The sequence below is a fragment of the Pantoea sp. B270 genome, from assembly GCF_018726825.1.
Classification (GTDB): domain Bacteria; phylum Pseudomonadota; class Gammaproteobacteria; order Enterobacterales; family Enterobacteriaceae; genus Pantoea; species Pantoea dispersa.
On record NZ_JAHCSX010000001.1, the window covers coordinates 904174 to 1019516 of the forward strand.

Here is a 115343-nt window from a genome sequence, read left to right on the forward strand (position 1 = left end):
GTTGATCTCTTCGGCTTCTTCTATGGCGGTGTGATCTTTCCACAGCACAAACATGGCGTTGGGATTGCTGGCGAATTCCGGACGCAGTGCGAGGACGTTGCCGTCGCGATCGATGGGGGCCGGCGTCGAGCCGGTAGAATCGACGCCAATACCCACCACCGCGGCGCGCTGCGCCGGACTTAACGCCTGCACCACGCTGACGATGGCCTGCTCCAGCGCATCAATATAATCCTGAGGATGATGACGAAAGCGGTTGGCGTGTGCATCGCAGAATTCACCCTTTGCCCAGCGCGGATAGTTGACCACCGCCTTTTCCAGCTCTTTACCGCTGTGGCACTCCACGGCCAGCGCTCGTACCGAGTCACTGCCGAAATCCAGCCCAATTGTTATGGCACCCGCGCTCATCGGGATTCTCCTGTGTGAGTTGTCTCGCTCTATCCTGGAATGGGGCGCGGGCGGCGGTTAGTCATCAGCGGCTGAGAATATGCACTTTTCTGTCATCGGCGGGGTTGTGTGATCGACAGCAAAAGTTAATGTCCGGTTAATTTTGCTGAATATATGGAGGATTTAGTCATCGTTTTGGGATGTGATACCGCTCTACATTTTTCCGCGCTTTTCCCGCTACAACTAGCCCAGCGTTTGCACAGCCTTTGTACAACCTTTGAGCTAACGCGCTGATTTTGCGCTGTACCCGAACGTGAAATCTGATTGGTAGCGTTTACACCGATTCGTTGATAACAGCGATAAAACACCATTGTGCCGGAGAGCATCATGCATAAATTCACTAAAGCACTGGCGGCCGCAGGCCTCGCCGCGCTTATGTCACAATCCGCTATCGCCGAGACCATGAAGCTCGGTTTTCTCGTCAAACAGCCGGAGGAACCCTGGTTCCAGACCGAGTGGAAATTCGCCGATAAGGCCGGCAAAGATCTCGGCTTTGAAGTGATCAAAATTGCCGTGCCGGACGGTGAAAAAACCCTGAACGCTATCGATAGCCTGGCGGCGAGCGGCGCCAAAGGCTTTGTCATCTGTACCCCGGATCCCAAGCTGGGCTCGGCCATCGTCGCCAAAGCACGCAGCTATGACCTGAAAGTGATTGCCGTGGATGACCAGTTTGTCACCGCCAAAGGCAAGCCGATGGATACCGTACCGCTGGTGATGATGGCGGCGACCAAAATCGGCGAGCGTCAGGGCCAGGAGCTGTACAAAGAGATGCAGAAACGCGGCTGGGATGTGAAGCAAACCGCCGTGATGGCGATTACCGCGAACGAACTGGACACCGCGCGCCGCCGCACCGGTGGCTCAATGGCCGCGCTGAAAGCCGCCGGCTTCCCGGAGAAACAGATTTATCAGGTGCCGACCAAATCCAACGATATCCCGGGCGCGTTTGACGCCGGTAACTCGCTGCTGGTGCAGCATCCGGAAGTGAAGCACTGGCTGATTGTCGGCATGAACGATAACACCGTGCTGGGCGGCGTGCGCGCCACCGAAGGCCAGGGCTTCAAGGCACCGGACGTGATCGGTATCGGCATCAACGGCGTGGATGCGGTAAGCGAGCTGTCAAAAGGCGCGCCAACCGGCTTCTACGGTTCCCTGCTGCCGAGCCCGGACGTGCACGGCTATAAGAGCAGCGAAATGCTCTACAACTGGGTGACCAAAGGGCAGGAGCCAGCGAAATTCACCGAAGTGACCGACGTGGTGCTGATCACCCGCGACAATTTCAAAACCGAGCTGGCGAAGAAAGGGCTGATGTAAGTCGGTTTTAAGCCGTCCTCAATGTGATGTTAATTAACAGGCAGCCGGCATAGTTCGTGCTGTAGCAAGGCGGCAAACACGTTTATCCCCGGGAGCTTACTGAAGTCAGTGACCGGGGTAAATGTGCGCAGCCAACGCGGCTACGGTGCGAAATATGGAGGCTCAGGAGTTCCCATGAACACGGATCCAGCATTTCTGTCATTTCATGGCATCAGCAAAACCTTCCCTGGCGTGAAAGCGCTGCAGGATATCTCTTTTCAGTGCCGCGCCGGGGAAGTGCACGCGCTGATGGGAGAAAATGGCGCGGGCAAATCCACGCTGCTGAAAATCCTCAGCGGCAGCTATCAGCCCAGCGGCGGCGAAATCCGCATCAAAGGCACAGCGAAAAGCTTCAGCAATACCGTTGATGCGCTGGATGCCGGCGTGGCGATCATTTACCAGGAGCTGCATCTGGTACCGGAAATGAGCGTGGCAGAGAACATCTATCTTGGCCAGCTGCCGCACAAGCGCGGGCTGGTTAACCGCAAGCTGCTGCGCTACGAAGCCGGTCTGCAGCTGAAAAATCTTGGCATGGATATTGACCCCGACATGCCGCTGAAATACCTGTCGCTCGGTCAGTGGCAGATGGTCGAAATCGCCAAAGCGCTGGCGCGCAACGCGCGTATCATCGCCTTTGATGAGCCGACCAGTTCGCTGTCGGCGCGCGAAATTGAGCATCTGTTCCGCGTGATTCGCCAGCTGCGCGAGCAGGGCCGGGTGGTGCTGTATGTGTCGCATCGCATGGAAGAAATTTTCGCGCTGAGCGATGCCATTACGGTGTTTAAGGATGGGCGCTACGTGCGCACTTTTACGGACATGGCCAATACCCATCATGACGATCTGGTGGAGGCGATGGTCGGACGCAACCTGGGAGATATCTATGGCTACGCGCCACGTGAGCTGGGCCCCGTGCGTCTGCAGCTGGACAAGGTGGAAGCGAAAGGCGTGCGGATGCCAATATCGCTGACGGTGCGCGCCGGAGAAATTGTCGGTCTGTTTGGACTGGTCGGTGCCGGCCGCAGCGAACTGATGAAAGGGCTGTTTGGTGCCACCCGGCTGCGCGCGGGCACGGTCACGCTGGATGGTAAGCAACTCAACATCCGCGAACCGATTGATGCCATCCGCGCCGGTATCATGCTGTGCCCGGAAGATCGCAAAGCCGAAGGTATCATTCCGGTGCACTCGGTGCGCGAAAACATCAATATCAGCGCGCGCCGCCACAACCTGAGTGCCGGCTGTCTGATCAAGCCGGGCTGGGAAGCGAAAAACGCGGACCACCACATTCGCTCGCTGAACATCAAAACGCCGGGTGCGCATCAGCTGATCATGAATCTGTCCGGTGGCAACCAGCAGAAGGCAATTCTGGGCCGCTGGTTGTCGGAGGAGATGAACGTGATCCTGCTCGACGAACCGACGCGCGGCATTGATGTCGGCGCCAAACATGAAATCTATAACCTGATTTATCAGCTGGCGAACAAAGGGATCGCGGTGCTGTTTGCCTCCAGCGATCTGCCCGAAGTGATGGGACTGGCCGACCGCATCGTAGTGATGCGCGAAGGTGAGATTGCCGGTGAACTGCCCCACGACGCCGCCACGGAGCAGCTGACGCTGAGCCTGGCCATGCCGAAAACCACTCAAGCGGCCGCCGTGGCCTGAGGTAAAGGAGAGTAAAAATGGCTTCATCTACCACGTCCAATACGCCACCGGTGCAGCGCAGTGGCCTGCAGCTCGGGCGCATCTGGGACAACTTCGGCATGCTGGTGGTGTTTGCGCTGCTGTTTATCGTCTGCGCCATCTTCGTGCCTAATTTTGGCACCTTTATCAACATGAAAGGGCTGGGCCTGGCGATGTCGATGTCCGGCATGGTGGCGTGCGGCATGCTGTTCTGCCTCGCCTCCGGCGATTTCGACCTGTCGGTGGCGTCGGTGATTGCCTGCGCTGGCGTCGTCACCGCCGTGGTGATCAACATGACCGAAAGCCTGTGGATCGGCGTCGCCGCCGGCCTGCTGCTCGGTATGGCCACTGGCTTCGTTAACGGCTTCGTGATTGCGCGTCTGAAGATTAACGCGCTGATCACCACGCTGGCGACCATGCAGATTGTGCGCGGCCTGGCCTATATCTTCTCCGACGGTAAAGCGGTGGGGATTGAGGATGAGCGCTTTTTCACCCTCGGCTACGCCAACTGGCTGGGCGTGCCGGCACCGATCTGGCTGACCATCGCCACCATGATCGTATTCGGTTTCCTGCTGAACAAAACCACCTTTGGCCGCAACACGCTGGCGATTGGTGGCAACGAGGAAGCGGCGCGGCTGGCCGGGGTGCCGGTGGTGCGCACGCGCATTATCATCTTTATCCTCTCCGGGCTGGTGTCAGCGGCGGCCGGCATTATTCTCGCCTCGCGCATGACCAGCGGTCAGCCGATGACCTCGCTCGGCTATGAGCTGATCGTCATCTCCGCCTGCGTGCTGGGCGGCGTGTCGCTCAAGGGCGGTATCGGCAAGATTTCCTATGTGGTCGCCGGGGTATTGATTCTGGGTACCGTCGAGAATGCGATGAATTTATTGAATATCTCGCCATTCTCACAGTATGTGGTGCGCGGTTTGATACTGTTAGCGGCAGTGATTTTTGACCGTTACAAACAAAAGAGCAGAACCGCTTGATCCCGCGGGCGCAGCCGCAACGCTGCGCCCTGACATCACGCGAACCGGGAGATCCTTATGTACCACCGCGAAGCGCCGAGTGAGCAGCAAAATCCCTTACTGCCGGGCTATCCGTTTAACGCCTGGCTGGTGGCAGGACTGACGCCGATCAACGCCGGCGATCAGCTCGATTTTTTTATCGATCGCCCGCACGGCATGAAAGGTTACATCCTCAATCTGACCATCAAAGGTCAGGGACGGGTCTTTGACGGCGAGTCAGCTTTTGACTGCGAGCCAGGCGACCTGCTGCTGTTTCAGCCGAAAACGCCGCACTACTATGGCCGCGCGCCGGACAGTCCGTGCTGGCATCATCGCTGGGTCTATTTCCGTCCACGCGCCTACTGGACCGACTGGCTGCAGTGGCAGGATCAGAACCAGGGCGTTGGCCGGCTGCGGTTGCCGGAAGCGCTGCGCGCCGAATTTGACCGCCTGTTTGCCAGCATCGAACAGACGCACAACTCCGGGCGTCGCTTTGCCGAAGAGCTGGCGATGAACCTGCTGGAGCGCCTGCTGCTGCGCGCGGTGGAAGAGGATCCGCGCAGCCATCAGCAAATTCGCGACCCGCGCGTGATTGAAGCCTGCCAGTACGTCACCAATCATCTGGCCAGCGAGGTGAAAATCGAGGAAGTGGCGCGCCACGTCTGTCTGTCGCCGTCGCGTCTGGCCCACCTGTTCCGCGAGCAGATGGGAATCAACCTGTTACGCTGGCGCGAAGATCAGCGGGTGATCCGCGCCAAGCTGCTGTTGCAAACCACTCAGGAACCGATCGCCTCGGTGGGGCGCGAGGTCGGCTACGACGACCAGCTCTACTTCTCGCGCGTGTTCCGCAAGCGGGTGGGCGTCAGTCCGAGCGATTTCCGCCGCCGCAGTCAGGATGCGCACGACGCGCTGGTGGCCCAGGAGAGCTGGCAACCGGCACGGAGTGCGATCTCCTGAGCTTTCAGGTGATTCCGCCTTGTTCTTACTGACTGATTCGTCTTAAATCAGTCAGGTCACGAACAAGAGGAATGAGAATGAGCGATAAACTACGTGTCGGCCTGATCGGCTACGGATTTGCCAGCAAAACCTTCCATGCGCCGCTGATCGCCGGTACGCCAGACGTTGAGCTGGCGGCGATCTCCAGCAGCGATGCCAGTAAAGTGCACGCTGACTGGCCGTCGGTGCAGGTGGTGGCCGATCCCCAGGCGCTGCTGGATGACCCGACGCTGCATCTGATTGTAATTCCTACCCCGAACGACACCCATTTCCCGCTCGCCAAAGCGGCACTTAATGCCGGCAAGCATGTGGTGGTCGATAAACCGTTTACCGTGACACTGTCACAGGCGCGTGAGCTCGATCAGCTGGCCAAAGCCAAAGGGCTGCTGCTGTCAGTGTTCCACAACCGCCGCTGGGACAGCGATTTCCTGACGCTGAAAACGCTGCTGAACGACGGCACGCTGGGCGAGGTGCGCTATCTGGAGTCGCACTTTGACCGTTTCCGTCCGGAAGTGCGTCAGCGCTGGCGCGAAATGAAAGGCCCGGGCAGCGGAATCTGGTTCGATCTTGGACCGCACGTGCTGGACCAGGCGTTGCAGCTGTTTGGACCGCCGGTGGCGATCAACGTCGACATGGCTGAACTGCGTCCCGGCGCGCAAACCACCGATTACTTCCACGCGGTGCTGACTTATCCCACCCGGCGCGTGGTGCTGCACGCCAGCATGCTGGTGGCCGCGGAATCGGCGCGTTTTGTGGTGCACGGCACGCGTGGCAGCTACGTTAAGTACGGGCTCGATCCGCAGGAGGACCGTCTGAAAGCGGGTGAACGTCCGCCGCGTGAAGAGTGGGGCTACGACATGCGCAACGGCACGCTGACGCTGGCCGAGGGCGACGTGATGGTGGAGAAAGAGCTGCTGACGCTGCCGGGCAACTATCCGGCCTATTATGCGGCGATCCGCGACGCCATTGCCGGTAACGGTGCCAACCCGGTTACGGCGGAAGAGGCGATTCAGGTGATGGAGCTGATTGAGCTTGGCTTGCAGTCGGCGGAGAAACGCCAGACACTGTCCCTGAAGTAAACCGGACGGCGTTATCGCCAGCCGATCAACAAGGAGCGCAATCTGCGCTCCTTTTTTATGGCTTATGCCGCCACGCGCTGGCGCAGCGCGGCTTTCTCCGCCTCGGTTAAAAAGGCGATGGCAATGCCGTTCTCCTGCGCCTGGCGAATCTCGGCGGCGCTCAGGCCCGCCTGTGGCGCAGCGACCTCATATTCATGCGCCAGCTCAATGCCCTGTACCGCCGGATCGTCAGTGTTGATGGTTGCCAGAATGCCGTGCTGCAGGAACGCCTTCAGCGGATGGCTGGCCAGCGAGGCCACGGTGCTGGTCTGAATGTTCGACGTCAGGCAGGATTCAACGCCAATGCGCTGTTCGGCGAGGAAATCCATCAGCGCGCGGTCTTCAATCGCTTTGACACCGTGACCGATGCGCTCAGCGCCCAGCTCGCGGATCGCCTGCCAGATGCTCTCCGGTCCGGCGGCTTCACCGGCATGCACGGTGATGCGGAATCCGGCATCGCGGGCGCGGTTAAAGTGGCTGAGGAATTCGCTGCCCGGGAAGCCCAGTTCGTCACCGGCCAGATCGACGGCGGTGATGCCGTCGCGGTGCGCCAGCAGACCTTCCAGCTCGCGCAGGCAGGCTTCTTCGCCGAAGGTGCGGCTCATGATGCCAATCAGCTTCACATCAACGCCGTACTGCTGCACGCCCGCGCGCACGCCATCAATCACCGCTTCCACCACGCCAGCAATCGGCAGCTGATGGTTCATCGCCATATAGCCCGGTGAGAAGCGCAGCTCAGCATAATGGATACCGGCCTGCGCGGCGTCAGCGACGTTTTCCAGCGCAATGCGGCGGCAGGCATCGAGATCGCCCAGCACTTTGACGCCCCAGTCAAGCTTCTGCAGGAAGCTCACCAGGTCCGGCTGGTTGGCGGTCACCTGCACGTGCGGACGCAGCGTATCCAGCGTATCGGCGGGCAGCGCAATATTGAACTGGCGACCTAAATCAAGGATGGTCTGGGCGCGGATATTGCCATCGAGGTGGCGGTGAAGGTCGGTGAGGGGAAGTTTCGCATCAATCATGTCGCACTCGCTGAATTAACGTAAAGTGCAGACCATTATAAAAACATCTTGCGCAACCACGCCAGTGATTTGCGCAAAGCGGATAGCGGATGCTGAATTAATCAGCATCCGCTGTGGTTCAGAACGATTGCAGTGCGGCAATCAGCCGGTCCAGCCCGTCATCCAGCTTGCTGCGCGGGCAGCCAGCGTTGAGACGCAGATAGCTGCGGCTGGCGCTGCCGTAGGTGCTGCCTGGCATAATCGCCACCTTATGCTGCTGGATCAGCCGCTGCTGCAGCGCGACGTCATCAATGGCCAGCGGCGCGGTGTCAATCCATGCCAGATAAGTGGCCTGCGGCGGTTGCCAGTTGAGCCCGGCAAACGCCGCGTTGAGCCGTTGCGCAATGTGCTGCATATTGGCGCGCAGATAATCGCGCAGCGCGTCGAGCCAGGGTGCGCCGTGACGGTAGGCGGCAATAGTCGCAGCCAGCGCCATCACCGCCGGTGACGACAGCCCGTCCTGCTGCTTCAGCGCATGAAACCACGCCTGGCGGTCGTCCGCGTCCGGGATAATGCCCCAGGCGCCGGTCAGCGCCGGAATATTGAAGCTCTTCGAGGCCGAGGTAAACAGCGTCCAGCGGCCTTGTGCCACCTCGCACCATGGCGTGTGGCGCGCCGCGCTCAGCACCATATCCATATGGATTTCATCGCTGATCACGCTCACGCCATGCCGTTCGCACAGTGCCGCCATCTGCTGCAGCTCTGCGCGCTGCCACACTTTGCCGGTGGGATTGTGCGGGCTGCACAGTAACATCACCTTACAGCGCGGCCGCGCCAGCAGGGTTTCCAGCTGAGCCATATCACAGCGCCATGTGCCGCCAGCGCGCTGCAACGGTAACTCCAGCACCCTGCGCTGATTACCGATGATTGTCTGGTAAAAAGCATCATAGGCGGGCGTATGAATCAGCACTTCATCCTCCGCCTGCGTCCAGTGGCGCAGCAGCTGCGCCACCATATAAATCACCGACGGGCCATACACCAGCGACTCTGCCGCGATCTCGCTGGCAAAGCGGCTGCGCATCCAGTGCTGCAGGGCGGAGAGGAAATCCTCGTGCTGCCAGCGGCTGTAGCCCAGCACGCCGTGATTCAGCCGCTGCTGCAACGCGTCAATGATGCAGGGAGCCGTGGCGAAATCCATGTCCGAGATGGTGAAAGGCAGCAGATCTGGTACGCCGAAGCGGTCGGCGACAAAGTCCCACTGCGTGCACCAGCTGCCATGGCGATCCACCACCTGATCAAAATTAAACGCCTGCATATTTACACCGTTGCGCTCATCAGATGGGCCATTTCATCCTTGACCGACTGCACCTGCGGGCCAATCACCACCTGCAGATTGGTCTGGTTAAGGTGCACCACGCCAATGGCACCGTTGGCTTTCAGCGCGGCATCGTCGACCTTGCTCATGTCGGCGACCGACAGGCGCAGGCGCGTCAGGCAGTTATCCAGCGAGGTGATGTTGTCAACGCCGCCCAGCGCCGCGAGAATCGCTGGCGTGTTGTAGCCGGATTTGCCGACACCGGCGCGGCTGACCTGCTGCTCAACGCGGCTGGTTTCTGCTTCACGGCCCGGCGTTTTGATATTGAAGCGGGTGATGGCGAAACGGAAGATGGCGTAGTAACCGACAAACCACACGGCGGCAATCACCGGCACCCAGTACCATTTGGTGGAGAGGCCGTGCAGCACGCCAAACACGAAGAAGTCGATCACGTTGCCGTCGGTATTACCGATGGTCACGCCGAGCATCGCCATCACGGTGAAGCCGAGACCGGTCAGCAGCGCGTGGATCAGATACAGTACCGGCGCGACAAACAGGAACAGAAACTCAATCGGTTCGGTGGTGCCGCCAACCACGCAGGCAACCACGCCAGAAATCAGCAGGCCTTTAATTTTGTGACGGTTTTCCGGGCGCGCGCAGTGGTAAATCGCCAGCGCTGCTCCCGGCAGGCCACCAAGGAATGCCGGCATTTTACCCTGCGACAGGAAGCGGGTGGCGCTTTCCGCGAAGCCGTGGGTTTCCGGACAGGCCAGCTGCGCCTGGAAGATGGTCAGCGCGCCGCTGACGCTGTGACCACACACCTCCATGGTGCCACCGGCATCGGTGAAGCGAATAATCGCCACCAGAATATGCTGCAGGCCAAACGGCAGCAGCAGACGTTCACCGGTGCCGAAGATCATCGGGCCGAATTCGCCCGCGCTATTGATCATCCAGCCAAGACCGGTAATCGCGCGCGCAAAGAATGGCCAGATCAGCGGTACCACCAGCCCCAGCAGACCCATCACCACGGTGGTGATAATCGGCACAAAGCGCGTGCCGCCGAAGAATGCCAGCGCATCCGGCAGGCGAATATTGTGAAAACGCTCGTGCAGCCAGAACACCACAATGCCGACAATCACCGCGCCGAGAATACCGGTGTCGATGGACTGAATGCCGAGAATGTTCTGCACGTTATTGGCTTTCAGCACCGCCGCATCGGTAGTCGGCAGAATCCCGTTAATGTTCAGCCAGAAATTAACGCTGAGATTGAGCACCGCAAAGCCGACGAAGCCGGCAAACGCCGCCACGCCTTTGTTTTCCCGCGCCATGCCCAGCGGGATGGCGATGGCAAACATAACCGGCAAATAGCTAAAGGCAAAGGAGCCGATTTTCGCCATCCAGATAAACAGGTATTGCAGGAACGGCTGGTCGAGCAGCGGAATCAGCGTCAGTACATCATGGCTGCTGAGTGAACTGCCGATCCCTAGCATGATGCCGCAAAACGATAGCAGCGCCACGGGTAGCATGAAGGTTTTCCCCAGGCTCTGGAAAAATTCCCAGAGCGACATTTTGGGTTGGCTGTGAGGCATAGTCTCTCCTGGCTAAAAAGTAACAAGCGGGTAAAGTGGTGGAGGATGATAAAACGTTTTATCATGGCTTTTTGTGGTGATAATCACAAAGCGTGACGAGTATCAGGCTTTATTTTTATGCGAATCAGTGTAACGTTTTACCTCTTTGAATTTTCCGGCTACGAAAAGCGTCACACTATGTCCCAGCAGAAAATCACCATCCATGATGTCGCGCAGGCCGCTGGCGTATCGGTCAGCACGGTATCGCTGGTGCTGTCCGGCAAAGGGCGTATTTCACCCGCCACCGCCGCGCGGGTGAATCAGGCGATTGAGCAACTCGGCTATGTGCGTAACCGCTCGGCCTCCATGCTGCGCGGCGGTGAGAGCGGGGTGATTGGCCTGATCGTGCGCGATCTCAGCCAGCCCTTTTATGCAGCAATGACGGCGGGACTGAGCGAGGTGCTGGAGCAGCAGGGCAAAGTGCTGGTGCTGACGCAGAGTGGTCAGCACGGCCAGCATCTGCAGCGCTGTTTTGATTCGCTGGCGGCGCAGGGTGCCGATGGCATTGTGCTGGGCGGCGCGGTGGCGCAGGCGGAATCGCTGCGGCTGCAGGCGCAGGAGCAAAATATTGCGCTGATCTGCGCCGCGCGCGCCAGCAGTCTGGAAAAAGTCGATTCGCTGCGTCCGGATAACAGCCAGGCGGCGCGGATGGCCACCGAGTATCTGATCAAACAGGGACATCAGCGCATTGCCTGGGTGGGCGGTCTGGGGTCCTCACTGACGCGCGCCGAACGTATCGGCGGCTATTGCGCCACGCTGCTGCAGTACGGTTTGCCGTTTCGCCCGGACTGGATTATCGAATGTGACGATCGCCAGCAGAGCGTCTCTGCGCTGACGCAGGCGCTGCTGCATCAGCATCCGCGTATTACCGCTATTCTGGCCCACAATGCCAGCACCACGCTCGGCTGCTATTTCGGCGCGCTGCGCAGCGGCCGCACCCTCGGGGAAGACGCCGTGGACAGTTACTACACCCAGCAGCTGGCACTGGTCGGCTTTAATGACGATCCGCAACCTGAGCTGAACGATCCGGCGTTGACGTTTGTCAGCAGTGAAGCGCGCATCGTCGGGCGGCGTGCGGCAGAACGCATATTACAGCGCCTGGCGCAGCCACAGGCCGATGTGCAGACGTTAATCGTGCCGCCGCAGCTGGTGCAGGGCCGCTAAGCCTGTCGCCCGCCCGGCGTCAGATCATTACTCGCCACGTTTCTGTTACCGCTGCTTACCGATTTTCAGCCGGCCTGTGATCATCGTTCTGCTTATGCATGGCGGGCCAGCAGAAAATAAAGATTAAGCTTCAACATCAAATATTGACACGAAACTGTCATAATATGGCCAGCGTTAAATGAAAATCAACGCGTTAGCCATTTTTATAAATTCCGCGAATTTTGTATTGATTAATATTCTTTACCGGCCGCGCCTGTATTTTATTCAGGCTGGCTGATGTTATTACCTGTCACAAAATGTGTATTTTCTTATTGTTTAGCGCGGGTTTACTTGCTCGCTGGATTTGTGACTGGCGAGGAATATACTGCCAGCTATGCTTATTTTTCCTGTGCCGGGGCACGTATGAAAATAATCGTAAATGGGAAAGGTTATCCGGAAAAGAGAAATATCATCGTCAACGATTCACACCATTATCTCAATCTGAAATATAAAAATATCTGGTTTTATCGTAACGCCGTCAGGCAGAAAATCCGCAAAGCCAATAAGTTGTTTATTTTCGCGCCGCTACCGTTCTCGGTGCCGGACGATGCGCAAATCATCCATCTTTTTAATGAAGTGGCCTGCACGAAAAAACGCTGGATGGCGACATTTGAAACCGAAATTCCGCGCGTGCTGCCGGTGCCGGGCATGGCCAAACTGCATAATCCACAATTGCAGAAACAACTCAAACTGATCGCGGCACCGCAGTGTACGGCGCTGCTGGCCATTTCCGACGCAACGAAAAAGATTCAAATCAAGCTGTTACAGGCGTTTCCGCAGCAGGCTGCAGCCATTTTGCCTAAACTGCACACCCTGCATCCGCCGCAGGCAATTATCTGTGATCGGGTCAGGCCGGTGAATCAGGCGAAGCTGACGTTCAGCTTTGTCGGCAATGAGTTTTATCGTAAAGGTGGGGCGGAAGTGGTGCTGGCCTTTAGCGAGTTGCTGGCAGAAGGCATCATTCACCCCGACAGCGTGCAGGTGAATTTAACGGGCAACCTGAAGCATCGCTATAATATCGCGCACGGCGCGCAGCAGGATGACGCGCAATTTCATCAGCGGATTGAAGACCTGATTAATCAGCAGGCAATCTTCAGGCATGAAACATTTTTGCAAAATGATCGGCTGATGAAAATGCTCGAACAGACCGATGTGGGATTATTACCGACCTGGCAGGATACCTACGGCTTTTCAGTGCTGGAAATGCAGGCGTGCGGCTGTCCGGTCATTACCACTAATGTGCGCGCACTGCCGGAAATAAACCCGGCTTCGGCCGGCTGGCTTATTGATTGTCCGCTGAATGATATGTTTGAAATCGCCATCGCTTCAGCGCAGGAGAAACAGGCGATCAGGGACAGAATTATTGCGCAGCTCAAACAGATCATCACGCAGATGATGGCGCAGCGCGAGGCGATCAGCACCCGCTCGGCGCGGGCGCTGCAAAGAATTAAAGACCAGCACGATCCGGCGCGCTTTCGCGCCCGTCTCGACGCCTTTTATCAGCAGACAGCACAGGTGAATCGTGCCCCGGGCGTCAGCGCTAAAGAGATTTGACGCATTAATCACGCCGGGTGAAGGAAGCGGATCCCCGGTTATCGCCGGTGGCGCTGACGCAACGGCCAGCGCGCACGGCATTAGCGGGCTCTGGCCGTCAGACTAAAATAGGGATGTTTTCCTGCCAGCAGCAGCAAAAACTCATATTCTCCCTGACTGAGCGGCGACGGTTTTGCTGCGGACTCCTTCATCTGCCAGACCCGCAGGCTAAGGTCGAAGCGTTCAGCCGCGTGCAGTTGGGTCATGCCCGTGGCGATGCGTAAGTCACGGACATCAGTCTGAACCGGAACGATGTGCTGCAATGATTGATGACTCATAAGTTCTTCTCTTTCTGTGGCCTGTCCCTGGCGGTATGGTTATCGGCTGCGAGCTATGCCGGGTCAGAGACGGCAAGCTTTTCTGTCGCGAAGCTGCCGGTGGCTGAAACGGGGCGCTGACCGGCCAGCAGCGCGCAGTGCTGCGGGCTGTCAGAAAAGTTAAAATGACTGATCACCGCAGCCAGCGTTCCGGTACGGCCATTCAGGCTGCCGGCCGAGGCGGCAATCTCTTTCACCAGGGCGGCATTCTGCTGGGTAACGCGATCCAGATCGGTCACGGCCAGCGTAACCTGGGCAATGCCTTTGCTCTGTTCGTCTGACGCCAGCGCAATCTGGCCAATCAGCGAGGTGACGGCTGAAACGCTTTGCGTGGCGCTGTCCATGATCGCGCCGGCGCGCTGCGCGGTCTGCGCGCCCTCGCCAACGCGCGTCACGGTACCATTAATCAGCCCTTCGATCTCCTTCGCGGCGCTGGCGCTGCGTTGTGCCAGCGTGCGCACTTCAGCTGCCACCACGGCAAAGCCGCGTCCCTGCTCACCGGCGCGAGCGGCTTCAACAGCCGCGTTCAATGCCAGAATATTGGTCTGAAACGCGATGCTGTTAACCGTGGCGGTGAACTGACGGATTTTATCGGCTTCGGTGGCGATATCGGCCATCATCGCTGACACGCTTTTCACCAGCGCTTCGCCGTCGCGTGTGGTGCGCGCCGCATCCTCAGCCAGCTCGCGCGCTTCGCCGGCGCTGTGGGCATTTTTCTCTACGGTGGCGCTAAGCTGCTCCATGCTGGCCGAGGTCTGCTCGAGCGCAGCCGCCTGGCGGGTGGTGCGGTCGGACAGATCGGCGTTGCCGCTGGCGATATCCGCAGACTCCTTGCGCAGCACGTCGGTGTTGTCATGCACGGCACGCACCGTGGTCAGCAGGCTCTGCTGCATCAGCCTGACCAGCGGAATCAGCTGACCCACACAGTTGCGGCCAAAATCCTGCGGTTCCCGCGTAAGATCGCCAGCGGCGATGCCGCGGAAATGTTCCCGCAGCGCCCCCAGCGGCCGTACCAGATGCGTGACCAGAAAACGGTCACAGAACAGCAGCAGCGCGAGCATCAGCAGTGCAGCTATGCCAAAGGCCATTTGCAGACGCTGGCGATCGGACTGGTCGGCATGGTTATTCGCTGCGATGTCGCGCTGCAGCAACTGCAGGCGCTCAGCCGCAGGCAGCGCAAAGTCAGCCGGCGATGCGGCGAGGGCGGCACGCAGCGGCGCCCAGTCGCTATCGGCCGGCGCATCGGCCGCTACGGCCGCTTTTGCCGCCGTGGTTCCCGATGCCATCACTAAACTGGCGCGATTGAGAAACAGCAGCTGGCTGGTCAGTGTGGCGTTATGCAGTTCGCGCTGATGCATGTCGCGCAGCACCGTGCTGCCATAGATCCCGGCCAGCGCCACAATCAGTAGCGCCGCGACCAGGATGCACTGCACAACCCGGCGAATGGTGAAGTTTTTAAGAAATTGCATGGTGAGTTTCCCCGGTGTCGTTTAAGACACAATGGTGTCGAGCGTTATTATTTATTGTTCGCGATAATATCGCGTACTATGGTTTAGCGTTTTAAGCATGGCAGGGAATTCTGAAAAAGAAAATGAATCGTCGATAAAATATTTCTTTCCCAAAGATATGCCAGATTAATTTACAAGAGGGTTATTTCGCCTGGCCGCGGCAGTAAAGCTCGCCGGCGGATAAATAAACTTTCATTGTTTTTGCCGTTTGCTGAAATTGAGCGTTCAGTGCCCGTTAATTTAGCTTAAGTCACGCCGTAATGATTAACAGCACTCCGCCTGCAACACGCTGGGCGTCAACAAATAATAAACGCTGCCGTGTTAACGCTAATTTCACCCGTGACCATCACCGATTATAAATTCACACTGTAAAGCACCGGACCCGTTGGACGTCCGGTTGGTGAACCGCCGTGCGGCTCGAGACTGATCGCCAGCGTCGCCTTAACCAGGGACTGCTGTTTCTCAATCGGATACTGCTGCGGCGCACTTCCGGTGACCAGACCGAGTGAAACTGGCGCCCGGCCAGGCGGAATCAGCCACAGTTCCAGACTCTGATCCGCCCTGACCGCGCTGACCTGCAGCGGCGCCAGACTGATCACGTCCTGCCGGCGGCTGGCGCTCACCACCCATTGCTGACTGTGTTGCGCATCGGTCAGCACCGCCAGCGGTGTCATCACCGGCTCGCGCAGCCAGTAAGCCGACAGCGCGAAGCCCAGCGCGACGCAGGCGGCAGCCAGCCACGGTAGCGTCCGGCGTGCGGGCGCGACGCGCTTGTCGGGCGGCAGGGAAAGGGCAATTTTTTTCCACAGCGTTTCCGGCGGCGTGACGGGCGGCTGAACCTGGTCGAGACCCGCCAGCAGCGTCTGCCAGCGGGCGACCTGCGCTGCCAGCGCCGGCTCGGCCTGCAGTCTGCGCTGAAAACGCAATCGCGCGCTGCCGCGCAGCGTGCCGAGGGCATACTCCGCCGCCAGGGCGTCATCCCGCTGCACCTTGTCACTCATCGTCCAACACACTCCCGCAGGTGGTCCAGGCCACGTCGAATCCAGCTTTTAACCGAGCCCACTGGCTGCTGCAGCCACCCGGCAATGTCGCTATGTGATAAGCCCTGATAATAGGCCAGCGCGATCGACTGGCGCTGTTCACTGCTCAAATGCTGCAGACAGTGGTGCAGGCGGGCAACCTCGCGATCGTGCTGCTCATCCAGACTGACGTCACCCGGCGTGCTGCTTAAATCGTCGAGCCAGGCTTCATCGGCATGGAATTGTCTGGCATAGCCGCTGCGCAGCCAGTCAATACAACGGTTGCGTACAATGTGCGTCATCCAGGTCAGGGGAGAACTGAGCGCGCTGTTAAATGACGCGGCGTTGTGCCAGACCGTGATGTAGCATTCATGCAGAATCTCTTCCGCCCACGCCCGCTGGCGTAACATGCGTAGCGCTACCGCAAACAGATGCGGGGAAGTCAGCCGGTACAGCTGTTCAAAAGCCAGGCGGTCGCTCTTCGCGACCGCCTGTATTAAGGCTATTTGTTGCTCAGCCTGAGAGGCGTCCATAATACTCCTGGCCGGTTTGTTTAACCTTACCGAGTATAGACAGTTATTCAGGCATTAAGACGGTATCAATAACGTCAATGACGCCATTTTTCTGGTTTACATCATAAGTGCTGATATTTGCCACATTACCCTGACCATCTTTCAGCTGAATATTGTGTGGCCCGTTGCTCATAATCCACAGCGGCTGACCATTCACCGTTTTCAATTCGGCTTTACCGCCACCCTGTTTAATTTTTTGCTCCAGCGCTTTCATATCATATTTACCGGCGACCACATGGTAGGTCAGCACGCTGGTGAGTTTGGCTTTGTTTTCCGGTTTGAGAAGTGCATCAACGGTGCCGGCAGGCAGTTTGGCAAAGGCGGCGTTAGTCGGCGCAAACACCGTAAACGGGCCTTTACCCTGTAAGGTATCGACCAGACCCGCGGCTTTAACGGCGGCGACCAGCGTAGTGTGATCCTTCGAGTTCAGGGCGTTTTCAATAATGTTTTTTTGTGGATACATTGCCGCGCCGCCTACCATCACCGAATCGGCGTGCATGGCCGCCATCGCAGCGTTCGCGCCAAGCAGGGCGGCAGACAGGACGGCATAACTGATTAACTTTTTCATCATATATCCTCATTGAAGGAGCAGAAGGGTGCTCACAAAGGGATATACGTACGGTGCGGCTGAACGGATGCAGAAAAGGGTGAAATTTTTTTGCCGGGGGAAAACGGCAGCCCGGAGCGGGCTGCCGCGGGGATTACTCTGGCATGCCTTCGCTGGTTGGCGCGCCTAACATGTAGCGCGACAGGAACTGCTCCAGCGTCATTTTGTCGCCATTCATGGTGACCTGACCGTTAGCGTATTGCAGGCTGGTAGTGATGTTATCGTCCTGCTGCTGCGTCAGGCGGAACATCTGGCCCATCGCCGCCAGGCCTTTCACCTGCTGATCGGCCAGCTTCTGCGCGTCATCACCCTGATAACCTTCCGCCAGCCCGACGTGACGCATCACTTCGGTCGCCATCGGCATATTGATGCTCAGCTTGCCGTCGAGCGTTTTCAGCACGCGATCCACGGCGGCACCCAGACTCTGCGGTTCACCGGTGACGGTCGCCGGATCGTTAAAACCGACGTTAAGGTTGAACGTGCTCTCGCCTTTGTCATTTTTCCAGCTCAGCGGTGCCACGCTCACGGTCGGTGAACCTTTCAGCAGGGTCGGCAGGTTATTTCTCAGAATGGTCTGCACGCTGGCCTGGTAGCGGATAGGATCGTCCACCACGCCAGGCTGGTTCAGCAGATCCTGCATCTGCGCATTGTATTGGTCAGAGAAGGTTTTCACCGCCTGAGCATCAAACTGCGCAAATTTCATCGCCAGTTTGGCTTCGCCGAACGGCTGTTTCTGCAGGCTGATGCTATCAACCTGATAATCAATCTGGCCGCCAATCTTACCGTCTTTGTTGTCGAACGAGGACTTCCCGTCCAGCTTCTCCAGCGTCAGGCCTTCCTGACCGTTAATGCTGGCATCGAGCTTATCCAGCGTGATGGTCTGGTCGCCGACGCGCACGCCTTCCGGACTCAGGTGGGTGTCACCGCCCAGCTTCAGACCATTAAGGGTAAACAGCACCGGTTGCTGCAGCTGGTTTTTGCTGGTGACGGCGATGCTGGAGAAGTCGCCCTGCAGACTGATTTTGTCGCCTTTGCTGTCCGCGCTGACGTTGAGCGTGCCGCCGTTGGTGGCGAGGCGATCACCGGTCTGCGCATTGCTGTAATCCACCGGCAGCAGGTGCAGCGCGGTATCGGTCGCGCCGCTGTAACCAACGCGGGTATCGGCATTAACCAGCGATTTGCCCTGGGTCAGTTCAAACAGTTTCTTCACCGCATCGGTGTTTTCCAGTTCGGTGTGCACCGAGGCCATGCTGGGGATCAGGTTGCCGCGCTTCAGCTGAGCAAACGGGAAAGGACCGTGGTCGATGGTTTCGTTGAGCACGATGCTTTGGCCCGGCTTCAGCAGCGGATTGTCTTCGGTCTGCGAACTGGCCTGAATTACCAGTTTGGTTTTGCTGCTGAATACGCCACGCTGGTAATCCTGATAGCTGAGCGTCAGACGGCTATTCGGCGCGTACGCGTTGATCTGGCTGTTGGCATTTTGCAGCATCTCATCCATGTGGCTTTCCATCTGTTTACCGGTAAACCACGCTGCGCCAGTCCAGATTACGCCGAGCGCCACAATCACACCTACGGCAACCTTGGTCTTTTTCATCGCTGAGTCGTCCTTATCCTTGCGTGCGCATACCGTTGGGCCGCGCGACGGGTGAAGAAAAACGCCCGCAGGCGTTTTTTAATTAATAGTTTGAAATAATAGCAGTTAATGCTGCAGGCGTCAGCCGCCTCACGTCAGCGCGTTGTACACCCGCGCCAGACGACCGGTCCCCGCCGCGCTCACCGGCGACTCGCTGGCTGCGACAAAGCAGGATTCGCCCGGTTGCAGTACCAGCTGCTGTCCGGCCTTTTCAATCACCGCCTGGCCTTCAATGCAGAACAGCAGGGCGGCACTGTGCTGTGCCAGCGTTTGCGGCGTGGCCGAGAGCGTATGGATGGCGAAGGCAAAATCCTCTACCGGAATCGGGAAGTTCAGGCTGTCGCCCTGCGTCTGCGGCTGCGTGAGCAGCGTCGCCGCCGGTTTGGCCTCGAACTTCAGGTTGGCCAGCAGTTCCGGAATATCAATGAATTTCGGCGTCAGGCCGGCGCGCAGCACGTTATCCGAATTGGCCATCACCTCCAGCGCCACGCCTTTCAGATAGGCATGCGGCGTTTCGGCGAACAGGAACATCGCCTCACCCGGTTGCAGGGTGATGACATTCAGCAGCAGCGGTGAGAACAGGCCATTATCGTCCGGATAGTCGCTGGCGATCGTTTTGATGGTCTGCCACGGTTCGCCTTCGCGCGCGTTCAGCGCGGATTTCAGCACGCCGAGCGCGCGGGTTTTGCTCTCGTCTTTCAGCGACAGCAGGGTAGCGAACAGTTTAGCCAGCGCGGCTTCGCTGGCGTTTTCAAGGAAATGGGCGATCTGCGGATGCGCGCCCGCGACCGGCTCCAGCAGCGAGACAATCTCCGGCAGTTCGCGAAAGCCGTTCATCGCCTGGAACGGCGTCAGGGCATACACCAGTTCGGGCTTGTGGTTAGCATCTTTATAGTTGCGCTCGGCGGCGCTGAGCGGAATGCCCGCCGCGTTTTCACGCGCGAAACCGGCTTCTGCGGCAGTTTTACTGGGATGCACCTGAATCGATAACGGCTGATCGGCGCACAGCACTTTAAACAGAAACGGCAGCTCACCGAAACGCTGCGCTACCGCAGCGCCCAGCGTCGCGAGCGGATCGTCATTGATCACGTCACGCAGCGAACGGGTGACGCCATTCAATTCAACGGTAGAGGGGCTTTTCGGGTGCGCGCCCATCCATAATTCCGCCATCGGCAATCCCTGCGGGTTTTCGATGCCGTAGAGTTCGGTCAGCGCGGTTTTGCTGCCCCATGCATAATTTTGCAGCGAATTGTTCAATTTTTGCATCGGTTACCCTTAATAACGGTAAGTAAATAAGCGTATTAAAGCAGAAAGTGCCATAGAAAATACACGAACAAGTGCAATAAACGCGATGGGCTCGCATAATGTTAATTTCTTGTATGTGACAATCTTGCTCGCTCTAAGGCGTCGCGGGAAGACGACTTAGGCGGAAACCTCAAAATCTGAGCTAAGGAGACGTAGTCATGGCAGCCAACCGCATTGAAAAAGATTCAATGGGTCCGATCGAAGTTCCGGCAGATAAGTTGTGGGGCGCACAAACGCAGCGTTCGCTGGAGCACTTCCGTATCTCCACCGAGAAGATGCCCGTGGCGCTGGTGCACGCGCTGGCGCTGACCAAGCGCGCCGCCGCCCAGGTTAACCGCGATCTGGGGCTGCTGCCGGCTGAACGGGCCGGGGCGATTATCGACGCCGCTGATGAGGTGCTGGCCGACCAGCACAGCGACGAGTTCCCGCTGGCCATCTGGCAGACCGGCTCCGGCACCCAGACCAACATGAACATGAATGAAGTGCTGGCTAACCGCGCCAGCGAATTGCTGGGCGGCGAGCGCGGCATGTCGCGCAAAGTGCATCCGAATGATGATGTTAACAAAAGCCAGAGCTCCAACGATGTGTTCCCGACGGCGATGCACGTTGCTGCGGTGATTGCGCTGCGCGAACAGCTGATCCCGCAAATTGAGGTGCTGAAAAACACCCTGAGCGAGAAGTCCGTCGCGTTTAAAGACATCGTTAAAATTGGTCGTACCCACCTGCAGGACGCCACACCGCTGACGCTCGGCCAGGAGATTTCCGGCTGGGTTGCCATGCTGGAGCACAATCTGAAGCACATCGAACACAGAATTCCGCATGTCGCCGAGCTGGCGCTGGGCGGCACCGCGGTCGGTACCGGTCTAAATACCCATCCGGAATATGCAGTGCGCGTGGCGAAAGCGCTGGCCGACCTGACGCAGCAACCTTTTGTCACCGCGCCCAACAAGTTTGAAGCGCTGGCGACCTGCGACGCGCTGGTGCATGCGCACGGCGCGCTGAAAGGCCTGGCCGCCTCGCTGATGAAAATCGCTAACGACGTGCGCTGGCTGTCGTCCGGTCCGCGCTGCGGCATCGGTGAAATCAGCATCCCGGAAAATGAGCCCGGCAGCTCGATCATGCCAGGCAAAGTCAATCCAACGCAGTGTGAAGCGCTGACCATGCTGTGCTGCCAGGTGATGGGCAATGACGTGGCGGTGAACATGGGCGGTGCGTCCGGAAACTTCGAACTCAACGTCTACCGGCCAATGGTGATCCACAACTTCCTGCAGTCGGTACGGCTGCTGGCCGACGGCATGGACAGCTTCAATCACCATTGCGCGGTGGGCATTGAGCCCAACCGCGAGCGCATCGATCAGCTGCTCAACGAGTCGCTGATGCTGGTTACCGCGCTGAATACCCATATCGGCTATGACAAAGCGGCGGAAATTGCCAAGCAGGCGCACAAACAGGGGCTGACGCTGAAGGCCTCGGCGCTGAAGCTCGGCTACCTGACTGAAGCGCAGTTTGACGAATGGGTGCGGCCGGAAGAGATGGTTGGCAGCATGAAGCAATAGCTTTACTGCCGGGCACCGCAGCGCGACCTGTCGCGCTGTTTTTTTGCCTTACAGACGGTCACTCCATAAATGCAGCCGCGGGATGATCAAATGCAGCGGCTGCGCCAGCGGCTTGTAGCGGTGCGAGATGTTTTCAGCATCGTAATCCAGCAGTTCACCCAGCGTCGGCACCTGCGTACGATCGCGGCACAGCACCAGCAGCGGCGAAGGGCAGGCCAGCTGCAGCTGTTTTTTCTCGCTGGCGCGCCACAGCCGCGCGATAGGTTGCACTTTGACCGGCCGCTTGATCTTCAGCTGCGCGCCGTCCGGCAATGACCGCACCCGCTCCAGCTCCTGCTGCACTTTCTCAGCCCACTGTTCGCGCGTCCACGGCGCCTGCGCGCGGTTCGCCTTCAGGCTGCGCTCCAGCTGCTCGACGATGGCCTCGCGCGTCACCTTCTTGATGATGTTTTTATTCGCCCAGCCAAAACGCAGTGTATCCGGCGCCTGCAGTAGCGTGACGCTGCGGTAGGCGTTGAGGGTGATCAGGCCACGCAGATGCTGGTGCACAAACTCAAAACGCGCCTCGCTCGGCAGGCCGGAGTCGACGGTGATCAATTGCTCCAGCCGCTGTTTAAGGGTGTTGATGGTCGTGACCTGCTGCTCCAGTCGCTGGCTGGCTGCCTCATCCGCCTCAATGCAGAGGGCGCCAGGCAGACGCACCGCCGCTTTGGTGCTGAGTTTTTCTGACTGATGCTGCATAAACAGGCGACAGTAGTGGGCGAGGGCCAGTTCGCGCGCGCGTTTACCGAGGTGCTGGGTCACCGCGATGCGGTTGATTTCATCATGCTCTTTGCCTTTCTCGATCTCCGGCAGGCTAAACACGCGCGCCAGCAACAGCGGCTGCTGTTCAACCGACGCCCGCAGCGCAGTGAGTTCGCGCTCCAGCGTGTTCACGCATTCGTGTAAATCAGCCACCAAATCATAGCGAGCCATCGCGGTTCTCCATAGTTACAACATACCAAAGGGTGGCACTGAATGACGCGGCGAGCAAGCAGGCATACTAGTTACAACATACTATAATAAGGTTTATCCATCCAGTCGCTGAAACCCCGGCGTGGAATTCGGCTCAACAGGGCGCGCGGGCATTTTTCCTGCCGGATGAACATGTTATAACCGTGATTTACCTGTTAACGGATATTAGCTGTGGAGTATCAGCCAAAACCGGGCGCGCCCGCTATCGTCACGCTCGGCGCCGTGCAGATCCTGTCATGGGGCGGATCGTTTTATCTGATGGCCGTGATGGCTAACCCGATCATCGCGGAAACCGGCTGGTCGCAGCAGTGGGTATATGGCGCACTTTCGCTCGGCATTCTGATCTCCGGCCTGCTGGCACCGCTGTGCGGCCGGCTGATTGCCCGCGCACAGGGTCGCCGGCTGCTGGCGGCGAGCGGGGCGGTGATGGCGCTCGGGCTGGTGATCATGGCGCTGAGCCACAGTTTGCCGCTGTTTCTGTTTGCCTGGCTGATTATCGGCGCGGGTATGGCGATGGGCCTGTATGACGCGCTGTTCGCCACGCTGGGCACCTTATATGGCGGCCAGGCGCGTGGCGCGATTACCGGTATTACGCTGATTTCAGGATTCTGCACCTCGCTGGTGTGGCCCGGCATCGCGCTGCTGATCCACTGGCTGGAGTGGCGCGGCGCTTGTCTGGCTATTGCCGCGCTGCTGTGTCTGGCGGTGCTGCCGGCTTACCTGTATGCGCTGCCGGCGCCGCGCACGCCATCGATGCCAAAAACCAGGCAACAGCATACCGCACAGAATTCGCTGGCCCCCACGCTGTTCTGGCTGCTGTGCAGCATCTTTACCCTCGCGTCGGTGATCATGACGGCGATATCGGTGCAGCTGATTACCCTGCTGCAGGCGAGCGGGCATTCGCTGAGCGCCGCGCTGGCGATCAGCACGCTGCTGGGGCCGTGCCAGGTGGCGTCGCGCATTGTCGATATGGCGTTTAAGCGCGGCCATCCCATCTGGACTACTTTCTTCTCAGTCGGGCTGGTGGCGCTGGGATTACTGCTGCTGGCCTGTTATCCCGCGTGGGCGCTGGTGAGTATGGTGCTGTACGGTGCAGGAAATGGCTTGCGGGCTATCGTGCGCGGTACGCTGCCGCTGGCGATGGTAAAACCGGAAGAGTACGCCATTGTGGTTGGCCGCATGGCGCGACCGGCGCTGATTGGTCAGGCGCTCACACCGCTGATTGGCGGCTATATTTTCCAGCATTCCGGCGCGCAGGCTACGCTGTGGCTGTTATGTGCGCTGGCGCTGATCAACGTGCTTTTGGTGGTGGTGCTGAAGCGGAAATTGCCGGCAGGCGCTCCGGAATCCGCAGGTTGAAATCGCCACTGACGGCTAACGGTCAGAGATGGCCGCTGCTGCGCTTTAGTGGCGATCCGTCAGATATTGCAGCAGGCAACACAACGCGCTTAACAGCAGAGTGCAGCCAGCCGAGACAACGAAAGGCAGCGGTGCCATCCGTACGCATTGCCATAAGGTTGGCGCATTCAGGCAGCTGGTTGCCGCCGTGATGATGCCCACCGTCAGCGGGAGAACGGTCAGCAATAATGCGCCGACGACCGGGGATAATACAGACATTATTTCGCGCCTCGAAAATAGTAACGGCGCGCATTTTGTGCAAAAAATAGCAAGGGAATCATGACCCGGATCAATATTATTCCTTTCAGAAGCCGGTTTATCGACCCTGACGCAGACCCCTTCGCCGGGGTGTTTTTGTTTCTTACACAGAAACAATGGCTTGTCTGAAGGTCGGTTGCGCACACGGCGCGACACCCGTGCAGAAATAATCGTCCCTTTGTCACAACATCCTTTGCCAGCCCGCAGCTACAGCGGTGGGGGCAAAAAAGTGACACATCGCGCATATTGTTGCGCAAGGCTCAGAGTGCTAAAGCGCTCAGTGGCATGCCCTGTTGGAATATTTTTATCTAAATTCAATAGTTTAAGTAGATATTAAGGCGGGTAATAGCGCAGGTTAGTCACGGGCGGAAAGCATTTTCGGTATTCTAAAAAGCAACAGTGTTTGTTATATTTATTGCTCATTGATTATTCACTGCCGCGGTATGAAAACAAGAAGATAGGCCGCAACTCAGGAAACAGAAATGCTAGATTACCGCTTCCCGACAGCTTTGCAGATGGTTTTGAGCGTAGCGATGGCGGAGCAATTGGGTAAACGCTCGACCAGTGCCATTCTGGCGTACGGTCTTGAAGCGAACCCCAGTTTCATTCGGAAACTCATGGTTCCGTTAACGCGCGATGGCATCATTGTCTCGACGCTTGGCCGTACCGGCTCGATCCATCTGGGTCGTCCGGCCGCTGAGATCACGCTGCGCGATATCTACACCTCAGTGATTGAAGACAAAAAACTGTGGGCGTCGCGCCCCGATGTCGCACCGCGCTGCCTGGTCAGCGCCAACCTGTGCTGGTACTTCAAATCGATCGCGGAGCAAGCGGAAGAGGCGTCGCTTAAAGTGCTGGAAACCCGCACCGTCGCCGATGCCCTTAACGAGCTGAAAAAGCACGATACCAGCAACTGCGAACCGCTGCCTGACCTCGAAATCGCCGAACTCTGCAAAAAAGACCGCTAACCTCCCGTGCGCATCGCTGATGCGCACCTTTCCATTCCGCTTCTGCATGCGCAATCTACCCCTGTAAATCCTGTGAAATCACGCTGCTGTGCTCTGGCGCAGAGGCGCGCTGTTGCTGTGTAACATCGTCATGCTGCGCCAGGCAAAAAAAATCCGGGCACGGTGGCCCGGATGGGTTTTACTCCTTAGCGTTTACACCGTCTGCGTTTCCACCGCTGGCTGCTGTTTGCGCGTCACCAGCTTACGCAGCGTCACGTAGAACACTGGCGTCAGGAACAGGCCAAACAGCGTAACCCCCAGCATGCCCGAGAACACGGTGATGCCGGTGACGCCACGCACTTCGGCGCCCGCACCTTCGCCCAGAATCAGCGGCACGGTGCCGGCGATAAAGGCGATGGAGGTCATGACGATGGGGCGCAGACGCAGGCGACAGGCTTCCAGCGCTGACTCCACAATCCCTTTGCCCTGCATCTCCAGTTCGCGGGCGAACTCGACGATCAGGATGGCGTTCTTACATGCCAGCCCCATCAGCACCACCAGACCGACCTGGACAAACACGTTGTTATCGCCGCCGGTCAGCCACACGCCGACCAGTGCGGAGAGCATCGTCACCGGTACGATCAGGATCACCGCCAGCGGCAGCGTCCAGCTCTCATACAGCGCCGCCAGTACCAGGAACGCCAGCAGCACCGCCACCGGGAACACGATAAACGCGGTGTTGCCCTGGGTTGCCTGCTGATAACTCAGATCGGTCCATTCGATATTCATGCCGTTCGGCAGCACCTGGCTGGACATCGCCTCGAGTTTCTCCATCGCCTGCGCAGAAGAGAGCACGCGCGGATCGGCATCGCCAATCAGGTCGGCCGCCGGATAGCCGTTATAGCGAATCACCGGGTCCGGACCGTAGGTGGTGGTGATGTTCACCATGCTGCCAATCGGCACCATCTCACCGCGATCGTTACGGGTGCGCAGGTTTGCGATATCCTGCACGCTGTCGCGGAAATCCCCGTCGGCCTGCGCCATCACGCGCCAGGTACGACCAAACTTATTGAAGTCGTTGACGTAAGAGGAACCCAGATACACCTGCAGCGTCGTGAACAGATCGGTCAGCGATACCCCCTGTGCTTTGGCTTTGTCGCGATCGACCTGCACATCCAGCTGCGGCACGTTGGCCTGATAGGAGGAGATCGGGAACATCATGCCAGGCGTCTGCATCACCGCACCGGACAGGGTATTAATCGCGGTTTGCAGCGCACCATAGCCCAGGCCCGCACGGTCCTGCACATACAGCGAATAGCCCGATCCCTGGCCCAGACCGAGGATCGGCGGTGGCATGATGGAGAAACCGAAGCCCTGCTGGATTTTGGAAATTTTCGCGTTGATCTCAGCATTAATTTCCGCCGCAGTGCGGCTGCGCTCGCTGAACGGCTTCAGACCGAAGAACACCGTGCCGGTATTCGGCGTATTGGTGAACTGCAGCGCATTCAGGCCGGGGAAGGCGACGGAGTAGGCCACGCCTTCGGTGTTCATGCCGATTTCGCTCATCTTGCGAATCACTTCATCGGTACGCGCCAGCGATGAGCCTTCCGGCATCTTCACGCCACCAATCAGGTACAGCTTATCCTGCGTCGGAATAAAGCCGCCTGGCACGGTGTGGAACATGAAGCCGGCACCGGCCAGCAGCAGCACGTACACGCCAAACACAGCGCCGCGCCGGCGCAGGGTTTTGCCGACCATCGATTCATAGCCGTCCGAGCTGCGCTGGAAGAAGCGGTTAAACGGCCGGAACACCCAGCCCAGCAGGCGATCGATCAGGCGCGTCGGCAGGTCCTTCGGCGCACCGTGCGCCTTCAGCAGTTTCGCCGCCAGCGCCGGAGAGAGCGTCAGCGAGTTAATCGCCGAAATCACCGTCGAAATGGCAATGGTCACGGCAAACTGTTTATAGAACTGACCGGTTACGCCCGAGAGGAAGGCCATCGGCACAAATACTGCACACAGCACCAGCGCGATGGCGATAATCGGCCCGGAGACCTCGCGCATCGCCTGGTGAGCTGCCGCCACCGGTGTTAAGCCCTGCTCAATGTTACGCTCGACGTTCTCCACCACCACGATGGCGTCATCGACCACGATACCAATTGCCAGCACCAGCCCGAACAGGCTCAGGGTATTGAGCGAAAAGCCCAGCAGATAGAGCACGCTGAAGGTACCGACCACCGACACCGGCACGGCCAGCAGCGGGATGATCGAGGCGCGCCACGTCTGCAGGAACAGAATCACCACCAGCACCACCAGCACGATGGCTTCGAACAGCGTCTGAACCACGGCGCGGATTGAGTCACGCACAAACACCGTTGGGTCGTACGGCGCGGCCCACTGCACGTCATCCGGGAAGCGCGTTGCCAGCTCGGCCATTTTGGCGCGTACCGCATTCGACAGGTCGATGGCGTTTGCGCCCGGCGACTGGAAGATACCGATACCAACCGCATCCTTGTTGTTCAGCTGCGAACGCAGGGCATAACTGCCGGAGCCCATCTCGATGCGCGCCACGTCACGCAGGCGCACCAGCGTGCCGTCATCGGCGGTTTTCAGGATGATGTTGCCAAACTGCGCCTCATCTTCCAGCCGCCCCTGGGTGTTGATCGACAGCAGGAAATCGCTCTCTTTCTTCGTCGGCTCTGCGCCCAGCTGCCCGGCAGAAACCTGCACGTTCTGCTCCTGCATGGCGCTGACCACGTCGCCGGCGGTCATGCCGCGCGCCGCCACTTTATTCGGGTCGAGCCAGACGCGCATCGCGTAGTCACCGGCACCGAAGATCTGAATCTGGCCGACGCCCGGCAGGCGCGCCAGCTCATCTTTCACCTTCAGCGTGGCGTAGTTACGCAGATAGAGCGAATCGTACTTGCCGTGGGGCGAGAACAGATGCACCACCAGCGTCAGGGTAGGTGACTGCTTCTGGGTGGTCAGGCCGAGCTGACGCACCTCTTCTGGCAGACGCGCTTCAGCCTGCGCCACGCGGTTTTGCACCTGGACCTGCGCCTGGTCGGGATCGGTCCCCGGGCGGAAGGTCGCGGTGGTAACCAGCACGCCATCTGAGCCGGCCACCGACTTCATGTACATCATGTTTTCCACCCCGTTGATCGCTTCTTCCAGCGGCGTTGCCACCGAATCAGCAATCACTTTGGGGTTGGCACCGGGATATTCTGCGCGCACCTGCACGCTGGGTGGTACCACGTTGGGGTATTCACTGATCGGCAACAGCGGAATGGCGATCAGTCCGGTGGTAAATATCAAAATCGACAGTACCGCGGCGAAAATCGGTCGGTCGATAAAAAAGCGGGAGAAATCCATAACGGGCAGTCTCGATTATTATTGAGCGGAGCGCATGGCCACCGGCTGCGCTTTTACCGGCATACCGGGCATGAACACTTTCTGCAGACCGTTGACAATTACCTTGTCGCCTGGCTTCAGACCCTGCTGCACAATACGCAGGCCGTTAGCCAGATCGCCCAGCTGAACATCGCGGCGTTCGGCTTTGCCCTGCGCATCAACCACGTAAACGTATTTACGATCCTGGTCGGTCAGTACCGCGCGGTCGTCGACCAGCAGCGCGTTAAATTCTGCGCTGCCCGGCAGCCGCACGCGGGCAAACAGGCCTGGGGTAAACTGACGCTGCTGATTGTCGAGCGTGGCGCGCATGCGAATGGTGCCGGTGCTGGCGGTCAGCTGGTTATCGAGAAAATCGACGGTGCCGCGGTGCGGATAACCCTGTTCGCCGGTCAGCGCAATCTCTACCGGCAGCGAACCGCGGTTCTGGCCCTGACGCGCCATCGCCTGGTACTGCAGATAGATCGCTTCGTCGACGTCAAAGTAGACGTACATGCGGTCCTGTGAAACCAGCGTGGTGAGAACGCTGGCGCTGTCGCCGGCGGTCACCAGGTTACCGGTGGTGATCATCGCCCGGCTGGCGCGACCATCAATCGGCGCGGTGACGCGGGTAAAGTCGAGGTTCAGCTGCGCCATATCGACTGCCGCCTGGGCGGCCAGCACGCTGGCCTGCGCCTGACTGGCGGTCGAACGACGCTGTTCCCACTCTTCGCGCGATACCACCTGGGTGCCGATCAGCTTGTCGGTACGGGCCGACTCGCTGCGGGCCAGCGCCGCCTGGCTACGTGCGCTGGCCAGTTCGGCCTGCGCCTGCTCCAGCGTGGCGCGGTAGGTGCGGTCATCAATGGTAAACAGCACCTGACCTTTCTTCACCTCATCGCCTTCGCGATAGTTAACCTGATCGATGTAGCCCGAGACGCGCGGACGCAGCTGCACGCTCTGCACCGCTTCAATGCGGCCATTGAAGCTATCCCACTGGCTGACTTTTTGTTGCACCACCTGCGCGACACTCACTTCGGGCGGAGGCGGCGGCGCGTTTTGCGCCACACCGCGATCACAACCGGCCAGCAGGCTTCCCAGCAACATCACTCCTGACAGGCTTACGGCCCGACGAACCCCATATGTTTGCAGATGCATTGTTGTTATTCCGCGTTGGTGAAAAAGAAAGGAGACGTACGAAAAATCTGCAACTTTTAAGATTGCATTAAAACCACAGGAGTGTAGGCTTGGGCGAACTGCATCTGCAAGAATATCTGATACACTTTATGTGCGGTTTTGATCAATTCGTAACAGGTAGCGAAAGCCCCTACGGCGAGTGCGGCATTTAATGCAATAATAAAACTTGCATTAAGTGCGATAGTCAGTCACCCTTAAAGTGTAATTGCAACTGATACTGATACTATTCGCCATGGCGACGGGAGAGAATGGGATGATGAGCGACGCTTTTATTCACGATCTGATCGACTGGATTGATAACAACATTGAAGCACGTCTGGATCTGGACACCGTAGCGGGGCGCGCCGGCTATTCGAAGTGGCACCTGCAGCGCATGTTCAAAGAGCACACCGGCTATCCGCTAGGTGAGTACATCCGGGCTAAGAAGCTGAAAAAATCGGCCGACCGCCTGACAACCACCAACGAACCGATCCTCAACGTGGCCATTTCGCTGGGCTTCGATTCACAGCAGTCGTTTAACCGCAGCTTCAAGCGCCAGTATGGCGTGGCACCGGGCGCATGGCGTCGTCACGCCGCGCACACCCCGAGCGCGATGCAGCAGTAAACCTCCGCCAGGGCCAGCTATGCTGGCCCGCGTTTTTCCCCGCCTGAAACCTGCTATTATCGGCGTCCTGCCTTTCAGGATGTCACTATGTCGAAAAAACTCTGGATTGGATTACTGTTTGCGCTGGTGGTTTGCTGGATCGGGCTGAAGCCCCATCTGAGCGGTACTGCGCCAGGAAAACAGACGGATATTGCGCAACTGACCGATGCCAATCGCGTGGCGCGCTGGCTGCAGCAGCATCACCGTTTGCCTGATTTTTATCTCACCAAAAGCGCGGCACGTCGTCAGGGCTGGAATCCGGCTCAAGGTAACCTGTGTGAGGTGTTGCCGGGGCGGGCGATTGGCGGCGATCGCTTCAGTAACCGCGAACGGCGGCTGCCGATGCAGGCAGGGCGTCAGTGGTATGAAGCGGACGTCAATTACGACTGCGGCCACCGCGATGCCGATCGTCTGCTTTACTCTTCTGATGGGCTGATCTTTCTCACTACCGATCACTATCGCAGCTTCACGCCGTTACCCTGACTATGCTGACACTCCATTTTGATTTTCGCACGCTGGATACGCGCCAGGCCTTTTATCAGGCGCTGGTCGATCAGAGCGGCTGCGGTGAACGCTTTGGTTACAATCTGGATGCGCTGTGGGACTGGCTGACCGGCGGTATGGCGCTGCCGGCAACGCTGCATCTGGAGCATGTCGCCGAGGTCAGCACCAGCGCGGAGTTTGCCCCGGTGCTGGCGCTGCTGGAAGAGGCGGCGCAGCAGCTGGCGGGCGAGCTGCGCCTGATTACTCACTGACTACGCGTGCAGCGGCAGCAGCATAATCGCCAGCGTCTGGCGTGCGCTGGCCGGCAAATCGCCGCCGCCGGTGTAGCCGTTATTTTCGACGATCAGCGAATTTAACCCCACCAGCCAGTCATAAATGTAATAGGCGGTGTGGTTAGCCGGCGCGGCAGACAGCCGCGTAAGACGCTGGCCTGACGAAAAGCTGACGCTGGGCGCCGGCGGGCGGGCGAAAATCGGGCTGCCGCGATTGACGCGACTCTGCGGCCGTTCACGTTCATCCCGCTGCAGGAAGCCGAGCCAGGCGACAAAGTCACCCAGCACCGTCATGGCACGCGACACCTGGCGATCGGTGCGCGCTTCATGGGCACTGGCCTGCGTCTCTGTTTCGTTCAGCGCGCTTTGCAGTTTGCTCAGCACCTGCAGACGGAAGCTGGCGGTGATGAGCTCCTCCACCAGCAGTTCCAGCGTCGGCTTATCAACGTTGAGCAGCGCCAGCAGGCTCTGGCTCTCCGGCAGCTGACGCAGGTGCGCCAGCCACAGCGCGAACACCTGCTGAGGAAACTGCTGATCGCGCTGGCCGCTGCTGCTGCGCGGTTCGGCGGTGGTTACCGGCTCATCGTTAAACAGGTCAAACTCAAAACCAATACCAAAATAGCTCTGCTCTGCCGCGGCTGGCTGGCCGCCGGTGGACGGCGTGCTGCCGTGGCTCTGACTTAGCCACAGCTGGCGCACCGCTTCGCGCGACGGCTGCAGACGCTCAAGCAGCTCGCCGTGCAGGCCGGTGCGATGCTGTAAACACTTCAGCAGCGTATCGGCGATGGCCTGTTTCCGCGCGGCCTGTTCCGGCGTGGCGCTGGCTTCGGTCCACGGCTGCAGACGCTCCACCAGTTTCTGCTGCAGCGTGCTGAGCTGCAGCGCCAGCCGGTCGCGCCGTGCCTCCGGCTGCATCTCATCCTGCAGCCAGCTGCTCATGCGGTCGACACCGGCGCGATCGCGCGCCAGCATGGAGCCCCAGCTTTGGCCAGGCTGACCAATCTGCCGCTGTACCGCTTCATCGACGTTGATTTGCGACTGCTGATAGCGCGCATCGTGCGGCGTAATCGCCCAAATCAGGCGCGGCTTATCCGCGCTGGCCGTCGCGCTCTGCTGCAGTTGCCACTCGCGCAGCGTGCTGGCGGCGAGATCCGCATCCTGACGCTGGCTGGCGGCGGTACAAATCAGCATTAAATCGATCCCCTGACGGGCGGCATAGAAGCCCGGCAGCAGGGCACGTTTCTGTTCCAGCAGACTGGCGCGCAGCGCATCACGCGCCTGCAACCTTGCGCGCTCGTCCTGCTGATCGCGATCGGCGGGCGTGCCCGGCGCGGGCAGCTCCAGCATATCGGCTTCGTCATACAGCGCCTGACGCGGCGTCGAACTGAGCGGCAGGGTGATTTCCAGCGTCAGCAGCGCCAGCCAGCCGAGCGGCACCGACTGCGGTTTGCCCACGCGGTTGGCGACAACCGGACACACTTCAATCAATTCGTTCAGGTCGGCGTCATGGCCGATGAGCTTTTCAGCGGGCAGTGAGGCGTCATCCACCAGCAGGCTGAGCGGTGCCAGCACGCGCGGCGCGTGCCGCAGCTGATGGCGCAGATGCAGCAGGCTGCGCAGGGTTTCATTCAGCGCCGGACGCTGCGGCCACAGCAGCGCAAACAGCTGCACGCGGTCGTCCACGTTGAGCCACGGTGCCAGCTCAATCGCCTGCGGCCAGAAATGACGGTCCAGCACCTCGGCGTGATCGGGCTGGCGGCGATGCCACGCCCACAGCGTCACCAGCGCGTCGCTGTCGAGGCCGGGCTGCATCTCGCTCTGGCGATGGCGCTGCAGGCGCTGCAGCGCGGCATCAATCGCCGCGCTGTCCGGCTGGGTTTCCGCGCTGGCACAGGCCAGCATCAGACGAATCAGCTCGGCTTCGCTCAGCAGCGTCATCTCCAGCGGCCACGCACCAGACTGCGCTTCACGCTGATGGCTGAAACGGGTGGAGATGGCGAAATCGAGATTGCCGGGATTAATGTGCTGAAAATAGTTCAGGGTTTTGTCGCCGAGACGGGCGATCAGCTGGCCCTGCGCGTCGCCGACCATTTCACTCAGCAGCCAGGCTTTACCCGCCTGCGACTGACCAAACAGCGCCAGGGTGACCGGCCGCGCCAGCTGTCGTGCCAGCGCGTGGCTTTCAACGCGGGCGCGACGCAGCTGGAGCCGCAGCGTATCGGCTTCCAGCGCCAGACGCGGCGAGTGCGCCTGGTGGCTCTCCACCCAGTTCAGCGCGCCGTCAACCGTCTCCTGCAGCAGGCCCAGGCGTTTAGCAGGCGTCGCCGGCGTGGCTTTTTTGGCAGTTCTCATCGTTTACACACGCTCCCGCTGTCGATCCAGTATTGCGCATTGGCGTTGCCGGTGGCCGACAGCGTATTCAGTTTCAGACTCAGTTGCTCCAGCGGCACGCGCGTGCCATCGTCCATGCGCGCCTCGCTCAGCACCAGCCGCTCCGGGCCGAGATTATCCGGGCCCGGTTGTACCGCCAGCCTGATGCGCAGCACGCTTTCGCCCGCTACCTGGCGCGCCAGCTGCGGATCGGTAATGCTCAGGCTGTAGAGCGGTGTCGCCGGCCAGCGGTCGTTCTCCAGCTGGCGGAAACCGAGGCAGACGTTACCGCGAATGCGGAAGCTGCTTTTACGGTCCAGCGCGAAGCTGTGGCTGTCGAGATCAATCTCGCTGTAGCACAGATTGTCATCGCTCAGCGTGGCGTTTTCATCCAGCACGCCAAGATAGCGAATGGTCGAGTAGGGTTCAAAATCGCCGGCGCGGAACCAGAAGCTGCTGAGACGCAGATCGAGTGCCAGCAGACACAGCATGGCACCGACCGCCGCGGTGGATTTCGGGTTATCAATGCGTCCCTGTTTGTTGAACGGATACCAGTCGCTGGTGTGATACCCCTCCAGCGACAAAATGCGGCTGCCCGGCAGCGGCTGCAAATGACGCACCAGCGCCTGAATGCCCGGGAAGCGCGACGGGCGACCGGTCAGCAGCAGCACATCGCACTGATAGAGGGAAACCACTTCGCACATGGCGCGCAGCGCCGGGATGATCGCCATCCGGTGCTGCAGGAACTCAGCATGCAACTGCGCCATGCTCACCACCAGCGGCACGTCAAGCAGATCGAAACGGCTATCGCCGCCGAGCGTGCGCTGAATCTCTCCGTTGACAAACGCCAGCACGCTGCTGGCTGGCTTCTGCGGCACCAGCTCGCCAAACAGCGCGTTAATTTCGCTGTGGCTGTCGAGTGGATTCCAGTTTTCATAGCGCTCCAGCACCGCCTGCGCCAGCGGAATAAACAGCTGCAGGGTGACCTGCTGGCGCAGCGTGGCCTGACCGTCCATGCGGCTGTCGTGTCCAAACAGCTTGTTCATCAGCGGTTCCGCCAGCGCCAGGCCGGCTTTTTGCAGACTCTGCTGTAGCGCGGGCAGGATCCACAGCTGAATCACGTCCAGCAGAATGTCATCGCCGGCCACTTTAAACCCTTCCCGGAACAGCAGGCGCGGGGTGATTTTCACGTTGTTGCCCTGACCATCATCCAGACGATACTGGGTGATGGCGAGGTCGGTGGTGCCGCCGCCGATATCAATCGAGGCGATGCGCAGGCTTTTGCCCGGCAGCTCATCCGCTTCGCGCGGGCGATCCGGACGCGCCATGCTACTGAAGAAATCTTCCGCCCGACCGGCAAAGTTCACCTGGGTTTCGTTGAACAGCCACACCATCTGACCGCAGGTGGCTTCATCCCACTCCATCTGCACATCCGGCACCGGCCGCAGGCTGTGCGCCTGGCTGGCGGCGTCAAACGCGGCGTCGGCCGGATGCCAGCCTTCGGCTTTCCACACCAGCGCGATGGCTTCCTGCATGCGGCGACGGAAAATTTCCCGCTCCGGCTTCGGCATGGCTGACGGCAGCGTCAGGATCACATGACGCAGCTGGCGCGGCGCCTGGCTTTGCGGCATACGCTGGCGCTGGGCCACGCTGTTCATCTGCATCATGGCCTGCGCCAGCAGCTCACACAGCATAAAGGTCATCAGCGAGCTGCGGCTGTAGCTGGCAGAAAACACCGGCAGGCGGTCATCTTCCGGCAGGGCATGCAGCGGCTGCCCCTCATCGTTGAGCAATAGGGTAAACGGCAGGGCGGTGGCCTGCGGCTCGTCGCTGCCGCCGCTGGCGTTGAAGCGCCAGCCGGGCTGATAACGCGCTTCGTCCCATAAGTAGCGGCGCGGGCTGGAGAGGCCGGTGCTGCCCTCGGTGCCGGCGCGCTGCAGCGCCAGGCGGCTGGCTTCGCGACCGACGCGGGTCAGCGAGGGCCACATAAACGCGTTTTCGCGGCCGCTCTCCAGCGAGAAGTTGGCTTTGCCAAAGTGCGTTTCGGCAAACTCCAGTCGGCTGTCAAACAGCTCGTTGTAGACCTGGTGCGGCTGCGACAGATCGCGCAGCTGCAGCTCATAGGTCTGGCGCAGGCCGTTGCTCTCTTCGGGGTGATCTTCCACCAGAATGCCGCAGGTGTGCGAGTTGCCGACGTCGAGAATGATATCCACGTTGACCGCCGGCGTTTGCGGTGAGGCCGCCTGAATGGTGATTTCTGCCAGATCGAGCTGTTCGCCCAGCAGTTCCAGCACGTTGAGATAGTGCGCCTGATATTCAAATTCGCGCAGCGCCTGGTTCACTTCCTGCTCGCGGCGTGATTCCAGCGCATACACCTGCTGGCTGAACGTCTCGCGCAGCCAGCCGTCAACCCAGGTGAGATCGAGGAACTCGCCCAGCTCATAGTTGTGCCACGCCAGCGCAAAGCTGACGCCGTTCTGCGCATCGGCTTTGCTCAACCCCAGCTGCTCACCGCCGTCCGCGTCGGCCACCAGGCGCGTATCAAAGGCGAGGGTGATGCGATGGGTATTACCCGCCGCGTCGGGCTGGCTGAGCGGCGCAAGGCGCAGACGCGCCCAGTTATCCGGGCCACCGATAAAACGACGGCCGCTGGAACAGCGCAGCACCGGCAGCGGCAGCCACTGCCCGGCCAGCAGCGTCAGGGAATCGGCCAGCGCGATATCGGTCTCCGGGCGCACTACCTCAGCGGCACCGCCATCCTGCGGATAGAGCAGAAACTTGCCGCTGTTGCCATCAACGTTGAGGCGCAGCAGCGGGCCGTTGGCGGTCTGGCGCACAAACTGCCGCCGCGCCTGTAGCGCGGGCAGGCGCAGACCAAAATCAAGAAACTGCACACCGCTGTCTTCGATCAGCGTGATTTTCTGTTTGTCATCAATCAGGGGAGCCAACATGGTTACTTACTCTCACGCTTAATCGTCAACGGGAACACCTGATCGGCGCCATACTGCGCCGTACAGCTGGCAATGCCATCACCGGCTTTGCACACCAGCTCCGGCATGCGATAGCGTGATTTATCGCTGCAGCTGGCAGTATAGCGGCTGCGCACTACCATGGTGCCGGCGCTGGTCATGGCGGCGGTGACATCGGCTTTACAGCGAATATTGTCGCCCTGGGTAATCACTGCGCTGCCTTTACCGTTGCGGATCTGATAGCGCAGGCTCGGCGGCTTGCCGGTCGGCAGATTGGTCTGACGCAGCGTCACGCGCCAGGTACCATTGATAAATTTCACCGAGCCGAGGCGCGCGTCATCGGCCGTCATCACCAGATCGTCCGCTTTGGCCGGTTCGGTATGTTCCGCTACGACCTCCGGCGGTGCCGGTGGGGCAGCCGGTGCCGGCGCAGGCGTCACCGTCGCACTGCTGTGCGGCAGCGTGGCGGCCAGCGTCTGTGCTTTCGCCAGCATCGCCGGGGCCAGCGCGGGCGCGGCGCTGACCACAGGCGCGGTTTCGGTTTCTGCCGGCTGGACCGGCGCGTTGTGTAACCAGAAGGCCACACCCGCTGCGGCGGCAGCGGCCAGAGGCAGCACCAGCAGCAGCGGGCGCAGTGCGGATTTCTTCCGCGCGGGCGCGTCGGCGACAACGCTCAGCGGTGCGGGTTCGGGCTGTGGTTCGGGTTCCGCCAGCAGTTCCGGCTCGGGCTCCGCCACAACGGGGGCCGCAACCGGTTCAGGCGCGGCAGCCCTTTCTGGCTCCGGCGCGGCCACCACCAGCGGCGGCAGTTCTTCATCAAGGCTGTCGCGCAGGCAGGCCAGCGCATCATCACGCGTGCGCGCCTGCGGGTCGACAAAGCCCCAGAAGGTGATCACCGGCTTGCCATCCACCAGATAGACGTATTGCTGATCGGGAAACTGCAGCGTCTTTGCCAGCAGCGCCCCAAACAGGCGCATCGCCGGATTGTCGGCATCCCGGGCGCGCAGGCTGAGCGCCTGCAAATCCTGCTGATTAAGGGTGAGCTGATCCAGCGCCTGACGCTTTTCGCGATCGCTGGCCGCCAGCCAGGATTTCACTTTGCCGCTGAATGGCGCGTACCAGTCAAGGCGGTCACCGCGCTCGTTGGCCTGCGGGATCGCGAGGCAGTTGGCCAGTGTCGTCTGGCGGCGCAAACGTAACGTTTCGCGAATTTGCAGGGCAGAAGCCCAGACCGGCTGGCCGTTCTCCCCCAGTGCCAGTAACGCGTCGAGATTACCGCTGCGCAGAAAAGTTTTTGCCACTCGTTGGGCCCTTATCGGTGGTTATCTGAAGCCAAACATCGGGTGTGATGGGCGATGGTAGTGATCTTAAGCCAAATGCGCCGCAATCAAACGGGGGAAAAAGGGGGGAAAACAGGGCGTTATTCCCTCCACGGTACGCGGGGTGGTGAAATGTTAACCGTTCCGGCGCGGGCTGAGCAGCAAATGGGTGAGGACGCCCCCGATCAGGCCCCAGAACGCCGAACCGACGCCGAGCAGGGAGATGCCGCTGGCGGTGATCAGAAATGCCACGATGGCGCTGTCGCGCTGCGCCGGTTCCGCCAGCGCGCGCTGCAGGCTGCCCGCCAGCGTGGCCAGCAGTGCCAGACCGGCCAGCGTGGCGATCAGCACCGGCGGCAATGCGCTGAGCATCACGGCGATCAGCGCGCCGGTAAAGCCGGTCAGCAGATAGAACACGCCCGCCAGCGCGGAAGCCACCCAGCGGCGCGCCGGGTCCGGATCGACATCATCGCCCATGCAGATCGCGGCGGTGATCGCCGCAATACACACCGAAAAGCCACCGAACGGCGACAGCAGCAGCGCGATCAGGCCGGTCCAGCCGGTGAGCGCGGAGACCGGCGGCCGGTAGCCATGCGCCTGCAGCGTGGCAATACCGGGCGCATTCTGCGACGCCATGGTCACCAGAAAGTAGGGCAAGCCGACGCCAATCAGCGCGGCAGGATTAAAGTGCGGCATGATAAATTCCGGCACGCTCAGCGTTAGCGCATGAGGCGGAAAGTGGATGGTGCGCTGACCCAGCGCCACCAGTACGCCTGTCACCAGCGCCAGCAGAATGGCATAACGCGGCAGCCAGCGGCGGCCCAGCAGCCATACCAGACACATGCTGCCGCACAGGGCAAAATGATCCTGTAAGCCGCTGAAGGTGCCGATGCCAAATCGCAGCAGAATCCCCGCCAGCATCGCGGCCGCCAGCGACTGGGGAATGTGGTTCATCAGCCGGGCAAACAGGCCGGTCACGCCGCTCAGCACAATCAGCAGATTGGTAGCGACAAACACCCCGACCACTTCATTGAGCGTCAGGCCGTGCACGCTGGTGGCCAGCAGCGCGGCACCTGGCGTCGACCAGGCGGCGAGCACCGGCATCCGCGTCCACAGCGACAGGCCGAGTGACGCCAGTCCCATGCCCACGCCCAGCATCGACAGCCAGCCGCCAATCTGCGCCGGTGAGGCGCCTGCGGCCTGCGCCGCCTGGAAGATCAGCGCCGCGGTGCTGCTGTAGCCGACCAGCACGGCGATCAGGCCGGAAATCAGCATCGGAAATGAAAAAGCCGGACGAACAGTCGCAGTGGTCATGGAATCACATCCTGTTGTGCGTTATAACGCACATTGTGGCACGCACGGTATGGCGTGCACAAGTGGTACACTGCGCGCCCGCTTTTCAGGAGAATTCATGGAAAATCTGCATCAACATCTCAGCCAGGCGCTGAAGCAGCTGCGTCAGGCCAATGGCTGGAGCCTGACGCTGGCGGCGGCGCGCACTGGCGTGAGTAAAGCCATGCTCGGTCAGATTGAGCGCGGCGAGTCAAGTCCAACGATCGCCACGCTATGGAAAATCGCCACCGGCTTTAATGTGCCGTTCTCCTTTTTTGTGCAGAGCGGGGCTCAGCCGTCGGGCGATGTGGCGACCTTCAGCCAGCCCAATGCACAAATGCAGGTGAGGCCGCTGCTGCCGTATGACGCGCGTTTGCGCTTCGATCTGCTGGAAGTGACGCTGGCGGCGGGCGCGCAAAGCGATTCGTCAGCGCACGAAAGCGGAGTGATTGAGCAGGTGGTGGTGCTGGAAGGTGAGCTGTTGCTGGGCATGGCGGGCAGCTGGCGTCGCCTGCAGGCCGGAGAAGCCAGCCAGTTCGCCGCCGATCAGCCGCACAGCTATCGCAATCCGCTGGCCAGCCCGTTGCGCTTTCATAGCCTGATTCACTATTTGCAGCGCAGCTGAGCGGCGGGATGCGCAATTACAAATTGATACGAAGGCAAACTACACAGTTTACCTGCGTATTTATATACTGCGGCCTCATCAGTAAAGGAGAAGGGCGATGAGCGAGCTGATTAGCGCCGCTGCCGCGTTACGCAGCATCAATGGCAAACTGATGCGCCGCCTGCGTGAATCGGCCCCGCCGGGCGATCTTACCTGGCCGCAGGTTTCCGTGCTGGGTTATCTGGTGCGCGACGGCGCGATGACGGTGACCGAGCTGGCCGCGCGCGAAGGGGTGCGCAGCCAGTCGATGAGTGCCACGGTCGCCAGCCTGCAGACGCTGGGCCTGGTACAGGGCGTGGCCGATGCGCAGGATGGCCGCAAAACCCGTTATCAGCCTACCGCTGCCTGCCTGCAGCTCATCGCCAGCAATCGCGCCCAGCGTGACGACTGGCTGCTGCACAGCATCAGCAGCCTGCTCAGTCCGCAGGAGCAGCAAACGCTGCTGGCCGCCATTCCCTTACTGCAACGACTCGCTGACCACTAATTTGAGAGGACTCACCATGGCTGTCACCACGTTAGATGCCCAAACCGCCCTGATTGTCATCGACCTGCAGCACGGCATCGTCCGCCTGCCGGTTACGCCGCGCCATCCGGATGAAGTGATTGCACGCGCCAAGCAGCTGACGCAGGCGTTTCGCGCGAAACAGCTGCCGGTGGTGCTGGTGAACGTGGCTGGCGGCGCGCCGGGCCGCAATCAGCAGCCGCGTCACGATGCTGCTCTGCCGGCAGACTGGGCGGTGCTGGTGCCGGAAATGACACCGCAGCCGGGCGATATCAGCGTAACGAAAAAAACCTGGGGCGCGTTCCACAATACCGATCTGCACCAGCAGCTGCAGCAGCGTGGCGTAACGCAGGTGGTGGTGTGCGGCATTGCCACCAGTATTGGCGTGGAATCCACGGCGCGTCAGGCATACGAGCTGGGGTACAACGTTACGCTGGCGACTGATGCGATGAGCTGCCTGAACGCTGAAACCCACCACAACAGCATTGAGCGCATCTTCCCGCGCCTCGGCGAAACCGGTACCACTGACGAAATCCTCGCGCTGCTGAACTGATCTTTTCCCTCCAGGGCTGGTGCTGCTGGCCCTTATCTTTGCTGCTCGCTGCCGCGGGTTATTCTGCTGCGCCTCGCTTTCCCTGCCGCCGTTGAGAGTTGGTTGTAACAGCGCTGGTTACTGTCACAGTATGCACAGCAACACGATAACCAATATTTAGCCTGACTTTACGTTTTTATTAACACCAGTGAGCAGCAGGATCAGGTAGAGAAATACAGCGCTATTCTGCTGCAGGGAGGTAGGGATGCTAAAAAAATTAAACGTGCTTTATCTCATCGCCAGTCTGTTTTTTTTGGGCACCGGTATTACTTTAGGTCTGGTGCTGTCACCGTTAATTACCGCGGAAGTGAATGCCACGCAAAAGGAGGTTAATATGGTGAAACAGCAAGCACTATATAGCGGTGAGTTTGATCGCCATCAGCCGGGCAGTGATGCGCTTTACTGGGCCAGCGGCAAGGTCTATCTCAATGAAAACGTTATCGCCTTTGAGGGGGAAATTGCCCCCGGGCCACACTATAAAATTTACCTCACCAAAACTCAGGCGTTTGATCAGCATTCATTTCTGCAAATAAAGCATCAGTCGGCGTTAATTGGCGATTTAAATAACTTTGGTGATTTTATTAAATCGCTGCCGGAAGGCATCGATCCGCAGGAATATTGCGCCGTGCAAATCTGGAGTGAGCAATTTTCGAAATTTGTCGGCTCAGCGCGTTATCGCACCTGAATAAGGCACCGACGTGCGCCGGTGCCCGCTTTAGATTACTGGAAAGCGTAGCTCAGCGTCAGGCCGACGCTGTAATTACGCCCCGGTGCGGGTTCGTAATACCGGCCATTGCTCTCATTAACGATGACTGAGCCGATATAGTGGCGATCGAGCAGATTATCCACGCGGCCAAACAGATCCAGCGTCCAGTTCTGCACCAGCCATTTATAGCCGCTGTTCAGTCCCACCACCGTATACGCCGGCGCTTTGACATCATTCTGGTCGTTGGCCGCAATGTCGCTCAGGTAGCGCAGGTCGCCGCCGGCATACCAGCCTTGCTCCGGCGCGTAGGCCAGTCCGGCGTAGGCCATATTGCGCGCAATACCGGGGATGCGCTTGCCGTCACAGCTGTCGCTGCCGCAGGCGTTACTGCGGTAGCGCGCGTCGAGCAGCGTCCACGCGGCTTTCAGGTGCCAGTCATAGCCAAACTGCTGATCGAGCCCAAGTTCCAGGCCTCGGTGGCGCGTCTCACCGGCATTTTTGTAGCTGGTGCGGCCTTCGTAACTGCTGTCTGACACGATCTCGTTTTTGGTATCAGTCTGAAACAGCGCGGCGGTCAGCAGACCGTTGCCGAGGCGTTTTTTGCTGCCGAGCTCCACGGTATTGCTGGTGGCCGGCTGCAGGTTGAGATTGAGCCCGGCCTTATCCGCCGCGCGGTAGGAGAGTTCATTGAGCGTCGGCGTTTCGAAGCCGCGACCGGCGGAAACATAGGCATTCCAGCCATCATCAATCGCGTATTTGAGCGAGGCCGCAGGCAGCCAGCGGTGGTAGCGGCGATTGCCGCTGTCATCCGGATCGCTGGCGGTCACGTAATAGTCGTTAGCATCGAAATTGACCGTGCTGAAGCGCACGCCGGCGTCCAGCGACCAGCGATCGCTCAGCTGCCACGCGGTCTGCAGATAGGGATCGAGGTTCCACATCAGGTTGCGCTCGTTGCGGCGCAGATCACCCCGCACGCCGTAGTCGGTGGCACCATCACTACGGGTAAAGTTCTGATAGCCTTTGCGCTTCTCGCTCATGGTCTCATAGTCGAGGCCGCCGGTCAGGGTCACCGGCAGCGTCAACAGCGTAGCGCGGTGCGTCCAGCGCGTATCAATGCCCTGGTAGTGGCGCGCCAGTGAAATGACACCACCGGGATAGCCGGCTTTCAGCTGGGTCGCCAGCGGGATGGACTGATACTGGGTGGTTTCGCGCTCACCGGCATAGAGCATCACGCTGAGATCGTCGTTGTCGCTCATCTGGCGCTGGTAGTGCAGGCCCGCCTGGGTCTGGTCGACGGTTTTACGCGCGTTGTACAGCGTGACGTTGCTGGCCACCTGGCGCGGATTATCACGCCACTGATCCGGCGTCAGGCCGCCCGGATCCTGCGCCTCAACGTGAACGCTGTTGAACAGCAGCGTCAGGGTGCTGACATCGTCAATGCGCACGCCAAGCCTGGCATTGCCGAGGTTTTTCTGCGCGGCGCTGTGGTCACGATAGCCGTGCGTGGTGAAGCGCGAAGCCGACACCGTATAGTCAACATCGCCGGCATGGCTGCCATCACCGGTGGCACCGCTCGCTTTCACGCTGTTGCGCCAGCTACCGTAGCTGCCGTACCAGCTGCTGGCTTCCAGCGTGGTCGGCTGCTGGCCGCGCTCGGTTTCCACGTTGATGACGCCGCCCGATGCGTTGCCGTACAGCGCGGAGAACGGGCCGCGCAGCACTTCCACGCGTTCGATGGAACCGATATCGATATTCGAGGTTTGCCCCTGGCCATCCGGCATGCTGGCCGGAATGCCGTCGACGTACATTCTGATGCCACGCACGCCGAAGGTGGAACGCGAGCCAAAGCCGCGCACCGAAATCTGCAGGTCCTGCGCATAATTTTGTCTGTTTTGAATTTGCAGACCGGGCACGCTGGTGAGGTTTTCAGACAGGTTAACGCGCGGTGCGGCGTGGCGCATATCGTCGCCGCTGACAACGCTGACCGCCGCCGGGGTATCCAGCTCGGAGAGCCCACTGGCCGCGGGCGCGGCGCTTACCACCAGGGTATTGCTGGCATTGTCCGCCGCCAATAGCGGCAGCGGCAGGAGTGCAGGCAGCATCAGCAACGGCGCCTGTCGCAAAAGAGCAATTTTCATTTTAATAACCGTAAAAGACGTGAAATGAACCAATCGGGACATTTATCGCGCGTATGTTAATCGTTTTAGCGCGGGTTTGAAAAGCGTTAATAGTAGGGCAGAACCCTGTTAAGTGTGGCGTGAAAAATGTCCTTTCACCGCACCTCTGGCCTGGCTGTTAGCCCCAATTTCTGTCAGTGTGATCGTTTTGCCTGCGGTAAGAAGAAGGAGAAAACATGAGTCAGCAACCTGTAGTGGCGGTACTGGGATTAGGCGCGATGGGACACGCATTTGCCGCCAATCTGTTGAAGAAGGGCTTTACCGTGCGCGGCTGGAACCGCACCCGTGCCAAAGGTGAAGATCTGGTGGCCGCAGGCCTGACGCTGAGCGACAGCGCCGCGCAGGCTGTGGAAGGCGCAGACGTGGTGATTGCCATGCTGGCGGACGGCGCTACCACGCGCGCCACGCTTAACCAGGTGCAGAACGCACTGCAGCAGGGGGCTACCGTGGCGCAGATGGGCACCATCGGTGTTGAAGCGACCGACGCGCTGATCGCCGGGCTGGCGGCCGCACGGCCAGACGTGGTGTTTATTGATGCGCCGGTCTCCGGTACCAAAGCGCCGGCTGAAAACGCGCAGATTCTGGTGATGGCCAGCGGCGACCGGCAGCGCGCCCAGGCGGCGGAGCAGGTGTTCGCCGCGATTGGTAAAGGGACGCAGTGGCTGGGGGCCGCCGGTGCCAGCTCGCGCATGAAGCTGGTGGTGAATAGCTGGCTGATTGGCCTGATGCAGAGTCTTGCCGAAAGCACCCGGCTGGCAGAGCAGTTTGGTTTCACTACCGACGATCTCTGGCAGGTGCTGGAAGGCGGTCCGCTGGCAGCGCCGTACGCCAAAATGAAACTCGGCATGATTGCCAGCGGCGACTTTACGCCGCAGATGCATCTGATCTGGGCGCTGAAGGATGCGCGGCTGGCGCTGGACGCGGCCGGCGACACCTCGCTGCCGGCGCTGGAAAACATCGTCGATGTCTGGCAGCAGGCGGTCGATGCCGGTTACGGCGAGCAGGATCTGGCGGCGGTTTATCAGTACCTGAAACGCTAAATGAGTCAGCGGCTCGACTTTGACTTCTCGCAGCGTCCGCTGGTGCCGTATGCGCATGATTACGCGCACGGCGATGCGGAGCCGTGGCACTATCACCACTGCGCGCAGCTGATACATACTTTGAGCGGCGTGGTGAAAGTGGAAACGCAACACGGCAGCTGGATTGTGCCGCCCAGCCGCGGCGTGTGGCTGCCGGCCGGCACGCGTCATGCGCTGCACATCGTTGGCAGCGTGGCGGCGCGCACGCTGTTTGTCGATCCGCTGGCGCGCGCCGATCTGCCCGCCAGCTGTCAGGTGGTGCAGATATCGCCGCTGCTGCGGGAGCTGATTGTCAGCGCGCTCACGCTGCCGGAGCATTACGCGTCTGGCAGTCGCGCCGAGCGCATTTACGAGCTGATTCTCGATGAAATTCGCGTGATGGACGTGCTGCCGTTTGGCCTGCCACTGCCACACAGCGACCGGCTGCTGGCGCTGTGCCAGCAGATTCAGCAGGCGCCGGGCGAGAGCTGGACGCTGGCGCGCGCGGCGGCGCAGCTGTGTGTGGCGGAACGCACGCTGGCGCGCCATTTCAGTCGCGAAACCGGTTTGCAGTTTAGCGACTGGCTGCGGCGTGCCCGGCTGAGCGTGGCGCTGACCCGGCTGGCACAGGGCGATACGGTGCTGGCCGTGGCGCTCGACCTCGGCTACGACAGCCCGAGCGCCTTCAGCGCCATGTTTCGTCGCGTGCTGGGCGTTACGCCAGCGAACTACTTTCCGGCGGCAGAAAAGCGCCCGCCGCGTTAAGCAACGCCTGCAGCGAAGCGCGCGTCACGTCATTATCAATACCCACCCCCCACGCACGCTCGCCACGCGGCGTGATGCAGCTGATATAGCACACCGAACGGCTGTCGCTGCGTTTGCCCAGCGTGTGTTCATGGTAATCCTCAATGGTTACGGCCAGATCGTAGCGCTGACGCAGCGCGGCGACCGCCGCTGACAGCAAACCGTTGCCGCGCCCTTCCAGGGTCAGCTGCTGCGGACCCTGCTGCAGGCGCGCTTTAATCCGCGTCTCGCCCTGATCATCGCTATGGCTCTCTGCCTGCAGCAGGCGACACCGTGGCTGTTGCAGGCCGTACTGCTGACAGAACAGCTGCCACAGCGCGTGGTGCGTCATCTCCTGGCCGTGAGCATCGGTCTGCTGCTGCACGCAGCGGCTGAAATCCTGCTGCAGGCCGCGCGGCAGTTGCAGGCCGTGATTTTGTTCCAGCAGCCAGGCGGCACCGCCTTTACCGGACTGGCTGTTCACGCGGATCACCGCTTCATAGCTGCAGCCGATGTCCAGCGGATCGAGCGGCAGGTAGGGCATTTGCCATACCACTTCATTATGCGCGCTGCGTTCGGCAAAGCCTTTGCGAATGGCATCCTGATGCGAGCCGGAGAAGGCGGTAAACACCAGTTCGCCGGCGTAAGGATGGCGCGGATGGACCGGCAGTTGGTTACAGCGCGTCACCACTTCCAGCACCTCGCGCATATCGCTAAAGTCCAGCTCAGGCGTCACGCCCTGGGTATAGAGATTCAGAGCCAGCGTCACCAGATCGACGTTGCCGGTGCGCTCGCCGTTACCAAACAGACAGCCTTCAACGCGATCGGCGCCGGCCAGCAGCGCCAGCTCGGCGCAGGCGATGCCGGTGCCGCGATCGTTATGTGGATGGACGCTGATGGCCACCTGCGAGCGCTGGCTGAAGTGGCGACAGAAATACTCGATCTGGTCGGCATAGACGTTGGGCGTGTTGACTTCCACCGTGGCGGGCAGATTGATGATCATCGGCCGCTGCGGTCCCGGCTGCCAGATGGCGGCGACCGCTTCACAGATTTCCAGCACAAATTCCGGCTCGGTAAAGCAGAAGGTTTCCGGCGAGTACTGAAAGGTCCAGCGTGTGGCGGGCTGCGCCGCACAGCGTGCGCGGATTTGCCGCGCGGCGGCGCAGGCCAGCTCGACAATTTCAGCTTTGCTCTGACGAAATACGCGCTCACGGAACAGCGGGGCGGTGGCGTTATACAGATGGATAATCGCCTGCGGCGCGTCACGCAGCGCTGCAAAGGTGCGATCGATTAAATCGCCGCGCGCCTGGGTTAATACCTGAATAGTGACGTCGTGAGGGATGTGCTGCTGTTCAATCAGCAGGCGCACAAAATCAAAATCGGTTTGCGAGGCGGCGGGAAACGCTACTTCAATCTCTTTAAAGCCGCAGCGCAGCAGCAGTTGCCAGAATGCTAATTTGCGCGCGCTGTCCATCGGCGTAGCCAGCGCCTGATTGCCATCGCGCAAATCGGTTGAGAGCCAGCGCGGCGTGCGGGTGATCTGGCGTGACGGCCACTGGCGATCCGCCAGATTGATGACAGGCCACGGGCGATATTTTTCAGCAGGTTGAGTCAGCATGGGGGTCTCCTTGAGGTCTGCCTGTAGTCTGCAGTAACCTGCCGGACGCGGCTCACGCATAGCTGACAACCCGGCGTGCAAAACTGACAGCTGCCGCAGCGATACCCGTCAGTTAAACCCTACTGTGCTTCGATCCCGTGTTTTTTCATCATCGCGCGCAGCTGATGATAAGTAACGCGCAACAGTTCAGCGGCGCGGCGCTGGTTGTATCGCGCCTGTTGCAGACTGGCTTCGACCAGTGCGCGCTCCTGCTGGTTTTGCCACTGGCGTAAATCCAGCGGCAGCGCCGGCAGGGCGTTTTCACGCTGTTCTGCTGCTGGCTCTGTTACCGCAGGAGCGCTGCGTGGCGCAAACGGATTGATGATGATGGTGTCGAGCGCCTGTTCGGTGCTGTGATGACGGTACACCGAGCGCTCCACCACGTTTTTCAGTTCACGCACGTTGCCCGGCCAGCTGTGCTGCAACAGGGTGAGCTGAGCGCGCTCGCTAAAGCCGGGAAACAGCGCCAGGCCCAGCTCGCGGCACATCTGAATGGCAAAATGCTCGGCCATCACCAGAATATCGCTGCGGCGCTCGCGCAGCGGCGGCAGCTGGACGACATCGAACGCCAGCCGATCGAGCAGGTCGGCGCGAAAACGGCCGGCGGCGGCCAGCGCGGGCAGATCCTCATTGGTGGCGCACACCAGCCGCACGTTAACCTGCAGCGACTGATTGCCGCCAACGCGTTCCAGCTGGCCATACTCAATCACGCGCAGCAGTTTCTCCTGCACCAGCATCGGCGCAGTGGCAAGCTCATCCAGAAACAGCGTGCCACCATCGGCGCGCTCAAAGCGGCCAAGGTGGCGCTTCTGGGCACCGGTAAAGGCACCGGCTTCATGGCCGAACAGCTCGGAATCCAGCAGGTTTTCATTCAGCGCGGCGCAGTTGAGCGAAATAAACGGTCCCTGCCAGCGGTCGGAGAGGTAGTGCAGGCGGCTGGCAATCAGCTCTTTACCGGTACCGCGTTCACCAGTCACCAGCACCGGTTTCTCCAGCGGTGCCAGTTTCGATACCTGTTCCAGCACCTCTAAAAAGTTATTCGACTCACCCAGCAGATTGTCTTTACCGTTTGCCATGATGAAATTCACCACTGATTAATTAATTTCACTACCTTAACGGATTGCGCGGAGCGTGTAAAATACTCAAATTCATTAAAATCAGCAGGTTAAAAACTGGCACGCATCTTGTATTAATTATGGGCGTAAAGACATGACAACCAGAGGAACATCATTATGGGTATTTTTTCTCGTTTTGCCGATATCGTGAACGCTAACATCAACTCGCTGCTGGAGCGTGCCGAAGATCCGCAGAAACTGGTACGCCTGATGATTCAGGAAATGGAAGACACGCTGGTGGAAGTGCGTTCCACCTCGGCCCGCGCGCTGGCAGAAAAGAAACAGCTGCTGCGCCGTATTGAGCAGGCCGAAATTCAGCAGGCGGAATGGCAGGAAAAAGCTGAGCTGGCGCTGAGTAAAGAGAAAGAAGACTTAGCCCGTTCGGCGCTGATTGAGAAACAGAAGCTGACCGACCTGATCGCTGCGCTGCAGCAGGAAGCCAGCCACGTTGAAGAGACGCTGGATCGCATGAAAGGCGAGATTGGCGAGCTGGAGAAAAAACTCAGCGAAACCCGCGCCCGTCAGCAGACCCTGACGCTGCGTCACCAGGCGGCTTCATCGTCACGCGATGTGCGTCGTCAGCTCGACAGCGGCAAGCTGGATGAGGCGATGGCACGCTTCGAATCTTTTGAGCGCCGCATCGATCACATGGAAGCAGAAGCGGAAAGCCAGCGCTTCGGTAAAAGCAAAACGCTGGACCAGCAGTTTGCCGATCTGAAAGCCGATGACGAAATCAGCAAGCAGCTGGCTGCGCTGAAAGCCAAAATGAACCGCAGCGAGTGATCGCCCCGGGCCTGCTAACGGGCCCGGATTGCCGGGTGTACTGAAAAAGGAGAGTCAATGAGCGCACTATTTCTGGCCATACCGTTAACGATCTTCGTGCTGTTTGTGGCACCGATCTGGTTATGGCTGCACTACAGCAACAAACGCAACGGCGGGACGCTATCGTCCGGTGACCTGCAGCGCCTGCAGCAGCTGACGCAGGAAGCGCGCCGCATGCGTGACCGGGTCGAGGCGCTGGAAGCGATCCTCGATGCCGAACACCCGAACTGGAGGCAGCCATGATGAACGGACGCAAACTGTGGCGTATTCCGCAGCAGGGCAAAGTGCGCGGCGTGTGTGCCGGGCTGGCCGAGTACCTGGATATTCCGGTGCGGCTGCTGCGTGTGATTGTGGTGCTGTCACTGTTTTTCGGTCTGTTTATGATCACCGTGACCGCCTACTTTATCCTCGGCTACGTGCTGGATGAAAAACCGCTGGACGCACCCTCTGAGCGCACACCAACGGCGCGCGAACTGCTGGATGAGCTGGAGAACACGCTCACCGCGGATGAGCGTAACGTACGCGATATTGAGCGTTACGTGACCTCAGAAACCTTCAGCGTACGCAGCCGTTTCCGCCAGATTTAATCCCTGTCGCGGGCCCGTCAGCGGGTCCGCTGCTCTAAGAGAGGCGCTATGCATACGCAACGTTTTACTGCTCTGCGCCGCCGCGCAACGCCTGCGTTGAAGTCGGCGGGAAAATTCATCATCATCAGTGCAGTAACCTATGCGCCCGGCGGCCTGGCCGGCTGGGCAGTGAAATCGGTGGCGCGCCGTCCGCTGCGCCTGTTGCTGGCGGCCGCCCTGGAACCGTTGCTGAGTAAGGCGTTTAACCGCCTGTCAGCACGTTTCATCAGGGAGAGCGATGAAAAGACTGCAAAATGAGTTGATGGGGCTGATGAACCGCGGCGTGGATCGTCATCTGCGCCTCGCCGTCACCGGCCTGAGCCGCAGCGGCAAAACCGCCTTTATCACCTCGCTGGTTAACCAGCTGCTTAATGTCCACAGCGGCGCGCGTCTGCCGCTGTTTTCCGTGGTACGCGAAGAGCGACTGCTGGGCGTGAAGCGCGTACCCCAGCGTGAGTTGGGCACGCCGCGCTTTACCTATGACGAAGGGCTGGCCCAGCTGTACGGCACGCCGCCGATGTGGCCGACCCCGACGCGCGGCGTCAGCGAGATGCGCCTGGCGCTGCGCTACCGGCCGGATCAGTCTCTGCTGCGTCATTTCAAAGATACCGCCACCCTTTACCTCGAAATTGTCGATTATCCCGGCGAGTGGCTGCTCGATCTGCCGATGCTGGCGCAGGATTATCTCAGCTGGTCACGCCAGATGGTCGGCCTGCTGCAGGGCGATCGTCAGCAGTGGGCCGCGCGCTGGCACAGCCTGAGCGCCGATCTCGACCCGTTCGCGCCCGCCGATGAAAACCGCCTGGCGGAGATCGCCGCGGCCTGGACCGACTACCTGCATCAGTGCAAAACCGAAGGACTGCACTTCATCCAGCCGGGACGTTTTGTGTTGCCGGGTGACATGGCTGGCGCGCCGGCACTGCAGTTTTTCCCGTGGCCCAACGTCGATGAACAGCAGGCCGGTAAGCTGCTGCAGGCACAGGCTGGCAGCAATTTCGCCATGCTGCAGCAGCGTTTCCACTACTACTGTCAGCATGTGGTGAAAGGGTTTTATAAAAATCACTTCCTGCGCTTCGATCGTCAGATCGTACTGGTCGATTGCCTGCAGCCGCTCAACAGTGGACCGCAGGCGTTCAATGATATGCGGCTGGCGCTGACCCAGCTGATGCAAAGTTTTCACTATGGCCAGCGCACGCTGTTCCGCCGTCTGTTCTCGCCGGTCATCGATAAGTTGCTGTTTGCCGCCACCAAGGCCGATCACATTACCGCCGATCAGCACGCCAATATGGTGTCGCTGCTGCAGCAGCTGGTACAGGACGCGTGGCAGAACGCCGCGTTTGAAGGCATCAGCATGGATTGTCTGGGGCTGGCGTCGGTGCAGGCGACCGAGAGCGGGCTGGTGGATCATCGCGGAGAAAAATTACCGGCGCTGCGCGGTCATCGCCTCGCCGACGGTGAACCGCTGACCTTTTACCCGGGCGAAGTACCGCCGCGCCTGCCGGGCAACAGCTTCTGGCAGCAGCAGGGGTTTCAGTTTGAACAGTTCCGGCCGCAGCAGCTGGATGTCGATCGGCCGTTGCCGCATATCCGCATGGATGCTGCGCTGGAATTTTTACTGGGAGATAAATTGCGATGAGCGATGAAACGCCACTCAAACCACGGATAGATTTTGCCCGCCCGTTGCAGGAGCCTGTGGAGCCTACCCTGCGCGCGGCGCACACCTTTAGCAGCGACGCGCAACAGGGGTTTCTGGTGACGCCTGACGCGGAGCCGCTGGAAGAGGGCGCCGGCGAGAAAGTGGTGGAAGCCGCGCTGCGGCCAAAGCGCAGCCTGTGGCGCAAAATGGTGGGCGTCGGGCTGGGTATCTTTGGTATCAGCGTGGTGGCGCAGGGCGCCCAGTGGCTGCACGATGCCTGGCTGACGCGCGACTGGTTTGCACTGGGCAGCGGCGTGGCCAGTGGGCTGATTATCGCCGCTGGCGCGGGCGCGCTGATTGGCGAATGGCGTCGGCTGTATCGTCTGCGTCAGCGGGCGGAAGAGCGGGACGTTGGCCGTGAGCTGCTGAACAGCCACGGCATCGGCAAAGGCCGGGCGTTCTGTGAAAAGCTGGCGCGCCAGGCGCAGCTGGATCAGGCGCATCCGGCGCTGCAGCGCTGGCACGCGGCGCTGCACGAAACCCATAACGACCGCGAAATTGTCACACTGTATGCCCAGCTGGTGCAGCCGGTGCTGGACCGTCAGGCGCGGCGCGAAATCAGCCGCCACGCGGCAGAATCGACGCTGATGATTGCCGTCAGCCCGCTGGCGCTGGTGGATATGGCGTTTATCGCCTGGCGCAACCTGCGGCTGGTGAACCGCATAGCGGCCATCTACGGCATTGAGCTCGGCTACTTCAGTCGCATCCGACTGTTCCGGCTGGTATTACTGAATATGGCGTTTGCCGGTGCGTCAGAGCTGGTGCGCGAAGTTGGTATGGACTGGATGTCGCAGGACATCGCCGCCCGTCTCTCGGCGCGTGCGGCGCAGGGCATCGGTGCCGGGCTGCTCACCGCCCGACTGGGAATCAAAGCGATGGAATTATGCCGTCCGCTGCCGTGGCTGGCGGAGGACAAACCGCGGCTCGGCGATTTCCGCCGTGAACTGGTGGGACAGCTTAAAGAATCGCTGGCCAAAAATGGTGATAAAGCAGGTCAGGCTGCTAAATAATCTCACCTTGTCTGCCTTTCACGCTGCCGATGGCGTGAAAGGTAAAATTATCTGTGCTCAGGGTATTTTCTGGCGGGATTATTGTTGGTTGTTCCGCTACACTTCTCTTCGTCACCTGCCTCAGAGTGTCAACTTTTCATGACAGAACCCTTCTGAGGCGCTGCAAGTTAGCGTATTATCTCTAAAATCAAAACCTGACTAAGGCTCATCGCAATGCGTTTGGAAGTTTTCTGCCAGGACCGTATCGGTCTGGCGCGCGAGCTACTCGACCTGCTGGTTGCCCGTAATATTGACCTGCGCGGCATTGAAATTGCCTCGCTGGGCCGCATCTACCTCAACTTTTCTGCGCTGGAATTTGACGCATTCAGCAACCTGATGGCGGAGATTCGCCGTACACCGGGCGTGACAGATGTTCGCACCGTGTCTTTCATGCCGTCTGAACGTGAACATCGCGCGCTGAGCGCGCTGCTGGTGGCGATGCCCGAGCCGGTGTTCTCCCTCGACCTGAAAGGTAAAGTCGAACTGGCGAATCCGGCGGCGCAGAACCTGTTTAACCTCGACGAACAGAAGATCCGTAATCAGAACGCCGGCACGCTGATTGCCGGCTTTAATTTCCAGCGCTGGCTGGAGAGTGAACGTGTTGACGCGCAGGCGCAGCATGTGGTGATCCAGGGGCGTGATTTCCTCATGGAAGCGCGCCCGATCTATCTGGCGCAGGAAGATGAGCAGAACGACCAGCCGGTAGGCGCGATGATCACCCTGAAATCCACCGCGCGCATGGGGCGGCAGTTGCAGAACCTCAGCGTCACAGATGACTCCGAATTCGAGCACATCGTGGCGGTGACGCCGAAAATGCGTCAGGTGATCGACCAGGCGCGCAAGCTGGCGATGCACGATGCGCCGCTGCTGATTGTCGGCGACACCGGCACCGGTAAAGATATGCTGGCGCGCGCCTGCCATCTGCGCAGCGCGCGCGGCAAAAAACCGTTCCTGGCGCTCAACTGCGGCTCGATCCCGGATGACGTCGCTGAGAGCGAGCTGTTTGGTCACGCGGCGGGCGCGTATCCCAACGCGCTGGAAGGCAAGAAGGGCTTTTTTGAGCAGGCGAACGGCGGCTCGGTGCTGCTGGATGAAATCGGCGAGATGTCGCCGCGCATGCAGACCAAACTGCTGCGCTTCCTGAACGATGGCACCTTCCGCCGCGTCGGCGAGGATCATGAAGTGCATGTGGATGTGCGCGTGATCTGCGCCACGCAAAAGAATCTGATTGAGCTGGTGCAGCGCGGTGAGTTCCGCGAAGACCTGTTCTATCGTCTGAATGTGCTGACGCTGAATCTGCCGCCGCTGCGCGAACGTCCGCTGGATATTCTGCCGCTCACCGAAATGTTTGTGGCGCGCTTCGCCGATGAGCAGGGACTGCCGCGCCCGCGTTTGTCACCGCAGCTGACGCCGTTCCTGACGCGCTATAACTGGCCGGGCAACGTGCGCCAGTTGAAAAATGCGCTGTATCGCGCGCTCACGCAGCTGGAAGGTTATGAACTGCGTCCGCAGGATATCGTGCTGCCGGAGCAGGCGCTGGATGTGTCGCTGGGCGAAGAGGCAATGGAAGGGTCGCTGGATGAAATTACCAGCCGTTTTGAGCGTTCAGTGCTGACTCGTCTCTATCTGTCGTATCCCAGCACGCGTAAACTGGCGAAACGCCTTGGGGTGTCACACACCGCGATTGCCAACAAGCTGCGCGAATATGGCCTTGGTCAGAAACGCAGCGAAGGCGAATAATCCGCGTTCTGCATGAACAAGCCGTCTGTGACAGACGGCTTTTTTATCAGCAGTAACCTTACTTCAGCGCTGCCAGTGCCGCTTCATAGTTCGGCTCTTCGGTGATTTCATTCACCAGCTCGCTGTACAGCACCTTATCGTTCTCATCCAGCACCACCACGGCGCGGGCGGTCAGGCCTTTCAGCGGGCCATCGGCGATGGCAACGCCGTAACCTTCAATGAATTCTGCACCGCGCAGCGTAGACAGCGTCACTACGTTATTGACGTTCTCGGCGCCGCAGAAGCGCGATTGCGCAAAAGGCAGATCGGCAGAGATGCACAGCACCACGGTGTTGTCAGCTTCGCCAGAACGCTCGTTGAATTTGCGCACCGACGCGGCGCACACGCCGGTATCAATGCTTGGGAAAATGTTCAGAACTTTGCGTTTGCCTGCATACTGAGAAAGGGACACATCACTGAGATCTTTCGCTACCAGGTTGAACGGTTTTGCCTGCTCGCCAGCCTGCGGGAAGTGGCCGGCAACCGGCACCGGATTGCCCTGAAAGTGAACATTCTGCGACATACAATTTCCTTTTAACGATGAAAAATCTGGCGTTAACCCCACCAGAACAGGTATAGCGTTTGTTTATGACATAAATTTTAAGGGTTTACGAGCCTAATTCAACGTGGAGCTGCACCAGCACGTTATGACGTCATGGATTTGAGGAGTCAGTATGAGAACAGTGAAAAGTTATCCGGAAGCCTGGCCGCTGCACTCGCCATTTGTGATTTCGCGCGGCAGCCGCACCGAGGCGCACGTGGTGGTGGTGGAGATTGAGCAGGATGGCCTCAAAGGGATTGGCGAGGCCACGCCCTATGCGCGCTATGGCGAAAGTGAGGCTTCGGTGCTGCAGCAGATTGCTTCACAGCTTGGTGCGTTACAAAACGGCATGACGCGGGCAGCGCTGCAACAGGCGTTGCCGGCCGGTGCCGCGCGCAACGCGATTGATTGCGCGCTGTGGGATCTGGAGCGCCAGCAGCAGCGCACCAGCCTGGCGGCGCTGTGTGAGGCGGTGCCGGCACAGGAGATCGTCACGGCGCATACCGTCAGCATCGATACGCCAGAAGCGATGGCCAGCAGCGCGCTGGCGCTGTGGCAGCACGGCGCGCGCCTGCTGAAAATTAAGCTGGATAACCATCTGATCAGCGAACGGCTGGTGGCGATCCGCAGTGCGGTGCCGGACGCCACGCTGATCGTCGATGCCAATGAATCCTGGCAGGCAGAAGGGCTGGCGGCGCGCTGCCAGCTGCTGGCGGATTTGCAGGTGGCAATGCTGGAGCAGCCGCTGCCTGCCGTGCAGGATGCGGCGCTGGCCCATTTTATCCATCCGCTACCGATCTGTGCGGATGAGAGCTGCCACACGCGCGACAGTCTGGCAGCCCTGCACGGGCGCTACGACATGGTGAATATCAAACTGGATAAAACCGGTGGGCTGACCGAAGCGCTGGCGCTGGCCACGGCCGCGCGCGCGCAGGGATTTGCCATCATGCTGGGCTGTATGTTGTGTACCTCACGCGCCATTCGCGCCGCGCTACCGTTAACGCCGCAGGCCACGTTTGCTGACCTCGACGGTCCGACGTGGCTGGCGGCCGATGTGGAACCGTCGCTGCACTTCTCGCACGGCGTGCTTAAGACGACGGCTGCCAGCGCAGCAGGTTGATCATCGCATCAAGATACACCTCGGTGGCTTCGTCCACCGAGATGGCGGGCATTTCGGCGGTGATGCAGGGCAGACTGAGATCGGCGCACCAGCTGCCAAACGAGCCCGGCGTGGCGTAGCCGACGCTACTCACCACCGGCAGACCGGTTTGTTCCGCCAGCCAGCTGGCCAGCGGGCTGTGGTGCGGATCATCAATACAGGCCAGCGGTTCGTGCCAGGAGACGACCCAGCGCGGTCGGATACGATGAATCAGCTGGCACAGTGCGGCGGTTTCCGGCTCTGACGCTGGTGCGTTTCCGGTTGAGAGTAGCACATCGCGCGCGTCGGCCACGCTGTTCCAGCGATAGACGGTATCGCCCGCTTGCCAGTTGGCGGCAGGGAAGTTGCGGTTGAGATCGATACCGTTGACATTGGCGCGCAGCCCGAGCTGGCAGCCATCCGGATTGACCGCCAGAATCACATGATGACGCCGCAGCGTGTCCGGCAGCGTGCGCATGGCGGCAGAGAGCGTGGCCACCGCCGCGTTTTCATCGCCGTGGGTGCCGGCGATAATCAGTCCGCTGTCCTCGTCGGCCGCCGGTGCTGGAAACCACAGCAGCGGCGCACCCAGCACCGATTGTCCATACTGTTGCCAGACGGCGTCCAGCTTACCGCGTAGCGGGCGCGGGTGGTGTGTCGACATAACCTTCCTCTCTGTCATGCATCGCGTTCAGCCGCAAAAATTGTGAGCTGCCATCCAGCCTCAACATAACGGTAAACAGCAGACGGGGAAATAGCTATTTATCAATCAGCGATTTGCGATAAAGTGCGAAAAGTTGCTGGCGACGCATTGGTTTGGCCGTCGCCCTTTTTTCGGGTCAAGGAGTCGTGATGAAACTAACTTTCCGCACCACGCTGGCCGCGCTCATCATCAGCAGCGCTCTCTCATCCGCCTATGCCGCCAGTGTGCCTGCCGGGGCGCAACTGGCCAGCAGCCAGGAAATCGTGCGCCATATCAAAGATGAACCGGCCTCGCTTGATCCGCTCAAAGCGGTCGGTCTGCCGGAGATTCAGGTGCTACGCGATCTGTTTGAAGGGCTGACTAACCAGGACGCGCAGGGCAAAATCGTGCCGGGCGTTGCGCAGAGCTGGAGCAGCAACGACAACAAAACCTGGCTGTTTACGCTGCGCAAAGACGCACGCTGGTCTAATGGCCAGCCGGTGACCGCACAGGATTTTGTCTATAGCTGGCAACGTCTGGTCGATCCTAAAAACAGTTCGCCTTTCGCCTGGTTTGCTGCGCTGAGCGGCATTGATAATGCTGAAGCCATCACCAAAGGGCAGATGAGCCCGGACAAGCTGGGCGTCGTGGCTACCGATGAAACGCACCTCAAGGTGACATTGTCACGTCCGCTACCGTGGTTCCCCAGCATGGTGGCTAACGTGGCCATGTTCCCGGTGCCGCAAAAGGTCATCGCGCAAAACGGCGATGGCTGGACTGCGCCGGGTAAACTGGTGGGCAACGGCGCTTATCAATTGCAGGAGCGTGTGGTTAACGAAAAGATTGTGCTGGTGCGCAACCCGCACTACTGGGATAACGCCCATTCGGTGCTGACTAAAGTGACCTTCATTCCCATCAATGAAGAATCCAGCGCCACCAAGCGTTACCGCGCCGGGGATATCGATATCACGGAATCCTTCCCGAAAAATATGTACGGCCTGCTAAAAAAAGAGCTGCCGGGGCAGGTGTATACGCCGGATCAGCTTGGCACCTACTATTACGCGTTTAATACGCAGAAAGGGCCGACGGCGGATGTGCGGGTGCGTAAGGCGCTGTCATGGAGCATTGACCGCCGCATCATCGCGGAAAAAGTGCTGGGCACCGGCGAGAAACCGGCATGGCACTTCACACCGGACGTCACCGCCGGCTTCACGCCGCAGCAGAGCTATCTGCAGCAGCACAGCCAGCAGGAACTGAATGCGCAGGCCAAAGCCCTGCTGACCGCCGCCGGTTACGGCCCGGCTAAACCGCTGCACCTGACGCTGCTGTATAACACCTCTGAAAGTCACCAGAAAATTGCGATTGCGGTGGCCTCGATGTGGAAAAAGAATCTCGGCGTTGACGTGACATTGCAGAACCAGGAGTGGAAAACCTATATCGACAGCCGCAACAGCGGTAATTTCGATGTGATTCGCGCTTCGTGGGTGGGCGATTACAATGAGCCGTCGACCTTCCTCAGCCTGCTGACCGCCAGCCACAGCGGCAATATTTCCCGCTTCAGTAACGCGGAATATGATGCGGTGCTCAGTAAAGCCAGCAATGAAACCAGCGTGGCGGCGCGCAATGCCGATTACAACAAAGCCGAGCAGATCATCGCTGACCAGGCGCCGATTGCGCCGATCTACCAGTACACCAACGGGCGGCTGATCAAGCCGTGGGTTAAGGGCTATCCCATCACCAATCCGGAAGACGTTGCCTACAGCCGGGAATTGTGGATTGAGAAACACTGACGCTGAACCGCCACGGAGGGCGGTGAACGACCCGGTTGCGCTGTCATTTTTACTCACACCCTGGTAATTGCAACTGTCCCGCGCCGCGCTAGACTGTATCGTATTGTTTTTGCTAGTGAGGCGAGTACGTGAACGTCATTGAAGGAAAAGCGCTGCAGGTGTCGGATGCGATTGTCGCCTGCCAGTTCGACGGCAAGGGTGGCGTTATCGCCATTGAAGATAAAGATGTCATCAACTGCGAGCGTCACTGCTGGCTGCATCTGAACTACACCCAGCGGCAAAGCGCCGACTGGTTGCAGCACACGCCGCTGATCCCTGATGCGGTGCGGGATGCGCTGGCCGGTGACAGCATGCGACCGCGCGTGACGCGCCTCGGTGACGGCTTTATGATCGTGCTGCGCAGCGTGAATCATAATGCCGATTCGCGCCCGGACCAGCTGGTGGCGATGCGCGTATTTATCAATGACAAGCTGATTGTTTCTACCCGCCGTCGCAAAGTTTATGCCATCGATGAAGTGCTGACCGATCTGCAAAACGGCAACGGCCCGGTGGACGGTGGCAGCTGGCTGGTGGACGTCTGCGATGCGCTCACCGATCACGCTAGCGAATTCATTGAAGAGATGCACGATAAAATTATCGCGCTGGAAGATGCGCTAATGGATCAGCAGGTCCCGGCGCGCGGAGAGCTGGCGCTGCTGCGCAAACAGCTGATCGTGATGCGCCGCTATATGGCGCCGCAGCGTGATGTCTATGCGCGGCTGGCAAGCGAGAAACTGCCGTGGATGAGCGATGACGATCGCCGCCGCATGCAGGATGTTGCGGACCGGCTGGGGCGCGGACTGGATGACCTTAATGCGGGCGTGGCGCGTACCGGTATTCTGGCGGATGAAGTGGCCTCGCTGCTGGCGGAATCCATGAACCGGCGCACTTACACCATGTCGCTGATGGCGATGATTTTCCTGCCTGCCACGTTTCTCACCGGGCTGTTTGGCGTCAATCTCGGTGGCATTCCCGGTGGCAGCTGGCCGCACGGCTTTACCATGTTCTGCGGGTTGTTACTGGTGATGGTGCTGGGGGTCGCGCTGTGGCTGAAACGCCGCAACTGGCTGTGATGTTACTACGGGGTTATCTGCAGGTCATGAACGGGTAATTGTGGCGGTGCAGGGGAGAAAAGCGGAAAAAACCTGATCGACATCAATAAGCGCTTAGCCCAACCGGGGCAAACTCTCTCCCGCAGGTGAATGCAACGTCAAGCGATGGGCGTTGCGCTCCATATTGTCTTACTTCCTTTTTTGAATTACTGCATAGCACATTTGATTCGTACGACGCCGGCTTATCCGCCGGCTTTTTTTTTGCCGTTTGGCTTGCTGCCGCATCCTTTCCTATGCTTAACAGACATTCAGCGAACAGGAGAACGGCATGCGCATGATTCACGCCAGCGAACCTATCCCGACCGATCCGCCACCGATTCCCGAACCCGTGCCGCAACCGCAGCCGATCCCCGAGCCTGAGCCGCCGCACGATCCTGAATTTCCGCCGATTAGCGATCCTCCGCCGCACCGCTAATAAAAAAGGCGCGTTGCCGGAGCGACGCGCCTTTATGCTGCAAAGTCACCGCGTTATTTAATTTCCAGCACGTCGAGGCGAGCGCTCAGGTCCGGCTGATCGTCCTCGTCAGCCTGCCAGCCGACCGGCTGCGCTGGCAGCGATTCGCGATCGAAACCAATGTCCCCGCCGTCAACCACCGCATCACCATGCTTAATGCCTTTGAAATCAAACAGATTAATATCAGCCATATGCGAGGGCACGATGTTCTGCATGGCGCTGAACATGGTTTCAATGCGGCCCGGATAGCGCTTGTCCCAGTCACGCAGCATATCAGCAACCACCTGGCGCTGCAGGTTCGGCTGTGAACCACACAGATTGCACGGAATGATAGGGTACTGGCGCGCTTCGGCAAACCGTACGATATCTTTTTCGCGGCAGTAGGCCAGCGGGCGAATCACGATATGTTTACCGTCATCGCTCATCAGTTTTGGCGGCATGCCTTTCATCTTGCCGCCGTAAAACATGTTAAGGAACAGCGTTTGCAGGATGTCATCGCGGTGGTGACCTAAGGCAATTTTGGTGCAGCCCAGTTCAGTGGCGGTACGGTAAAGAATACCGCGACGCAGGCGTGAACAGAGCGAGCAGGTGGTTTTGCCTTCCGGAATTTTTTCTTTAACGATGGAGTAAGTGTCTTCGTTGACGATCTGATACTCCACACCCAGCGTGTCGAGATAAGCCGGCAGCACGTGTGCCGGGAATCCCGGCTGTTTCTGGTCAAGATTCACCGCCACCAGCGAAAAATTGACCGGCGCGCTCTGCTGCAGGTTACGCAGAATTTCCAGCATGGTGTAGCTGTCTTTACCGCCGGACAGGCACACCATGATGCGATCGCCTTCCTCAATCATGTTGAAATCCGCAATCGCTTCACCGACGTTACGACGCAGGCGCTTCTGCAGTTTGTTCAGGTTGTACTGCTCTTTTTTATTAACTTCTTGATGTTCAGACATGAATTTCGGTCTCGGTGATCGCTGATCAGCTGCGGATGTCGCGTTGATGCGGCCCTGCTCAGGCCTGCATTAACTGTGTCCGCGCACGCTGCGGGTCGCTGCGCTGGCCTTTATGGGTGCCGGCTGACCGCAGTCAGCAGGAAAAGTCTGTGGCGTATGGTACGGATTACAGCGCCAAATTCCAGCACGATTTATGGGTTTGCCGGTGATGCGCTCTGTGCGCCGCGCGATCGCGGTCAGAGACCTGTTGCGCTATTCACAATTTTTAGTTTGTCGCGGATTTTGCAAGCGGTACACTGCCTGCTTCCCCAGGGAGGAATAAGCGATGAAAAATGTTGTGTTAAGCATGCTGGCGAAGATTTCACAAATTGATGCCACCACCAAGCAGTTGACCGCGCGCGTTGAGGCTCAGTCGCTGCTGATCGGTGCGCTGGTACTGGCCGTCAGTAAGAAAGGCGGCGTCACTGAAGTTATTGAAAGCGCCAACAAAGCCATCAACATGGTGATTGAGTCAGCCGAGGCTGACGATATGCTTAAGTCGGACGCCGCTATTCTGCTGAGCGAGTTTCAGGATCTGTTGACGATTTCGCGTGCGGTTGACAGCGCCGATGATGTCATCAATCAGCAGGCGCTGGAAGGTATTACCGGTGTGAGCAGCGCCAGCGATGACGACAAAAAGGATCCGTCCTAATCGCGCAGCGCCGCAGTCGGCTACCATTGCGCACATTTTGCCAGCGGTAACTGCATATTTATTGATCTGGGTAAAGATTTCTTCTCACTGCGCTGACAGGATGGATTCAGCGCTTTTTTTAGTTTTTAAAGGTGAGGAGAGGAACAATGCAAACGTACGATATGGTGTTTGAGGAGGCGTGCCGGCTGGTGGGGCAATGCTATCTGGAACTGGCGCAGCGCGGTGCCGCTACCGAAAAAGAGGTGCTGGCCAGCGAGTTGCGTAATCTGCAACTGCGCTATCGGGAATTAACCGGCGCGCCCAATCGCGCCGTTGAAATGGCGATTGGACAACTCAAACCCTGCTAACCCAGCCGCCCGGCCTTCAGCGCCGGGCTTTTTATCTTCCATCCACCTTAGCGGTTAACCCGCAAGCGCCAGCGCAGTCAAACCATTTCCAGCGACTGCACGCCTTTGATTTCCATCACTTTGTCATAAATGCTATGCATAGGAAATCTGCGTGACAGTGTCACCTCAACGCTCAGCTCGCACAGCCCGCTCTCTTCGTTACGATTGACCACAGCGATGTGGCCATAGCGCAAATTTTCGCGCTGCAGTACCAGCAACACCAGCGGTACGCTTTTGGCTTTGAGATGGACGATGAGGGTGTGATGGCGGCCAATCAGCCAGTGGCTGATACGGCGGAACGTTTCCAGTACCACCAGCGCCAGCACCGTGCCGTAAATACCGATTTCGTACATGCCGCTACCGATCACCAGGCCAATCGCGGCGGTCACCCACAGGCCGGCGGCGGTTGTCAGGCCTTTCACAATCTGCTTTTGAATGATGATGGTGCCAGCGCCAAGGAAGCCCATGCCGCTGACCACCTGCGCCGCAATACGGCTGGGATCCAGCGCCACATGGTCGTTAGTCAGCATATCGGCAAAGCCATATTTCGACACCAGCATGAACATGGCGCTGCCAATGCCGACCAGAATGTGAGTGCGCAGGCCCGCTTCTTTAGCGCGCATCTGGCGCTCCAGGCCAATCAGTCCGCCCAGTATTCCGGCTAACGCGATGCGGATGAGCATATCGGCTAACATCCTTCCTCCTTATTGATTGATGTTTTGTATGAACAGGCAGAGAAAAGAGGCAAAACGCTGCAATCAGGATAATTCTGCTTGCCAACGACGATATTAAATTTTGTAAAAAGCTGTGTCGCCTATCGATCGCGCACCGCTGCTGACATATGCTGGTGCGACTTTTCCGCTCACACTCCCGGAGCCCGACCGATGAAAGCCGCAACTTTACTGCTGGCCGGCGCAGCGCTGTTACTCTCTGCCTGCAGCAGCAACAGCGACAATGAACCGCCGCAACAGGCCACCGCCGCGCACGTGCAGCCGCACGTTGTGATGTCGTCCATGGCAGAAGCCAACTGCAACAGCGCAGGCGGCACGCTGGCGTTCTCGCGTCAGTTAGACGGATCACGCATCGGGATGTGTCAGCTGGCAAATGGTCGGCGCTGCGACGAACAGGCGCTGATCGGCGGTGCCTGCGCCCGCTAACGCAGGCGCAGAGCGTTACGCCTTAACCTGATTTGCACAGGTTTCCCCGCGCGCCAGCTGCTGTAAATTACTGAGCGTGGTTTCTGAAATCGCCGTCAGCGCTTCGGCGGTGAGAAAGGCCTGATGGCCGGTAAATAACACGTTGTGACAGGCCGACAGGCGGCGGAACACGTCGTCCTGAATCACGTCATTCGACTTGTCTTCATAAAACAGGTCGCGTTCGTTCTCATACACGTCCATGCCGAGCGAGCCGATTTTCTGCTGTTTCAGCGCCTCAATCGCCGCCTGTGAATCAATCAGCCCACCGCGGCTGGTATTGATAATCATCACGCCATCTTTCATCTGGCTGAACGCCTGTGCGTTGAGCAGATGGTGGTTTTCCGGCGTCAGCGGACAGTGCAGGGTGATGACATCGGACTCCGCCAGCAGCGTTTTCAAATCAACATATTCCGCCCCGAGCGCCAGCGCGGCGTCACTTGGGTACGGATCGTACGCCAGCAGACGCATGCCAAAACCTTTTAGGATGCGCATTGTCGCCACACCAATCTTGCCGGTGCCGACCACGCCAGCGGTTTTGTTATGCATGTTGAAACCGGTCAGGCCGTCCAGCGAGAAGTTGGCATCGCGCGTGCGCTGGTAAGCGCGGTGAATGCGGCGGTTAAGCGTCATCATCAGGCCTACCGCGTGTTCCGCCACCGCTTCCGGCGAATAGGCGGGCACGCGTACCACCTGCAGTCCCAGCGCGGCGGCTGCGTCGAGGTCGACGTTATTGAAACCGGCACAGCGCAGCGCGATATATTTCACGCCCAGCGCCGCCAGCTCCTCCAGCACCGCTTTGCTCCCGTCATCGTTAACGAAGATACAGACCGCATCACAGCCAGCGGCGTTTTTCGCCGTGGTTTCGCTCAGCAGGAAGTCAAAAAACTGCAGCTCAAATCCGTAGCCTTCGTTAACGTGCTCGAGGTATTTCTGGTCGTAATGCTTGGTGCTGTAAACCGCAACTTTCATTGTTTCGCTCCTGAAAAATGTTACGTCGGTATCACATCAGGATAACGTTTTCCGCGTCATTTTGCTGTTCTTCAGCCAGACTAAAGCGGTAACGCCTTCATTTGCCGGGCGTAACATGCCATCATCTCTGTCAGGATTGGGTAAAGAACAGGAACGTTAACAGCCATGACGCGGGGCCTCCGTCGACTACTTGCTGCGCTACTGGCGCTGATACTGCTGCTGCTGGGATTGCTGCTAACGCTGACGCACTGGCTGCCGCGGCTGGCAGGTATCTGGCTGCCGGAAAATACCCGCGTCGAGCTACACGGCGCGCCGCACTGGCAGCAGGGCCGGCTGGTGTTTCCTGATGTGCGCTATCTGGCCGGCGACTGCCTGCTGGCGCAGGTCGCCGACGTGGGACTTGGCCGGACGCAAGAGCGCTGGCAGCTTGATGCGCGCGAGGTGGCGCTCAACAGCGATTGTCTGCAGGCGCTGCCGCACAGTGCCACGCGCGATGCGCCGCGCAGCCTCGCAGAGTGGCAGCAGATGCTGCCCGGCGCGGATATCCATCTGCAACAGCTCAGTATTTTGCCATGGCAGCAATATGCGGGCCGCTTCGATCTGACCTTAGACAAAGACCTTCAGCAGCTGCGTTATCAGGGCGACAACCTGCGCGTCGCCGCGCGCCTGCAGGGGCAGCAGCTGCACATTTATCAGCTGCAACTCAGCCATCCCATACTGCCGCAACCGGTCGAACTGCATGGCAATCTGACGCTGCCAACGTTTGCCGATGGCCTGCCGGTGGCGGGTGAGCTCAGCGGTGCGCTTAACCTGACGCAGTGGCCGCAGCCGCTGGCGCTGACGCTCAACTGGCAGCAGCAGCAGGGCGAACTGGTGGTTCGACAGCAACAGGAACCACAGCCGTTGTTGCAGCTGCCGTGGCAGGTCGATGCGCAGCAAATCCGCATCATTGCCGGTCACTGGCGCTGGCCGTTCGGGTCGCAGCCGCTGTCGGGCGGCGTGGCGCTGACGCTGGATGACTGGCAGCAGGGGCTGGAACAGACTCAGATCCGCGGCCGCTTCAATTTACTGACCGCCGGACGCGGCGGGAAAGGCAACCTGGTACTGAGCGTTGGGCCGGGCAAGCTGAGCCTGACTGACAGCGCACTGCCGTTCCAGTTAACCGGCGAAAGCAAGTTTGCCGACCTGCAGCTGTACGGCACCATTCCCGGACAATTACATGGCATGCTCAGCGATCCGCAGCTCAGCCTGCAGCCGGGCGCACTGCTGCGCCTGCGCGGACGCTTACTCTCGACGCTGGAAGTGGATGAAGCGCGCTGGCCGCTGGCCGGCGTCAGCGTGGCCTCGCGCGGCATCAACGGCCGGTTACAGGCGATTCTCAACGCGCACGACCCCAGTTTCGGTCGCTTCAGGCTGCACCTCGACGGGCGCGCCAGCGACTTCTGGCCAGACAGCGGACGCTGGAACTGGCGTTACTGGGGCGAAGGCGTGATGGCGCCGCTTAGCGCCAAATGGGATGTGAAGGGCACCGGTAGCTGGCACGACACCCTGATCAGCCTCGATACGCTGAACACCGGGTTTGATCAGCTGGCGTACGGCATGGTGCAGGTGGATAAGCCGCGCCTGACGCTGACCGCGCCGGTGCGCTGGCAGCGCGATGTGGCACAGCCGGCGTTTAACGGCGGGTTTGCGCTGCGTTCCGGGCAGACGCGCTTCAGCTACGGTGGCTGGCTGCCGCCGTCCGAACTGCATTTCAATGCCAAAGGGCGCGACCCGGGGCATTTTCTGTGGCGCGGTCAGCTCACCGCTGAAGACATCGGACCGCTGCGCGTGCATGGCCGCTGGGACGGCGAGCGGCTGCGCGGCGAAGCCTGGTGGCCGGCGCAGTCGCTCAGCGTCTTTCAGCCGCTGCTGAGCAGCGATCTGAAGATGCGTATCCAGTCTGGCGAGCTGCGCGCGCAGATGGCCTTTTCCGCCGCCAGCGGCCAGGGGTTTGAGGCGGGCGGTTTCTGGGCGGTGAAACAGGGCAGCGTATGGATGCCGGACAGCGAAATCAACGGCATCGATTTTACCCTGCCGTTCCGCCTGAAAGATCATCAGTGGCAGCTGGGGCGCCGCGGGCCGGTATCGCTGCGCATCGCCGAAGTGAAGAACCAGTTTGCGCTGCAGAACATTACCGCGGATCTGCAGGGCCACTATCCGTGGCAGGAGCGCCAGCCGCTGACGCTTAGCAACGTCAATCTCGATCTGCTCGGCGGGCACGTCAGCATGCCAGCATTGCGTTTACCGCAGCATCAGCCGGCGCGGATTTCGCTGCGTGACATTGATCTCAGCCGGCTGGTGACGGCGCTCAAGCCGAAGCAGTTTGCCATGTCCGGTAAAGTGAATGGCGAATTGCCGCTGTGGGTGAACAATCCGCACTGGCTGATTGAAAAGGGCTGGATCGCCAACAGCGGCCCGCTGACGTTCCGCATGGACAAAGACATGGCGGATGCGATTGTCAGTAATAACGTGGCCGCCGGGGCGGCGATGGACTGGCTGCGCTACATGGAGATTGCCCGTTCGTGGGCGACGCTGGATCTGGATAACTTCGGTAACCTGATTCTGCAAAGCGAGGTGAAAGGCACCAGCCAGTTCAGTAACCGCCGCCAGTCCGTCAATCTTAATTACCGTCATCAGGAAAACCTGTTCCAGCTGTGGCGCAGCCTGCGCTTTGGCGATAATTTGCAATCCTGGGTGGAGCAAAACGCCACCCTGCCATCCAACAAGGACCCGAAACCATGAGCCTGAAGGCATTACTGATGCTGACAGCGGGACTGCCGCTGCTGGGCTGTGTGCCGCGCATCGAAGTTGCCGCACCCAAAGAGCCAATCACCATCAACATGAACGTAAAAATCGAACATGAAATCCACATCAAGGTGGATAAAGACGTCGAAGCGCTGCTGAAGAATCAGAGCGTACTGTTTTGAGGAGAGGCTCGATGAAACGCAAGGGGATAGCGCTGTTGCTGGCGCTTTTGCTGGTGCCGTCGGCCTGGGCGCTGACGCTGGATCAGGCGCGCCAGCAGGGGCGCGTGGGCGAAACGCTGAGCGGTTACATCGCCGCTCGTCAGCAGGATGACGAGACGCTGGCGCTGGTTAAGCGCATCAATGACGGCCGCAGCCAGCAGTATCAGCGCGTGGCGCAGCAGAATAATCTCACCACCGCCGAGGTGGCGCGCATCGCCGGCGAGAAGCTGGTTAACCGTGCCGGCAGCGGCGAATATGTGCGCGGGATTAATGGCCAGTGGGTGCAGAAATAGCTGCTTCCACGGCAGTGCAGGCATAAAAAAGCCGGGCACTCAGGCCCGGCAAGACAGATAGCATTGTTTTAATTATGATTACGCAGCAACAATTTGCTTGATGGCGTCTTTGGCATCGCTGGCGGCTTTGGTTGCCACTTCCGGACCGTAGGCAATGCCTTCGGCGAACACGAAGTCAACGTCGGTGATGCCGATGAAGCCGAGGAACAGTTTCACGTACGGAGTCAGCAGATCAGTCGGGGTGTCTTTGTGAATGCCGCCACGGCTGGAGAGGATCACCGCACGTTTGCCTTTCACCAGTCCTTCCGGGCCTGCTTCGGTGTAGCGGAAGGTGACGCCGGCACGGGCAATCAGGTCAAAGTAGTTTTTCAGCTGAGTAGGAATGTTGAAGTTGTACATCGGGGCGGCGATAACCACGGTATCGTGCGCCTGCAGTTCAGCAATCAGTTCATCGGACAGGGCCAGCGCGTCCTGCTGACGTGGCGACAGCGGCGCGTCTGAAGGACGCAGGGCGCCAACCAGTTCACCGTCAAGTACCGGAATCGGCTGGGCAGCCAGATCGCGTACCGTGACCTCATCGCCTTTGGCGCGGGCTTCATCAGCGTAGAAGTCTGCCAGCTGGTTAGACTGTGAGTAACCGGCAAGGATGCTTGATTTCAGAACTAAAACTTTGCTCATGGTATTTTCCTGTACGTTACGCGGTTGGCTTACCGCTCAATGCGTTACACTCTACGGAGTTCGTCCGGCAGGTAAAAGCGCAATATTTCGAGGCCTATGTTCGAAATTATTGAATAAGGTGGCACGTCCGGTCAGGTGAGATGTTCCAATCTGTGCTAAGATGGCGGGCATTAATCGATTGAATCCGCCGGAAAATTCTGCCCGGCGCCGAGCCGCGAATGCCGGCTCACTGCAACAACAGGTAATTCATCACTATGTCATCATCCGTTACGTCACCTCTGGCCCCCCTCTGGTCGCGGCTCGATAACCTGATGCTGCGCGACCGCAAAGCGCTGCAGCGTCGTCTGCACGGTGCGGCAAAGGTGAAAAATCCCGCTGCGCAGCAGGAAATTATGGCTGAGCTGGAGCCGGTGTTTGCCGCGGCGGAACAGCGCGTGGCGCAGCGCGCCGCCGCGACGCCGCGCATTACGTTTCCGGACAATCTGCCGGTCAGCCAGAAGCAGCAGGACATTGCCGACGCGATTCGCGATCATCAGGTAGTGATTGTCGCCGGTGAGACCGGCTCAGGTAAAACCACCCAGCTGCCAAAGATCTGTCTGGCGCTCGGGCGCGGTGTGAAAGGGCTGATTGGGCATACGCAGCCGCGTCGTCTGGCGGCACGCACCGTGGCGAACCGCATTGCCGAAGAGCTGGAAACCACGCCCGGCGGCACCGTCGGTTATAAGGTGCGGTTTAACGATCAGGTCAGCGAAACTACCCAGGTCAAACTGATGACCGACGGTATTCTGCTGGCGGAAATTCAGCAGGATCGTCTGCTGCTGCAGTATGACACCATCATCATCGATGAAGCGCATGAACGCAGTCTGAACATCGATTTCCTGCTGGGTTACCTGCGCGAGCTGCTGCCGCGTCGCCCCGATCTGAAAGTGATCATCACCTCCGCGACCATCGATCCGCAGCGCTTCTCGCGCCACTTCAATAATGCCCCGGTAATCGAGGTTTCGGGCCGCACGTATCCGGTCGATGTGCGCTATCGTCCGGTGGTGGAAGATGCCGAGGACACCGAGCGCGATCAGCTGCAGGCAATTTTCGATGCGGTTGACGAACTGAGCAGCGAAGGGCGCGGCGATATCCTGATCTTCATGAGCGGTGAGCGCGAAATTCGCGATACCGCCGATGCGCTGATGAAGCGCGATTTACCGCACACCGAGATTCTGCCGCTCTATGCGCGCCTGTCCAACGCCGAACAGAACCGGGTGTTTCAGGCGCACAGCGGGCGCCGCATTGTGCTGGCGACCAACGTCGCTGAGACCTCGCTCACCGTGCCGGGCATTAAATATGTCATCGATCCCGGCACCGCGCGCATCAGCCGTTACAGCTACCGCACCAAAGTGCAGCGTCTGCCGATCGAGCCGATCTCGCAGGCGTCGGCTAACCAGCGCAAAGGGCGCTGCGGCCGCGTGTCGGAAGGGATCTGTATCCGCCTCTATTCGGAGGATGATTTCCTCAGCCGCCCGGCGTTTACCGACCCGGAAATTCTGCGTACCAACCTGGCGTCGGTGATTTTGCAGATGACGGCGCTTGGACTGGGCGACATCGCCGCATTCCCGTTCGTCGAAGCGCCGGATAAGCGCAACATTCAGGACGGCGTGCGCCTGCTGGAGGAGCTCGGCGCGATTACCCTGAGCGACGAAGGTGCGTACAAACTGACGCCGTCCGGGCGCAGCCTGGCGCAGCTGCCGGTCGATCCGCGGCTGGCGCGCATGGTGCTGGAAGCGCAGAAATTTGGCTGCGTGCGCGAAGTGATGATTATTGCCGCTGCGCTGTCGATTCAGGATCCGCGCGAGCGTCCGGTGGAGAAACAGCAGGCATCTGACGAGAAACACCGGCGTTTTGCCGACAAAGAGTCAGACTTTCTCGCTTTCGTTAATCTGTGGAACTACCTGCAGGAACAGCAGAAAGCGCTGTCCGGCAATCAGTTCCGCCGCCAGTGTAAAAGCGATTATCTCAATTACCTGCGCGTGCGCGAATGGCAGGACATCTACACCCAGCTGCGTCAGGTGGTGCGGGAACTGGGCATGCCGCTCAACAGCGAGCCGGCACCGTACCGTGAAGTACACTGCGCGCTGCTCACCGGTTTACTGTCACACATCGGTCAGAAAGATGCGGAAAAGCAGGAGTTTACCGGCGCACGCAACGCGCGTTTCGCTATTTTCCCCGGTTCCGGGCTGTTTAAGAAGCCGCCTAAATGGACCGTGGTGGCGGAACTGGTGGAAACCAGCCGCCTGTGGGGCCGCGTTGCGGCGCGCATCGATCCGGAGTGGATCGAACCGCTGGCCCAGCATCTGCTGAAGCGCAGCTACAGTGAACCGCACTGGGAGAAAGCGCAGGGCGCAGTCATGGCCACCGAGAAAGTTACGCTGTACGGGCTGCCGATTGTGCAGGCGCGTAAGGTCAATTACAGCCGCATCGATCCGCAGCTCAGCCGGGAGTTGTTTATTCGCCATGCGCTGGTGGAGGGCGACTGGCAGACGCGTCACGCTTTCTTCCGCAACAACCTGAAACTGCGCAGTGAAATCGAGGATCTGGAGCACAAATCGCGGCGGCGCGACATTTTAGTCGATGACGAGACGCTGTTTGCGTTTTACGATCGCCGCATTGGCAGCGAGGTGGTCTCAGCACGTCACTTTGACAGCTGGTGGAAACAGGCCAGTAAGGACAATCCGGATCTGCTGAGCTTTGATAAGCAAATGCTGATCAAAGACGGCGCGGAGAAGGTCAGCCAGCTGGATTACCCGAACTTCTGGTATCAGGGCAACCTGAAACTGAAGCTCAGCTACCAGTTCGAACCGGGGGCCGATGCGGATGGTGTGACGGTGCACATCCCGCTGCCGCTGCTCAACCAGGTCGACGAAGCCGGCTTCGAGTGGCAGATCCCCGGCGTGCGCCGCGAGCTGATCATCGCGCTAATCAAGTCGCTGCCCAAACCGGTGCGACGCAACTTTGTGCCGGCACCCAATTACGCCGAAGCCTTTCTTGGCCGCGTGACGGCGCTGGAGCAGCCGCTGCTGGATGCGCTGGAGCGTGAGTTCCGCCGCATGTCTGGCGTCACCATTGAGCGCGACGCCTGGCAGTGGGATCAGGTGCCCGATCACCTGAAAATGACCTTCCGCGTGGTGGATGAGCACAACCGGAAGCTGCAGGAAGGCAAAGACCTGCATCAGCTGAAGCAGGTGCTGAAGGGCAAGGTGCAGGAAACGCTGTCCAACGTGGCGGATGACGGGCTGGAACAGCGCGGGCTGCATCTGTGGAGCTTCGGCGATCTGCCGCAAAGCTACGAGCAGAAGCGCGGCAACTATCAGGTCAAAGCCTGGCCGGCGCTGGTGGATGAAAAAGACAGCGTCGCGATTCGCCTGTTTGACAGTGAACGCGAGCAGCAGAAGATGATGTGGCGTGGCCAGCGGCGGTTATTGCTGCTGAACATTCCTTCGCCGATCAAGTATCTGCACGAGAAGCTGCCAAACAAAGCCAAGCTCGGACTTTATTTTAATCCGTACGGCAAAGTGCTGGAGCTGATTGACGATTGTATCGCCTGCGGCGTGGATAAGCTGATGGCGGACGCCGGTGGGCCGGCGTGGCAGCAGGAAAACTTCGAGCAGCTGCGCGATAAAGTACGCGCCGAACTGAACGACACGGTGGTGACCATCGCCAGCCAGGTTGAGCAGATTCTCACCAGCGTGTTCAACATCAACAAGTTCCTCAAGGGGCGGGTGGACATGACGCTGGCACTGGCGCTGGCGGATATCAAAACGCAGCTGAGCGGCCTGGTGTATCGCGGTTTTGTCACCGGCAACGGCTATCAGCGGCTGGGTGACACACTGCGCTATCTGCACGGTATTGAGCGCCGGCTGGAGAAGCTGCCGGTCGATCCGCACAGCGATCGGGCGCGGATGCTGAAAGTGCAGGCGGTAGAGCAGGCGTGGCAAAGCTGGCGTAACAAGCTGCCGCCGCAGCGTCAGGACGATGAAGAGGTACAGGCGATCCGCTGGATGCTGGAGGAGCTGCGCATCAGTTATTTTGCGCAGCAGCTGGGCACGCCGTATCCCATCTCCGACAAACGTATCCTGCAGGCGATGGAGCAGCTGGGCTGACTTATTGCGCCAGCGCTTCCAGCTTGTCTTTAAAGGATGTAACGGCAATGGCGCGGTTATCGGCGCGATAGCGATCGGCCGGTGCCGGCGCCGAGCTCTGTACCGCAATCAGCTGCCACTCGCCGTCGCGCTTCAGCAGCAGCGGTGAACCGCTGTCGCCGGGCAGGGTGTCGCACTGGTGCGACAGCACGGCACGCTGCGCCCAGCCGGTGATCACGCAATCGCTGTGCGAGTAGAGCGTATCCAGATGGTCAGCGGGATAACCGGCCTGTGTCACTTTGCGGTCGGTGGTTTTCAGCGCGGCGGTTAAATCGCTGCGCGAACCGTCAAACAACGGAATCGGCACGATACCGGACGGCGGATTGTGCAGAATCACCAGGCCGTAATCGTAAGGCGCCGCGTCTGGCGGCACGATCCAGCCTTCACCATCCGCCTGCAGACGCCGCGCCAGCGAAGGCTCCACGCGCGCGTCAATATCATGAATTTCGTAGCGCCAGCCTTTGGCACCCGCCATAAAGCGCAGCGCGACCGGCTTGTCAAATTTGCCCGGGGGCGTCAGTAAGCAGTGTCCGGCCGTCAGCGCCAGATGGGCCGAAATCAACGTGGCACTGCACAAATTGCCGCTTTCCGTCTCTAACTGACCAATGGCATCCCACGGCGCCGCACTGACGTCGGTAATGGCTTTACGATGATATTTGCCGAAGAACAGGGTCTTAATGTCTTCCGGGCTGGGGCCGTCTTCATCATCGGCATGTGCTGTGAGGTTAAAGCTAAAAAGACCTACAAATAACAGGATAGCCAGGCGCATAGTTCTCTCAATGGCGAGAATAAATAGAGGTTATGGTCATCACGCTTGAGCGATAACTATAGTCGGTGAGCGGTAAAAAAGGGAGAAATATTGGAGTAATCAGCACGCTACAACGACTAGATAAAAAAGCTGGCCGCAATAATGCCGCACAGAATCATGACAATCAGGATAATTTCGAAGCGATAGCGACGCACCATTTTTCGCTACTCCAGTAAATAAACACCCGGCAGAACCGGGTGTTTTCAATCATTAATGCGGTGTTGGCGCGCAAGGCAACCTTATTTAGCAGCTTTTTTCGCTTTGTGGTGCTTTTTAGCAGCCTGAGCTTTCTGAGCAGCAGGTTTGGTTACTTTTTTGTGGTGCTTTTTAGCCGCCTGAGCTTTCTGTGCAGCTGGCTTGGTGGCTTTGTGGTGTTTTTTAGCAGCCTGGGCTTTCTGAGCAGCTGGCTTGGTGGCTTTCTTGTGGTGCTTTTTAGCGGCCTGGGCTTTCTGAGCAGCTGGTTTGGTGGCTTTCTTGTGGTGCTTTTTAGCCGCCTGCGCTTTCTGAGCCGCTGGTGCTTTCTTCTCTACTTTCTTGTGCTTTTTGGCAGCCTGCGCTTTCTGAGCAGCGGCTTTTTTGTGGTGAACAGCTTTGTGCTTAGCCGGTGCAGCGGTAGTTGCAGCAGCAGCAGCAGGAGCAGCAGTTGTTGTCTCAGCAGCGAAGGCTACAGAAGACAGACCCATAGCAGCGGCGATCACCAGCGCAAATAATTTTTTCATTGCAAAACCCTCGAACTATTTTTTCATGTGTAGCCCACTGCGGGGCCGGTGAATCCACTATATGTAAAACAATTCGCGCCTTCAGTGAGGGAATGGTATCGGCGTGTAACGGATTGTACAAAGCAGGAAAACCGGTCAGGGCGGGGATAATTGCGGATCACTCTCCGCGGAAAAAACGGCGGCCGGGCAGGCCGCCGCACGGATCAGACAGAGAGATAACGCTGTTCCAGATGCTGACGGAAATAGTGTGGATTAAGCGCTTCGCCAGTGGCATTGATCAGCAGCTGCTGCGTCGGGAAGCGGCTGCCGTGCTGCCAGATGTTCTGCTGCAGCCAGTCAAACACCGGCTGCAGTTCGCCCTGCTGAATCAATTCGTCCACCTGCGGAATGGCGCGTTTTACCGCCTGGAACAGCTGAGCAGCGTACATCGCGCCCAGTGTGTAGGTCGGGAAGTAGCCGAAGGCGCCGTCGGTCCAGTGAATATCCTGCATACAGCCGTCGCGGTAGTTGCCGCGCGTATCGATCCCCAGCGACTGCTGCATTTTTTCATCCCACAGCGCCGGAATATCCTCGACTTCAATCTCGCCTTCAATCAGCGCTCGCTCGATTTCGTAACGTAAAATCACATGGGCCGGATAGCTCAGCTCATCGGCATCGACGCGAATAAAGCCCGGCTTCACGCGCTGGGTCAGCCGAATAAAGTTGTTGCGCTCCAGTGCCGGCTGGTCGCCCATCAGCGCCACCACCTGGGGATGAATATGCTGCAGGAAGGCGTGACTGCGCCCCAGCTGCATCTCCATAAACAGGCTTTGCGATTCATGCATCGCGGTCGAGCGCGCCAGCGCCACCGGCTGTCCGCGCCACTGCTGTGGCAGATTCTGCTCATAGCGCGCATGGCCGGTTTCGTGGATCACGCCCATCAGCGCGCTGAGAAAATCGTTTTCGTTGTAGCGTGTGGTGATACGCACATCTTCCGGTACGCCGCCGCAGAACGGGTGCGCGCTCACGTCCAGCCGGCCGTGATTAAAATCAAACCCTAACGTCGCCATCACGCTCAGGCCGAGTTGCTTTTGTGATTCGATGGCGAAGGGGCCGACCGGCTGGGCAATCGGCGTTGCCTGCTGGCGGGCTACCGCTTTTTGCAGCAGATCCGGCAGCCAGCTTTTCAGATCGCCAAAAGTGCTGTCGAGCTGCGCGCTGGTCATGCCTGGCTCAAACACATCCAGCAGCGCATCGTAGCGTGATACGCCGAGCGCATCGGCGCGCAGCTGTGCCTCTTCGCGGCTCAGCTTCACCACTTCTTTCAGGTTAGCGCTGAAGCCCTGCCAGTCATTGGCCGGACGCTGACTGCGCCACGCGTGTTCACAGCGCGAGCCGGCCAGCGATTTGGCTTCCACCAGCGAGGCCGGCAGCAGCGTTGCCTGGCGCCACGCGCGCTGCATTTCGCCCAGGTTGGCCTGCTCCACATCGTTCAGCGACTCCTGCGCGGCGGCGTCAAACAGCCCGCCGAGGCGCTTGTCGGTCAGCAGCTCGTGCATAAATACGCTCAGCTCCGCCATCGCTTCTCCACGCGCCTGGCTGCCGCCCGGCGGCATGGTGGTTTGCATATCCACGCCGGCAATCGCGCCCAGATGGCCAAAACGCGCCAGGCGCTGAAAAGTGCGGCTAAGTTCCTGATAAGCTGCAGTCATGTAACAAGCTCCTTATGAAGGTAAGCGCGGCGTCACGTCGCGCAAGGGGAGATCAACTGGCCAGCAGAAGCGCACGCAGGCGCCGCCCAGCGGACTGCTCTCAATCGAGACCTGGCCCTGCAGCGCCTGCGCAATAGAGTGCACAATCGCCAGACCGAGGCCGCAGCCACCGGTGGCGCGATCGCGGCTGGGATCGAGCCGTACAAAAGGCTCGAATACCCGCTGGCGTTCATCCGGCGGAATGCCCGGACCATCATCTTCAACCTGCAGATTGCCGATGGCGCCGTCAAACCACAGGCTGACACGCAGCCGCTGCTGCGCATAGCGCAGGGCGTTATTCACGAGGTTATCCAGCACCCGCTCCATCAGGCGCGTATCTGCCGCGCCAATGTTTTCCAGCTGCGGAATATCCAGCGTAATGTGCGTCTGCGGATTCATGGTCTGCACGTCAGCGATGTGCACGCGCAGCCACTGGGCCAGATCGAAAGATTGCAGATTGAGGTCAACGCGCGGCCGGTCGAGGCGCGCATAGGTCAGCAGCTCCTCAATCAGGCTCTCCAGCTGGCCGACGTCACGGTTCAGCGCCGCGGATTCTGCCGCGCTGAGGTTTTCACTCATCTCCAGCCGGTATCGCAACCGGACCAGCGGCGTGCGCAGCTCGTGCGCGATACCATCAATCAGCTGTTTTTTACTCGCCACCAGCGTATTGATGTTGTCCGCCATCTGGTTGAACGCCACGCCAAGGCTGTGCAGGCTGGAGGTGTTTTCAAAATGGGTGCGCACGTCAAGCTCGCCGCGACCAAAGCGCTGAGCCGCTTTCTCCAGCCGCTGCATCTCCTGCCAGTGAGGCCGCAGCCAGATGAACACCGGCAGCGCCAGCGACATGCCAATAAACGCCAGCAGGGCGATATCAAGGATGCGCATCTGGTGCAGATAAAACAGGTAAGGAATCGGTCCGACCGACAGCACATAGTGGCTGCGCGGGATGTGCTGCAGGAAGGTGTACTGATCGTCAAGGGCGACGATCTCACCGGCGCGCAGCCGCTTCATGTCGGCTTCGTCCAGCTGATATTTGCTCATCGGTTCGATGTGCAGCTCAAAGGATAAATCGAGATCGAGGTTGCGGATGGTTTTATTCCAGTCGCGCGGCGGGATCTCACGCAGTTCGCTGCGCATCAGAAACAGCGAGCTGGCCATCAGGTCGTTCATCGACTGGCGTCCGGCGCGCTCGGCGGTGAATTTGTACACCAGACCCACCAGCAGCGTCATCACCAGGAAGCAGACGAACAGCAGCAGATAGAACTGAATGAAGAGCTTTCTCATCAGGAGCGGGTATCCCAGGCCTGCGGCGCGAACAGATAGCCTTTGTTACGGATGGTTTTGATGCGGAACGGCTCGGTGGCGCTGTCGTACAGTTTCTTGCGCAGGCGTGAAATGGCGACGTCGATGCTGCGATCCATGCCGTCATAGCTCACGCCGCGCAGGGTTTTCAGCAGCGCGTCACGGTCGAGAATTTCTCCGGCGTGGCTCGCCAGCTCCCACAGCAGATCAAAATCGGCGGTCGAAAGGGTGATCGGTTCATCGAACAGGATCACCTGGCGGTTGAGCGCATCAATGGTGAGTGAACCAAACCGCAGCACCTTTTGCGAGCTCTGCACGGCGGGTGCGGCTTCCGGTTTGGCCACGTGCGCCTGGCGCAGATGCAGGCGCAGGCGCGCCAGTAGCACCGCCGGCAGCGTGGTTTTCAGAATATAGTCATTGGCGCCCATCTCCAGCGCCAGAATGTGGTTCATGTCGCTGTCGAGCGAGGTCAGCAGCACAATCGGTCCCTGCCAGTGGGCACGCAAATCGCGGCACAGCGTCATGCCATCTTTGCCCGGCAGCATGATATCCAGTAATACCAGATCCGGGTCGGCGGCGAGAATGGTCGCTTCCGCGCGATCGCCGCGCGTCTCAACCAGCACCTCAATATCGTGGCGGCCAAGATAAGCCGCAATCAGTTCGCCGACTTCCGGCTCATCTTCCACATAGACAATTTTGTTCATAATGCTCTGTCATGGCTGAGAATGTCAGCAGCATAGCTTTTCCTGGTCCTGAGCTCTACGCTACCGCACGAATTATCCTTGTCTTACTGGTATGTACACCGTGAAATGTGCCATTATTACCGGCGCGTTCTGGCGCAAGGTTCGGAATCGTACTGAAAACAGGAGGAGTGCGAGGGTGTCTGATAAAGAGCTGGCTTCAGCCGGATACAGTGACCGCATCTGCTTCAACTACAGTGACTTCCTTTCCGCTTCCTGCAAAAAACGCTGGAGCTTTGTCGATGCCATTTACGGCGTGATGCCAATTTTTGGCATGGTGACGCGCAAGTCCGGGCACAGTTTACAGGCCAGCGACGACCATCTGAAAGAATTAGCATTACAAATCATTTCAACCCAGGTCAGCGACGAAATTAACATCGCCCGACTGATCACCCTGGCCGAACAGCAGCACATCAGCCGCTTCGATATTCAGCTGCCTTATCCGCTGTCCGCTGAGCAGCTTGACGCCATCCATCTGGAATACCGCAAGCCGCTCAATCTGACACAGCAGAACGATCTGCTGTGCGTTTCCATTCCCTTACAACCGCACTGATTAGCGCGTCAGCTGCCACAGCGCGGGCAGTGAGGCGGCAATTAACAGCACGATGGCGATGCGCTCCAGCGCAAACAGCGGTTGATCGCCGCGGCCACCGCGTCGTGCATACAGGAACAGCAGCAGACCCGGCGCATAAAGCACCACCGACAACAGCAGATGCAGCGGCCCCGAGGCGTACAGCAGCCACAGCCCATAGGCGCTGGCACCGAGACCGGTCAACAGGGCCAGCGGTTTGTGCTGACCGCGTACCACTTTGACCAGATACAGACCGACCAGCAGATAGGGCACGAGGATCATTTCTGAGGCGATAGTCAGCAGCGTGTTGTAATCCGCGCCGGTAACCGCAATCAGAATCAGGCACACCTGCACGCTGCCGTTAGTCAGCCACAGCGACGCCGCCGGCGCGTTATGGCGGTTCTGCCGGGCAATGCTGCGCGGAAACGCGCCCTGCTGCGCGGCGAGGAACGGGACTTCTGCCGCCATAATGGTCCAGCTGAGATAGGCCCCGCATACCGAAATAATCAGGCCAACCGCAATCACCGCATCGCCCCAGTGACCGAGCAGGCGTTCCATCAGACCGGCCATCGACGGATTGCGCATCTGCGCCAGTTCCGCACGCGGCACCACGCCAAGCGACAGCAGCGTCACCAGCAGATAGACCAGCAGCGCGGCCAGCACCGCCAGCAGGGTGGCGCGCCCGACATCTTTCTTGTGGCGCGCGCGGGCAGAAACTACCACCGCGCCTTCCACGCCAATAAATACCCACAAAGTGATCAGCATGGTCTGTTTAACCTGCTGCCACAGCGGCTGGCCAAGCGCCGCGCCGTCAAAGTCAAAACGGAAGCGATCGTAATTAAACGCCAGCAGCGCCAGCACCACGAACAGCAGCAGCGGCACCAGTTTGCCCAGCGTCGCCAGCAGGTTGATGCTGGCCGCCGTCTGTACGCCGCGCAGCACCAGCCAGTGCACCAGCCACAGCAGCACGGAAGCGCCAAGCATCGCCTGCCAGGTGTTGCCATCGCCAAACACGATGCGATCCGGCGTATCGGTAAAGAAGCTCAGCGCTGAAAACACAATCACCAGATACGAGACGTTGGCAATCACCGCACACAGCCAGTAACCCCATGCCGAGCAGAAGCCGGTCAGCTCGCCGAAGCCGGCGCGTGCGTAGGTGAAGATGCCGCCATCCAGTTCCGGGCGCAGACGCGTCAGCAGTAACATCGCCAGCGACAGAAAGAGGATACCGACACCGGTGATCAGCCAGCCGATCAGCAGCGCCGCCGGACCGGCAACCGCCGCCATATTTTGTGGCAGGCTAAAGACGCCCGCGCCGAGCATCGAGCTGAGCACCAGCGCAGTGAGCGCGCTAAGACCTAATTTTTTATCCAAAACGCCATTCCTGAGCAGCAGAGTGTGCTGGGTAGTAGTTGTTCAGCCAGAGTGTAACGTGGCAATCAGTCCCGTTTAAAACGGAATACCCTGAAAACAGGCGGCAGATTTTACGGAGAGCGAACGGTGAAGGCAATGCAAGACTATGCAGATTTGCACACGGATTATGCAAACGACAGGGCGACGGGCGCCGCCCTGCGCGGGGATTATTTAAACAGGTCAGCGGTAACGGTCAGGTTGCCGCCGCTCTGGTTCTGCCACTGGCGCGTAATGTGATAATACTTCGCGCCTTTGGCGATGGCGCGTTTGCCCACGGCTTCTGAGATCTCGGTTGGCGTGCCGAAGTGATCGGAGAAGGAGATGGTGTCAAACGGCTGCATCTGTGCGGCCGTGATCGCATTGACTTCCTGCACGCTGCGGCCATCCGGCTGCGTCACCGTATAACGCTGACCGGTAGAGCTTTGGGTTTCAAAGAAACGACCCACGCTGGTGCTCGGCGTATCCGAGGAAGCAACACCAGGGATTGCCACTTTCTTCGCCGCTGCGCCGCCCGCAGCCAGGGCTGCTTTACCGGCTTCTGAGTCAGCCGGAATGGAGTCAGAGGTATCCTGCACCACGCGCGCTTTGGCATCGGCTTTATATACGTAGGCGGTCACGTACTGGTTGCCACCGTTGTTGGCATCCACCTGACGCACAATAAAGAAGGAGGCCGCGCCTTTATTTTTCGCCGCTTTGGCGATGGCTTCGTTCACGTCCGGCTGGCTGGAGAAGAAGCCGCTAACGGACACGGTATCAAACGGTTCCAGACGATAGGCTTCGGCTTTTGGCAGCTCTTTCACGCCGTTGAACATTCGGTATTGCGTGCTTTGTTCCACTTTCGCTGCATTGGCTTTATACAGATCGGCGGTAACGCGCCAGTTGCCACCGTTACCGTTGCTGTCGTTGATGCCCTGCACGTAGAAAGAGTCCGCGCCTTTGGCGTCGGCGGCTTTAGACACGGCGTCTGTTGCATCGCCAATTGCATTAAAACGGCCGCTAATATTGATGCGTTCGAATGGTTTTAACGCGGCCGCTTGTTCTGGCGTTAACTCTTTGGCAGCAAACGCATTGGCTGCCAGCAGTGATAACAGGGTCGACGCCAGAATGGTGTTCTTCAGCTTCATAAAAATGATCCTTCGCCTTACGCAAATTGAGTACGAAAACGTGCTGGACTCTTGATGTATAACAGATTAGCCGCTGATTATTGCATGTAATAATCGGCCTGTCTCAGCCAATTTATGCGCATAACATTGACAATCCCAGCATTTTATTCATCGGCCTGTCATCTTTCGCTGTTATGGCTTTTTTTTGGTCAGCTTACCGCTTTAACCGGTATCGCTTAGTACCAGAATAGTTAACGCATTGTTAAATATAGGTTTTTAAAAACAGTTAATTCGTCATGACACGATTAGGCACAGCAGATTATTTTCCATAATGCCGCAAACCTGGTCGCATCCCGCGGTATTCATCGCTGGCATCTGAATATCTGTGTGAATGTCATAAGTGTGCGTTATGGCGCTAGATCGTCCTGGGCATTTTCAGTAGGTTATAAAGACTTTGTTAAATAGTGCATTTCGCTCATAAAAAGCTGAAACAGCGTTTCGGCTTTTAAGCATGTGCCCCTTACAGAACCTCATCCTTTAATCATGGAAAGGAAACAGTATGTTAATTGGGATACCCAAAGAGCGGTTAGCCAATGAGTCCCGCGTCGCAGCGACGCCAAAGACCGTTGAGCAGCTCATCAAGCTGGGATTCAGCGTCACCGTTGAGCAGGGCGCCGGTTTACGCGCCAGCTTTGATGATGACAGTTTTATCGCCGCCGGTGCCAGCATCAGTAACACACAGGATGTCTGGCAGTCCGACATCGTACTGAAGGTGAACGCGCCAGACGACAGCGAGATCGCCCTGATGCGCGCGGGCAGCACGCTGGTGAGCTTTATCTGGCCAGCGCAGAACCCGGCGCTGCTGGAGAAATTAGCTGCACGCAATATCACCGTGATGGCGATGGATTCCGTACCGCGTATTTCGCGCGCGCAGTCGCTCGATGCGCTCAGCTCGATGGCGAACATCGCCGGTTACCGGGCCATTGTCGAAGCAGCCCATGAGTTTGGCCGCTTCTTCACCGGGCAAATCACCGCTGCCGGTAAAGTGCCACCGGCAAAAGTGATGGTTATCGGGGCTGGCGTGGCCGGTCTGGCGGCGATTGGCGCGGCGGGCAGCCTCGGCGCCATCGTGCGCGCCTTCGATACCCGTCCGGAAGTGAAGGAGCAGGTGCAGAGTATGGGCGCCGAGTTCCTTGAACTCGACTTTGAAGAGGAAGCGGGCAGCGGCGACGGTTACGCCAAAGTGATGTCCGAAGCCTTTATCAAGGCGGAGATGGCGCTGTTCGCGGCGCAGGCGCAGGAGGTGGACATTATCGTCACTACCGCGCTGATCCCGGGCAAGCCGGCACCGAAGCTGATCACCGCAGAGATGGTGGCCAGCATGAAGCCGGGCAGCGTGATTGTTGATCTGGCGGCAGCCACCGGCGGTAACTGCGATCTGACCGTCGCCGACCGCGTCACGCTGAGCGACAACGGCGTCAAAATCATCGGCTACACCGATCTGCCGAGCCGGCTGCCAACGCAGTCCTCGCAGCTGTACGGCACCAACCTGGTGAACCTGCTGAAGCTGCTGTGTAAAGAGAAAAACGGCGAGATCGTGGTTGATTTTGACGATGTCGTGGTGCGCGGCGTCACAGTGATTCGTGACGGAGAAGTGACCTGGCCTGCGCCACCAATTCAGGTTTCTGCTGCGCCACAGGCCGCAAAACCTGCCGCACAGCCGCAGGTGAAAGCGGCAGAGAAGCCCGCTGCGCCGTGGCGCAAATATCTGCTGCTGGCGCTGGCGGTAGTGCTGTTCGGCTGCCTGGCCAACGTCGCGCCGGCGGAATTCCTGTCGCACTTTACCGTGTTCGCGCTTGCCTGCGTCGTCGGGTATTATGTGGTGTGGAACGTCAGTCACGCGCTGCATACGCCGTTAATGTCCGTCACCAACGCCATCTCCGGCATTATTGTGGTGGGCGCGGTGCTGCAGATGGGCCATGGCGGCTGGGTCACCTTCCTGGCGTTTATCGCCGTCCTGATTGCCAGCATCAATATCTTCGGTGGTTTCACCGTCACCCAGCGCATGCTGAAAATGTTTCGTAAGAATTAAGGGGTAACAACATGTCTGGCGGATTAGTGACTGCAGCATACATTGTTGCCGCAATTCTGTTTATTTTCAGCCTGGCCGGGCTCTCGAAGCATGAGACCTCAAAGCAGGGCAATATCTTTGGTATCAGCGGCATGGCGCTGGCGCTGCTCGCCACCATTTTTGGTCCGCACAGCGGCAACGTGGCGTGGATTCTGCTGGCGATGGTGATCGGCGGTGCGATTGGCGTGCGTCTGGCGAAGAAAGTCGAAATGACCGAAATGCCGGAGCTGGTGGCGATTTTGCACAGCTTTGTCGGTCTGGCGGCGGTGCTGGTCGGGTTCAACAGCTACCTTGACCACGCGCCCGGACTGTCGGCGGTGATGGAAAATATCCATCTGACCGAAGTGTTCCTCGGCATCTTTATCGGCGCGGTGACCTTCACCGGTTCGGTGGTGGCATTTGGCAAACTGCGCGGCAAGATCTCCTCAAAAGCGCTGATGCTGCCGCATCGCCATAAGATGAACCTGGCGGCGCTGGTGGTCTCATTCCTGCTGATGCTGTGGTTTGTGCGTACCGACAGCACCGCTGCACAGGTCGTTGCGCTGCTCCTTATGACGGTGATTGCGCTGGTGTTCGGCTGGCATCTGGTGGCGTCGATTGGCGGTGCGGATATGCCGGTGGTGGTCTCGATGCTCAACTCCTATTCGGGCTGGGCGGCGGCGGCGGCGGGCTTTATGTTGAGCAACGACCTGCTGATCGTCACCGGTGCGCTGGTGGGCTCCTCCGGTGCCATCCTGTCGTACATTATGTGTAAAGCGATGAACCGTTCCTTTATCAGCGTGATTGCCGGCGGGTTCGGCACTGACGTGAGCGGTGCCGACGCGGGCGAAGAGGCGGGTGAACACCGTGAAATCAGCGCGGAAGAGACGGCAGAACTGCTGAAAAACTCGACCTCGGTGATCATCACGCCGGGCTACGGTATGGCGGTCGCCCAGGCGCAGTATCCGGTGGCAGAGATCACCGAGAAACTGCGCGCGCGCGGTATCAAGGTGCGTTTCGGTATTCACCCGGTCGCCGGTCGTTTGCCGGGGCACATGAACGTGCTGCTGGCGGAAGCCAAAGTGCCGTACGATGTGGTGCTGGAGATGGATGAGATCAACGATGATTTCAGCGATACCGACACCGTGCTGGTTATCGGTGCCAACGACACCGTCAACCCGGCGGCCCAGGACGATCCGCGCAGCCCGATTGCCGGTATGCCGGTGCTGGAAGTGTGGAAAGCGCAAAACGTCATCGTGTTCAAACGCTCGATGAACACCGGCTATGCCGGGGTGCAGAACCCGCTGTTCTTTAAAGAGAACACCCAGATGCTGTTTGGCGATGCCAAAGCCAGCGTCGAAGGCATTCTGCGCGCGCTGTAGGAAACGAAAAGGGCGGTGATATCACCGCCCTGATAAGCTCAAACCGGGGCGGCGCAGGATGGCCGCCCTGCGTTATTTAATCCTCTTCATCTTCCTCATCGTCGAGGTCAATCGGCGATTTGAAATCATCCGGCTTAATCGCCAGCAAATCACAGCGCAGATGATCGATCACCTGTTCAGCGGTATTGCCGAGAAACGCAGCTGACAGACCGGTACGACCGATGGTACCCAGCACCACAATCCCGGCGTCGAGATGCGAAGCGATATCCGGGATGACTTCTTCCGGCAGGCCCTTCGCCACGTGAGTGAACTCCTCGCCGATGGAGAATTTCTGGCGCAGCGCTTTCATCGCCACCAGGTGCTGGCCGCGAATCGCATCGTTATAGACGCTGGGATCAAAATCCGGCAGTTCGATGGCAATGTTAATCGGCGTGACAGGATAAGCGCCCACCAGATGCACCTCGGTGTGATTCACCATTTCGGCCAGTCGTGTGGTCTCGCGGATCAGTTTTTGATTAAGCTCATCATGATGCGGTTCCTCGCTGGCAAGATTTACCGCCACCACCGCTTTGCCGCCTTCCGGCCACGGCTGGTCTTTGACCATCCATACCGGGCACGGGCACTTACGCAGCAGGTGCCAGTCGGTGGGGGTGAAAATCACTGCTTCCAGACGATCGTGCTGGTGCGCCATCTTCAGGACCAAATCATGCTGATGCGCCAGCACTTCCTGAATGATGGCTTCGTACGGCCGGTTATGCCACACCACTTTGATCTCGATATCCACGCCGGCTTCCAGATAGGCCTGCGCCTGTTCGCGGATCCATTCGGTACGCTGGCTAATCACCCCTTTGCGCATGTTGACGCGCTCGTCGGGCGACAGCAGGGTGGTCATTTCGTAGGAGAAGTCGTAGATAGGCAGGAAGGCTTTGATTTTTCCGCCGATACGTTGATTGAGATACACCGCACGCCGCAGCGCCGGCTGGTCGTCCTGCTGAGCATCAATCGCCACCAGAATATGCTGATACCGGGACATAAGGCACTCTCCTCAAACCAAAGCGAAGTTGGATTAAAGATAGCCTAAGATGGCGCAGGGCAGAAGCGGAAAAGTTGTTGCCGGATCAATAAAATAACATTTATCGACCCGGCAGGCGGTTACGCTGCCTGATCGGTCTGGCCGGCCAGTTCAGCCAGCAGCGCATGGTTTTCGATGGTAATATATTTGCCTTTCACCGCCAGCATGCCGCTTTTCTGGAAACGTCCCAGCAGACGGCTGATGGTTTCGACGGTGAGTCCCAGATAGTTACCGATGTCGCCGCGCGTCATGGTCAGGCGGAATTCACGCTGTGAGAAACCGCGCTGGCCGAAGCGGCGCGACAGGTTCCAGATAAACGCCGCCAGACGCTCTTCCGCGTTCTTTTTCGATAACAGCAGGATCATATCCTGATCGCCTTTGATCTCGCCGCTCATCAGACGCATCATCTGCTGACGCAGCGCCGGCATTTTACCGGACAGATCGTCGAGGGTTTCAAACGGAATTTCACATACCATGGCCGTTTCCAGCGCCTGAGCGAAGCTCGGATGATGCGCGCTGACGATGGCGTCAAAGCCCACCAGATCGCCCGCCAGATGGAAACCGGTGATCTGTTCATCACCCTGTTCGGTAATGGTGTAACTTTTAATGGTGCCGGAGCGAATAGCATAAAGGGATTTCAGTTCATCACCGGCTTTGAACAGCGTCTGGCCTTTCTGAATCGGCTTTTTGCGTTCAATAATATTGTCCAGCTGATCCAGTTCATGTTCGTTCAGCGTGAAGGGAATACACAACTGGCTGATACTGCAATCCTGACAGTGGATGGCACAACCGCCAGACTGAATACGTCGAATGCTGCGTTTTTCCGGGATCATATAGGTACGCTCGATGATTATTGACTGTCGTCAATTTTAACATTTTTCTTTGTCATGTGAACTCATCCGAGCAGTAATAATGATCAAAACCGCACAAATGCTGGGTATTCGCGGCTTTGATGTCTGCAAATTACCAGCCGGTTTTTGATCTGGAACGTTTTCTTTCCATATTTACATCCGGACACAACCTGATCCCGCGCAGAAAGTGACGGATGTGATAGCCGATAACCTTTGCTACTATTTTGCTTTCGGGTGGCATGTTGCGCCCGATTCACCACCAGGCGTGAGGAAAACACCATGAACCTTGATGATGAAGACCTTTTCCGCGATGCCATGGGTGATGTAACCCCGTTAAAAGATTGCGCCAACACCCAGTGGCTGCGCGCGCCGTCTACCAAAGCGCCGCGCCAGCAGCCGCATGACGACGCACCGGAAAACTTCCTGACGCGCGGCTTCCTTGAGATTATCCCGCGCGACACGCCGCTGGAATATAAAGCCGATGGCATTCAGCAGGGCGTGCTCGATAAGCTGCGGCTAGGCAAATATACGCTGGACGCCAGTCTTAATCTGTTGCGCCAGCCGGTGGAGACCTGCCGGCAATCGCTGTTCAGCTTTATGCTGGAAGCGCGCAAACAGGGCCTGCGCAATCTGCTGATTATTCATGGCAAAGGGCGGGATGATGAAGCGCACGCCAATATTGTCCGCAGCTACGTGGCACGCTGGCTGCGTCAATTTGACGACGTTCAGACCTTCTGCAGCGCGCAACCGCAGCACGGCGGCAGCGGCGCAGTTTATGTCGGGCTGCGCAAAACCGATCGCGCGCGCCTCGACAATCGCGAACGCCACGCCAAACGCAGCCGTTAACTGTGAAATTTGCGGATGGTGGCCATCAGCACTTCCGCGCTTAACGAGAGAGAGTGGCCGCTGCGGGTAATAATGCCCACCGGTTCGCCGGGGCCGGGCGATGCGATGGGTAGCGCGCTGAGCGCATTGTGACTTAAATCTTCCTTCACCGCGCCGGATGGCACAAACCACACATAGTCATAACGCAGCGCCAGCTGGCGGGCCAGCGAGGTGGAAGAGGTTTCGACACAGTTGCCCGGCAGCGAGCAGCCTTGTTCATCCAGCATGTGCTGGGCAATGCGGCGCGGCGCGGTGCCTTCAGGCGAAATCACTACCGGCCACTGCATAGCGCGGGAAAGTGTGACATTGTCACTTAACAGCGGGTGCTCCGGTCGCACCACCAGCTTGAGCGATTCGAGAAACAGCAATTCGTAGGTCAGGCCGGTCATCATTTCGCTGTCCGCCATACGGCCAATGCCAATATCAAACTCCCCGGCGCGCAGGCCAGCCAGCAGCACATTATTGTGCAGCGTGGCTACCTGTACCGTGGTGTTCGGCTGCTGTTCATGGAAGCGATCCAGGATCTGCGGCAGCATCCCCATGGCGGCGGTGGTGAGGGCGCCAAGGCGGATCACGATCGGGCGTCCGGAAACCGGCGAGTTGAAACTTTGTCCGGCGTGGTTAAGCGCATCCAGTACTTTCACCGCGTGGGTCAGGAACTGTTCTCCCAGTGTCGTCAGCTGAGCACCGAGGCGACCGCGCTCAAACAGACGTGCACCCGCCAGTTCCTCCAGCTCATTCAGCGTCTTAGACAGCGCCGGCTGACTCAGATTGAGGGTTTCCGCCGCGCGGCCCAGCGTGCCCTGTTGCGCGACTGCCACAAAGGTGTGTAAATGGCGCAGACGAATGCGCTGATTAAAGAGATGATTTTTGTCCATAAACGCCAGCGTAATGAGTCAGAGCGGTCAGCGGCAAGTGGCTGACCGAGATTCTGTTAACTTACCTGCAAAATTATATTAACAAAAACAGTCAGCGTGAGAAGTTTTAGTAAGTGGCTGTATTGGTTGGCTTTATAAATAACCGGGTATCCAGGCGCGTTTCTGTACTCAGCGTTATCAGTAGCTTAGCGGGTAAAATGTTGAATAATTCTCAATTTCACTTAAAAATCCTGCCCGTTATTGTTAACGATGCGCTATCATAAGCGCCGTTTTTTTTACCAAAACTGATGACCTATTCGTGATAATCCTGCAGGAGTGGTACCGTGACCAGCGCTGAAGCCATTGACGTCCGCCAGCTCATCAACCAGAGCGCGTTAAGCAGCTGGCAGAAGCGTTTAATTGCGCTGTGCTTTGTCGTGGTGGCGCTGGATGGCATGGATATCGCGCTAATGGGCTTTATCGCGCCGACGCTGAAAGCCAGCTGGGGCGTGACCAATCATCAGTTGGGGATGGTGATCAGCGCGGCGCTGATTGGCCTGGCGCTGGGTGCTATGGTGGCTGGACCGCTGGCCGATCGCTATGGCCGCCGCGTGATGATTCTGCTCAGCGTGCTGTTTTTTGGCCTCTGGACGCTGGCGACCGCCATGGCGCAAAACATCGAACAGATGATGCTGTTCCGCTTCCTCACCGGTCTGGGGCTGGGAGCGGCGATGCCCAACGTCGGCACGCTGGTGGCCGAATACGCGCCCGAGCGGCGTCGCTCGTTTATTATCACCGTGGTGTTCTGCGGCTTCACCTTTGGCGCGGCCTCCGGCGGTTTTGCCGCCTCGTGGCTGCTGCCGCGCTATGACTGGCATTCGGTGATGCTGATGGGCGGCGTGCTGCCGCTGCTGGTGCTGCCGTTTCTGCTGCGCGGCCTGCCGGAGTCGGTGCGCTTTCTCATCAGCCAGCGCGCGCCCGCTGCGCGCATTCACGCCATTCTGGCGCGCATGCTGCCGGGCAGCGTCCGGCCTGACAGCCATTTTCAAAGCAGTGAACCGCTGGCCGCGCGCCACGGTGCAGTGGCCACCGTCGTCTCACCCCGCTATCTGTTTGGCAGCCTGATGCTGTGGGGCGGCTACTTTATGGGGCTGTTTCTGGTCTACCTGATTGGCAGCTGGCTGCCATCGCTGATTAACACACTGGGCATGTCTGTCACCGAAGCGGCTATCGTCACCGCCATGTATCAGGCGGGCGGCACCGTTGGCTCACTGTTTGCCGGCTGGCTGATGGACCGCATCAACGCCAATCTGGCGCTGGCCATCATTTACTTTTGCGGCGGCATCGCCATCGTGGCGCTCGGGTTTTCCCCGGCGCAGGTCGGGTTGATGAGCGCCATCGCCTTCTGCAGCGGCTTCTGTTTTAACGGTGCCAACACCGGTATGAATGCACTCTCGGCCAGTTACTATCCCACTCATGCCCGCGCGACCGGCTCCAGCTGGATGCATGGCGTTGGCCGCATCGGCGCGATCATCAGCGCCTTCGTCGGCGCTGAGCTGCTGTCCCTCGGCTGGTCGTTTAGCGAGATCTTTCTGCTGCTGGCGTTGCCGGCGGCGCTGACCACGCTGATGCTGGTACTGAAATGTCGCTTTGGTGACCAGCCGCGCGCCACCGAGTGACAGGGCGATCACAGTTCCGCGAAAATGTTACCCGCCGCTAAAGGGTTGATCTACAGTAGCAGCAATCCTTTAGCCCAAGGTGATGACCATGGATAACTTTCTCACCCGCGATGCCATCCGCACGCTGTTCTCTCAGGCCATGTCGGCCATGTACCAGCAGGAGGTGCCGCAGTATGGTACCCTGACGCAGCTGGTTACCGCCGTTAACGAACGCACCTTAGAAGCGCAGCCGGCGCTGAAAAACCGTCTGGCCGCTGCCGATGAGCTGAGCCGGCTCGGCGTGGAGCGTCACGGTGCCATTCGCGTCGGCACTGCCGCAGAGCTCAGCACGCTGCGGCAGATGTTTGCCGTGATGGGGATGGAGCCGGTGGGCTATTACGATCTGTCACAGGCGGGCGTGCCGGTGCACTCTACTGCCTTTCGCCCGGTCAGCGACAGCGCGCTGCGGCGCAATCCCTTCCGCGTTTTCACCTCGCTGCTGCGGCTGGAGCTGATCGACGATGCCGCACTGCGCGACAAAGCCGCGGCTATTCTGGCGGCGCGCGACATCTTCACGCCTGGCTGCCGGGCACTGATCGCGCAGCATCAGCAGCAGGGCGGTCTCAATGCTGCCGATGCCGCCCGCTTTGTTCAGGAGGCGCTGGAAACCTTTCGCTGGCATGCGCACACCACGGTGGACAGCGCCACCTACCGCGCGCTGAGCCAGCAGCATCGCCTGATTGCCGACGTAGTCTGCTTCCGTGGCTGCCACATCAATCACCTGACGCCACGCACGCTGGACATCGATCGCGTGCAGGCGCTGATGCCTTCGCGCGGCATCGAACCGAAAATCCTGATTGAAGGGCCGCCGCCGCGCGCGGTGCCGATTCTGCTGCGCCAGACCAGCTTCAAAGCGCTGGAAGAGGCGGTGCATTTTAATGATGGCACGCCTGGCACCCATACCGCGCGCTTTGGTGAAATTGAGCAGCGCGGCGCGGCGCTTACGCCTAAAGGCCGCGCGCTGTACGACCGGCTGCTGGCGCAGGCCGGTACCGGCAGCGATAACCAGCAGCATCAGCAGCACCTCAGCGCGGTGTTTCGTGATTTTCCTGATGATGAACAGACGCTGCGCGAGCAGGAGCTGGCGTGGTTCCGCTACCGTCTGACGCCGCAGGGCGAGCATCAGCCGCCGCGCGCCGGGGAAACCGTGGCGCAGCTGCTGGCCACCGGACGTTTACAGGCGGAACCGATTGTCTACGAAGATTTTCTGCCGGTGAGCGCGGCCGGCATCTTCCAGTCTAATCTGGGCAACCAGACTCAGGCGCGCAGCGCCGGCAATGCCAGTCGTGCTGATTTTGAAGCCGCGCTCGGTGCCGCCGTGCAGGATGAGATGGTGCTGTATCAGCAGACTCAACAGCGCAGTCTGGCGCGCTGCGGCGTGCAGGAGTAGGGCGTAAAAAAGCGGCCTGAAAAGTGACAGGATCACTTTTACAGGCCGGCTGGTTTTCTTTCTAATGATTATTGCAGGCGTGCGTCGCGCACCAGCGTATATTTTCCGGCACCCAGGAACAGGATGGCCAGCGCGCCCAGCAGGTAAAGCGCTTCCGTTTCCAGCGACCAGGCGCCGACATCGGTGCGATGCCAGAGTGCGCCCATTTTCACCAGCAGCGTTGCGACTACCATGTTAACGGCAATGATAAAGGCCGCCGGGCGCGTCAGCAGGCCAACGATGACCATAATGGGTGCCACAATTTCCCCGATGTAAGCACCGTAAGCGATGAAACCTGGCATGCCTTTGACGCTGAGCAGATGGGCGATCCAGCCGACGCCATGAATCGCCTTAAACTCGCCATGAAACAGCAACAGCCCGCCGAAGGTTAAGCGTAACAGCAATTTACCGAAATCCGGGTGATCGCTCATCCGGGTGAACAGCTGATTGATGCCAGCAAACATCGCGTCTCTCCGTCACGCCAGGTTAACTTGCAACCATAAAACAGAATGCACCGCTGCAGTTAACCAAAAAATTTGATGAAGTTGTTCAATGAATCGGTCGCTTATTCGGCTTAATCTGCAAATGCTTGCAGAACATAGACATTCCACTGAGGCCTGCAAATAATGGAATCAGGCTTTACCAGGAACCCGCAATGAAAAATGAACGACGTCTGAGGATCATGACGGCAGAAGGTGAACTCAGAGGCCTGATGGATGATGAACTGTTTACCTTTAAAGGAATACCTTATGCAGCGCCGCCGGTTGGCGCACTGCGCTGGCGTCCGCCGCAGCCGGTGGTACCGTGGCAAACGCTGCGCGATGCCACCGCGTGGGGCGATGCCAGCTGGCAAAATCGTGACTACTGTGTGGCGGCTGGCGGCGGCGATCCGGGCTGCTTCAGCGAAGATTGCCTCTATCTGAATGTCTGGACGCCCGATGTCGAACCCGCTACGCCGTTACCGGTGATGGTATGGCTGCACGGCGGTGGCTTCAGCATCGGCGCCGGCAGCCTTGATCCCTATCGCGGCAAAGCGCTGGCGGCGCAGGGCGTAGTGGTGGTGACACTCAATTACCGCCTTGGCCATTTCGGCTTTTTTGCGCATCCGGCGCTCGACGCCCAGTATCCGCCGGGCAAGGTGGTCAATAATTTTGCGCTGCTGGATCAGATTGCCGCGCTGCAGTGGATTCAGCGCAACATTCCGGCATTTGGCGGCGATCGCCATAACGTCACGCTGTTTGGCGAATCGTCCGGCGCGCGCAGCGTACTGTCGCTCTGCTGCTCACCGCTGGCCGAAGGACTGTTTCATAAGGGCATCGTGCAAAGTGCCTACAGCCTGCCGGACGTGCCGCATAAGCAGGCGCAGCAAACCGGCCTGCAGGTGGCAGCGCATTTCAATCTGGCCGCGGATGCCAGTGCGGAGCAGCTGCGCGCACTGCCGGCCGACAGTTTCTGGCCGCTGGAGCGACCGCTGGCGCTGGGGCCGGTGGCCATCAGCGGCGATGCGGTGCTACCCAGACCGATGCTCGACACCTTTATGGCGGGTAAACAGCATCGCGTGCCATTGATGATTGGCAGCAACAGCGATGAAGCCAGCGTGCTGGACTACTTCGGCGTGGATGCCCGCAGCGTGTTACAACAACTGCGCAGCAAAAGTCGCCTGAGTTATCGCCTGCTGAAGTGGCTGTACGATATCCATGATGACAGCCTGCTGGGGCGCGCGGTGGCGCGCGACATGGCGTTTACCGTCATGCCGCTGCTGGTGGCACAGTCACAGCACAGCATCGGCATGCCTGCGTGGCGTTACTGGTTTGATTATGTGTCAGAAAACGCGCGTCATCTCTATCCGCACGGCACCTGGCACGGCAACGAAATTCCTTATGTCTTCAATACGCTCGCGACGCTGCCGCCGCCGGGTGACTGGCATTACAGCGCCAGCGATATCGCCTTTGCCGGTCGCGTCAGCGCCTGGTGGGTGGCCTTTGCACGGGATGCCAGTGAGTTCAGCCATCGGCTGCGGCTCGACGGAGAACCTGACTGGCCGGTATGGCGGCCAGGGGAAGATTTGACTCTCGCCTTTGGCCACGACGGTAAAGCGGAATCGGTGCTGAAGGCGCGATTTATGCGCGGCCGTCTGCGTCTGTTTCGCCTGATGATGCGCAGCCACGTTAAACTTTAATAAGCCTGCTAATCATGTAAAAATATCAATGTTTTTTTAAGGCAAATTGGCCGCTATCTGCCTGATTTTACGACCGCTCAGCCGCTCCGCGCGGCACCTCATCCTGCAATTAATTAGCTTACAAAACATTTATCTTTTCCCGGTTCGCTGCCGATAAATACCCTAAGCCCTGTTTTATCCGGGCTGCCAGCGTTCACACCAGGGGATTATGTATGGGTATGTTAAAAAACTTCACGATTCGCGCCGTTATGCTGACCATTCTCGGGCTTTTCTGCCTGTTATGGTGTGGCGTAGGGCTGTTCAGCGTCCACTCGCTGAATGCGCTTGGCGAGGGTAACGAGATTGATCGTCAGCTGGTAAACCAGATGACGGCGCTCAGCAAAGGCAACGATCAATATTTCCGCGTGGTCACGCGTCTGTCGCGGGTAATGGAAGGCCGCACCGCCGGTAACGCGCCGACCGCGGAAGCGTTCGCGCCGGTGCAGCAGGCACTGGATAACATGAAACAGCAGTTAACCCAGTTCAAAGCCATGGCGCCGGGTCCGATGGACAGTGAGACGGTGAACAATGTGATCAGCAGCTGGCAGAAACTGCTGGATGAGGGTATCGCGCCACAGGTGGCGCTGGCGCAGCAGGCTTCACTGGATGCATGGCGCGCGCAGGCCAACAATGTCACGCCGCCGCTGAGCCGGGCGTTTGGTGCCAGCGCAGAAGCGTTTAATCAGGCCGCCAGCAGCAAGCTGGATGAGACCCGCGTGACCGTGGACACGCTTACCAGCATGACCAAAGTGATTATTGTGTCGGCGGTGGTGTTCGGCTTATTGATTCTGCTGTTCACTGACCGTTACCTGGTGACGATGCTGGTGAAACCACTGGATCGCATCCGTAACCATTTTACCGTGATTGCGCAGGGCGATCTCAGCCAGCCGGTGGAAGAATTTGGCCGCAACTGCGTCGGTAAACTGGTGCCACTGCTACGGGCGATGCAGGACAGCCTGCGTGAAGCGGTCAGCGCCATCCGCAGCGGCACGGAGAACATCTACCGCGGCGCAGCAGAAATTTCAGCCGGCAATAACGATCTTTCATCGCGCACCGAAGAGCAGGCGGCCGCGCTGGAACAGACCGCAGCCAGCATGGAGCAACTGACCGCCACGGTGAAATTCAACGCCGACAACGCACGTCAGGCCAGCGCGCTGGCGGAGACTGCCACCGGCACCGCACAGCAGGGCGGCCGTCTGGTTGGCGAAGTGGTGACCACCATGCAGGGCATTTCCGGCAGTTCGAAAAAGATTGCCGAAATCACCAGCGTGATCAACGGCATCGCCTTCCAGACCAACATCCTGGCGCTCAACGCGGCAGTCGAAGCAGCGCGTGCTGGTGAGCAGGGACGCGGCTTTGCCGTGGTGGCCAGCGAAGTGCGCAACCTGGCGCAACGCAGCGCCGGCGCCGCAAAAGAGATCGCCACGCTGATTGAAGATTCGGTGTCACGCGTTGAAAAGGGCTCGGAGCTGGTCAGCAGCGCTGGCAGCACCATGCATGACATTCTGAAGTCGGTGCAGGATGTGAATGAGATCATGAAGCACATCGCTGCCGCGTCGGAAGAGCAGAGCAAAGGGATTTCGCAGGTCGGCACCGCCGTCACCGAAATGGACAGCGTCACCCAGCAGAACGCGTCGCTGGTGGAGCAGGTGTCGGCGGCGGCCAGCGCGCTGGAGCGTCAGACCGAAGAGCTGCAGGCGTCGGTGGCGAAGTTCCGTCTGTCCGACAGCGCGCCGCGCGCGCAGGCTGTGGCATCCACTGCTGCGCCTGCGCTGCGTCGGCCGGTGATATCTGCGGCCGCAGGCGCTCAGGGTAAACCCGCCAGCAGTGAAGAGTGGGTTTCTTTCTGAGGCTGACACAACCACGCCACCAGCTGCGGCAAAAACGGTGGCGCATCTTTTTCTGCCCGCTGTAACAGGCTGTAGCTCGCCCCGGTTGCCACACTCGCGGCAAACGGGGCAATTAACCGCCCATTCGCCAAATCATTCTCCACCAGCGTAATATCCGCCACCGTCACGCCAAATCCCTGAATCGCCGCGCTGATCGCCAAATCCATGGTGGCGAAGTGCTGATTGCGCGCCATCGGCAGCTGCTCCGCCTGGCCGGACAGCCATAGCTGCCAGTCGCGCGTATCGCCGGTCGGGTGCAGGAAGGTGAATTTGGCCAGTTCGCTGACATGGCGCGGTGCCGGCACGCTGCTGGCCAGCACCGGCGTCAGGCGCTCGGCAAACAGCGGAATGGCACCGGCAGGCGGCGTGCCGAATACAATCGCCGCATCGAAGTTTTCCAGCTGCGACGCATGATCGAGCGTGGTAGTGAGCGCCACGTGAATGTCTGGCCGCTGCTGCTCCAGCGCCACCAGGCGCGGCACCAGCCAGCGCATGGCGCAGGTCGGGGCTTTCAGCCGAATCGAGGCGTTGCTGCGGCTGGCTTTCTCAGTGGCATTGACCAGCAGATTGAATCCCTGTTGCAGCTCCGGCAGTAGCGCCGCGCCCTGATCGGTGAGATGCAGACCGCGCGCGTGGCGTTCAAACAGGGCAAATCCCAGCCAGCTCTCCAGCGCCGCAATTTTGCGGCTCACCGCGCCCTGAGTGATGCACAGTTCGCTGGCGGCGCGCGTCAGGTTGAGATGACGGGCGGTGACCAGAAAGGCATGAATGGCGTTGAGCGGCAGAGCAGAACGGGACATAACGGCCTCGAGCTATGATTTTTTATCATGGCTATTATGACAACAATTCGCTTGTCGACTCAAGCGTCGCGCCGTTGAATAGAAATCTACTTCCGATACGTGGTTATGCAACCTGTGGAGCAATGATGACCCTGAACAGCAGCGTGAAGCTCTCCTCCAAACAGCCGGACGTCGGCACCACCATTTTTAGCGTGATCGGCCAGCTGTCCGCACAGCACCAGGCCATTAATCTGTCCCAGGGCGCGCCCAATTTCCCGTGTGACCCGCAGCTGGTTGAGCTGGTCAGCCAGGCGATGCGCGACGGCCATAATCAGTACGCCGCGATGACCGGTTTACCGGCGCTGCGTGAAGCGCTGGCGGAGAAAGTGCACCGCCTGTATGGCCAGCCGTACGATGCTGCCAGCGAAGTCCTGATCACCGGCAGTGCCAGTCAGGGCATCTACATGGCGATTTCGGCGCTGGTGCATCCGGGTGATGAAGTGATCTTCTTTGAGCCAGCCTTTGACAGCTACGCGCCGGTGGTGCGGTTACAGGGCGCGAGGCCGATCGGCCTCAAGCTGCAGGTGCCGGATTTTGCGATTGACTGGGACGAACTGCGTGCCGCGATCACGCCGCGTACGCGCATGATTATCATCAATACGCCACATAACCCGAGCGGACAGGTGCTGAATGCCGCCGATCTCGACCAGCTGGCGGCCCTGACGCGTAATACCGACATCGTGGTGTTGTCTGATGAAGTCTACGAACACATCGTGTTTGACGGCCAGACGCACTGCGGCATGGCCACGCACGCGGAACTGGCACAGCGCAGCGTGGTGGTGTCCTCCTTCGGTAAAACCTTCCACGTCACCGGCTGGCGCGTCGGCTATGCGCTGGCGCCTGCTGCGCTGATGGCGGAGATCGTCAAGGTGCATCAGTTCATGATGTACGCCGCCGATACGCCAATGCAGGTTGGCTTCGCGCAGTATCTGCAGAACCCGCAAAACTATCTGCAGCTGTCGTCGTTTTATCAGGCGAAGCGCGATCGGCTGCAGACGCTGCTGCAGGATTCACCGTTCAGGCTGTTACCGAGCGCCGGTTCGTTCTTTATGTTGGCCAGCTACGGACATTTCAGTGACGAAAGCGACAGTGAAATGGTAAAACGTCTCATCGTCGATCACGGTGTGGCTACCATTCCGCTGTCGGCGTTTTATATGGATGGCACTGACAATAAATTAATCCGCCTTTCTTTTGCTAAAGACGACGCAACGCTCGAAGCCGGCGCGCAGGCGCTGTGCCGGGTTAAAGGGTAATTAGGGGAAAATAATGAAAAAACTGAACGCACTGTTTATCGCACTGGGCATGATCACCTCCGTGCAGGCGCTGGCGCAGGAGAGCCTGCGCTACGGTCTGGAGTCGCAATATCCGCCATTTGAAAGCCGCAACGCGCAGGGCGAGCTGGAGGGTTTTGACATCGAACTGGGCAAAGCCATCTGCCAGGTCGGCCATTTTGACTGCAAATGGGTTGAGAGCAGCTTTGATGCGCTGATCCCGGCGCTGCAGGCGAAAAAATTCGATGCGATTAACTCGGCGATGAACATCACCGAGGCGCGGGCGAAAAGTATCGACTTCACCAACCCGATCTACCGCATTCCTACCATGCTGATCGTGAAGCAGGGCGAGAAACTCGAACCGACGGCGGCGTCGCTGAAAGGTAAAAATATTGGCGTGCTGCAGGGCTCAATCCAGGAAACCTACGCTAAAAAGCACTGGGAATCCCAGGGCGTGACGGTGACGTCGTATCAGGATCAGAACCAGGTGTATAACGACATGGTCGCTGGCCGTCTTGACGGTACGCTGGTGATGTCCGCCGCCGGTCAGTCTGGTTTCCTCGATAAGCCGCAGGGCAAAGGTTTCGCCTTCGCCGGTAAGCCGGTGGAAGACGACACCATTCTCGGTTCCGGCATTGGTTTCGGTCTGCGCAAAGGCGATAGCAAGCTGAAAGGGGAACTGGATGCGGCCATCGCCAAAGTCCAGGCCGACGGCACCGTGACTAAACTGGCGACGAAATTCTTCCCGGGCATTGACGTCAGCGTCAGCAAGTAACCGGGTGTCAGCCTGATCGGCAGTCGCCGGTCAGGCTGTCTCAACATTTCTCTGCAACCGCGCTTATCGGGCTGCCAGATAACACAGCGCTTCCGCCACCTGATACGACTTCACAAATGACGGGATCGGCAGGAATTCAAAGCGCGAATGGAAATTGTGCGCGCCGGTGAAGAAATTCGGCGTCAGTAACCCTTTGGCCGACAGCGCAGACCCATCGGTGCCGCCGCGCATCGGAATCACTTTAGGTTCCACGCCCACCTGCTGCAGCGCAGCAAAAATCAGATCGATTGCCCGCCGGTCCTCACCTATCGCGTTACTGATGTTGCTATAGATATCATTGATTTTCAGCGCGACGTGACCAGTCGGATAGTGCGCGGCGATCTGATCGGCGACTTCCACCAGCTGCTGCTTCTTCGCATCAAAACCCTTCAAATCGAAATCGCGAATCGACGCTTTCAATACCGCCTGGCTGGCATTGGCCTGCATATCATTGAACCAGGTATAGCCTTCGCGTCCGGCGGTATGCTCAGGCGTGGCAAGCCGGTCGAAGCGGGCGATGAAGTCGTGCGCCATAAGTAGCGGATTCACCAGCACGCCTTTGCCCGACATGGGATGCGCCGGCACGCCGGTGAAGGTAATTTCAGCGGAGGCGCCGTTGAAGCATTCATACACCACTTCGCCCAGCTCGCAGCAGTCGATGGTCCAGGCGAAATCGACGTTAAAGCGCGTCTCCAGGTCCAGCGCCTTGGCGCCGCGCAGGCCGATCTCTTCATCCGGCACAAACGCCACCACCACATCACCGTGCTCGCCACGCAGGTTCTCCACCAGCGTCATCACCACGCTGACTGCCGCTTTGTTGTCGGCCCCCAGCACGCTGGTGCCGTCGCTGAACACAATCTCCTGACCGACATACGGCAGGATTTCCGGATGCTCCGCCACCCGCAGCCAGATGTCCTGCTGCGCATTCAGACACAGATCCGCGCCCTCAAAGCGCAGGGTTTGCGGATGGATATCCGGCGATAGCCCGACATCCACGGTATCAATATGGGTGATAAAACCTACGCGCGGCGCGCCAGGCCGGTTGCCCGGTTTCACGGCGGTCACGGTGGCATGCTGATCAATCACCACATCCTGCAGACCGAGATCACGCAGCTCCTGCGCCAGCAGTTCCGCCATAGCGTGTTGTGACGGCGTACTGGGCAGCGTGCTGGATTTGGCATCGCTCTGGCTGGAAACCGCCAGATAACGGTAAAAACGCTGGGTCAGCTGACGGGCAAGTTGGTCTGTCATCACAATTCCTTATTAGCTTTGCGCCACTGGAGATACGCCAGACGGCTAAATCATGTTATTTATGAAATAAATACCGATGCTGGCTCATGGAAGTCAATAAAAAGCGAGAAGACGATGAAAAAGATGATAGGAAAACTGGCGCTTAGCGCACTGGGGTTAGCGGTTGCAGGCGGCGTCTCGGCGAAGACGCTGGTTTACTGTTCTGAAGGCTCGCCGGAGAACTTCAACCCGCAGCTCTATACCTCCGGTACCAGCGTGGACGCCAGCGCCGTGCCGATTTTTAACCGCCTGGTGGATTTCAAACCGGGCACCACCGAGCTGGTGCCCAGCCTGGCGGAGCGCTGGGAGATCAGCCCGGACGGCAAGGTGTATACCTTCCATCTGCGCAAAGGGGTTAAGTTCCAGAGCAATAAACTGTTTACGCCGTCGCGCGATCTCAACGCCGATGACGTGATCTTCTCGTTTATGCGCCAGCTCGATACGAAAAACCCGTATCACACCGTTTCGGGCGGTAACTATGCCAACTTTGAAAGCCTCGAGCTGGCAAAACTGATCACCCGTATCGATAAGGTGGATGATCTGACGGTGCGGATTACGCTGGCCCATGCCGAAGCGCCGTTTCTCGCCGATCTGGCGTGGTATTTCGCCTCGATTCACTCGGCGGAATATGCCGACCAGATGCTGAAAGCCGGTACGCCGGAAAAGGTCGACATGCAGCCGATTGGCACCGGACCGTTTGAGCTGGTGCAGTATCAAAAAGATTCCCGCATTCTCTACAAAGCCTTCCCGCAGTACTGGCAGGGCAAGGCTAAAATCGATCGTCTGGTGTTTTCCATCACCCCGGACGCCTCGGTGCGCTATGCCAAACTGGAGAAAAACGAGTGCCAGGTGATGCCGTTCCCTAATCCGGCCGATCTCGACAACATGCGCCACAACCCGAACATCACGCTGGAACAGAAATCTGGCCTCAACACCGGTTTCCTGTCGTTCAACACCACCAAAGCCCCGCTGGATAACGTGAAAGTGCGCCAGGCGCTGGCGATGGCCATCAATAAGCAGGCGATCATTGATGCCATCTTCAAAGGTACCGGCACGGTGGCGAAGAATATTCTGCCGCCGGATGTGTGGAGTGCTGATAAAGATCTGCAGGATTACGCCTACGATCCGCAACAGGCCAAAGCGCTGCTGCAGCAGGCCGGCATTCAGCCGGGCACCGAAATTTCTCTGTGGGCGATGCCGGTCCAGCGGCCGTATAATCCCAACGCCCGCCGCATGGCTGAGATGATTCAGGCCGACTGGGCAAAAGTGGGCATCAAAGCCAACATCGTCAGCTATGAGTGGGGCGAATACCTCAAGCGCGTTAAGGGCGGCGAGCATCAGGCGGCGCTGATGGGCTGGACCACCGCCACCGGCGATCCGGATAACTTCTTCGGGCCATTGTACAGCTGCACCTCGGCGAACGGCGGCTCCAACTCGTCCAAATGGTGCTATGCGCCGTTTGAGAAAATCATCACCGAGGCGCGCGCCGAGCAAAATCACGACAAGCGCGTGGCGTTATACCGTGAGGCGCAGGAGATGATGCATGACCAGATGCCGGCGGTAATGATTGCGCACTCAACGATTTTCGAGCCGGTGCGTAAATCGGTCAGCGGCTACCAGGTGGATCCGTTCGGCAAGCACATCTTCTATCCGGTGGATATCACGCCTCAATCGCAGCGGACAGCGCGCTGAGCTGCTGTTGCAGAAAGGTCAGAAACAGAGTCAGGGCGGCGCTACGGGGTCGCCCTGACTGCGTCTGCAGCTGCAGCGTACGCTGGCTCAGCTGATCGATATTGACCGCGCGCATCACCAGACCCTGCTGCTGGGCCTCTTCCGCCAGGGTAAAACTGCTGCAAATGGTCACCGCCAGCGGCGTGCGCAGTAGAAAATGAAACAGGGTGGAGAAGTTGTCGCAGGTCAGCACCGGTTCAATCAGGTGGCCACTCATGTGGCTGGCCAGCTCAAACAGCTGGCGTACCGTGGTGTTTTGCTGCGGTAGCGCCAGCGGATAGTGGCTAAGATCGGCCAGCGCCACCTGCGGCACGCCCGCCAGCGGATGGCTGTCATGCATCACCAGCAACACCGGCGCCGGCCATGAGCCCACCACCTCAACCGCACGTTCCGCGTGCAGGCTAAACTGCAATGCCACGTCGCACTCGCCGCTGCGCAGCAGTTCAGCCACGCCCTGCGCGCTAGCCACCCGGACGTCAAACAGCACGCCGGGATGATCGCGGCGAAAGGCGGCAATCAGCCGGGGCAGCAGGGTAAACGCCAGCCCGTCGGTACAGGCGACACGAATCAGCGTGCGCCGCACCGCCTTCAGGCCTTTGATCTCCGCCAGCGCATACTCCATATCCAGCAGATTTTTGCGCACGTGATGGGCAAAAATCTCGCCGGCCTCGGTCAGCACCATGCCGCGCGCATGACGCGCAAACAGCGTCACGCCCAGCTGCTGCTCCAGCCGCTGGATCTGGCGGCTGATGGCAGAGACCGCCACAAACAGCTGGGCGCTGGCCGCGCTGAGCGAACCGCAATCGGCTACCGCGAGAAAATAACGCATTTCCGTGCTTAACATGCCATGGCCTCCGTCTGTGCCTGCCTCGAAATCGGGCAACGCAGCTTTGCTTTAAAGGCAAATCTTACTCGATAAATTGATAATTGTGGCAAAGCTGCCTTTCCGCAAAGATGAAAAAACAGCAGACCTATAACAGGCAGGGCAAACATGACAGCACAACAGGCGGTTCAGCAGGCCACCGCATATTTCGACAGCGGGGAATTTCAACGTATCCTGGCGCGCCGCGTGGCGTGGCGCACCGAGAGCCAGCGCGACGATCGCGATGCGGCGCTACAGGACTATTTGCAGCAGGAGATTGCGCCGCAACTGCAGGCGCTGGGCTTCACGCTACAGCTCATCGATAACCCACACGCCGCCGGCCGGCCATTCCTCGTGGCGGTGCGCATGGAAGATCCCGCCTTACCGACCTTGCTGAGCTACGGGCACGGTGATGTGGTATTCGGCGATGACGAAAACTGGCGCAGCGGGCTCTCGCCGTGGCAGCTGACCGAAGAGGGTGATCGCTGGTACGGGCGTGGCAGCGCCGACAACAAAGGTCAACACTGCGTCAATCTTGCGGCGCTGGAGCAGGTTTACCAGGCGCGCGGCGGCCGTCTCGGCTTTAACTGCAAATGGCTGTTTGAGATGGGCGAAGAGATCAGCTCGCCGGGGCTGGCGCAGCTGTGTCAGCAGCAGGCGGAACTGTTGCAGGCTGACCTGTTCATTGCCTCAGACGGTCCGCGGCTCAACGCCGTGCGGCCGACGCTGTTCCTCGGTTCGCGCGGTGCGGTAAATTTCCGTCTGACCATCAACGCGCGTGACAATGCTTATCACTCCGGCAACTGGGGCGGACTGCTGAGCAATCCCGGCACCCGCCTGGCCAGCGCCATCGCCACGCTGGTGGACGCGCAGGGCGTGCTGCAGGTTAAGGCGCTGCGACCTGATTCGTTAACGCCGCAAGTGCGCGCCATTCTCAGCGATATCGAGGTGGGTGGCATGCCAGGCGATCCCGCGATTGACACCAACTGGGGCGAGCCAGGCCTGACGCCTGCCGAACGCCTGTACGGCTGGAACACGCTGGAAGTGCTGTCGTTTCTCACCGGTAATCCGGCGCGCCCGATGAATGCCATTCCCGGCAGCGCGACGGCGGTGTGCCAGCTGCGTTTTGTGGTCGGTACCGACTGGCAGCGGCTGGCGCAGCACGTCAGCGCGCATCTGGCGCAGCACGGCTTCCATGATGTTGAGGTTGAGTTTTTGCGTGGTTCACCCGCCACGCGTCTTGATCCTGACGATCCGCTGGTGCACTGGGTGCTGAACAGCATGGCGGCAACCAGCGGCAAAAAACCGGCGCTGCTGCCCAACCTTGGTGGATCGCTGCCAAATGAGGTATTCGCGGAGATTCTGGGCCTGCCAACGCTGTGGGTGCCACATTCGTATCCCGCCTGCGGTCAGCATGGCGTGAATGAGCACATGCTGAAATCGATTGCCCGCGAAGGGCTGCAGATCATGACGCAGCTGCTGTGGGAGCTGGGCGAGCAGGGCACGGAATGGCTGGCGCAACACCGCGCCTATGCCGGAGGTGGCGCATGAGCAGCCTCAGCCATAGCGCGCCGCTGAGCGGGGTGAAGCCAAACCTGCACAAAACGCTGTTTGCAACCTGCATTGGTAATGCGCTGGAGTGGTTCGACATTGCGGTGTATGGCTTTTTCGCCAGCTATATCGCCCACGCCTTCTTTCCCACCAGCGATGCGTCGGTCTCGCTGCTGCTGACCTTTGGCAGCTTCGGCGTCTCCTTTCTGATTCGCCCGCTGGGCGCGGTGGTGCTGGGCAACTATGCCGATCGCCACGGGCGTAAAAAAGCGCTGCTGCTGTCAATCAATCTGATGATGCTTGGCGGAGCCATCATTACTTTTATGCCGGGCTACGACAGCATCGGCCTGCTCGCACCGCTGCTGATCCTGCTGGCGCGCCTGGTGCAGGGCTTCTCTGCCGGTGGCGAATTTGGCAGCTCTACGGCGTTTCTGGTCGAGCATTTTCCCGAGCGCAAAGCCTTTATCGCCAGCTGGCAGTTCGCCACCCAGGGCGCCAGCACGCTGATGGCCTCGGCGTTTGGTCTCGGTCTGACGCAGATCCTGAGCGAAGGCCAGATTCAGGCGTGGGGCTGGCGTATTCCGTTTGCCTTCGGCCTGCTGATTGGCCCGCTCGGGCTGTATATCCGCCGTCACGTGCACGAGCCCGCCAGCTTTGCCGCGCAGACGCCGGAAGCGGCCCCGCTCAAACGGCTGCTTGGCCGGCAAAAAGCGCTGATGCTGCTGGCGATTGGCCTGATGGTGATCTCCACGGCGGTCAACTACATGCTCAACTACGTGCCGACCTATGCGACTAAAAATCTGCATCTGCCGGGCTCGGTGGCCTTTACCGCCACGCTGCTGGCCGGGGTGATTCTGACGGTGGTGACGCCGCTGATGGGATGGTGGGCGGAGCGCATTGGCCGCCTGCCGCTAATGTGGGGATCGCTCATACTGCTGATGGTCACCATCTATCCGGCCTTTCGGCTGGTGGTCAATCACACCACGCCGGCCACGCTGATTGTGCTGGTATGCTGGATGGCGCTGCTGAAATCGATCTATTTTTCTACCGTACCCTCGGTGATGGCGGATCTGTTCCCGATTGGTACGCGCGCCAGCGGCATGGCCATCAGCTATAACATTGCGGTTACGGTATTTGGCGGTTTTGCGCCGCTGATTTGCACGCTGCTGATCAGTGCCACCGGCACCAGTCTGGCGCCGGGCTACTACCTGATGGCGATGTCGCTCTTTAGCGGGATAGCGCTGCTGCGCAGTCAGAAACGGATACGCTAAGTGGCAACCGGTGCGCGCGCTGCGCACCGGTGTTTACGCATCAGGCAAACTGCAGATAGGCGACGTGCGTTTGCAGATACTCCTCCAGCCCGTGGCGGCCATCGGCACCGCCGATGCCGGATTTGCGCCAGCCGGCATGGAACCCCTGCATCGCTTCAAAATTTTCACGGTTAATGTAGGTTTCACCGAATTTCAGCCGGCGCAGCGCGATCATCGCGGTGTTCAGATCGCGGGTATACAGCGATGAGGTCAGGCCATAGTCGCAGTCGTTAGCCAGCGCGATGGCTTCATCCAGCGTGTTAAAGCGCATCACCGGCAGCACCGGGCCAAAAATCTCCTCACGCATGATCGCCATCTCCTGACGTACCCCGGTGATGATGGTCGGTTCAAAATAAAAGCCGCGTTCACCGGCGCGTTTGCCACCCAGCACCACCTTGCCGCCCTGCGCAACGGCGCTGGCAACCTTTTGCCCGACGCGGTCGCACGCGGCTGCGCTAATCAGCGGCCCCATATCCACATCGGCCTGCTGCGCCGGATCGCCAAATTTCACCTGCTGCATCGCCCCGGTCAGGGCACTGATAAAGCGATCGTAAATGCCGTCTTGCACATACACGCGCTCGGCGCAGTTACACACCTGACCGCTGTTAATAATGCGCGAACTGACGATAGCCCTGACGGCCAGATCGAGGTCGGCGTCGTCCATGACAATTGCCGGCGCTTTACCGCCCAACTCCAGCGACACTTTTGTCACATTCGGCGCCGCGGCGGCCATGGTGGCGATGCCGGCGTTGACGCTGCCGGTCAGGCTCACTAACCCGACTTTAGGATTGGCGGCCAGTTCCTGTCCCACCTCCGGGCCATAGCCGTAAACGATGTTAATCACTCCGGGTGGCAGGCCGATGTCGTCGATAATGGCGGCGAACAGGGCGGCGTTGTTCGGGGTGATCTCACTCGGCTTCAGCACGATAGTGTTGCCGGTGATCAGCGCCGGTGCCGCTTTGCGCGCAATCAGGAAGAAGGGAAAATTCCACGGCAGAATGCCGGTGGTCACGCCAATCGCTTTCTTAAACACAAAGATGTTTTCGTTTGGGCGATCGCTGTTGACGATTTCCCCTTCGTAGCGTCGCGCCCATTCCGCCATGTAGTCGAGATAGTCAGCGGTAAACAGCACTTCGGTTTGCGCCAGCGCCTGGGTTTTGCCGCCCTCCGCGACGAGGGTGGCGCTCAGCTCAGGCTCGCGCTGGCGAATTGCCGTGGCGATGCGGTGCAGCCAGCCGCCGCGCGTCACCGCCGGTAACGCTTCCCAGCCGGGCTGAGCGGCTTCTGCGGCGGCAATGGCTGCCGCCGCCTGCTGTTTGCTGCCCTGGGGCACGCGTGACAGCAGGGTCTCCGTCGCCGGGTTAATCACTTCAATCCAGCTATCGTTATGCGCCTCGACAAACGCGCCATTAATGTAGTGTTGATGATGAAGGGTCATGTGCAGGGGCTCCACGCTCGGTTTTGTTAAACTGATGTGAAGGAAGAGTGAAGCAGATGAACGCTGGCGACCTTTTTATCACTGCCAGCACCGGCAGGGCGCTGGCAATAGCGGCAAGAATCACGCGACCGACGCAGCATTCTGCGTCAGTGGACCGTTTCAGGAACCGGGCATCATGGCGCCGCTGGCAATAAACCAGACCAGAAAACTGACACCGGCAACAATAATGGCGATGGGGAACAGCAGACCGATTTTCATATGCATCCTGAGCGTTAAGCGAGCTGGATTAGCGCGCGGTGGGTTTTCATCATACTGAATAGCTGAAATTGTGTCGCGTCATCGACCTGACGCAGATGTTCGCCTTTCTGATACTGAATCTGATGCACATGGCCGAGCTGACGCCACACCACAATGGCTGACGCCAGCAGCGCGCAGTTCTCTTCACTCTGCACGCAGTCCAGCGTGGCGTAGTGGCAGCTATCTAAGCCATTAATGAACACATTCAGCGCCTCGGGCGGCACGATGGCGCGGATGTCATCCAGCATCACGCGGCTCACCGCCTGCGACAGCACCAGCGTTAACCGTTTGCTCTTCATCTCAATCCCTGGTTCCGATGATTTTTCCCACGTTATACGGATTTAACCCCGTCGGGGGAAGTGATTCGCGCAGCTTTGTGTGAGTGCCATGTTAAGCGGCGCGCTGGCAACAGATGAAAAACTGTGCCGATCAACACAACATAAATCAAAAATATGCCGAATAATAAGCAACTTAAAGAGTTTCCCCGGCATAACAGCTGCAAATGCGAATTTGTGATCCTTATGTTGCATACCCACCCGATTTTGCCAGTCAGCCTGGCTTTACGGCAACCATCCAAAGGCTGAGTCCACGCAGTGCGCCATAGACTGCCACTAATCGGAAACCGCAGGTGTTTCCGTCTGGCCTCAACCTTACGAAGGAATAACAATGAACAGTGCCATTCTTGCAGGTATCTTCTGGCATCTGGTGGGTGCCGCCAGCGCCGCCTGTTTTTATGCTCCGTTTAAACAGGTTAAAAAGTGGTCATGGGAAACCATGTGGTCGGTCGGCGGCGTGATGTCGTGGCTGATTCTGCCCTGGGCAGTCAGTGCCGCGCTGTTACCAAACTTCTGGGCGTACTACAGCAGTTTCAGTTTATCGCAGCTGCTGCCGGTGTTTCTGTTCGGTGCCATGTGGGGCATCGGCAACATCAACTATGGCCTCACCATGCGCTATCTGGGGATGTCGATGGGGATTGGTATCGCCATTGGCATTACGCTGGTGGTGGGGACGCTGATGACGCCGCTGTTGCAGGGCCGATTCGTTGAACTGTTCAGCTCCGCCGGTGGCCGGATGACGCTGCTGGGCGTGCTGGTTGCGCTGCTGGGTGTGGCGATTGTGTCACGTGCCGGACTGCTAAAGGAGCGGGCGCTGGGGATCAACGCCGAAGATTTTAACCTGAAGAAAGGCCTGGTGCTGGCGGTGCTGTGCGGCATCTTCTCTGCCGGCATGTCATTTGCCATGGATGCGGCAAAGCCGATGCATGAAGCCGCTGCCAGTCTGGGCATCAATCCGCTGTATGTGGCATTGCCGAGCTACGTGGTGATCATGGGCGGTGGCGCGCTGATCAACCTCGCGTACTGCTTTATCCGCCTGGCGGTGAAGCCGGAGCTTTCGCTGCGCCGCGATTTTTCCGTGGCAAAACCGCTGCTGATCGCCAACATCGCCTTCGCCGTGCTGGGGGGAACCATGTGGTATCTGCAGTTCTTCTTTTATGCCTGGGGCCACGCAAAAATTCCTCCGCAGTACGACTTCGTAAGCTGGATGCTGCACATGAGCCTGTACGTGCTGTGCGGCGGCCTGGTGGGACTGGTGCTGAAGGAGTGGAAATCGGTGGGGCGTCGACCGGTGAGCGTGTTGTCGATTGGCTGCGTGGTAATCATTATCGCGGCAAACATTGTCGGTCTCGGTATGGCCGCCTGATAACGCTTAACACCGCACCGCCTGACGCGTCTCTGCGCGCGTCAGGCTTTTTCTTTGTCTGCCATCGGTTCGCGCGGCGACAAAAAACGCTGACGCCATGCGCTGGGCGTTAACCCGGTTTCGCGCGTAAACACCACGGAAAAGTAGTTGCTGTCATCAAACCCGCAGCGCGCCGCCACTTCGCTAATCAGACATGCCTGCGTGCGCAACAGATATTTTGCCTGACAAAGCTGCAGCTGACGCAGGTAGTGGCCGATGGTCATGCCGGTTTGCTGACGGAACAGCTGTTTCAGCGACCGTTCGCTGAGCTGATTTTGCTGGCAGAAATGGGGCAGATCGAAGGGGCGGCTGATATCGCCGAGCAGCGCCGACATCAGCAGATCGAGCTGTTCGCCCTCCGGCAGCACCCACGGGCGATCGGCGGCGTAGCCGTGACGGCGCAATATCAGTGCCAGCTGCAAAAACAGCGCTTCCGACAGCTGAATCGATAGCGAATCGCTTTTGCGACTTTCGCGCTCCAGCTGGCTGATGACGCCGCGCGCCAGCGCCATGCCGCGTGTAGTCAGACGCCAGCTGGCGGGTGTCTCTTCATCCTGTGGCGGCAGCAGCTGCTGCCAGTCGAGCGCCAGGCTGAAGCGATCGCGGCAGTAGAGAATATTGTCGAGCGCCAGATCGTTGACGCTATCAAAGCTGTGGCAATCACTGTCACGAATGTAAAACACATCGCCGCAGGTGATCAGCCACGGCCGATCGTTGAGGATATGCAGGCCATTACCGCGCCAGACAATCACAATCTCGCTGAACTCATGCCGGTGCGGTGGAAAAGAGGGCTGCGGCATGCGTTCTGCCACGGCTATGGGCAAATTGCTGGCCGGGAAGTAATCCTCGCGCGTCAGTAACAGCGGCATGTCAGCCCTCCGGTTACCCCATCTGCTGGCGCGCCATGCGCGGCGAGCAGCCAAATTCCCGCCGGAACAGGGTGGAGAAGTGATTACTGTCACCAAACCCACACTGATAGGCGATGTCCGTGATGCGCATCTCGCTGTGGCGCAACAGGTGCCGCGCCTGCAATAAACGCAGCCGATTGAGATAGCGCTGCGGCGTGCTGCCGGTCTGCTGCTTCATCTGGCGATGCAGGGTACGCAGCGACAAACAGAAGCGATCGGCCAGCGCTTCCCACGCAATCTCCTCACTGTAGTGCGCATTCAGCCAGTCCAGCAAGCGGTGCAGGCGGGCATCCTGGTCCTGCGCCTGATCGTTGTGCGCCGCCTCGCGCAGCAGCACCAGCAGCTGCAAAAAGTGCTGTTCCTGCTGCGCCTGACGTTCCAGCGACCAGCTGGCCGGCTGCTTCATCTGCGTCACCAGCTGCAGCGCCTGCGCCATCACTTTATGGTTGATCCGCCAGTGTGAAACATACTGGCCGTCCTGTTCGCGCGGCAGCAGCGCCTGCAGGCCGGACAGAAAGCGGAACGCCGCCGGACTGCGATACAACACATTCGTCAGGCACAGATTGTCGGTTTGCTCGTACAGATGGCGATCGTGATCGCGCACAAAACAGACGCAGCCGGCGCTGAGCGCCTGCGGCTGACCATTAAATACGTGGATGCCCGAGCCCTGTTCCACCAGCACAATTTCGTGAAAATCATGGTGATGCTCCGGAAACGCCGACTGCGGCACACGTGGCTCAATGGCTATCGTGTAATCGCCGGCCGGAAAGAAATCAGCACTGTGTAATACCGTCATCATGCGCCCTCAGTTAACAAAACCGTAACCGAGTCTACGCAGCCGCCTGCCACCTTACCTTGAATTTTGCACCGGGCAGCGCAGGAAAATCGCCAATTATTCAAGATCGCCTAAGTGATTGATGGAATTGCGGCAAGGCTCACAACTCTGCCGTTATGCGGTTCTGTGAGCTCTCTCACGAACACCTTTGCAAACCTGCCAGCGGTGATGACCCGCTGGCACTCGCGGGAAGGTGTCTGCGGCGCAGGATTTCTACTCTGTCGCCATGTCTTCACAGGGAGTACTCGCCATGAGTCTGCGTAATATTGTTGCCATCGATTTAGGCGCATCCAGTGGCCGCGTCATGCTGGCCAGCTGGCAGGCTGACCGTCAGCAGCTCAGCCTGCGCGAAGTGCGGCGTTTCGCCAACCCGCGCGTGCAGCGCGGCGATTATGACTGCTGGGATTTGGACCGGCTGGAGCAGGAGATCCGCGCCGGACTGCAGCAGCTGGATGAGGAGGGCATTGTGCCGGACAGCCTTGGTATTGATACCTGGGGCGTGGATCTGGTGCTGCTGGACGCGCACGGCGAGCGGGTGGGTGAAGCGGTCAGCTACCGTGATAAACGCACCGACGGCCTGATGGCCCAGGCGATGCGTGAACTCGGGAAACCGGCGCTCTATCAGCGCACCGGCATTCAGTTTCTGCCGTTCAACACGCTGTATCAGCTGCGCGCACTGCATCTGCAGCAGCCGGACTGGCAGGTGCAGGTAAAGCACGCGCTGATGATTCCGGATTATCTGCACTATCGCCTGACCGGTGAACTCAACTGGGAATACACCAACGCCACCACCACCCAGCTGCTCAACATCCACAGCGGCGAATGGGATCGCGAGCTGCTGGCCTGGGCGGGCGCAGACGCCAGCTGGTTCGGCACGCCGCGTGCACCGGGCAATACCGTCGGTTACTGGCGCAACGCAAACGACCAGCGCATTCCGGTGATCGCCGTCGCCACCCATGATACCGCCAGCGCGGTGCTGGCCACGCCGCTGGAGCAGGACGATGCTGCCTATCTCAGCTCCGGCACCTGGTCGCTGATCGGCATCGAAAGCCTGCAGCCCTGCGTCAGCGAGGCGGCGCTGCAGGCTAATCTGACCAATGAGGGCGGTGCGGAAGGCTATCGGGTGCTGAAAAACATCATGGGCCTGTGGCTGTTGCAGCGGGTGTGCAGCGAACTGCACATCAGCGATCTCACTGCGCTGATTGCCGACGCCGCGCGGGAACCGGCCTGCCGCGCCCTGATTCACCCTAATCATCATCGTTTCATTAATCCGGCCAGTATGGTGCAGGAGATCCAGAACGCCTGCGCCGAACAGGCGATGCCCGTGCCGCACAGCCCGGCGGCGCTGGCGCGCACCATCTTTGACAGCCTGGCGCTGCTCTATTCGCAGACGCTGCAGGAGCTCAGCCACCTGCGCGGCACTGCGCTACGTCAGTTACATATCGTCGGTGGCGGCTGCCAGAATCCGCTGCTTAACCAGCTGTGCGCCGATGCCTGCCAGCTGCCGGTGTTTGCCGGCCCGGTGGAAGCCTCGACGCTGGGCAACATCGGCTGCCAGCTGATCGCGCTGGGTGAGTTGCGCGACGTGGCCGATTTACGCCGCTGCATTCGCCACAATTTCCCGTTAGAAAAATTTATCCCGCTGAATCACAGCGTCTTTGCGGCCCATCAGGCTCGCTTTGCGGCGCTGAGCCTACCTGCTAAGGAACTTGCATATGACAAAGCTGATTGAACAGGCCTTTGAACTGGCCAGACAACGCTACGCCGCCATCGGGGTGGATGTGGAACAGGTGATGGCACAACTGGATACCATTCCGGTCTCAATGCACTGCTGGCAGGGCGACGATGTGCGCGGGTTTGAGAATCCGCAGGGGGCGCTCACCGGCGGTATTCAGGCGACCGGCAACTATCCGGGGCGGGCGCGCAACGCGGTTGAACTGCGTGCCGATCTCGACAAAGCGATGTCGCTGATCCCCGGTGCCAAACGCCTCAACCTGCATGCCATCTACCTTGAGAGCGACCGCCCGGTAGAACGTAATGCGATTGAGCCGCAGCACTTCAGCAACTGGCTGGAGTGGGCGAAAAGCAGGCAACTGGGGCTGGATTTTAACCCAACCTGTTTTTCTCATGCGCTCAGTGCAGACGGGTTTACTCTGTCGCATGCCGATCCGGGCATTCGCCAGTTCTGGATCGACCACTGCACCGCCAGCCGCCGTATTTCCGCCTGGTTTGGCGAGCAGCTGGGCACGCCGTCAGTCATGAATATCTGGGTGCCGGACGGGATGAAAGATCTCACCGTCGATCGCCTCGCGCCGCGCCAGCGTCTCGCCAGCGCGCTGGATGAAATCATCCGTGAACCGCTGAATCCGCAGCACCACATTGATGCGGTGGAAAGCAAACTGTTTGGCATTGGCGCGGAGAGTTACACCGTGGGTTCCAGTGAGTTCTGCCTCGGTTACGCCACCAGCCGCCAGACCGCGCTGACGCTGGATGCCGGCCACTTCCATCCTACCGAAGTGATCTCCGACAAAATCTCCAGCGCCATGCTGTTTGTGCCGCGCCTGCTGTTGCACGTCAGCCGTCCGGTCCGCTGGGACAGCGATCACGTGGTGCTGCTGGATGATGAAACCCAGGCGATTGCCAGTGAGATCGCCCGTCAAAAGTTGTTCGACAGGGTGCACATCGGTCTCGACTTCTTCGATGCCTCGATCAACCGCATTGCCGCCTGGGTGATCGGCACGCGCAATACCCAAAAAGCCCTGTTGCGGGCACTGCTGGAGCCGGGCGAACAGCTGCGTCAGCGGGAACGTGATGGGGATTTCACCGCCCGGCTGGCGCTGCTTGAAGAGCAGAAATCGCTGCCGTGGCAGGCGGTATGGGAAGCGTGGTGCCTGCGCCACGATGTGCCAGCCGATGCCAGCTGGCTAAGCGAAGTCCGTCACTACGAACAACACGTGCTGCGTCAACGTTAAGGAATCGATTCATGCAAACAATTCTCTCCGCGTGGTTTGTGCGCGACATGGTTAAAGCCACCAGTGACATGTGGCTGAAAGGCTGGGATGAACGTAACGGCGGCAACGTCAGTCTGCGTCTGTTGCCGGAAGAGGTCAGCGCGTATGCCAGCGATTTTTATCCGGCACCGCGCTGTATTGAACTGAGCAAGCCGGCGCCCGCGCTGGCCAACGACTGGTTCCTGGTGACCGGCTCCGGGAAATTCTTTCGCAACGTGCAGCTCGATCCGGCAGACAGTCTGGTGCTGCTGCAGGTGGATGACAAAGGGCTGTCGTACAAAATTCACTGGGGGCTCAGCAACGGAGGGCTGCCAACGTCCGAGCTGGCGGCGCACTTTCAGTCACACAGCGTACGCAAGGCACTGAGCCACGGCGCGGACCGGGTGATTATGCACTGTCACGCCACCCACTTTATGGCGCTCAGCTATGTGGTGGATTTGGATGCGGCGCGCTTTACCCGCCTGCTGTGGGAGGGCAGCACCGAGTGCCTGGTGGTGTTCCCCGATGGCGTCGGCATTTTGCCCTGGATGGTACCGGGTACCGATGGCATTGGTCAGGCGACGGCAGAAGCGATGGCCAGTCATAGCCTGGTGATGTGGCCTTTCCACGGAATCTTTGGCGCCGGACCGACGCTCGACGAAACCTTTGGTCTGATTGATACCGCTGAGAAGTCATCGCAGGTGGTGGTCATGGCGCTGTCGATGGGCGGCATTCGTCAGAGCATCACCACTGAACAGCTGATTGCGCTGGGCGAGCGCTTTAACGTGAAGCCGTGGCCGGCGGCGCTGCAGGCGGAGCGAAGTGATGTTGCGTAAAGCGTTCGTCATGCAGGTCTATGCGCACTGCCATGCGGAGTATCAGCGCCGTCACACGCCAATCTGGCCGGAGCTGGAACGGACGCTGAAAGCGCATGGCGCCCATAACTACGCGATCTGGCTGGATGCTGAACGCAACCTGCTGTTTGCCAGCGTCGAGATTGAATCCGAAGCGCGCTGGCAGGCTGTAGCGCAAACTGAGGTGTGTCAGCGCTGGTGGGCGTCAATGCGTGACCTGATGCCATCAAATCCCGACTACAGCCCGGTGAGCAAAGCCCTGCAGCCGATGTTTTTCCTGCCTTAGCCGGCCATGTCAGCAGCGGTGCCGCCAGGGGCGCCGCTGCCTGTGAAACGCATTAGCCGTTGGAGCGCAACTGCGGATAACGGCGGAAAATGGCGATACACCAGAACAGTCCCGCCAGGCCAATGATTGCGCCCACGTTGCCCACGTCTGCCATCTGCAGATGCAGACTGACCTGGTTACCGAGTAGCGCGCCTGCGCCAATACCGATGTTATAAATACCGGAAAACAGCGACATGGCGACGTCGGTGGCGTCCGGTGCCAGCGATAGCACGCGCACCTGCATCGCCAGGCCGATCATCATCATTGCCATTCCCCAGATAATACACAGCACGGTAATTGCTGCCGGGCGTACCGCAGCAAACACCAGCAGACCCATACACAGGGTAATCAGCGCAATGGCGGCGATTAGCAGCGCGGACGGGAATTTATTGCCCAGCGTGCTGAACAGAATGCTGCCCAGAATGCCGGCTGAGCCGAACAGCAGCAGTAACAGGGTGGTGAAGTTCTCATCGGCACTGGCCACTACCTGCATAAACGGCTCGATATAGCTGTAAGCGGTGTAGTGCGCGGTCACCACGACGGTGACCAGAATGTACATCGCCACCAGCGCCGGGCGGCGAAACAGCATCGGCACGCTGCTGAGTGAACCGGTGTGCTCACTCGGCAGGCGCGGCAGTATCCGCACCAGCATAATCAGCAGTACCAGTGCTGACAGGCCGATCATACCAAAGGTGGTA

103 protein-coding genes (2 of these 103 only partly in view) are annotated in these 115343 nt (G+C 59.3%); 55 read left to right on the forward strand and 48 right to left on the reverse strand.

Features of this window, described 5'->3' with window-relative positions:
* A protein-coding gene (locus KOL70_RS04455; protein WP_021506180.1) for a ribulokinase crosses the window boundary here: on the reverse strand, nt 1-405 show its 5' portion. The gene continues 1281 nt to the left of window position 1, outside the view; the window shows 405 of its 1686 coding nt (coding positions 1-405); the start codon lies at nt 403-405; its stop codon lies beyond the left edge, outside the window.
* Nucleotides 406-771: 366 nt separating this feature from the next.
* Here KOL70_RS04455 and KOL70_RS04460 point away from each other — a divergent pair, with 366 nt between their 5' ends.
* From KOL70_RS04460 to KOL70_RS04480, 5 genes are all read left to right on the forward strand, one after another.
* Nucleotides 772-1755 (forward strand): arabinose ABC transporter substrate-binding protein, encoded by a 984-nt coding sequence (locus tag KOL70_RS04460; protein ID WP_021506179.1) that lies wholly within the window; start codon nt 772-774, stop codon nt 1753-1755.
* 174 nt (nt 1756-1929) lie between these two features.
* The gene (gene araG / locus KOL70_RS04465) at nt 1930-3450 is read left to right on the forward strand and encodes an L-arabinose ABC transporter ATP-binding protein AraG (protein ID WP_058758463.1); all 1521 of its coding nucleotides are present in this window, start codon (nt 1930-1932) and stop codon (nt 3448-3450) included.
* 17 nt (nt 3451-3467) lie between these two features.
* Entirely contained in the window at nt 3468-4454 is a 987-nt protein-coding gene (araH, locus tag KOL70_RS04470; protein WP_021506177.1) for an L-arabinose ABC transporter permease AraH, read from the forward strand.
* 57 nt (nt 4455-4511) lie between these two features.
* Nucleotides 4512-5429 (forward strand): arabinose operon transcriptional regulator AraC, encoded by a 918-nt coding sequence (gene araC / locus KOL70_RS04475; RefSeq protein ID WP_136545706.1) that lies wholly within the window; start codon nt 4512-4514, stop codon nt 5427-5429.
* Between the two features lie 77 nt (nt 5430-5506).
* A complete protein-coding gene (locus tag KOL70_RS04480) occupies nt 5507-6547 on the forward strand; it encodes an oxidoreductase (RefSeq protein WP_021506175.1) in 1041 nt (346 codons plus the stop codon).
* 62 nt (nt 6548-6609) lie between these two features.
* Here KOL70_RS04480 and add read toward each other — a convergent pair whose 3' ends face one another.
* The 3 genes from add to malX form a co-directional block, all read right to left on the reverse strand.
* On the reverse strand, nt 6610-7608 hold the full coding sequence (add, locus tag KOL70_RS04485) for an adenosine deaminase (protein WP_215480258.1): 999 nt from the start codon (nt 7606-7608) through the stop codon (nt 6610-6612).
* Nucleotides 7609-7726: 118 nt separating this feature from the next.
* Nucleotides 7727-8902, reverse strand: a complete 1176-nt coding sequence (locus tag KOL70_RS04490) for a MalY/PatB family protein (RefSeq protein ID WP_215480259.1) — start codon at nt 8900-8902, stop codon at nt 7727-7729.
* Nucleotides 8903-8904: 2 nt separating this feature from the next.
* Entirely contained in the window at nt 8905-10491 is a 1587-nt protein-coding gene (malX, locus tag KOL70_RS04495) for a maltose/glucose-specific PTS transporter subunit IIBC (RefSeq protein WP_031279154.1), read from the reverse strand.
* Nucleotides 10492-10668: 177 nt separating this feature from the next.
* On the opposite strand from malX, the gene malI reads away from it, so the two are divergent.
* Nucleotides 10669-11694 carry a Mal regulon transcriptional regulator MalI gene (gene malI, locus KOL70_RS04500; protein WP_031279152.1) on the forward strand — a complete coding sequence of 342 codons (1026 nt, stop codon included), beginning with the start codon at nt 10669-10671 and terminating at the stop codon, nt 11692-11694.
* A 402-nt stretch (nt 11695-12096) separates the two neighbouring features.
* The gene (locus KOL70_RS04505) at nt 12097-13287 is read left to right on the forward strand and encodes a glycosyltransferase (RefSeq protein ID WP_215480260.1); all 1191 of its coding nucleotides are present in this window, start codon (nt 12097-12099) and stop codon (nt 13285-13287) included.
* An 80-nt stretch (nt 13288-13367) separates the two neighbouring features.
* Here KOL70_RS04505 and KOL70_RS04510 read toward each other — a convergent pair whose 3' ends face one another.
* The 7 genes from KOL70_RS04510 to manA form a co-directional block, all read right to left on the reverse strand.
* Nucleotides 13368-13604 (reverse strand): hypothetical protein, encoded by a 237-nt coding sequence (locus tag KOL70_RS04510; protein ID WP_021506169.1) that lies wholly within the window; start codon nt 13602-13604, stop codon nt 13368-13370.
* Nucleotides 13605-13657: 53 nt separating this feature from the next.
* The gene (locus tag KOL70_RS04515; protein WP_254185832.1) at nt 13658-15112 is read right to left on the reverse strand and encodes a methyl-accepting chemotaxis protein; all 1455 of its coding nucleotides are present in this window, start codon (nt 15110-15112) and stop codon (nt 13658-13660) included.
* Nucleotides 15113-15504: 392 nt separating this feature from the next.
* Nucleotides 15505-16152, reverse strand: a complete 648-nt coding sequence (locus tag KOL70_RS04520) for an anti-sigma factor domain-containing protein (protein ID WP_058758468.1) — start codon at nt 16150-16152, stop codon at nt 15505-15507.
* Nucleotides 16149-16703 (reverse strand): sigma-70 family RNA polymerase sigma factor, encoded by a 555-nt coding sequence (locus KOL70_RS04525; protein WP_058780621.1) that lies wholly within the window; start codon nt 16701-16703, stop codon nt 16149-16151. Before KOL70_RS04525 ends, KOL70_RS04520 begins: the two co-directional genes overlap by 4 nt.
* Nucleotides 16704-16746: 43 nt before the next feature.
* Nucleotides 16747-17310: a fasciclin domain-containing protein gene (locus KOL70_RS04530; RefSeq protein WP_031279149.1), complete on the reverse strand. Its 564-nt coding sequence runs from the start codon at nt 17308-17310 to the stop codon at nt 16747-16749.
* Between the two features lie 133 nt (nt 17311-17443).
* The gene (locus tag KOL70_RS04535; RefSeq protein ID WP_215480261.1) at nt 17444-18943 is read right to left on the reverse strand and encodes a YdgA family protein; all 1500 of its coding nucleotides are present in this window, start codon (nt 18941-18943) and stop codon (nt 17444-17446) included.
* A gap of 129 nt (nt 18944-19072) precedes the next feature.
* The gene (gene manA, locus KOL70_RS04540) at nt 19073-20248 is read right to left on the reverse strand and encodes a mannose-6-phosphate isomerase (RefSeq protein WP_215480262.1); all 1176 of its coding nucleotides are present in this window, start codon (nt 20246-20248) and stop codon (nt 19073-19075) included.
* 197 nt (nt 20249-20445) lie between these two features.
* On the opposite strand from manA, the gene fumC reads away from it, so the two are divergent.
* The gene (gene fumC, locus KOL70_RS04545) at nt 20446-21843 is read left to right on the forward strand and encodes a class II fumarate hydratase (protein WP_215480263.1); all 1398 of its coding nucleotides are present in this window, start codon (nt 20446-20448) and stop codon (nt 21841-21843) included.
* Between the two features lie 48 nt (nt 21844-21891).
* Here the strand turns inward: fumC and tus are convergent, their stop codons facing one another.
* Nucleotides 21892-22818 (reverse strand): DNA replication terminus site-binding protein, encoded by a 927-nt coding sequence (gene tus / locus KOL70_RS04550; protein WP_215480264.1) that lies wholly within the window; start codon nt 22816-22818, stop codon nt 21892-21894.
* A gap of 210 nt (nt 22819-23028) precedes the next feature.
* Here tus and KOL70_RS04555 point away from each other — a divergent pair, with 210 nt between their 5' ends.
* Complete coding sequence (locus KOL70_RS04555; protein WP_215480265.1) at nt 23029-24216, forward strand: MFS transporter; 1188 nt, start codon at nt 23029-23031, stop codon at nt 24214-24216.
* A 45-nt stretch (nt 24217-24261) separates the two neighbouring features.
* Here the strand turns inward: KOL70_RS04555 and KOL70_RS04560 are convergent, their stop codons facing one another.
* Nucleotides 24262-24474: a hypothetical protein gene (locus tag KOL70_RS04560; RefSeq protein WP_088515833.1), complete on the reverse strand. Its 213-nt coding sequence runs from the start codon at nt 24472-24474 to the stop codon at nt 24262-24264.
* Between the two features lie 521 nt (nt 24475-24995).
* Between KOL70_RS04560 and KOL70_RS04565 the strand changes: the two genes are divergently transcribed.
* Complete coding sequence (locus tag KOL70_RS04565; RefSeq protein WP_031279147.1) at nt 24996-25481, forward strand: Rrf2 family transcriptional regulator; 486 nt, start codon at nt 24996-24998, stop codon at nt 25479-25481.
* Between the two features lie 192 nt (nt 25482-25673).
* Here KOL70_RS04565 and oqxB read toward each other — a convergent pair whose 3' ends face one another.
* Nucleotides 25674-28829, reverse strand: coding sequence for a multidrug efflux RND transporter permease subunit OqxB (oqxB, locus tag KOL70_RS04570; protein ID WP_215480266.1), 3156 nt, complete (start codon nt 28827-28829; stop codon nt 25674-25676).
* A gap of 18 nt (nt 28830-28847) precedes the next feature.
* Nucleotides 28848-30002, reverse strand: a complete 1155-nt coding sequence (locus tag KOL70_RS04575) for an efflux RND transporter periplasmic adaptor subunit (protein WP_031279145.1) — start codon at nt 30000-30002, stop codon at nt 28848-28850.
* A gap of 292 nt (nt 30003-30294) precedes the next feature.
* Between KOL70_RS04575 and KOL70_RS04580 the strand changes: the two genes are divergently transcribed.
* The 3 genes from KOL70_RS04580 to KOL70_RS04590 all read left to right on the forward strand — a co-directional run bounded on the left by KOL70_RS04580 (nt 30295) and on the right by KOL70_RS04590 (nt 31439).
* Nucleotides 30295-30645 carry a helix-turn-helix domain-containing protein gene (locus tag KOL70_RS04580; protein ID WP_021506154.1) on the forward strand — a complete coding sequence of 117 codons (351 nt, stop codon included), beginning with the start codon at nt 30295-30297 and terminating at the stop codon, nt 30643-30645.
* 87 nt (nt 30646-30732) lie between these two features.
* On the forward strand, nt 30733-31167 hold the full coding sequence (locus KOL70_RS04585) for a ribonuclease domain-containing protein (protein ID WP_215480267.1): 435 nt from the start codon (nt 30733-30735) through the stop codon (nt 31165-31167).
* A gap of 2 nt (nt 31168-31169) precedes the next feature.
* A complete protein-coding gene (locus KOL70_RS04590; protein ID WP_215480268.1) occupies nt 31170-31439 on the forward strand; it encodes a barstar family protein in 270 nt (89 codons plus the stop codon).
* On the opposite strand, the gene KOL70_RS04595 is transcribed toward KOL70_RS04590, so the two are convergent.
* The 4 genes from KOL70_RS04595 to KOL70_RS04610 form a co-directional block, all read right to left on the reverse strand.
* Nucleotides 31440-33812 carry a virulence factor SrfC family protein gene (locus KOL70_RS04595; protein WP_215480269.1) on the reverse strand — a complete coding sequence of 791 codons (2373 nt, stop codon included), beginning with the start codon at nt 33810-33812 and terminating at the stop codon, nt 31440-31442.
* A complete protein-coding gene (locus KOL70_RS04600; protein ID WP_125309626.1) occupies nt 33809-36781 on the reverse strand; it encodes a virulence factor SrfB in 2973 nt (990 codons plus the stop codon). The genes KOL70_RS04595 and KOL70_RS04600 overlap by 4 nt, the downstream gene beginning before the upstream one ends.
* 2 nt (nt 36782-36783) lie before the next feature.
* Nucleotides 36784-38100, reverse strand: coding sequence for an SrfA family protein (locus KOL70_RS04605; RefSeq protein ID WP_215480270.1), 1317 nt, complete (start codon nt 38098-38100; stop codon nt 36784-36786).
* A gap of 153 nt (nt 38101-38253) precedes the next feature.
* Nucleotides 38254-39432 carry a benzoate/H(+) symporter BenE family transporter gene (locus tag KOL70_RS04610; RefSeq protein WP_166718914.1) on the reverse strand — a complete coding sequence of 393 codons (1179 nt, stop codon included), beginning with the start codon at nt 39430-39432 and terminating at the stop codon, nt 38254-38256.
* A gap of 97 nt (nt 39433-39529) precedes the next feature.
* Between KOL70_RS04610 and KOL70_RS04615 the strand changes: the two genes are divergently transcribed.
* The 4 genes from KOL70_RS04615 to KOL70_RS04630 all read left to right on the forward strand — a co-directional run bounded on the left by KOL70_RS04615 (nt 39530) and on the right by KOL70_RS04630 (nt 41893).
* The gene (locus KOL70_RS04615; protein ID WP_125309620.1) at nt 39530-40075 is read left to right on the forward strand and encodes a helix-turn-helix domain-containing protein; all 546 of its coding nucleotides are present in this window, start codon (nt 39530-39532) and stop codon (nt 40073-40075) included.
* A gap of 97 nt (nt 40076-40172) precedes the next feature.
* A complete protein-coding gene (locus tag KOL70_RS04620; protein ID WP_021506146.1) occupies nt 40173-40598 on the forward strand; it encodes a MarR family winged helix-turn-helix transcriptional regulator in 426 nt (141 codons plus the stop codon).
* A 16-nt stretch (nt 40599-40614) separates the two neighbouring features.
* Nucleotides 40615-41169 carry an isochorismatase family protein gene (locus tag KOL70_RS04625; RefSeq protein WP_125309618.1) on the forward strand — a complete coding sequence of 185 codons (555 nt, stop codon included), beginning with the start codon at nt 40615-40617 and terminating at the stop codon, nt 41167-41169.
* Nucleotides 41170-41413: 244 nt separating this feature from the next.
* A complete protein-coding gene (locus KOL70_RS04630) occupies nt 41414-41893 on the forward strand; it encodes a DM13 domain-containing protein (RefSeq protein ID WP_215480271.1) in 480 nt (159 codons plus the stop codon).
* 35 nt (nt 41894-41928) lie between these two features.
* Here the strand turns inward: KOL70_RS04630 and pqqU are convergent, their stop codons facing one another.
* A complete protein-coding gene (gene pqqU, locus KOL70_RS04635) occupies nt 41929-44052 on the reverse strand; it encodes a TonB-dependent receptor PqqU (RefSeq protein ID WP_215480272.1) in 2124 nt (707 codons plus the stop codon).
* Between the two features lie 215 nt (nt 44053-44267).
* Between pqqU and KOL70_RS04640 the strand changes: the two genes are divergently transcribed.
* Both KOL70_RS04640 and KOL70_RS04645 read left to right on the forward strand, forming a co-directional pair.
* A complete protein-coding gene (locus tag KOL70_RS04640; RefSeq protein WP_215480273.1) occupies nt 44268-45131 on the forward strand; it encodes an NAD(P)-dependent oxidoreductase in 864 nt (287 codons plus the stop codon).
* Nucleotides 45132-45914 (forward strand): helix-turn-helix transcriptional regulator, encoded by a 783-nt coding sequence (locus KOL70_RS04645; RefSeq protein WP_021506142.1) that lies wholly within the window; start codon nt 45132-45134, stop codon nt 45912-45914.
* On the opposite strand, the gene leuA is transcribed toward KOL70_RS04645, so the two are convergent.
* Nucleotides 45865-47550: a 2-isopropylmalate synthase gene (gene leuA, locus KOL70_RS04650; protein ID WP_215480274.1), complete on the reverse strand. Its 1686-nt coding sequence runs from the start codon at nt 47548-47550 to the stop codon at nt 45865-45867. The genes KOL70_RS04645 and leuA overlap by 50 nt on opposite strands.
* Before the next feature lie 119 nt (nt 47551-47669).
* Nucleotides 47670-48665 (reverse strand): phage shock protein operon transcriptional activator, encoded by a 996-nt coding sequence (gene pspF, locus KOL70_RS04655; RefSeq protein ID WP_021506140.1) that lies wholly within the window; start codon nt 48663-48665, stop codon nt 47670-47672.
* 156 nt (nt 48666-48821) lie between these two features.
* On the opposite strand from pspF, the gene pspA reads away from it, so the two are divergent.
* The 7 genes from pspA (at nt 48822) to tyrR (ending at nt 54637) form a co-directional block, all read left to right on the forward strand.
* A complete protein-coding gene (pspA, locus tag KOL70_RS04660; protein WP_215480275.1) occupies nt 48822-49487 on the forward strand; it encodes a phage shock protein PspA in 666 nt (221 codons plus the stop codon).
* Between the two features lie 57 nt (nt 49488-49544).
* Entirely contained in the window at nt 49545-49769 is a 225-nt protein-coding gene (gene pspB / locus KOL70_RS04665) for an envelope stress response membrane protein PspB (RefSeq protein WP_021506138.1), read from the forward strand.
* The gene (pspC, locus tag KOL70_RS04670) at nt 49766-50113 is read left to right on the forward strand and encodes an envelope stress response membrane protein PspC (RefSeq protein WP_058758492.1); all 348 of its coding nucleotides are present in this window, start codon (nt 49766-49768) and stop codon (nt 50111-50113) included. The genes pspB and pspC overlap by 4 nt, the downstream gene beginning before the upstream one ends.
* Nucleotides 50114-50161: 48 nt before the next feature.
* Complete coding sequence (gene pspD, locus KOL70_RS04675) at nt 50162-50410, forward strand: phage shock protein PspD (RefSeq protein WP_058769747.1); 249 nt, start codon at nt 50162-50164, stop codon at nt 50408-50410.
* Nucleotides 50391-51788, forward strand: a complete 1398-nt coding sequence (locus tag KOL70_RS04680) for a YcjX family protein (RefSeq protein WP_215480276.1) — start codon at nt 50391-50393, stop codon at nt 51786-51788. Before pspD ends, KOL70_RS04680 begins: the two co-directional genes overlap by 20 nt.
* On the forward strand, nt 51785-52858 hold the full coding sequence (locus KOL70_RS04685) for a YcjF family protein (RefSeq protein ID WP_215480277.1): 1074 nt from the start codon (nt 51785-51787) through the stop codon (nt 52856-52858). The genes KOL70_RS04680 and KOL70_RS04685 overlap by 4 nt, the downstream gene beginning before the upstream one ends.
* A 213-nt stretch (nt 52859-53071) precedes the next feature.
* Entirely contained in the window at nt 53072-54637 is a 1566-nt protein-coding gene (gene tyrR, locus KOL70_RS04690; protein WP_215480278.1) for a transcriptional regulator TyrR, read from the forward strand.
* 58 nt (nt 54638-54695) lie between these two features.
* On the opposite strand, the gene tpx is transcribed toward tyrR, so the two are convergent.
* The gene (gene tpx / locus KOL70_RS04695) at nt 54696-55199 is read right to left on the reverse strand and encodes a thiol peroxidase (protein WP_021506132.1); all 504 of its coding nucleotides are present in this window, start codon (nt 55197-55199) and stop codon (nt 54696-54698) included.
* 151 nt (nt 55200-55350) lie between these two features.
* On the opposite strand from tpx, the gene ycjG reads away from it, so the two are divergent.
* Nucleotides 55351-56337, forward strand: coding sequence for an L-Ala-D/L-Glu epimerase (ycjG, locus tag KOL70_RS04700; RefSeq protein ID WP_215480279.1), 987 nt, complete (start codon nt 55351-55353; stop codon nt 56335-56337).
* Here the strand turns inward: ycjG and mpaA are convergent.
* Complete coding sequence (mpaA, locus tag KOL70_RS04705; RefSeq protein WP_215480280.1) at nt 56306-57019, reverse strand: murein tripeptide amidase MpaA; 714 nt, start codon at nt 57017-57019, stop codon at nt 56306-56308. The genes ycjG and mpaA overlap by 32 nt on opposite strands.
* A 188-nt stretch (nt 57020-57207) precedes the next feature.
* On the opposite strand from mpaA, the gene KOL70_RS04710 reads away from it, so the two are divergent.
* From KOL70_RS04710 to KOL70_RS04720, 3 genes are all read left to right on the forward strand, one after another.
* Nucleotides 57208-58827, forward strand: coding sequence for an ABC transporter substrate-binding protein (locus tag KOL70_RS04710; protein WP_215480281.1), 1620 nt, complete (start codon nt 57208-57210; stop codon nt 58825-58827).
* Nucleotides 58828-58955: 128 nt separating this feature from the next.
* Entirely contained in the window at nt 58956-59939 is a 984-nt protein-coding gene (zntB, locus tag KOL70_RS04715; protein WP_021506128.1) for a zinc transporter ZntB, read from the forward strand.
* 307 nt (nt 59940-60246) lie between these two features.
* Nucleotides 60247-60393 (forward strand): hypothetical protein, encoded by a 147-nt coding sequence (locus KOL70_RS04720; RefSeq protein ID WP_021506127.1) that lies wholly within the window; start codon nt 60247-60249, stop codon nt 60391-60393.
* Nucleotides 60394-60446: 53 nt separating this feature from the next.
* Here KOL70_RS04720 and ttcA read toward each other — a convergent pair whose 3' ends face one another.
* A complete protein-coding gene (ttcA, locus tag KOL70_RS04725; RefSeq protein WP_021506126.1) occupies nt 60447-61382 on the reverse strand; it encodes a tRNA 2-thiocytidine(32) synthetase TtcA in 936 nt (311 codons plus the stop codon).
* Nucleotides 61383-61707: 325 nt separating this feature from the next.
* Here ttcA and iraP point away from each other — a divergent pair, with 325 nt between their 5' ends.
* The gene (iraP, locus tag KOL70_RS04730; RefSeq protein WP_010618425.1) at nt 61708-62073 is read left to right on the forward strand and encodes an anti-adapter protein IraP; all 366 of its coding nucleotides are present in this window, start codon (nt 61708-61710) and stop codon (nt 62071-62073) included.
* Between the two features lie 146 nt (nt 62074-62219).
* The gene (locus tag KOL70_RS04735; RefSeq protein WP_010618426.1) at nt 62220-62420 is read left to right on the forward strand and encodes a DUF2767 family protein; all 201 of its coding nucleotides are present in this window, start codon (nt 62220-62222) and stop codon (nt 62418-62420) included.
* 77 nt (nt 62421-62497) lie between these two features.
* Here the strand turns inward: KOL70_RS04735 and KOL70_RS04740 are convergent, their stop codons facing one another.
* Nucleotides 62498-63154: an MgtC/SapB family protein gene (locus KOL70_RS04740; RefSeq protein ID WP_021506125.1), complete on the reverse strand. Its 657-nt coding sequence runs from the start codon at nt 63152-63154 to the stop codon at nt 62498-62500.
* Nucleotides 63155-63343: 189 nt separating this feature from the next.
* Between KOL70_RS04740 and KOL70_RS04745 the strand changes: the two genes are divergently transcribed.
* On the forward strand, nt 63344-63616 hold the full coding sequence (locus KOL70_RS04745) for a DUF333 domain-containing protein (RefSeq protein ID WP_021506124.1): 273 nt from the start codon (nt 63344-63346) through the stop codon (nt 63614-63616).
* A 15-nt stretch (nt 63617-63631) separates the two neighbouring features.
* On the opposite strand, the gene KOL70_RS04750 is transcribed toward KOL70_RS04745, so the two are convergent.
* Nucleotides 63632-64624 (reverse strand): 2-hydroxyacid dehydrogenase, encoded by a 993-nt coding sequence (locus tag KOL70_RS04750; protein ID WP_215480282.1) that lies wholly within the window; start codon nt 64622-64624, stop codon nt 63632-63634.
* A gap of 165 nt (nt 64625-64789) precedes the next feature.
* Between KOL70_RS04750 and KOL70_RS04755 the strand changes: the two genes are divergently transcribed.
* From KOL70_RS04755 to KOL70_RS04765, 3 genes are read left to right on the forward strand one after another with little or no spacing between them, the layout of a single operon-like run.
* On the forward strand, nt 64790-67408 hold the full coding sequence (locus KOL70_RS04755; protein ID WP_215480283.1) for a YdbH family protein: 2619 nt from the start codon (nt 64790-64792) through the stop codon (nt 67406-67408).
* Nucleotides 67405-67593 carry a YnbE family lipoprotein gene (locus KOL70_RS04760; RefSeq protein ID WP_215480284.1) on the forward strand — a complete coding sequence of 63 codons (189 nt, stop codon included), beginning with the start codon at nt 67405-67407 and terminating at the stop codon, nt 67591-67593. Before KOL70_RS04755 ends, KOL70_RS04760 begins: the two co-directional genes overlap by 4 nt.
* A gap of 11 nt (nt 67594-67604) precedes the next feature.
* Nucleotides 67605-67925 (forward strand): YdbL family protein, encoded by a 321-nt coding sequence (locus tag KOL70_RS04765; protein ID WP_132462597.1) that lies wholly within the window; start codon nt 67605-67607, stop codon nt 67923-67925.
* 78 nt (nt 67926-68003) lie between these two features.
* On the opposite strand, the gene azoR is transcribed toward KOL70_RS04765, so the two are convergent.
* Nucleotides 68004-68603, reverse strand: coding sequence for an FMN-dependent NADH-azoreductase (gene azoR / locus KOL70_RS04770; protein ID WP_021506120.1), 600 nt, complete (start codon nt 68601-68603; stop codon nt 68004-68006).
* Between the two features lie 254 nt (nt 68604-68857).
* Between azoR and hrpA the strand changes: the two genes are divergently transcribed.
* A complete protein-coding gene (gene hrpA / locus KOL70_RS04775; RefSeq protein WP_215480285.1) occupies nt 68858-72754 on the forward strand; it encodes an ATP-dependent RNA helicase HrpA in 3897 nt (1298 codons plus the stop codon).
* A 1-nt stretch (nt 72755) separates the two neighbouring features.
* Here hrpA and KOL70_RS04780 read toward each other — a convergent pair whose 3' ends face one another.
* The 5 genes from KOL70_RS04780 to rstA all read right to left on the reverse strand — a co-directional run bounded on the left by KOL70_RS04780 (nt 72756) and on the right by rstA (nt 78056).
* Nucleotides 72756-73562, reverse strand: a complete 807-nt coding sequence (locus tag KOL70_RS04780) for a serine protease (protein ID WP_215480286.1) — start codon at nt 73560-73562, stop codon at nt 72756-72758.
* A gap of 278 nt (nt 73563-73840) precedes the next feature.
* Nucleotides 73841-74320 (reverse strand): acid resistance repetitive basic protein Asr, encoded by a 480-nt coding sequence (asr, locus tag KOL70_RS04785; RefSeq protein WP_215480287.1) that lies wholly within the window; start codon nt 74318-74320, stop codon nt 73841-73843.
* A gap of 203 nt (nt 74321-74523) precedes the next feature.
* A complete protein-coding gene (locus tag KOL70_RS04790) occupies nt 74524-76011 on the reverse strand; it encodes a carboxypeptidase M32 (RefSeq protein ID WP_215480288.1) in 1488 nt (495 codons plus the stop codon).
* A 12-nt stretch (nt 76012-76023) separates the two neighbouring features.
* A complete protein-coding gene (rstB, locus tag KOL70_RS04795; RefSeq protein WP_021506114.1) occupies nt 76024-77334 on the reverse strand; it encodes a two-component system sensor histidine kinase RstB in 1311 nt (436 codons plus the stop codon).
* Nucleotides 77334-78056, reverse strand: coding sequence for a two-component system response regulator RstA (gene rstA / locus KOL70_RS04800; RefSeq protein ID WP_215480289.1), 723 nt, complete (start codon nt 78054-78056; stop codon nt 77334-77336). The genes rstB and rstA overlap by 1 nt, the downstream gene beginning before the upstream one ends.
* A gap of 175 nt (nt 78057-78231) precedes the next feature.
* Between rstA and KOL70_RS04805 the strand changes: the two genes are divergently transcribed.
* On the forward strand, nt 78232-78645 hold the full coding sequence (locus KOL70_RS04805; RefSeq protein WP_021506112.1) for a hypothetical protein: 414 nt from the start codon (nt 78232-78234) through the stop codon (nt 78643-78645).
* On the opposite strand, the gene KOL70_RS04810 is transcribed toward KOL70_RS04805, so the two are convergent.
* A complete protein-coding gene (locus tag KOL70_RS04810; protein ID WP_021506111.1) occupies nt 78646-80037 on the reverse strand; it encodes a basic amino acid/polyamine antiporter in 1392 nt (463 codons plus the stop codon).
* Nucleotides 80038-80243: 206 nt separating this feature from the next.
* Nucleotides 80244-81200 (reverse strand): DUF1471 family protein YdgH, encoded by a 957-nt coding sequence (ydgH, locus tag KOL70_RS04815; RefSeq protein WP_021506110.1) that lies wholly within the window; start codon nt 81198-81200, stop codon nt 80244-80246.
* 538 nt (nt 81201-81738) lie between these two features.
* Here ydgH and pntA point away from each other — a divergent pair.
* Both pntA and pntB read left to right on the forward strand, forming a co-directional pair.
* Nucleotides 81739-83271: a Re/Si-specific NAD(P)(+) transhydrogenase subunit alpha gene (gene pntA, locus KOL70_RS04820; protein ID WP_215480290.1), complete on the forward strand. Its 1533-nt coding sequence runs from the start codon at nt 81739-81741 to the stop codon at nt 83269-83271.
* An 11-nt stretch (nt 83272-83282) separates the two neighbouring features.
* A complete protein-coding gene (gene pntB, locus KOL70_RS04825; protein ID WP_127834059.1) occupies nt 83283-84671 on the forward strand; it encodes a Re/Si-specific NAD(P)(+) transhydrogenase subunit beta in 1389 nt (462 codons plus the stop codon).
* 76 nt (nt 84672-84747) lie between these two features.
* Here the strand turns inward: pntB and uspE are convergent, their stop codons facing one another.
* Both uspE and KOL70_RS04835 read right to left on the reverse strand, forming a co-directional pair.
* Nucleotides 84748-85704 carry a universal stress protein UspE gene (gene uspE, locus KOL70_RS04830; protein ID WP_058758505.1) on the reverse strand — a complete coding sequence of 319 codons (957 nt, stop codon included), beginning with the start codon at nt 85702-85704 and terminating at the stop codon, nt 84748-84750.
* Between the two features lie 119 nt (nt 85705-85823).
* On the reverse strand, nt 85824-86576 hold the full coding sequence (locus KOL70_RS04835) for an FNR family transcription factor (RefSeq protein WP_031279133.1): 753 nt from the start codon (nt 86574-86576) through the stop codon (nt 85824-85826).
* Nucleotides 86577-86873: 297 nt separating this feature from the next.
* Between KOL70_RS04835 and smrA the strand changes: the two genes are divergently transcribed.
* Nucleotides 86874-87440, forward strand: coding sequence for a DNA endonuclease SmrA (gene smrA / locus KOL70_RS04840; RefSeq protein WP_021506105.1), 567 nt, complete (start codon nt 86874-86876; stop codon nt 87438-87440).
* Here smrA and KOL70_RS04845 read toward each other — a convergent pair.
* On the reverse strand, nt 87437-88357 hold the full coding sequence (locus KOL70_RS04845; protein ID WP_021506104.1) for a LysR substrate-binding domain-containing protein: 921 nt from the start codon (nt 88355-88357) through the stop codon (nt 87437-87439). The genes smrA and KOL70_RS04845 overlap by 4 nt on opposite strands.
* Before the next feature lie 323 nt (nt 88358-88680).
* On the opposite strand from KOL70_RS04845, the gene KOL70_RS04850 reads away from it, so the two are divergent.
* Both KOL70_RS04850 and KOL70_RS04855 read left to right on the forward strand, forming a co-directional pair.
* The gene (locus tag KOL70_RS04850; protein WP_104186703.1) at nt 88681-90015 is read left to right on the forward strand and encodes an aromatic acid/H+ symport family MFS transporter; all 1335 of its coding nucleotides are present in this window, start codon (nt 88681-88683) and stop codon (nt 90013-90015) included.
* Nucleotides 90016-90103: 88 nt separating this feature from the next.
* Complete coding sequence (locus KOL70_RS04855; RefSeq protein ID WP_058780598.1) at nt 90104-91444, forward strand: VOC family protein; 1341 nt, start codon at nt 90104-90106, stop codon at nt 91442-91444.
* 68 nt (nt 91445-91512) lie between these two features.
* Here KOL70_RS04855 and KOL70_RS04860 read toward each other — a convergent pair whose 3' ends face one another.
* A complete protein-coding gene (locus KOL70_RS04860; RefSeq protein WP_058769762.1) occupies nt 91513-91947 on the reverse strand; it encodes a DoxX family protein in 435 nt (144 codons plus the stop codon).
* A gap of 191 nt (nt 91948-92138) precedes the next feature.
* Between KOL70_RS04860 and KOL70_RS04865 the strand changes: the two genes are divergently transcribed.
* Nucleotides 92139-93662, forward strand: coding sequence for a carboxylesterase/lipase family protein (locus KOL70_RS04865; RefSeq protein ID WP_215480291.1), 1524 nt, complete (start codon nt 92139-92141; stop codon nt 93660-93662).
* 212 nt (nt 93663-93874) lie between these two features.
* On the forward strand, nt 93875-95551 hold the full coding sequence (locus tag KOL70_RS04870; protein ID WP_215480292.1) for a methyl-accepting chemotaxis protein: 1677 nt from the start codon (nt 93875-93877) through the stop codon (nt 95549-95551).
* On the opposite strand, the gene KOL70_RS04875 is transcribed toward KOL70_RS04870, so the two are convergent.
* Nucleotides 95509-96390, reverse strand: a complete 882-nt coding sequence (locus KOL70_RS04875; protein ID WP_021506098.1) for a LysR substrate-binding domain-containing protein — start codon at nt 96388-96390, stop codon at nt 95509-95511. The two genes, KOL70_RS04870 and KOL70_RS04875, sit on opposite strands and share 43 nt — an antisense overlap.
* Nucleotides 96391-96515: 125 nt before the next feature.
* Here KOL70_RS04875 and KOL70_RS04880 point away from each other — a divergent pair, with 125 nt between their 5' ends.
* Complete coding sequence (locus KOL70_RS04880) at nt 96516-97682, forward strand: methionine aminotransferase (RefSeq protein ID WP_215480936.1); 1167 nt, start codon at nt 96516-96518, stop codon at nt 97680-97682.
* Nucleotides 97683-97695: 13 nt separating this feature from the next.
* On the forward strand, nt 97696-98475 hold the full coding sequence (locus tag KOL70_RS04885; RefSeq protein WP_215480293.1) for a transporter substrate-binding domain-containing protein: 780 nt from the start codon (nt 97696-97698) through the stop codon (nt 98473-98475).
* Between the two features lie 63 nt (nt 98476-98538).
* Here KOL70_RS04885 and pepT read toward each other — a convergent pair whose 3' ends face one another.
* The gene (gene pepT / locus KOL70_RS04890; protein WP_215480294.1) at nt 98539-99765 is read right to left on the reverse strand and encodes a peptidase T; all 1227 of its coding nucleotides are present in this window, start codon (nt 99763-99765) and stop codon (nt 98539-98541) included.
* 114 nt (nt 99766-99879) lie between these two features.
* Between pepT and KOL70_RS04895 the strand changes: the two genes are divergently transcribed.
* Nucleotides 99880-101496, forward strand: a complete 1617-nt coding sequence (locus tag KOL70_RS04895; RefSeq protein ID WP_215480295.1) for an ABC transporter substrate-binding protein — start codon at nt 99880-99882, stop codon at nt 101494-101496.
* Here the strand turns inward: KOL70_RS04895 and KOL70_RS04900 are convergent.
* Nucleotides 101465-102379 (reverse strand): LysR family transcriptional regulator, encoded by a 915-nt coding sequence (locus KOL70_RS04900; RefSeq protein ID WP_215480296.1) that lies wholly within the window; start codon nt 102377-102379, stop codon nt 101465-101467. The genes KOL70_RS04895 and KOL70_RS04900 overlap by 32 nt on opposite strands.
* A 147-nt stretch (nt 102380-102526) precedes the next feature.
* On the opposite strand from KOL70_RS04900, the gene KOL70_RS04905 reads away from it, so the two are divergent.
* Nucleotides 102527-103948, forward strand: coding sequence for a M20 family metallopeptidase (locus KOL70_RS04905; RefSeq protein WP_059008776.1), 1422 nt, complete (start codon nt 102527-102529; stop codon nt 103946-103948).
* A complete protein-coding gene (locus KOL70_RS04910) occupies nt 103945-105219 on the forward strand; it encodes an MFS transporter (RefSeq protein WP_215480297.1) in 1275 nt (424 codons plus the stop codon). The genes KOL70_RS04905 and KOL70_RS04910 overlap by 4 nt, the downstream gene beginning before the upstream one ends.
* Nucleotides 105220-105259: 40 nt before the next feature.
* Here KOL70_RS04910 and aldA read toward each other — a convergent pair whose 3' ends face one another.
* The 3 genes from aldA to KOL70_RS04925 all read right to left on the reverse strand — a co-directional run bounded on the left by aldA (nt 105260) and on the right by KOL70_RS04925 (nt 107292).
* On the reverse strand, nt 105260-106696 hold the full coding sequence (gene aldA / locus KOL70_RS04915; RefSeq protein ID WP_215480298.1) for an aldehyde dehydrogenase: 1437 nt from the start codon (nt 106694-106696) through the stop codon (nt 105260-105262).
* 159 nt (nt 106697-106855) lie between these two features.
* Nucleotides 106856-106954 (reverse strand): YoaK family small membrane protein, encoded by a 99-nt coding sequence (locus KOL70_RS04920; RefSeq protein WP_021313714.1) that lies wholly within the window; start codon nt 106952-106954, stop codon nt 106856-106858.
* Between the two features lie 14 nt (nt 106955-106968).
* On the reverse strand, nt 106969-107292 hold the full coding sequence (locus KOL70_RS04925) for a hypothetical protein (protein WP_058769772.1): 324 nt from the start codon (nt 107290-107292) through the stop codon (nt 106969-106971).
* A gap of 367 nt (nt 107293-107659) precedes the next feature.
* On the opposite strand from KOL70_RS04925, the gene rhaT reads away from it, so the two are divergent.
* The gene (rhaT, locus tag KOL70_RS04930; RefSeq protein ID WP_021506088.1) at nt 107660-108694 is read left to right on the forward strand and encodes an L-rhamnose/proton symporter RhaT; all 1035 of its coding nucleotides are present in this window, start codon (nt 107660-107662) and stop codon (nt 108692-108694) included.
* A gap of 41 nt (nt 108695-108735) precedes the next feature.
* Here the strand turns inward: rhaT and rhaR are convergent, their stop codons facing one another.
* Nucleotides 108736-109602 carry an HTH-type transcriptional activator RhaR gene (rhaR, locus tag KOL70_RS04935; RefSeq protein ID WP_058758520.1) on the reverse strand — a complete coding sequence of 289 codons (867 nt, stop codon included), beginning with the start codon at nt 109600-109602 and terminating at the stop codon, nt 108736-108738.
* Nucleotides 109603-109615: 13 nt separating this feature from the next.
* Nucleotides 109616-110437, reverse strand: a complete 822-nt coding sequence (gene rhaS / locus KOL70_RS04940) for an HTH-type transcriptional activator RhaS (protein ID WP_215480937.1) — start codon at nt 110435-110437, stop codon at nt 109616-109618.
* A gap of 289 nt (nt 110438-110726) precedes the next feature.
* On the opposite strand from rhaS, the gene rhaB reads away from it, so the two are divergent.
* From rhaB to rhaM, 4 genes are read left to right on the forward strand one after another with little or no spacing between them, the layout of a single operon-like run.
* Entirely contained in the window at nt 110727-112208 is a 1482-nt protein-coding gene (gene rhaB, locus KOL70_RS04945) for a rhamnulokinase (RefSeq protein WP_215480299.1), read from the forward strand.
* Nucleotides 112192-113448, forward strand: a complete 1257-nt coding sequence (locus KOL70_RS04950) for an L-rhamnose isomerase (protein ID WP_215480300.1) — start codon at nt 112192-112194, stop codon at nt 113446-113448. Before rhaB ends, KOL70_RS04950 begins: the two co-directional genes overlap by 17 nt.
* Nucleotides 113449-113459: 11 nt before the next feature.
* The gene (gene rhaD / locus KOL70_RS04955; RefSeq protein WP_088515799.1) at nt 113460-114302 is read left to right on the forward strand and encodes a rhamnulose-1-phosphate aldolase; all 843 of its coding nucleotides are present in this window, start codon (nt 113460-113462) and stop codon (nt 114300-114302) included.
* On the forward strand, nt 114292-114606 hold the full coding sequence (gene rhaM / locus KOL70_RS04960) for an L-rhamnose mutarotase (protein WP_215480301.1): 315 nt from the start codon (nt 114292-114294) through the stop codon (nt 114604-114606). Before rhaD ends, rhaM begins: the two co-directional genes overlap by 11 nt.
* Before the next feature lie 52 nt (nt 114607-114658).
* Here the strand turns inward: rhaM and KOL70_RS04965 are convergent, their stop codons facing one another.
* A protein-coding gene (locus KOL70_RS04965) for a sugar transporter (RefSeq protein WP_031279126.1) crosses the window boundary here: on the reverse strand, nt 114659-115343 show its 3' portion. The gene runs 500 nt beyond the window's last position; the window shows 685 of its 1185 coding nt (coding positions 501-1185); the start codon falls outside the window, past its right edge; it ends in the stop codon at nt 114659-114661.

Bases quoted from the DNA above. Each gene is read 5' to 3' on its own strand.
- KOL70_RS04460 (WP_021506179.1), top strand. From the start codon at position 772: ATGCATAAATTCACTAAAGCACTGGCGGCCGCAGGCCTCGCCGCGCTT.
- araG (WP_058758463.1), top strand. From the start codon at position 1,930: ATGAACACGGATCCAGCATTTCTGTCATTTCATGGCATCAGCAAAACC.
- araH (WP_021506177.1), top strand. From the start codon at position 3,468: ATGGCTTCATCTACCACGTCCAATACGCCACCGGTGCAGCGCAGTGGC.
- araC (WP_136545706.1), top strand. From the start codon at position 4,512: ATGTACCACCGCGAAGCGCCGAGTGAGCAGCAAAATCCCTTACTGCCG.
- KOL70_RS04480 (WP_021506175.1), top strand. From the start codon at position 5,507: ATGAGCGATAAACTACGTGTCGGCCTGATCGGCTACGGATTTGCCAGC.
- add (WP_215480258.1), bottom strand. From the start codon at position 7,608: ATGATTGATGCGAAACTTCCCCTCACCGACCTTCACCGCCACCTCGAT.
- KOL70_RS04490 (WP_215480259.1), bottom strand. From the start codon at position 8,902: ATGCAGGCGTTTAATTTTGATCAGGTGGTGGATCGCCATGGCAGCTGG.
- malX (WP_031279154.1), bottom strand. From the start codon at position 10,491: ATGCCTCACAGCCAACCCAAAATGTCGCTCTGGGAATTTTTCCAGAGC.
- malI (WP_031279152.1), top strand. From the start codon at position 10,669: ATGTCCCAGCAGAAAATCACCATCCATGATGTCGCGCAGGCCGCTGGC.
- KOL70_RS04505 (WP_215480260.1), top strand. From the start codon at position 12,097: ATGAAAATAATCGTAAATGGGAAAGGTTATCCGGAAAAGAGAAATATC.
- KOL70_RS04510 (WP_021506169.1), bottom strand. From the start codon at position 13,604: ATGAGTCATCAATCATTGCAGCACATCGTTCCGGTTCAGACTGATGTC.
- KOL70_RS04515 (WP_254185832.1), bottom strand. From the start codon at position 15,112: ATGCAATTTCTTAAAAACTTCACCATTCGCCGGGTTGTGCAGTGCATC.
- KOL70_RS04520 (WP_058758468.1), bottom strand. From the start codon at position 16,152: ATGAGTGACAAGGTGCAGCGGGATGACGCCCTGGCGGCGGAGTATGCC.
- KOL70_RS04525 (WP_058780621.1), bottom strand. From the start codon at position 16,703: ATGGACGCCTCTCAGGCTGAGCAACAAATAGCCTTAATACAGGCGGTC.
- KOL70_RS04530 (WP_031279149.1), bottom strand. From the start codon at position 17,310: ATGAAAAAGTTAATCAGTTATGCCGTCCTGTCTGCCGCCCTGCTTGGC.
- KOL70_RS04535 (WP_215480261.1), bottom strand. From the start codon at position 18,943: ATGAAAAAGACCAAGGTTGCCGTAGGTGTGATTGTGGCGCTCGGCGTA.
- manA (WP_215480262.1), bottom strand. From the start codon at position 20,248: ATGCAAAAATTGAACAATTCGCTGCAAAATTATGCATGGGGCAGCAAA.
- fumC (WP_215480263.1), top strand. From the start codon at position 20,446: ATGGCAGCCAACCGCATTGAAAAAGATTCAATGGGTCCGATCGAAGTT.
- tus (WP_215480264.1), bottom strand. From the start codon at position 22,818: ATGGCTCGCTATGATTTGGTGGCTGATTTACACGAATGCGTGAACACG.
- KOL70_RS04560 (WP_088515833.1), bottom strand. From the start codon at position 24,474: ATGTCTGTATTATCCCCGGTCGTCGGCGCATTATTGCTGACCGTTCTC.
- KOL70_RS04565 (WP_031279147.1), top strand. From the start codon at position 24,996: ATGCTAGATTACCGCTTCCCGACAGCTTTGCAGATGGTTTTGAGCGTA.
- oqxB (WP_215480266.1), bottom strand. From the start codon at position 28,829: ATGGATTTCTCCCGCTTTTTTATCGACCGACCGATTTTCGCCGCGGTA.
- KOL70_RS04575 (WP_031279145.1), bottom strand. From the start codon at position 30,002: ATGCATCTGCAAACATATGGGGTTCGTCGGGCCGTAAGCCTGTCAGGA.
- KOL70_RS04580 (WP_021506154.1), top strand. From the start codon at position 30,295: ATGATGAGCGACGCTTTTATTCACGATCTGATCGACTGGATTGATAAC.
- KOL70_RS04585 (WP_215480267.1), top strand. From the start codon at position 30,733: ATGTCGAAAAAACTCTGGATTGGATTACTGTTTGCGCTGGTGGTTTGC.
- KOL70_RS04590 (WP_215480268.1), top strand. From the start codon at position 31,170: ATGCTGACACTCCATTTTGATTTTCGCACGCTGGATACGCGCCAGGCC.
- KOL70_RS04595 (WP_215480269.1), bottom strand. From the start codon at position 33,812: ATGAGAACTGCCAAAAAAGCCACGCCGGCGACGCCTGCTAAACGCCTG.
- KOL70_RS04600 (WP_125309626.1), bottom strand. From the start codon at position 36,781: ATGTTGGCTCCCCTGATTGATGACAAACAGAAAATCACGCTGATCGAA.
- KOL70_RS04610 (WP_166718914.1), bottom strand. From the start codon at position 39,432: ATGACCACTGCGACTGTTCGTCCGGCTTTTTCATTTCCGATGCTGATT.
- KOL70_RS04615 (WP_125309620.1), top strand. From the start codon at position 39,530: ATGGAAAATCTGCATCAACATCTCAGCCAGGCGCTGAAGCAGCTGCGT.
- KOL70_RS04620 (WP_021506146.1), top strand. From the start codon at position 40,173: ATGAGCGAGCTGATTAGCGCCGCTGCCGCGTTACGCAGCATCAATGGC.
- KOL70_RS04625 (WP_125309618.1), top strand. From the start codon at position 40,615: ATGGCTGTCACCACGTTAGATGCCCAAACCGCCCTGATTGTCATCGAC.
- KOL70_RS04630 (WP_215480271.1), top strand. From the start codon at position 41,414: ATGCTAAAAAAATTAAACGTGCTTTATCTCATCGCCAGTCTGTTTTTT.
- pqqU (WP_215480272.1), bottom strand. From the start codon at position 44,052: ATGAAAATTGCTCTTTTGCGACAGGCGCCGTTGCTGATGCTGCCTGCA.
- KOL70_RS04640 (WP_215480273.1), top strand. From the start codon at position 44,268: ATGAGTCAGCAACCTGTAGTGGCGGTACTGGGATTAGGCGCGATGGGA.
- KOL70_RS04645 (WP_021506142.1), top strand. From the start codon at position 45,132: ATGAGTCAGCGGCTCGACTTTGACTTCTCGCAGCGTCCGCTGGTGCCG.
- leuA (WP_215480274.1), bottom strand. From the start codon at position 47,550: ATGCTGACTCAACCTGCTGAAAAATATCGCCCGTGGCCTGTCATCAAT.
- pspF (WP_021506140.1), bottom strand. From the start codon at position 48,665: ATGGCAAACGGTAAAGACAATCTGCTGGGTGAGTCGAATAACTTTTTA.
- pspA (WP_215480275.1), top strand. From the start codon at position 48,822: ATGGGTATTTTTTCTCGTTTTGCCGATATCGTGAACGCTAACATCAAC.
- pspB (WP_021506138.1), top strand. From the start codon at position 49,545: ATGAGCGCACTATTTCTGGCCATACCGTTAACGATCTTCGTGCTGTTT.
- pspC (WP_058758492.1), top strand. From the start codon at position 49,766: ATGATGAACGGACGCAAACTGTGGCGTATTCCGCAGCAGGGCAAAGTG.
- pspD (WP_058769747.1), top strand. From the start codon at position 50,162: ATGCATACGCAACGTTTTACTGCTCTGCGCCGCCGCGCAACGCCTGCG.
- KOL70_RS04680 (WP_215480276.1), top strand. From the start codon at position 50,391: ATGAAAAGACTGCAAAATGAGTTGATGGGGCTGATGAACCGCGGCGTG.
- KOL70_RS04685 (WP_215480277.1), top strand. From the start codon at position 51,785: ATGAGCGATGAAACGCCACTCAAACCACGGATAGATTTTGCCCGCCCG.
- tyrR (WP_215480278.1), top strand. From the start codon at position 53,072: ATGCGTTTGGAAGTTTTCTGCCAGGACCGTATCGGTCTGGCGCGCGAG.
- tpx (WP_021506132.1), bottom strand. From the start codon at position 55,199: ATGTCGCAGAATGTTCACTTTCAGGGCAATCCGGTGCCGGTTGCCGGC.
- ycjG (WP_215480279.1), top strand. From the start codon at position 55,351: ATGAGAACAGTGAAAAGTTATCCGGAAGCCTGGCCGCTGCACTCGCCA.
- mpaA (WP_215480280.1), bottom strand. From the start codon at position 57,019: ATGTCGACACACCACCCGCGCCCGCTACGCGGTAAGCTGGACGCCGTC.
- KOL70_RS04710 (WP_215480281.1), top strand. From the start codon at position 57,208: ATGAAACTAACTTTCCGCACCACGCTGGCCGCGCTCATCATCAGCAGC.
- KOL70_RS04720 (WP_021506127.1), top strand. From the start codon at position 60,247: ATGCGCATGATTCACGCCAGCGAACCTATCCCGACCGATCCGCCACCG.
- ttcA (WP_021506126.1), bottom strand. From the start codon at position 61,382: ATGTCTGAACATCAAGAAGTTAATAAAAAAGAGCAGTACAACCTGAAC.
- iraP (WP_010618425.1), top strand. From the start codon at position 61,708: ATGAAAAATGTTGTGTTAAGCATGCTGGCGAAGATTTCACAAATTGAT.
- KOL70_RS04735 (WP_010618426.1), top strand. From the start codon at position 62,220: ATGCAAACGTACGATATGGTGTTTGAGGAGGCGTGCCGGCTGGTGGGG.
- KOL70_RS04740 (WP_021506125.1), bottom strand. From the start codon at position 63,154: ATGTTAGCCGATATGCTCATCCGCATCGCGTTAGCCGGAATACTGGGC.
- KOL70_RS04745 (WP_021506124.1), top strand. From the start codon at position 63,344: ATGAAAGCCGCAACTTTACTGCTGGCCGGCGCAGCGCTGTTACTCTCT.
- KOL70_RS04750 (WP_215480282.1), bottom strand. From the start codon at position 64,624: ATGAAAGTTGCGGTTTACAGCACCAAGCATTACGACCAGAAATACCTC.
- KOL70_RS04755 (WP_215480283.1), top strand. From the start codon at position 64,790: ATGACGCGGGGCCTCCGTCGACTACTTGCTGCGCTACTGGCGCTGATA.
- KOL70_RS04760 (WP_215480284.1), top strand. From the start codon at position 67,405: ATGAGCCTGAAGGCATTACTGATGCTGACAGCGGGACTGCCGCTGCTG.
- KOL70_RS04765 (WP_132462597.1), top strand. From the start codon at position 67,605: ATGAAACGCAAGGGGATAGCGCTGTTGCTGGCGCTTTTGCTGGTGCCG.
- azoR (WP_021506120.1), bottom strand. From the start codon at position 68,603: ATGAGCAAAGTTTTAGTTCTGAAATCAAGCATCCTTGCCGGTTACTCA.
- hrpA (WP_215480285.1), top strand. From the start codon at position 68,858: ATGTCATCATCCGTTACGTCACCTCTGGCCCCCCTCTGGTCGCGGCTC.
- KOL70_RS04780 (WP_215480286.1), bottom strand. From the start codon at position 73,562: ATGCGCCTGGCTATCCTGTTATTTGTAGGTCTTTTTAGCTTTAACCTC.
- asr (WP_215480287.1), bottom strand. From the start codon at position 74,320: ATGAAAAAATTATTTGCGCTGGTGATCGCCGCTGCTATGGGTCTGTCT.
- KOL70_RS04790 (WP_215480288.1), bottom strand. From the start codon at position 76,011: ATGACTGCAGCTTATCAGGAACTTAGCCGCACTTTTCAGCGCCTGGCG.
- rstB (WP_021506114.1), bottom strand. From the start codon at position 77,334: ATGAGAAAGCTCTTCATTCAGTTCTATCTGCTGCTGTTCGTCTGCTTC.
- rstA (WP_215480289.1), bottom strand. From the start codon at position 78,056: ATGAACAAAATTGTCTATGTGGAAGATGAGCCGGAAGTCGGCGAACTG.
- ydgH (WP_021506110.1), bottom strand. From the start codon at position 81,200: ATGAAGCTGAAGAACACCATTCTGGCGTCGACCCTGTTATCACTGCTG.
- pntA (WP_215480290.1), top strand. From the start codon at position 81,739: ATGTTAATTGGGATACCCAAAGAGCGGTTAGCCAATGAGTCCCGCGTC.
- pntB (WP_127834059.1), top strand. From the start codon at position 83,283: ATGTCTGGCGGATTAGTGACTGCAGCATACATTGTTGCCGCAATTCTG.
- uspE (WP_058758505.1), bottom strand. From the start codon at position 85,704: ATGTCCCGGTATCAGCATATTCTGGTGGCGATTGATGCTCAGCAGGAC.
- KOL70_RS04835 (WP_031279133.1), bottom strand. From the start codon at position 86,576: ATGATCCCGGAAAAACGCAGCATTCGACGTATTCAGTCTGGCGGTTGT.
- smrA (WP_021506105.1), top strand. From the start codon at position 86,874: ATGAACCTTGATGATGAAGACCTTTTCCGCGATGCCATGGGTGATGTA.
- KOL70_RS04845 (WP_021506104.1), bottom strand. From the start codon at position 88,357: ATGGACAAAAATCATCTCTTTAATCAGCGCATTCGTCTGCGCCATTTA.
- KOL70_RS04855 (WP_058780598.1), top strand. From the start codon at position 90,104: ATGGATAACTTTCTCACCCGCGATGCCATCCGCACGCTGTTCTCTCAG.
- KOL70_RS04860 (WP_058769762.1), bottom strand. From the start codon at position 91,947: ATGTTTGCTGGCATCAATCAGCTGTTCACCCGGATGAGCGATCACCCG.
- KOL70_RS04865 (WP_215480291.1), top strand. From the start codon at position 92,139: ATGAAAAATGAACGACGTCTGAGGATCATGACGGCAGAAGGTGAACTC.
- KOL70_RS04870 (WP_215480292.1), top strand. From the start codon at position 93,875: ATGGGTATGTTAAAAAACTTCACGATTCGCGCCGTTATGCTGACCATT.
- KOL70_RS04875 (WP_021506098.1), bottom strand. From the start codon at position 96,390: ATGTCCCGTTCTGCTCTGCCGCTCAACGCCATTCATGCCTTTCTGGTC.
- KOL70_RS04880 (WP_215480936.1), top strand. From the start codon at position 96,516: ATGACCCTGAACAGCAGCGTGAAGCTCTCCTCCAAACAGCCGGACGTC.
- KOL70_RS04885 (WP_215480293.1), top strand. From the start codon at position 97,696: ATGAAAAAACTGAACGCACTGTTTATCGCACTGGGCATGATCACCTCC.
- pepT (WP_215480294.1), bottom strand. From the start codon at position 99,765: ATGACAGACCAACTTGCCCGTCAGCTGACCCAGCGTTTTTACCGTTAT.
- KOL70_RS04895 (WP_215480295.1), top strand. From the start codon at position 99,880: ATGAAAAAGATGATAGGAAAACTGGCGCTTAGCGCACTGGGGTTAGCG.
- KOL70_RS04900 (WP_215480296.1), bottom strand. From the start codon at position 102,379: ATGTTAAGCACGGAAATGCGTTATTTTCTCGCGGTAGCCGATTGCGGT.
- KOL70_RS04905 (WP_059008776.1), top strand. From the start codon at position 102,527: ATGACAGCACAACAGGCGGTTCAGCAGGCCACCGCATATTTCGACAGC.
- KOL70_RS04910 (WP_215480297.1), top strand. From the start codon at position 103,945: ATGAGCAGCCTCAGCCATAGCGCGCCGCTGAGCGGGGTGAAGCCAAAC.
- aldA (WP_215480298.1), bottom strand. From the start codon at position 106,696: ATGACCCTTCATCATCAACACTACATTAATGGCGCGTTTGTCGAGGCG.
- KOL70_RS04920 (WP_021313714.1), bottom strand. From the start codon at position 106,954: ATGAAAATCGGTCTGCTGTTCCCCATCGCCATTATTGTTGCCGGTGTC.
- KOL70_RS04925 (WP_058769772.1), bottom strand. From the start codon at position 107,292: ATGAAGAGCAAACGGTTAACGCTGGTGCTGTCGCAGGCGGTGAGCCGC.
- rhaT (WP_021506088.1), top strand. From the start codon at position 107,660: ATGAACAGTGCCATTCTTGCAGGTATCTTCTGGCATCTGGTGGGTGCC.
- rhaR (WP_058758520.1), bottom strand. From the start codon at position 109,602: ATGCCGCTGTTACTGACGCGCGAGGATTACTTCCCGGCCAGCAATTTG.
- rhaS (WP_215480937.1), bottom strand. From the start codon at position 110,437: ATGACGGTATTACACAGTGCTGATTTCTTTCCGGCCGGCGATTACACG.
- rhaB (WP_215480299.1), top strand. From the start codon at position 110,727: ATGAGTCTGCGTAATATTGTTGCCATCGATTTAGGCGCATCCAGTGGC.
- KOL70_RS04950 (WP_215480300.1), top strand. From the start codon at position 112,192: ATGACAAAGCTGATTGAACAGGCCTTTGAACTGGCCAGACAACGCTAC.
- rhaD (WP_088515799.1), top strand. From the start codon at position 113,460: ATGCAAACAATTCTCTCCGCGTGGTTTGTGCGCGACATGGTTAAAGCC.
- rhaM (WP_215480301.1), top strand. From the start codon at position 114,292: ATGTTGCGTAAAGCGTTCGTCATGCAGGTCTATGCGCACTGCCATGCG.